This window comes from Nocardia sp. NPDC047038, from assembly GCF_040644075.1.
In the GTDB taxonomy this organism is placed as follows: Bacteria; Actinomycetota; Actinomycetes; order Mycobacteriales; family Mycobacteriaceae; genus Nocardia; species Nocardia sichangensis.
Map to the genome: position 1 here is coordinate 1 of NZ_JBEYVQ010000011.1, position 114,834 is coordinate 114,834.

Consider the following 114,834-nt stretch of genomic DNA (forward strand, 5'->3'; position numbering starts at 1 on the left):
GTATCGGTCGGGTGGTTCGCCGACGCAGGTGCGGGTGTCGCCGGATCTGGTGGCGCCGGGGTCGTTGCCGCCGGTGGGGCCGGGCACGGACATGAGCGCGGTGCGCACCACCACCCCGACGACGGATCCGGCCGGACAGTATCGAGCGCCCCGGCCGCGACCGCAGCCGACGCAGGTGATGATCACGCTCCCCGGTCTGCCGCCGATCCCGTGCGGGATCTTCTGCCCGGCTCCAGCCCCGGTGAATCCCTGCGTCGGGCAATCGGTTCCCGCTCCGATGCCGTTCCCGGACCTACCCGGGACCGCCCGCGTACCGCTCGCACCGCAGCAGCCTTACGGCGCCACACCGGCCGAGCCGCGCAACCCGGGTTCCACCGATCCCGCCGGGGCGGACAAACCCGCGGAGGCCGCTACAGCGGGACTACCCGGCACCGCAGGACAGCCCGCTCCCGCAGGACAACCCGGCACACAGGACCAGCTCGCCGCCGGATGCGGACAGCCGGACACCACGCTCGCCACCGCCGAACCTGCCCCCATCCCGGGTGACCTACCCGCCCGCGACAACGAGTCTCGCGGCGAATCCGAACCCGCCGCCACCACCACACCACCCGCGCCGGAACCCGAATCGGCGACCGCCGCCGAACCCACACCCACGCCGCCGCCCGGAATCACCCTGCCGTTCGGCATCGTCATCCCCCTTCCCGCGCCACCCGCGCCCCAGCAGTGATTCAAACCGGGCATCAGATCACGAAGCAGTAACAAAAAGATCTCGGATGCGGTACCCTCCCTCTTGGTTCCGTAACAAAGGGCTCACAGCGAGCCATGGGAGGGTCACCACACCGTGGGGCGTCATCGAAAACAACCGCCTGCCACCGTTCGACGGAGTTCCGTCATCGCGTTGACCGGATTGGTTCCCGCAGGGCTCGTATCCGTCACGGCCGCCTCCGAGGTAGGCGAGGCAGCGCCTCTCGCGACCGCCGTCCATACGCCGGAGGGCCAGGACGTTCAGGGCGCCGCGCAATCGGTGGTCGAGCCCGTCGCAGGGACCGAATTCCTCGCTCACGCAATGGCCAAGGCCGCGCCCACGGCGACGCCAGTGGTGAAAACCGTTGCGCTGCCCAGTGGTCGGCAGGCCGCCGCCATGCAGGCCGGGCCGCTCGGCGTCCCCGGCATCGCCGTCGCCGCCTATCAGAACGCGGAACGGGTCCTGGCCGCCGAGAACCCGGTGTGCGGCATGCCGTGGTCGCTGCTGGCCGGTATCGGCCGGGTCGAGTCCACCCACGCGTACGGCGGCAAAGCCGACGCCGACGGCAACCCGCTCAGCCCCGTCTACGGCCCCGTGCTGGACGGTTCGCTCAACGGCAACCACGTCGTCCGGGATTCCGACGACGGCGCGCTGGACGGCTTGGACAGCTACGACCGCGCGATCGGCCCGATGCAGTTCCTGCCCGACACCTGGAAGCGCTACGGGGCCGACGGCAACGGCGACGGCATCGCTGATCCGCAGAACCTCTTCGACGCCGCGCTGACGGCGGGGAGGTACCTCTGCGACGGCGGCCTGAACATGCGCGACCTGGCGCAACAGTCCAAGGCGATCCTGCGCTACAACCACTCCATGGCCTATGTCGCGAACGTCATGGCATGGGAGACCTCCTACAGCACGGGGGTCGCACCCCGGGCCGGAGACCTGCCCAAAATTTGACACGCCTAAAATTCCGGCCATGCCAGTGGTTACGGAATCGGATGTGCGGGGTGCCCTCGCGAAGGTCGACGACCCGGAGATCCGCAAGCCGATCACCGAGCTGGGCATGGTGAAAAGCGTCGTCATCGGCGCTGATAGCGATGTCCACGTGGAGATCTATTTGACGACGGCGGGCTGCCCCCTGCGCACCGAGATCACGCAGCGGGTGAGCAAGGCCATCGCCGACGTGCCTGGAGTGGGCGCCGTCAGCGTCGACCTCGACGTGATGGACGACGAGCAGCGCACCGCACTGCGCAAGCAGCTGCGCGGCGACTCCGCCGATCCGGTCATCCCCTTCGCCCAGCCCGGCTCGCTGACCCGCGTCTACGCCGTCGCCTCCGGAAAGGGCGGCGTCGGCAAGTCCAGCGTGACGGTCAACCTCGCCGCGGCCATGGCCGCGCGTGGCCTGTCGGTCGGCGTGCTCGACGCGGACATCTACGGTCATTCCATCCCGCGCATGCTCGGCACCGACGCCAGGCCGACGCAGGTGGAGCGGATGATCATGCCGCCGATCGCGCACGACGTGAAGATGATCTCGATCGCGCAGTTCACCCAGGGAAACACCCCTGTGGTCTGGCGCGGCCCGATGCTGCACCGTGCGTTGCAGCAGTTCCTCGCCGATGTGTTCTGGGGCGACCTCGACATCCTTTTGCTGGATCTGCCGCCGGGCACCGGCGACGTCGCGATCTCCATCGCACAGCTGATCCCGAACGCCGAGATCCTGGTCGTCACTACCCCGCAGCCCGCCGCCGCGGAGGTGGCCGAGCGGGCGGGCGCGATCGCGTTGCAGACCCGGCAGCGCATCGCGGGCGTGGTGGAGAACATGTCCTGGCTGGACCTGCCGGACGGCACCCGGATGGACCTGTACGGCTCCGGCGGCGGGCAGGCCGTCGCCGACCGGCTCACCCGCGCCGTCGGTGCGAGCGTGCCGCTGCTCGGCCAGATCCCCATCGAACAGGCGCTGCGCGAAGCGGGCGACGAAGGTACTCCGATCGTGCTGCGCGATCCGGAGAACTCGGCCGCCAAGGCCCTGCTGGAGGTCGCCGACAAGCTCGCCGTCCGACGTCGCGGCCTCGCGGGCATGTCGCTCGGCATCGACACCACCCGGCATTTGTAGGGCCACGCGCGAGCCCGACTGTCGGTGCTCGCTAATAAGCTCGGTCCCATGCTCACCATGCTGTTGTACGTGCTGATCGTCGGCTTGGTCGCCGCGGTGCTGTTCCTACTGGCCAGTGCGGTGTTCGGGCGGGCGGAGGAACTCGGGCCGCTGCCGGAGGGTACGACGGCCACCGTGCTGCCGGTGGAGGGGATCACCGGGGCGGACGTGCGCGCGTTGCGATTCCAGCAGGTGGTGCGCGGCTACAAAGCCGGAGAGGTGGATTGGGCGCTGGCCCGGCTGGCCGCGCGGATCGATGAGCTCCAGCACCAGCTGGCCGAGGCGCAGGCCGCGCGATGGCAGACGCCGATCGCGCCGGAGTCGAAATGAGCGCCCTCGCCGACGACGGACTGATCCGCTGCGCGTGGCCGTTGGATTCCCAGCTCTACCGGGACTATCACGACTACGAGTGGGGCAAGCCCCTGCACGGCGACGACGCGTTGTTCGAACGGCTCTGCTTGGAGGCGTTCCAATCCGGGTTGTCCTGGCTGACCATCCTGCGCAAACGCCCGGCCTTCCGCGCGGCGTTCGCCGATTTCTCGATCACGCGAGTCGCGGAGTTCGGTGACGACGACGTCGCCCGGCTGATGGCCGACGCCGGCATCGTCCGCAACCGCCTCAAGATCGACGCGGCCATCGCCAACGCACGCGTCGCGCGTGACCTCGACGTCGGCTTGGACGAGTTGCTCTGGTCGTTCGCCCCGCTGCCGCGCCCGCGCCCGCGCTCCGGCGCCGAGGTGCCCGCCACCACACCCGAATCCACCGCCATGGCAAAAGAATTGAAACGGCGTGGATTCCGGTTCGTCGGACCGACCACGGCGTACGCCCTGATGCAGGCGACCGGAATGGTCGATGATCATGTGGCCGACTGCTGGGTGGGCCGCGCCCGGCCCGAGACGGGCCGACCGGTCACTTTTTGAACTCAGCTATCCGTCCCTATCGGCGATAGGGAAGAATGGGACGGGTGTAGCTCGCCAAACGCCGGCGAGCTCGCTGGTTGGTGACAACTGGAGTTCCAAAAAGTGCGCAAGGACCGCGCAGATCTGGAGGGAGCAGAGGATGGCGGCCATGAAGCCCCGTACCGGGGACGGTCCCCTCGAGGCAACCAAAGAAGGGCGTGGAATCGTCATGCGGGTTCCACTCGAGGGTGGCGGGCGTCTGGTCGTCGAGCTCACGCCGGACGAAGCAGCGGCGCTCGGTGACGAACTGAAGAGCGTCACGAGCTGAGTGGCCCCGGCTGAGCACTCGGCCCTCGCCGACGCGGCCGACGTACTGGCCTGCCCGGAATGCCTGCGGGCGCACCGGGATGCCGCGTCGCTCGCGCTCGAACCGCGGGATCGAGCACTGCGCTGCGGTCGCGGCCACAGTTTCGACGTCGCCAGGCAGGGTTACGTCAGCCTGCTGACCGGTGCGTCGACCAAGATGACCGGGGACACCGCGGCCATGCTCGACGCCCGCGCCGCCTTCCAGAGCGAGGGCCACTTCAGGCCGATCGCGGACGCTGTGGCGCGCGCCGCCACGGCGCGCCGGACGAACGGTCCGGTGCTGGAGGTCGGCGCGGGCACCGGCTACTACCTCGCTCGGGCACTCGACGCCGCTCCCCCGGCTGTCGGCATCGGGCTGGACGTGGCCAAACCCGCCGTCCGGCGGTGCGCCCGCGCGCACCCGCGCGCCGCGGCGGTGCTGGCCGACGCATGGCGCGGGTTACCGATCCGCGATGGCGCGCTGGCCTGCGTACTCTCCGTCTTCGCCCCGCGCAATCCCGGCGAGATCGCCAGGGTGCTCACCGAGGACGGTCGCTTCGTTGTCGCCACACCCACCGAGCGCCACTTGGGCGAACTGATCGAGCCGCTGGACATGGTGCGGGTCGACCCCGACAAGAACAGCAGGCTCGACGCCGCGATGACGGGACATCTCGAACCCGTGGACCGGACATTGATCGAGTATCCGATGACGCTCGCCAGAACCGATGTCGAACATGTGGTCGGTATGGGTCCGTCCGCGCATCACGCGGCCGCCGGAGCGGAGCGTCTCGCGCGGCTGCCGGAGACCGTCGAGGTCACCGCGTCGGTCGTCGTCGGCACCTACCGCCGGGCGGCCTGATCGCCCGGCTCAGCCTTTTCTGACCTCGTCGTAGACCGCGACCGTGCGCGCCGCGATGCGTGACCAGTCGAATTCGGAGATCGCGCGCTCGCGCCCCGCGGCGCCCAGCCGAGCGGACAGCTCCGGATCACCGGCCACTTCGTTCACGGCGGCGGCGAGTCCGTGCTCGTAGTCCTCGGCTGCGCCCGCGTCGTAGTGCACCAGTCGGCCGTTGCGGTCGTCGACCACCTCGGGGATGCCGCCCACGTCGGAGGCGACCACCGCGGTCGCGCAGGCCATCGCCTCCAGATTGACGATGCCCAGCGGCTCGTACACCGACGGGCACACGAACAGTGCCGACGCGGCGAGAATCTGCCGGATCCGCTCGGTCGGCAGCATCTCGCGCACCCAGAACACCCCACCGCGCCGCTGTCGCAGCTCCTGGACGGCCGTGGCGACCTCGTGCTCCAGCTCCGGCGTGTCCGGCGCGCCCGCGCACAGCACGAGCTGGATGTCGGGGTCGAAGTCGCGGGCGGCCGCCAGCAGGTGGCCGACGCCCTTCTGGCGCGTGATGCGGCCGACGAAGGCGACGAGGGGAAGGTCGGCCCGCACGCCGAGTTCGGCGAGCACCGACGGCTCGCCGCCCGCCGGGGGGCCGGGATGCCAGACCGCCCCGTCGATGCCGTTGTGCACCACATGCACACGGTCCGGGTCCACCGCGGGGTAGGCGTCGAGCACGTCGTGGCGCATGCCCTCGCTCACCGCGATGACGGCGTCGGCGTGCTCGACGGCGTTGCGCTCCGACCAGGACGACAGCCGGTAGCCGCCGCCGAGCTGCTCGGCCTTCCACGGCCTGCGCGGCTCCAGGGAATGGGCGGTCAGCACGTGCGGGACGCCGTAGAGGGCCGCGGCCAGATGACCGGCCAGGCCGCTGTACCAGGTATGCGAGTGCACCACGTCCACATCGCCCACCGCGTCGGCCATCCGCAACTGGGCGGACATCATCTGCAGCGCGGCGTTGGCGGCGTAGAGCGACGGATCCGGTTGGTGGACCACGGCATCGGCGCGGTCGACACCCATGCAATGCACGGTCACCTCGCACAGTTGACGCAAATGCGCCGTCAACTGCGTGACGTGCACCCCGGCCCCGCCGTACACCTCGGGCGGATACTCGCGGGTCAGCATCGCGACGCGAAGCCGGTCCCGTTCGCCGGAATCCACCGGCGAACGTCCGCCATCCGTGCCGAAACTCACCGATCCAAACTAAACGTTCGCGTCCGCGGCGGCCACTCACGGGCGCTTCACCCGGTAGTTTGGCAGGTGTGAGGAGCCAGCCGCACGTACTCGGAATCGTGCTCGCCGGTGGTGAGGGCAAGCGACTCTTTCCACTCACGGCCGACCGCGCCAAGCCCGCCGTCCCGTTCGGCGGCGCCTACCGTCTCATCGATTTCGTACTCAGCAATCTGGTCAACGCGGGTTTCCTGCGGCTGTGCGTGCTCACCCAGTACAAGTCGCATTCGCTCGACCGGCACATCTCGCAGACCTGGCGGTTGTCCGGTTTCGCGGGCGAGTACATCACCCCCGTGCCCGCCCAGCAGCGGCTTGGACCGCGCTGGTACACCGGCAGCGCGGACGCGATCCTGCAATCACTGAACCTGATCTACGACGAGGACCCGGAATACATCGCGGTTTTCGGCGCCGATCACGTCTACCGGATGGACCCGGAGCAGATGGTGCGCCATCACATCGATTCCGGCGCCGGTGTAACCGTGGCCGGCATCCGGGTGCCGCGCAGCCAGGCGAGCGCGTTCGGCTGCATCGACAGCGACGAGTCCGGCCGCATCACGCAGTTCCTGGAGAAGCCCGCGCATCCGCCCGGCACCCCGGACGACCCGAACGTCACCTTCGCGTCCATGGGCAACTACGTCTTCACCACCAAGGTGCTGGTGGACTCGATCCGGGCGGACGCGGACAACTCCGACTCCGACCACGACATGGGCGGCGACATCATCCCGGCCCTCGTCGCGGCGGGGCAGGCCGGTGTCTACGACTTCGCCGACAACGACGTGCCGGGCGCCACCGACCGCGACCGCGGCTACTGGCGCGATGTCGGGACCATCGACGCGTTCTACGACGCGCACATGGACCTGGTCTCGGTGCACCCGGTGTTCAATCTCTACAACCGTCACTGGCCGATCCGCGGGGCGACCGAGAACCTTCCGCCCGCCAAGTTCGCCCAGGGCGGCCTGGCGCAGGAATGCATCGTGGGCGCGGGCAGCATCCTGTCGGCCGCCACCGTCCGCAATTCGGTGCTCAGCGGCAACGTCATGGTCGACGACGGCGCCACTGTCGAGGGGTGCGTGCTCATGCCCGGCGTGCGGATCGGGCGCGGCGCGGTGGTACGGCACGCCATTCTGGACAAGAACGTCGTCGTCGGCGAGGGCGAGATCATCGGAGTGGACCTGGCGCGCGACCGCAGCCGCTTCGCCGTGAGCAACGGCGGTGTCGTCACGGTCGGCAAGGGCGTCTGGGTGTAGTACCGCCTGGATCGGGCTAGGGCGCGCCCGGCTCGGGCGCGGGCGAATTGATGCAGAACGGCGCGCAAGGGCCCGGGGTGCGTGGCACGGTGGATTTCGAGGCGCCACCGAAATCGGCGGTACTCACCAAATAGACCACCAGCACGGCGAACAACAGCACCGCGGCGAAAGCGATCATGGTCCGGCCCCAATGAATCGGCTTCGGACGACGCTCGTCTTCGTCCCAGAGAAACATCATCATCACCATGCCGCACCCGCCTCCGGATCCACTCGGAACATGACTTCCACCAGTATCGGGGATCTTCGGTCTTTCGCGGCATCATGCGCCGAACCGTGCTCGTTCGGTGGCTGTTTCGCGAACGCCGGCGGGTGGTGCGGCTGCGATGAAGAAACGGCACGGCGGCCAGGAATTCCGGAAAAACTTCGGCGGCAGGCCTATTCGGCCGGAGTACGCGCGCGGTCGACGGCGGGATTACGGGGCGGGCGGGGCGACGTTCTGGGTGCAGAACGGCTCACAGGGACCGGGGGTAGGCGTGGTTTTCGCCGGGCCGGTGTCGAAATCGGTGTTGCTCACCACCACCATCACCAGCACCGCTCCCAGAATCACGAGCAGCAGCGCCATCATCGTCGGCCGCAACCAACTCGTGCGCCGTTCGGTCACGACTTCCCCCATAGCCGCTACTTCGAGGGGTGTTAGTTCACGCATAACTGTTTTCCTCACTGAGTTCTTTCTCAGCGCATACCCCGGATTCCGGGGTGGAATCAGACTGCCCCGCGAATCGCTAACCGCGTGAGGCGCAAAGCAATCCGTCGCCGACCGGAATCAGCACACAGGTGAGTTCCGGATTCTCCGCGATGGCGCGGGTGGCGGCGCGCACCGCCTGCGTGGCCGGATCACGTTGCGCCGGATCGGGTACGCGCCCGCCCAGCAGCGCGTTGTGCAGCAGGATGGCGCCGCCGTCGCGCAGCAGCCGCACGGCCTGAGCGACGTACTCCGGGTGCTCCAGCGGCGCGGCGTCGATGAAGACCAGGTCGTAGGCGCCGTCGGCCAGCCGGGGCAGCACGTCCAGCGCCCGCCCGTTGATCAGGCGGGTGCGCGCGGGCGGGATGTCGGCGGCGCGGAACGCCTCCTTGGCCGCGCGCTGGTGTTCCGGCTCCGAATCGATGGTGGTGAGCGTGCCGTCCTCGCGCATGCCGTCGAGCAGCCACAGGCCGCTGATGCCCGCGCCGGTGCCGACCTCGACCACCGCGCGCGCGCCGAGCAACTGCGCGTACATGCTCAGCAGCGCACCCACCGAGGGCGGCACGGGTATCGCGCCGAGTTCGATGGCCCGTTCCCGCGCGCTGACGAGGATTTCGTCTTCCACGACGGATTCCTCCACATAGGCGAGATTCCGCTCCAGATTCGATGCCACGGGTATGAGGCTAACGCCGGGCGGGTGATCTCGGCGTTCCGGACAACACGCGCCGCCCGCCATTTCCGCCGCCGGTTTTCTCAGGTGACCCTCAGCATCTCCATAACCCGGCCATATCAGGACCAGAAAGAGTATGGGCATCGCAAGACCACCGACCGTGCCTTAACACGGGACGCGGGAACAACGACATACCGGTTGTCGGTTGTATCCGTACGTGACGGACCGTAGACCCGGCCCCGAGCGAGTTCCCGACGTTTGCGGTCCCTAGTAGGAGGTAGCCCCATCCACATGGTCGATGCGGCGCGCGAATACGCCACCCTGCCCGAGCAGATCCTGCCGGTCGAGGCCGAGTCCGCCGAGGACGCGGTCGAGCTGACCGGGACTGCTGCCTTCGATGCCACCGGCGACCGGTCGGCGATGCCCACGTGGGACGAACTCGTCCGCGAGCACGCGGACCGGGTCTATCGCCTGGCCTACCGACTCTCCGGCGACGCACAGGACGCGGAGGACCTCACCCAGGAGACGTTCATCCGGGTGTTCCGTTCGCTGTCGAATTACCAACCGGGCACCTTCGAGGGATGGCTGCACCGCATCACCACCAACCTGTTCCTGGACATGGTGCGCCGCCGCAACCGGATCAGGATGGAAGCGCTGCCCGAGGATTACGACCGGGTGCCCGCCGAGGGCCCGGGGCCGGAACAGGCCTACCACGACGCCCGGCTGGATCCCGACCTGCAATCGGCCCTGGATTCGCTCGCGCCGGAGTTCCGCGCGGCCGTGGTCCTGTGCGATATCGAGGGGCTGTCCTACGAGGAGATCGGCGCTACGCTCGGCGTGAAACTGGGCACTGTGCGCAGTCGGATCCACCGTGGACGCCAAGCCCTGCGCGACTACCTTGCGCATAATGGAAGTGAGCAGCGGTTCGCCGCTGACGCGAACATAGGGTGATTCGTCGGAAGCCGGCATCGCCCGAACATCGGTCGATGTCGGTTGGAAGGGTGAGCACCGAATGAGTGGCGACTTCAGCACGTCCGGTCGTCGTCCGCCCCGTTTTCGCCCCACCGAGCATTTGGCGAGCGAGGCGATCGCGGCGTACGTGGACGGTGAGTTGCGGATGAACGCCTACCTGCGTGCCGCTCAGCACCTCTCGCTGTGTCCCGAATGCGCGGCCGAGGTCGATGCCCAGCAACAGGCGCGCATCGCACTGCGGCACGCAGGCCAGGTCGCGATTCCGACCGGGCTGCACGACAGCCTGACCAGGATTCCCCTCGCGGAGTTGCCCGGCGGCGCGTCCAGTGGCCGGACGCCCTCCCCGGCCTCCGGCCAGTCCGGGCGTAACGACGCGGTTTTCGGGTTTCTGACCGATTCGTTCACCGCGACCCGGTGGACCACGTGGTGGCGCAAGTAGAGTTTCCCGAGTGACCACCGAATCGACGAATTCCGGATCGGCCGACACCTCGGATTCGGCGGCCAACCGCGGGAATCTCCGTCCTCCGGACGCACCCGTGCTCGGTCCGCGCCCGGTCTACCGGCCCCATGTCGACACGCACACGGCGCGGGCCTTCCGCAGACCGTCCGGCCTGTCCGGTTCGTTCGCCGAGCCGCTGCCGCTCCGTAAGGCGGGCGCGGCGCCGCAATCCGGTCCCGAACTGCAGAACCGTCCGCCCGACGCGGTGCTGGCCGAGGCTTTCGGCCGTCCAGAAGGTTCCAGCGAACTTCTGCAGCGCGATCCCGACGCGGCCGGTGGCCAGGCTCCCGCTGCCGGACCGGCCGATCCATGGCGCGACCCGGAGGCGGTCGCCCGCCTCGGAGCCCCCGCGGTGCCCACACCCAAACCGCAGGCGCTGCCGCAGGCCGAGAAACTCAGCGCCCGCGAAGTGCTGTTCGGCTCCCGAGTCGCGCCCAAGGCGCTGGCCCTGCTCGCGCTCGTCGCACTCGTCATCGGCCTGCTCGGCGGGCTGGTCGGCCGCCTGACCGCGGAAACCGCCTCGACGCTGACCTCCCGCAAGGTGGCCCTCGAACAGGGCGGCGACGGAAACCGCCCGCACGGCCTGATCGCAAAGGTCGCCAACGCCGTGTTGCCCTCGGTCGTCTCCATCCGCGTGACCGTCGGTGAGAACGGCGCCACCGGCTCCGGCGTGGTGATCGACGGCGGCGGCTACGTCGTCACCAACAACCACGTCGTCTCGATGGCCGCCCAGGACAAGACCAACCGATCCGCGATCCAGGTGCAGTTCTCCGACGGCACCAGGGTGCCCGCCCAGATCGTCGGCCGCGACCCGAAGACCGACCTGGCCGTCCTGAAGGTCGATGTGAAGAATCTCACCGTCGCCCAGCTCGGCAAATCCGGCAACGTACAGGTCGGCGACGACGTGCTGGCCATCGGATCGCCGCTCGGCCTGAGCAAGACCGTCACCTCCGGCATCGTCAGCGCCTTGCACCGCCCGGTGAAACTGGAGGGCGAGGGCAGCGACACGAAGGCCGTAATCGACGCCGTGCAGACCGACGCGTCGATCAACCCCGGTAACTCCGGTGGCGCTCTGGTGGACATGGACGGCCGGGTCATCGGCATCAACACCGCCATCCGCAGCGAGACCGGCGGCTCGGTCGGCCTCGGCTTCGCCATCCCGGTGGACAAGATGACCGAGGTCGCGCAGACCTTGATCCGTGACGGTGTGGTGCACCATCCGACCATGGGTCTGTCCCTCCGCACCAAGACGGTCGCCAATGACGTCATGAGCGGAGCCGCGGTGGCCGACGTGTCGCCGAACGGCCCGGCCGCGCGGGCGGGCATCGTCGAAGGCGATGTCATCGTGCGCGTCGGCGATCGGGAGGTCACCAGCTCCGATGAGTTCACGGTGGCCGAACAGTCCAGCAAGATCGGCCAGACCGTGGTCGTCCAGCTCATCCGCGACGGCCGCCGAGTCGACGTCCCGGTGACCCTGGAATCCGATTAGCAGTTCCCCGCGCCAACGAATAACGCAGTACTCCAGTTATTTTCGCTAGACGCCGCAAAACCGCGTCGGATAGAGTCACGCTGTCGAAATCCAGCAGCACGGGGAGGGCTGTGATGCGTCATCTCGCCATTTCCATTCTCGGATCCACTATGGCGGCGGTCGCCACCGTGGGGCTGTCCGCAGCACCGGCCGGCGCTACCACGAACGACACTTACGTCGACTGGTTCGACTGCCGCCCCGGTGGAGGGCACACCGCGGTCGCGACGGACGGCGTGGAGTACTGCTACGGCGGAATACACAACGGCAAGATTGTGATCTACCCCACATAGATTACTTTTCTTGTACGTGCGGTGGGTGCTGTACGGCCTGGAAAAGCCCCGACAACACCCACCGTTCATTTCCCGGTCGGCTATCAATGGACGACCCGCTGACCGGGCCAGGTAGCCTGGTTACGTGTTCAGCAACATCGGCTGGAGCGAGATGGTCATCCTGCTCGTCGCCGCCCTCGTGATTCTCGGCCCGGAGCGCTTGCCCGGTGCCGTGCGCTGGACCACGCGCAGCCTGCGGCAGGTGCGTGATTACGCGAGTGGCGCCACGTCTCAGCTGAAAGAGGAATTGGGGCCGGAGTTCGAGGATCTGCGTAAACCGCTGGCCGACCTGAACCAACTGCGCGGTATGACGCCGCGGGCGATGGTGACCAAACATCTTCTCAACGGCGATGATTCGCTGTTCCGGGATTTCGACAGCGCGCTGCCCGATCCCAAGGACCTGTACAGCACGAACAGCGGGATGCCGGACTATCCGATGCCCAAGTTGGATAAGCCGTTGGAGCGCAACGAACGTCCTCCGATCGACACCGACGCCACCTGAACGTCAAGAAGACTAGACACATTGAGCTGTTCAGCTGTCTAGACTTCGCACATGTCGGCCGATGACGTGGCGCGCGTGTTCGCGATCGAGGACAAGGTCGAGCGACTGAAGGCGGCCACCGACGGGGTGGCGGCGGCCCAGCAGACCATCAACGAACTGACCAGGATTCGGCGTGCCGTGATCCGGGAGCTCCATGCCGAAGGCTGGACGTTCGCCAGAATCGGTGCGGCGGCCGGGCTTTCCCGGGCCCGTATCCACCAGGTGAGTACGCAGGGACCCGCGCCGGAAGGACTGTTCTTCGGGCACGGCTCGCTCACCGTGCTCGTCCCGGAGGTGCGCGCAGGGCGGGTGATCGGCGCGCCGGATCCCGCGGCGCCGCAACGATTGGCCGAGCTGCTACGCGAACTCGGTTTCAGCGTGGCGGTCGAGCATTTCCTACCGGGCCGTCCGGTCGATTTGCGGCGGGACGGCTTGATCGTGCTGGGCGGGCCGGAACTGTCCCCGAGCTTGCGTCAGTTGGTCGCCGCGGACCCACGATTGCGCCGCGCCGTAGCCAGAATGGGTGACGCGCGCCGGGGCATCGAGGACCGGGCGGCCCGACGGGTCTACCGGCCGGGCGGACCCGAACCGCACGACATCGCCTACCTGGGCAGGCTTCCCAGGCCCGACGGGCGGGGCAGCGTATTGATGATCGACGGCATGCATCCGCCGGGCTCGCTCGGCGCGATCCGGCTGCTCGCCACCCGGCTGGCCACCCTGCACGAACGAGCGAGCAATCACCTGTTCTCCGTGCTGATCGCCTGTCGCTTCGACCGTGCCACCGGCGAACCGCTGGAGGCCGAGCTGCTCACGCCGGTCTACCGCCACGATCCCGAGAACAGATCGCCCGCAACGGGTCTGCGCCGCTGAGCCGCGACCCGGGTGAAGGCGCTGCTGATCCGCCCCGAGATGCCCGGCGCGTCGGACATACTGAGACAACGGATTTCAGCAAATATCTGGTCATCATGACCGAGCGCAGAACGCGCGCAATCAGCGCAGCAGAAAAATGACTCGAGCCGCCGAACGGGCACCACTAGCTCCGCTGATCACCTGTTCACAGCGACTCTCTCGACTTAAAAAGCAGCCGCACATTATGTGCCCCAGGTCACCACCCCTCCCCCGAGTGCGTTCATACGCGGATGATTGAATAGCTGGACGATAACCGCTCTCCGAGAAACGGCCGCGTGAGGCGTCCGGCAAGGAGGAAATCGTGAATCCGCTATTGCTGATCGGCGGGGCCGTCCTGGCGGTGGGCCTGGTCGGCCTGATCATCAGTGTGCTGCTGCGGCCGACCGGGTCGAAGGCTCATGTGACCGTCGCCGATCTCCAGGCCCGGCTCGCGCGGGAGCAGTCGGCTCCGTCGCCCGAGGCGGACGGCCCGGTGGACGGTGAACCGGAATCCGGCTCGCCGAATACCGACGCCGAGTCGGTCGATCCCGGGCGCGAGGAACGCGAGCAATCCGGCACCGAGGCCGACGAGCCCCGTGACTCAGCCTCGGATTCGGCGACCGAGGACGATGCGAACCAGGTACTGCTGCCGGATCATCGTCGCCGCAACCAATAGCCTTCGGTTAACCAGCGACCGGCACAGCGGAAATTCACCGATTTCTCGGGCTCAACGCGCTGCGGCCGGACCCGATGAGCGAAGCGCCGGCCCCAAGCGCGCGGCACTCGGGTAATTGCTCACCCTGATGTCACACGAGTCGGTCACGTCGGCACACGTGGTGGAACGATCAGCCCCGGACCCCGGGAGTTCGAAGCCGCGTTGACCGGTCCAGCGTCCACGGCCACAGGCCGTCGGATACGCCGAGGCAGTCGTCCTGACGTCGGGGCATACAGTGCGGAACAGCGACGGGGACTCGGCGCGCGGACGAGACGGCCATCTCCATCGTCGCCCAGGTTCCGGCCGAGCGCGGCGGCACTCCACTTCCCCGATGCAGCGCATCGAGGGGACCCATTCACCGGCTGATCAGCTCGAAGTTCGTACGTGTGGCGGATTGGACCGCCGGTCGGCGGGAATACCGGCCCCAGAGCCGCACATACCGGTCCGGCGGCGCGTCCAATCCCACTTGCACGACGCGCTCACTCGGCCCACACTTGATTTGCTGAAAATTAACTGCACGTTGGTGACGGTGCGTTGCGCTTCGGCCCCGCCACGTTCTGCCCGGCCCGCCCCACCGAGAGGAGAAATGCGCCGTGACCGCCACCCAGATCGCCGTCCTCTGCTCGCTCGTCGGCGCGGCGAGCCTGCTCGCCACCATCGGGTTGCTGCACGGACCGGCGAACCGGCGGCGCCGGGTCGGCGTCACCGAGCACGTGATCGCGGAACAACTGCCCGCCCCCGCGCTCCCGGTCTGTCCGATCGGCAGGCCGCAGCGACTACCCGTCGAGCCCTTGACGGTGGCGGAGGCGCACGAACTCATGCAGCGCCACCGGATCTGTGAACCCTCCGAGTGCGTCTACAAGTACGCGGCCTTCCGGACTCTGATCGAGGCGGGATACATGCGCGACCCGCATGCGGAAGGGGCCTGACCGCATCCGCATGCGGCGCGAGAACGGATCAGGCCGCGGCGCAGGCCGGCCGGAGGGTGTTCATCGGCGGGCGGTCCAGCAGGGAGACCTCGGTGCGGTGTGCGGTGAACTCGTCGCCGATCAGCGGGAACTGGGTCAGCGCGGCGCCGGAGTCCTGGATACCGCTGCGACCGAGCACGGTGCCGAGGATCTGGCGGCTCATCACCCCCAGGTCGGCCAGCGGACGGTTGCGATGCGTGCGCACACCCAGGTTGACCTGGCCGATCGCGGACATGCCGAGCCGGTCGTAGGTGTCGAGCAACAGCCCGATCTCCACCCCGTAGCCCGGGGCGAACGGCACCGAGATGAGCAGTTCGCGGGTGCCCGCGTACTCGCCGCCGAGCGGCTGCAACACCTGCGACAGCTCCGGTCGCAGCGCGGCCAGCAGGGGCCGGGCGACCAGTTCGGTGACGCGGCCGCCGCCATGCGCGTCCACCGCGCCGCCTTGCCGCAACGGCCTGCGGTAATACGCTTTGGCCAGGTGCATGTCGTCCACCGTGAGCAGCGGACCGAGCAGCTTCGGCACGAAGGCGGGATCCGGGTCGATGAGGTCGGAGTCGACGAAGGCGATCAGATCGCCGCTGGTCACCGCCAGCGAGCGCCACAGCACCTCGCCCTTGCCCGCAACCGGCTCCAGCTCCGGAACCGCCTGCTCGCGGCTGATCACCTCGGCGCCCGCGGCGCGGGCCCGCTCCGCGGTGGCGTCGGTCGAGCCGGAGTCCAGCACGATCAGCTCGTCTACCAGCGTGCCGAGCAGCGGCCGGATGCTGGCCACCACGTCGGCCACGGTCCGTTCTTCGTTCAGCGCGGGCAGCACCACCGACACGGTGCGGCCGGCTTTCGCGGAGACGAGTTCGTCCACGCGCCAGTTCGGGGTGTCCCAGGTATTGGTCGTCGCCCAGGCGGGCTCACGGTGTTGAAATGTCATGCCAGACCTCGCAAGGTTCGTGCGGGGGGCCGGATGCCCTGGATAGCGGCGATCATGTCCACGACCCGCCGGGTCGCTGCGACTTCGTGGACACGAAAGACTCTGGCGCCTGCCGCCGCCGACCACGCTGTCGCCGCCAAAGTGCCCTCCAGCCGTTCGGAAAGACCGACACCTAGAGTCTCCCCGATGAAATCCTTGTTGCTCAGCGCCATCAAGACTGGCCATCCGGTTTTTACAAGAACGTCGACTCGGCGCAACAGTTCGAGACCGTGATAAGTGTTTTTGCCGAAATCATGCGTCGGATCGATCAGGATCGAATCCCGGCGCACTCCCGCGGCGAGCGCTTCCTCGGCGGCCCGCACCACGGTTCCGGTGACCTCCTCCACCACGTCGGTGTAGCGGACGCGGTGCGGCCTGGTGCGCGGCACCGCGCCACCGGTATGGCTGCACACCACACCCGCACCGTGCGCGGCGGCCACCGGAACGAGATCGGGGTCGGCGCCGGCCCAGGTGTCGTTGATCAGATCCGCCCCCTCGCCCACCGCCGCCAACGCAACATCGGCGCGCCAGGTGTCGACGCTGATCAGTAGCTCCGGGTACTTCGCGCGAATGGCCGCGACGAACGGCACCACCCGGCGCGTCTCCTCGGCCGCGTCCACCGAATCACCCGGCCCGGCTTTCACCCCGCCGATGTCGACGAGATCGGCGCCCTCGTCCACCGCGCGCGCCACGGCATCCATGGCCGCCGCATCGGTGAACGTGGCGCCGCGGTCGTAGAACGAGTCCGGGGTGCGGTTCACGATCGCCATCACGAGCGCCCGATCCGTCGCCACCGGCCGCCCGCACAGCGTGGGAAGCGGGGCCGCGGTCGAGCTGAACATGTCGCTCTCCCGCCTCTCCGCGAATCAGGCCGTACAGATCAGGAGACAGGGATCGCGGACACGTCGTGCCGCCGGGGCTTGGGCGTACCCCACGAGTGACCCGTGTGCTCACGAAACCAGTGGTCTCCTAATTCTCAGACCGTACCAGTCGAGTGCCACAAGATCAGCCAGCAGTCCTCTGGCGGAGGTGGGGGAACCACCGCCACCAGCTCTTTTCCGCAGATGGCCGTCAGTTCTTCGGGGCGCGGCCCGCGGCTACGTCGGCGGCGTAATCGGCGTAGGCGGGGATGTATCCCTCGGCGCGGCCCGCGAGCACGTACAGCGTGCTGTCGGGATCGTCGGCGTAGCCCTGCTTGCGCAGGTCCACCTTGCGGCTCTTGAACGTCGAAGTCTGTTCCAGCTCGTGCACGATGCGAATGAACAGCGGCACGGCGTAACCCGGCAATTGGTCGTAGGCCAGCTTCGCCACCGCCGCACCGTCGAATTCCGCGCCCGGATGCAGCGTCACCGCGGCCATGCCCGCCTTGCCGTCGGTTCCGGGGATGTCCACGCCGTAGACCACCGCCTGCTCGATCGACTCCGCCTTGCTCAGCGCGCCCTCCACTTCGGTGGTCGCCACGTTCTCCCCCTTCCAGCGGAACGTGTCGCCGAGCCGGTCCACGAACGCGATGTGGTGCCAGCCCTGGTCGCGCACCAGGTCGCCGGTGTCGAACCAGACGTCCCCGGATTCGAAGCCGTCGCGCACCAGCTTGGCCTCGGAGGCGGCCTTGTCGGTGTAACCGTCGAACGGGGAGCGGTCGGTGACCTTGGCCAACAGCAGGCCGACGCCACCGGTGCCGACCCGGCGCAGGCGGCCGCTCTTGTCGCGCTTCGCCTTTCCGGTCTCCTCGTCGTACTCCACGACGGCATACGGCAGCGGACCGAAACCCGCCGTCCGGTCCACGCCGAATGCGTTGACGAAGGCGATGTTCGCCTCGCTCGCACCGTAGAACTCCACGATGCGCTCGATGCCGAACCGGGACTTGAACTCGTCCCACAATTCCGGACGCAATCCGTTGCCGACGGCGAGCCGGATCAGGTGCTGCCGGTCGGTCGGCTCGGCCGGCTGGTTGATCAGGTAGCGGCACAGTTCGCCGATGTAGATGAACGCCGTGGCCTGTTCGCGAATGACCTCGTTCCAGAACCGGGACGCGGAGAAACTCCGGCCGAGGGCGAACGTGCCGCCCGCGGCCAGGACCGCGGACAACGCGACCGTGAGCGCGTTGTTGTGGTACAGCGGCAGGCAGCAGTACAGGGTGTCGTTGCCGCGCAAGCGGATTCCAAGGCCACCGAGTCCGCCCATGCTCTTGGTCCAGCGCAGGTGGGTCATCACGCTGGCCTTCGGCAGTCCGGTGGTGCCGGAGGTGAAGATGAGGAACGCCCGCTCGCGCGCGGTGACCTCCGCACAGCTCGGCGGGTCGCCGTCGTCGGCGTCGCGGGCCGCGTCGCGGAGTTCGTCGGCCGCGAGCACGTTGGCGGGCGGTTCGGGCAGCGAGTCGATCGCCTCGGCGCACTCCGCGCCTACCACGTTCAGCACGCTGTCGAGCAGGCCGAGGCTGTGCGCCAGCACCTGGTCGCGCTGATGATGGTTGAGCAATCCGACGGTGGCCCCGAGCTTGACCGTCGCCAACACGACGAACAGGGTTTCCGGCCGGTTGGTCATCAGCACGCCCACCACGTCGCCGCGCCGCACCCCGCGCGCGGCGAGCACGCTCGCGTACCGGTTCACCTCCGCGTTGGCCTCGCCGTAGGTATAGCTCGCGCCCTCGAACCGCAGGAACAAGCGGTCCGGATGCCGGTGGGCGTTGCGCTGGAAATACAGCCCGACCGACGACTTGGAATCCGGCGTCACGAGCATGTTCAACGCGTTGCGGAGCATGCCGGGCGCGTCCAGGGCCATCGCGGGGAGATGCCGGGCGAGGTCGACCAAACTCACCGTCGAGCGGGCATCGGTGCTCAAGTCTTCAGCTCTCCTCACGGGGTAGGCGCGCCTCCAACGCCGCGAAAGCGGACGGGAGATCGGTCACCACGGTAATCCGGGACAACGCTGTCTGGGGCACGAACTTCCGCTCGTACAACTCGTCCAGCCAGGAGAACAACCCGCGGAAGAATCCATTGGGATCCAGCACAACAACGGGTTTCTCGTGCTGACCCAGATATCCGCCGGTCCAGGTTTCGAAGAACTCCTCGAGTGTGCCGATGCCGCCGGGCAGGGTGAGGAAGGCGTCGGCGCGGTCCTCCATCACCTGCTTGCGCTGGCGCATGGTGTCGGTGACGACCAGTTCGTCGGCGTCGACGTCGGCGACCTCCCGGTGCACCAGGTGCTTGGGGATCACACCGATGGTGTTCGCGCCGCCGGCGCGCGCCGCGGTGGCGATCGCGCCCATCATCGAGACGTGACCGCCGCCGGACACCAGTTGCCAACCGCGCCGGGCGATCTCGGTGCCCACCCGGGCGGCCAGCGAAAGATAGTCCTGGTCGGTCGTGCTCGCCGAACAGTAGACACAGACGGCGAAAGGCCGCTCGCTCACCACTGATCCTCCGTCCCGATCGCGTCCTCGGCGCCGCCCGCTATCGCGGCCGCCTGAATGATGTTCACGACCTCCTCGACGCTGTCGGTCACGTGCAGCAGTCCGAGGTCGCCCGGAGAGATCTTGCCGGACCCGCCCAGCGAATCGCGCAACCAATCGACCAGCCCGGACCAATACCTGGTGCCGAACAGGATGATCGGGAACCGGGTGATCTTGTGGGTCTGCACGAGCGTCAGCGCCTCGAACAACTCGTCGAGCGTGCCGAAGCCGCCGGGCAGGCAGATGAACGCCTGCGAGTACTTCACGAACATCGTCTTGCGGACGAAGAAGTACCGGAAATTGATGCCCAGGTCGACCCAGTCGTTGAGGCTCTGCTCGAACGGCAGCTCGATGCCGAGACCGATGGAGTAGCCGCCCGCCTCGCATGCTCCTCGGTTGGCCGCCTCCATCGCGCCGGGACCGCCGCCGGTGATCACCGCGAAACCCGCCCGCGCCAGCGCGGCGCCGATGGCGAGTCCGGCCTGGTACTCCGGGTGGTCGGCGGAGGTGCGCGCCGAACCGAAGACCGTCACCGCTCGGGGCACCTCGGCGAGAGCGCCGAAGCCCTCGACGAACTCGGCCTGGATGCGCAGCACGCGCCATGGATCGGTGTGCACCCAGTCCGTGTCGCCGCGCTTGTCCAGCAGATTCCGGTCGGCGGTGCTGACGCCGTCGGCACGGTCGCGGCGGAACATGATCGGCCCGCGGAACTTCGGTGTCGACTTCGGCTGGTTGGCGACCTCACGGTCCGCGGCGTCGGTGGACATGCGTTCCACGCTACCGCCCGGCAAGACGGTCTCACGGGCTGGACGGGAGAAGTCGTCCGATGTTCAGCCGGACGCAGGCGGGGCGAGACGCGGTAGCAATCCGGGCGGACGAGGCGCACGCCACCGCGCGAATCGCCCGGGCGGGGAGACGGAGTCGGGCACTCGCGATCGCAGCCATCGGCGGAGTTCGACCGCGTGGCCGAGTTGACAGAAACCGGACCTCCAGCGCGCCCGAAAGCATCCAGGCGGAGTCGCCGGGCGCGCAGCCGCAGCCGTTCAGTCGGAAGTGCCGCTCAGGTAGCTGCGCAGCATGGCGGTGACGGCGGTGATCTGGTCGACCGGCACGTGCTCGTCGCGTTTGTGCGCGAGATTGGGATCGCCGGGGCCGAAGTTGACGGCGGGGATGCCGCGAGCCGCGAAACGCGAGACGTCGGTCCAGCCGTACTTCGCGCGCACACCGCCGCCGCCGTGGCGCTGTACCGACGCGATCAGGTCCTTGGCCGCCGGAGCGGTCAGCCCCGGCAGCGCGCCCGGCGCCGAGTCGGTCACTTCGAAGGACAACTCCAGCCCGGCGAAGACCTCGCGCACGTGCTCGACGGCTTGGTCGACGGTGCGGTCGGGCGCGAAACGGAAGTTGACGTCCAGTTCGGCGGCGTCCGGCACCACGTTGCCCGCCACGCCGCCGGTGACCCGGACCGCGGACAGTCCCTCGCGATAGACGCAGCCGTCGATGTCCACTTCCCGGGCGCGGTAGTCGGCGAGCCGCTGCAAGACCGGGGCCAAGCGGTGAATCGCGTTGTCGCCCAGCCATGCTCGCGCCGAGTGCGCGCGCACGCCCGAGGCGCTCAGCCGCACGCGCAGCGTGCCCTGGCAACCGGCCTCGATCCAGCCGCCGGACGGTTCGCCGAGCACCGCGAGGTCGCCGCTGAGCCAGTCGGGCAGGTCGCGTTCGATGTGCCCGAGGCCGTTGAACTCGGCGGCGATCTCCTCGCCGTCGTAGAAGATCAGGGTCAGGTCGTGCACCGGATCGGCGACGGTGGCGGCCAGATGGAGGAAGACCGCGTCGCCGGATTTCATGTCCACCGAGCCGCAGCCGTAGAAGACCTGTTCGCCCGTCGGGCCCACCGCGAACCGGCCGGGCACGTTGTCGGCGATCGGCACGGTGTCCAAGTGCCCGGCCAGGATCACCCGGGTCGGCAACCCGCGGTGGGTGCGTGCCAGCACCACGTTCCCGTGCCGGAGGATCTCGAAGCCCGTCGTCTGCTCCAGCAGCGCCCGCTCCACCGCGTCGGTGATGGCGGCCTCGTCGCGCGAGACGCTCGGGATGTCGACGAGGGCGGCGGTCAGTGTGATCGGGTCCGCATGCAGGTCGATGGTCACGCGCTTCACCCTACGACCGGTCACCCGCGAGGCCCGCCGGTACCGGTCGGTGTGCCGCCGCATCGTCCGGGACCGCCATCGTGCGCCGGCATCTCGCCGGAGTCGTCCAGGCGATGGTGCGGTCATTCCCGGCCCAGACACTGTTCGGCGTGCGACAGTGCGGCCACCGTTGCGCGTATCTCCGGTCGGCGCAGTGGTCTCGTTGATCGGGCGATCGAGCGTCGGCGCGACTGCTGACCAGGGCACTCGGCCGACCGGTCCTGGAGCTGGAGCCGTATCGAGCCTGGTGATCGCGGTCTCCGGAGCAGCCGCACCATTGCCGGTCGCGGGTCGGTAACCTCTAGGCCGTGAGTATCCAGGGAGCAGCAGCAATCGGTATCGCCAACGTGACCGCGGACGGGACCGTGCTGGACACGTGGTACCCGAACCCGCAGCTGGGCGAGTTCGCCGAGACCGGCAGCAAGCGGCTGGACGAGGCGCCCGCGGAGTACGCGGCTCTGCTCGGCTTCGACGACGCCCGCGGGGTCGACGTGATCGCGGTGCACACCACGATCGCCGACCTGTCCGCCGCCCCGGTGGACGCGCACGACGTCTACCTGCGCCTGCACCTGCTCTCGCACCGCCTGGTCAAGCCGCACGAGGTGAGCCTGGACGGCCAGTTCGGCCTGCTCACCAACGTGGTGTGGACCAACCACGGCCCCGCCGCGGTGGATGGCTTCGAGGCCACCCGCGCCAAGCTGCGCGCCCGCGGCCCCGTCACGGTGTACAGCGTGGACAAGTTCCCGCGCATGGTCGACTACGTGCTGCCCTCCGGCGTCCGCATCGGCGACGCCGACCGGGTCCGCCTCGGCGCGCACCTGGCCTCCGGCACCACCGTCATGCACGAGGGCTTCGTGAACTTCAACGCGGGCACCCTCGGCGCGTCCATGATCGAGGGCCGCGTCTCCGCGGGCGTCGTGGTCGGCGACGGCTCCGACATCGGCGGCGGCGCGTCCACCATGGGCACCCTTTCCGGCGGCGGCACCACGGTCATCTCCATCGGCGAACGGTCCCTGCTCGGCGCGAACTCCGGCCTCGGCATCCCCCTCGGCAACGACTGCGTCCTGGAGGCCGGCCTCTACCTCACCGCGGGCACGAAGGTCACCACACCCGACGGCACCCTGGTCAAGGCCGCCGAACTCGCAGGCCGCGACAACCTCCTCTTCCGCCGCAACTCCACCACCGGCGCCGTCGAAGTAGTCCCCCGCAAGGGCACCGGCATCGAACTCAACGCCGACCTCCACGCCAACGACTGAGCGTTCCGCGAGTGGCACATGGTTGTGCCACTCGCGGAGTTCGGATCAGGCCGAAGGCGCTTCCGAGAGCCCGAAGGCGATGACTCGGTGGGGATGGATGCGGATCATTTCGCGGGAGACGCCGGGGATGTACGGGTCGACGTCGGTGAGTGCTTCGGCGGTGCCGCGGATCTCGAGGCAGCGGACGCGCCACGGTTGGACCGACGCGACGTCGTCGACGACGAAGGCGACGTGATCGTTGGTGGCGAGGTTGCGGAATTTCCACGAGTCGCCCATGTTCCAGCCCGCGATGTCGATGGTGCCCAGGTCGGCGTTGTAGCGGAAGCCGACGGGGTTGTTCTGCGGGGTGCCGTCGGGCCGGACGGTGGCCAGCCGGCCCAGCCGCTGGGTGTGCAGGTAGTCGATGTGTTCGGTGGTCAGAGTCGCAGTCATGCGCCGACCGTAGAACCTCTACCTAACTCGAGGTCAACCCCGCGGTCAGCCCAGCTTCTTCTTCTGCACCTTGCCCATGGCGTTGCGCGGCAGCGCGTCGACCACGCGGATCTCGCGCGGGCGTTTGTGCACCGAAAGTTCTTCGGCCACATGGTCGATCAACTCACGCTCGGTCGCGGCGACGCGCAGCACGACGAAGGCGGTGATGCGCTGGCCGAGATCGTCGTCGGGCAAGCCGACCACCGCGGCTTCCGCGACCGCGGGGTGACCGAGCAGCACCGTCTCGACCTCGCCCGCGCCGACCCGGTAACCACCGGACTTGATCAGATCCACCGATTCCCGGCCGACGATGCGATGAAAGCCTTCCGGGTCGATGGCGGCGACGTCGCCGGTCCGGAACCACCCGTCCTCGGTCCAGGTCCGCGCGGTCGCCTCCGGGCGATTCAGGTAACCGTCGAAGAGCATCGGTCCGGACACTTCCAAGCCCCCGATGCTCTCGCCGTCGTGCGGCACCGGAGCACCGGACTCGTCCCGGATCCGGGTGCGCACACCACGCACCGGCAATCCGACCCAGCCCGGCCTGCGCTCACCATCGGCCCGGGTGGACAGCGTGATCATGGTTTCGCTCATGCCGTAGCGCTCGACCGGCGCGTGCCCGGTCAACTCGCGCAATCGCTCGAAGACCGGCACCGGCAGCGGCGCGCTACCGGAAACCAGCAGCCGCGCGTCGGCCAATTGCTTCGCCGCGTCGGGGTCGTCGACCACACGCGACCACACGGTGGGCACGCCGAAGTACAGCGAACCCTTGGCCGCCGCGTACGCCTGTGGCGTCGGCTTACCGGTGTGGATCAGCGGACTGCCCACCCGCAGCGGACCGAGCAGGCCGAGGATCAGCCCGTGCACATGGAACAGCGGAAGCCCGTGCACCAGCGTGTCACTCGCGGTCCAAGCCCATGCCTCGGCCAGGGCGTCGAGACCCGCGGCGATCGCGCCGCGACTGAGTAGCACGCCTTTGGGCAGGCCGGTGGTTCCCGAGGTGTACAGCACGAAAGCTGTGGTGGCCGGGTCGGGTTCGGGGTAGGTGTGCCAGGACCTGGCGTGCCGCCGCACCGGCACCACGGGTAGGTCGGCGTCCTCCGGCGCTTTCCCCAGCCACGCCTGAGCGCTCGAATCGGCGAGGATGTGCGCCCGTTCCGCGGTTCCGGAGTCCGGGGGCACCGGAACCACCGTGACGCCCGCGATCAGGCAGCCAACCACCGCGAGCACGGTTTCCACGGTCGGCTCGGCGAACACCGCCACTCGTTCCGCGCGCGCGACGCGTTCGGCCACCGAAGTGGCGGCGCCCAGCAGATCGCTGCGGGAGAGGGTTGCGCCGTCGATGGTGACGGCGTCGGGGATGTCCGCTCCGCCTGCGACGGCGAGCGGGTTCAGGGAGCTGAGCAGCAGCGGCGGACCGAACGGCATTCGCTCACGCTACTTCGCCGGATCAGCGGCGGTGTCGCGGCATCCCGCGCCGACCGGCGTCGAATGTGACGGTTGACACTCCCGTTGACGTGGTGAGAACGTTGGTGCATAGCTTTCTCAGCACTGCGAGGTCGACGATGACGAGGCCACTTTCCGCGACGCATCGTCCCGAATCGCCGGACTCCTTCGACATCGGGCAATACCTCGACGGCGTGGCCGGCCTGTTCGGCGGCGTCGCGAACGTCATCATGCAGCTGAGCGCTCCGCCGGTCGGTTACGGCGTGCTGGAGAGCACCGTCGACAGCGGAAATGTCATGTTGCATCCGGTCAAACGGCTGCGCACCACGTTGACCTACCTTTCCGTAGCGATGCTCGGCACCGACGAGGAACGCGCCGCCTACCGAGAAGCGATCAACGTCTCGCATCGTCCGGTCCACTCCACCGACTCGAGCCCGGTGCACTACAACGCCTTCGATCCCACATTGCAACTCTGGGTCGCGGCCTGCCTGCATTGGGGAGCGCGGGATCTGTACGAGCGCATGCACGGCCCGATGGACGAAGCGACGGCCGACGCGTTCTACCGTCTCGGCGCCAGGCTCGGCACCACCCTCCAGATGCCCGCAGCGATGTGGCCTCCCGACCGCCGCGCCTTCGCCGAGTACTGGAGCGCGAATCTCGCGGCGACCAGTATCGATCCGACGGTCCGTGCCTACTTCGACGACCTCATCGACCTACGCATGCTGCCGCGACCCGCGCAGCTGGCTTTCGGGCGCCTGCACCGCTTCTTCGTGACCGGATTGCTGCCCCGGCACCTGCGCGACGAGATGGGAATGACCTGGACCGACCGCGACGAACGCGTACTCGGCCACCTTCTGCGCGCCGTCGGGGCCGCCGAGTCCCGGCTACCGCGAACGATCCGCGCATTCCCGCTGAACGCCTATCTCCTGGATATGCGCATCCGGCGTCGACTCGGCCTTCGTCTCGTCTGAGCCAATCCTCGTTTCATTCCAGTTACTGGTGGGCAATCGCAATCTCGTATTGCTGATCGTGCCTGCACAGCGCCGTCCGACGCGACGTGACGCCACCAGCCAGGAGGAGACGATGGGCTACCGAACGACGTTGACCGCGCTGATCGCCTGCGGGTTCCTGGCGCTGGCCGCGCCGGTCGCCCTTGCCGAGGAATCCGCAGAAACCGAAGTGGCCGCGGTGCCGCCGCGCACGGCGATCTCCGTACGCACCTCGGTCGGCATCGGCTGGGGAACACCGAACGAACACGAGTCACGCTCGAGTCTGTCGCTGTCCAAGCTCTTCCTTGCCGACTACGCCCTGCGCCACGGCGACGGCTCGGCCGAGGATCGCATGCTGGGCGAGCAAATGATCCGCTACTCAGATGATGGAGCCGCGACCGTGATGGAGGCCAAGTATCCACAGGCCATCGCGGCCATCGCCGCCGAATACGGCCTCGCCCAGACGGTGCCAGGACCCAGTTGGGGCGCGGGGGCGACCAGCACGGCGAACGTGTCCGACTTCCTCGCCACCAAATTGCGCACCGATCCCGGATCACCGATCTTCGGATGGATGGCCGCAGCGGGATCGACGGCCCGAGACGGCACCGAGCAGAACTGGGGCACGGCACGATGGCCCTTCGTCCAGGGCAGCAAATGGGGCTGGTCGGATTTCGGCGAGCCGGAGGTCGCCTCGACGTCCTACGGCCCCGGTTTCGCGGTGACCGCGCACACCCATGGCACCGCGGCCGAGCAGACCGCGGATGTCATGGCCGCGCTCGGGGCGATGCTCTTCGGCCTTCCGCAGCACCGCTGAAGTCAGCGCACCCGGAAGGACACCACGACGTGATCGCGGGCGAACTGCCGGATCGATGCGTCGTCGCCGAGCGGGATCACGGTCTGCGGGGTCAGCGCCAGTGACAGCGCGGTGCGAGCGATCATCTCGGCCAGCGGCTCCGGATCGTATTCCGGCAACTTGCCTTCCCGCTGCAACCGCGTGATGAACTCGGCCAGGTAATCCCGGCCGAGTTCGATGACCGGCGCGCCCTGGGTGGTGAGGTACGGCAGCACGAGTTCGGGCTCGGTGGCCAGCAGCCGGTGGATCAGCTGGTTTCCTCGCAGGCCGTTGATGAACGCGGCGAACAGTTCGACGATCTGGTCCTCGGCGCTCGCGTCGCGATCGACCTGACGCTGGAGCGCGGCGTCGACCTCCTCGATGAAGTCGCGCGTCTGCCGCAGTCCGACGGCCCGGATCAGATCGGATTTGCTCGCGAAGCGGCGGTAGAGCGTGGCCAGCGACAATCCGCCGCGACGCGCCACTTCCACCATGCTGGTGCGCTTGATACCGAAGTCGAGGAACGCCAGCAGCGCCGCGTCCAGTACCCGCGCCTGGTTGCGATCCTCCGGGGCGGCGCTGCGCACCAGCGGCAGCAGCCTGGTCAGCCTGGCCATACCTCAACCCTATCCGCGACAGCGACACGATGACACTTTCAGCATTGCACACCATCACCGCCTACCCGCGGCGATTGACAGCTCACCGAGTCGATGAGAAAGTTAGGACATTATCTTCTCATCGACCGATTCTCTGGGATCGGGCGGACACGAAAGACGAGGTCGACGATGACCGCGCCGCTGCGCACCGCCGAGCACGAACCGGATCCGAGCCAGACCCTCACCCCCGAGACGGTCGCGCAGTACGTCGACGGCATCGCCGCGTTCCTCGGCGGCGCGGCGAACGTCATCATGCAGTTGAGCCTGCGCCCGGTCGGCCGCGGCGTGCTGGAGAGCACCGTCGACAGCGGCAAGGTCACACTGCACCCGATCAAGCGGCTGCGCACCACCCTCACCTATATCGCCGTGGCGCTGCTCGGGTCGGATGACGAACGCGACGCCTACCGGGAGGCCGTCAACGTGTCGCACCGGTCGGTGCGCTCGACCGCCGCGAGCCCGGTCAAGTACAACGCCTTCGACCCGAATCTCCAGCTGTGGGTCGCCGCGTGCCTGTACTGGGGCATCGATGACCTCTACACGCGGATGCACGGCCCGATGGACGACGCGACCGCCGACGCCTTCTACACCTACGCCGCCCGCCTGGGCACCACCCTGCAGATGCGGCCGGAGATGTGGCCGGCGAATCGCACGGAGTTCCAGCGGTACTGGGACGAGAACCTGAAGCAGCGCGGCATCGAGCCGGAGCTTCGGGACTACTTCAACGGTCTGATCGACCTGAAGATGATGCCGCGACCGGTGCAGGTGGTCTTCGCCGGATTGCAGCGCTTTATCGTCACCGGCTTGCTTCCGCAGCACCTGCGCGACGAGATGGGCATGACCTGGACCGACCGCGACCAGCGACGGTTGGACCGGCTGCTGCGGATCCTCGGAGCCGTGCACGGCCGGCTGCCCGCGGCGGCACGCATGTTCCCGCTCAACGCCTATCTGTTCGACCTGCGCAGGCGCCTGCGGCAGGGAAAGCCGCTGGTCTGATCACCTCTCCATGTGCGGGTAGCGGAAGTCGACGGGCGGCACGAAGGTCTCCTTGATCGTCCGCGGCGCGACCCAGCGCAGCAGGTTCAACGGCGAGCCCGCCTTGTCGTCGGTGCCGGAGGCGCGTGCGCCGCCGAACGGCTGCTGCCCCACCACCGCACCCGTGGGCTTGTCGTTGACGTAGAAGTTGCCCGCCGCGAAACGCAGTGCGGCGTCGGCCTCTTCGATCGCGTACCGGTCCTGCGCGAACACCGCTCCGGTCAGCGCGTAAGGCGCAGCCGACTCGACTTCGGCGAGTATCGCACTGTAGGAGCCGGGTTCGGCATCGTCGTAGACGTACACCGAAAGGATCGGGCCGAAATACTCGGTGGCGAACGATTCGTCGTGCGGATTGTCGGTCAGGAATACGGTCGGCCGGACGAACCAGCCTTCGCTGTCGTCGTAGGTTCCGCCGACCGGGATGGTGACGCCCGCGTCCGCGGCGCGCCGGATGGCCGCCGCATTCTTGTCGTACGCGCGCCGATCGATCAGCGCTCCACCGAAATTCGACAGATCCGCGACGTCGCCGTAGCTCAGCCGGTCGGCGTCGTGCAGGAACTCGTCGCCCATCGCGCGCCAGACCGACCGCGCGATGTAGGCACGTGAGGCCGCCGAGCACTTCTGACCTTGATACTCGTAGGCGCCGCGAATCAGGGCGGTGCGCAGCGCGCCGGGGTCGGCCGAGGAGTGCGCGACGATGAAGTCCTTCCCGCCGGTCTCCCCCACCAGGCGCGGATAGCCATGATACCGACCGATATTCGCGCCCACTTGCTGCCAGAGGTACTGGAACGTCTTGGTGGAACCGGTGAAATGGATACCGGCCAGCCGCGGATCGGCCAAGGCCACTTCCGACAGTTGCACCCCGTCGCCGGTGACCATGTTGATCACGCCGGGCGGCAATCCCGCCGCCTCCAGCAGCCGCATCGTGTGGAACGCCGACAACGTCTGCGTCGGCGACGGCTTCCACACCACCGTGTTGCCCATCAGCGCGGGCGCGGTCGGCAGATTCCCGGCGATGGCGGTGAAGTTGAACGGTGTGATGGCGTAGACGAACCCTTCCAGCGGCCGATAGTCCATCCGGTTCCACACCCCGGCGCTGGAGCTGGGCTGTTGCTCCAAGATCTCCCGCGCGAACGCGACGTTGAACCGCCAGAAGTCGACCAGCTCGCACGGCGCATCGATCTCGGCTTGCTGGGCCGACTTCGACTGCCCGAGCATGGTGGCCGCGGCGATCGTCTCCCGCCACGGCCCGGCCAGCAGGTCCGCGGCGCGCAGCAGCACCGCGGCGCGCTCCTCGAACGGCAGCGCCCGCCACCCCGGGGCGGCGGCCATCGCGGCGTCGATGGCTCCGTGCGCTTCCGAATGGGTGGTGTCGGTGTAGGTCCCCAGCACGTGCCGATGCCGATGCGGTGTGACGATGTCGTGCCGTTCGCCGAGGCCGGGTCGATGCTTACCCCCGATGACCAGCGGCACGTCGACGGGTTCCGCGGACAGCTCGGCCAGCTTGCCGAGGAGTAACTCCCGTTCGGGGCTTCCGGGCGCGTAGGAGTGCACCGGCTCGTTGCCGGGCGTGGGGACAACCGTGACAGCGTCCATACCTCAGGCTAGCTCGCCGAGCAGGGCGGGCGGGGACGCCGACACGCCTCGCTGTGCCCGTTGTGCGACCGCGGCCTCGAACGATGGCCGCGCTCGCGCGCAGCGGCGACAAAGGTGTCAGCCCGCGGCGAGCCGTTCGGCCGCCGCCGCGATCCGCTCGTCGGTCGCGGTCAGCGCGATCCGCACGTGCTCGCTCGCGCCGGGGCCGTAGAAGTCGCCGGGCGCGGCGAGGATGCCGCGATCGGCCAGCCATTCCAACGTGGTCCGGCACGGCTCACCACGCGTCGACCACAGATACAGGCCCGCCTCGGAATGATCGATCCGGAAACCCGCGGCCTCCAGAGCCTTTCGCAACACGTCGCGTCGGGCGCGGTACCGCTCGCGCTGACGCGCCTCGTGCGCGTCGTCGCTGAGCGCGGCGGTCATCGCGGCCTGGATCGGGAACGGCACCATCATGCCCGCGTGCTTGCGCACTTCGAGCAGTTCCGCGACCAGCTCCGGGTCGCCCGTCACGAATCCGGCGCGATAGCTGGCCAGGTTGGAGGTCTTGGACAACGAATGCACGGCCAGCAGGTTGGTGTGGTCGCCGTCGCATACCTCGGGGTCGAGCAAGGAGACGCCGCGACCCTCCCAGGTCAGTCCCAGGTAGCACTCGTCGGAGGCGACGATCGCGCCGCGCTCCCGCGCGAAGGCGACCACCTTGCGCAGATGTTCGACGCCGAGTATCCGGCCGGTCGGGTTGGACGGCGAGTTCACGTAGATCAGCGCGGGCGTCTGCGGACCGAGCCGGGTCAGTCCGTCCGCGCGCAGCACCTGCGCGCCCGCCAGCAGCGCGCCGACCTCGTAGGTGGGGTAGGCGACCTCGGGGATGACGACCAGGTCGCCCGAGCCGAGCCCGAGCAGTCGGGGCAGCCCCGCGATCAGCTCTTTGGTGCCGATCGCGGGCAGCACGGCCGCGGGCTCGAGTCCGGTGATCCCGTAGCGCCGCTTGAGCGCGTCGACCGCGGCCGCGCGGAGCTCGGGGGTGCCATGCGTGGTCGGGTAACCGGGGACCGCAGCGACGGAGTTCAGCGCCGTCCGGATCAGCGGGTCGACCGGGTCGACCGGAGTGCCGACGGACAGGTCGACGATCCCGCCGGGGTGGGCGGCCGCCTTCACCTTCACCGAAGCGATGGTGTCCCAGGGGAAATCGGGCAGCAGACTGCTGACCCGGCCACGCGGTGACACGTCAGGTCTCACTCACTCGCCATCGGGGGCAGTTCCTTGATGAACGGCGGGTCGTAGTCGACCTTGCCGACCTTGGTCGCGCCGCCGGGCGAGCCCAGCTCGTCGAAGAAATCGACGTTGGCGTTGACGTATCCGCTCCACTGGTCCGGGGTGTCGTCTTCGTAGAAGATCGCCTCCACCGGGCACACCGGCTCACATGCACCACAGTCCACGCATTCGTCGGGATGGATGTACAGCATGCGACCACCCTCGTAGATGCAGTCCACGGGGCATTCCTCGATGCATGCCTTGTCCTTCACGTCAACGCACGGTTCAGCGATGATGTACGGCACTGCCGCTCTCCTAGTCTGTCCTCGCCTGCGGGATAGTCCGCCCGGCGAAACCCTATCCCGGCAACCACACGTTACTACTGGTCAGCCTGCCCTAACTTCGGGGATCGCGCACGCCGACGCGAGGCCCGATTCGACTCCGCCACCCGAGGTACGCGCTGGGGGCCGCGTTGTGGGAGGTAGCGCCGGAGCGTGCCACGCCGGATCCGGTATTGCGCCGGTCCCGGCTACCCGCGGCCGACCGGAAATCCGATCGCACCGCGGGCTGGAACCTATCGCCGTCGCCGCGCCGCCCGGCGCAGCTCCCTCGTCAGTCGACCAATACCGCCTGAAGCCCCGGAGCGGCCGACAACCGCTTGTGCTTCGGGACGCCGTAGGTCGTCGTCCGTTCCCGGGCCGGTCGTCCGATGCCGGAGGCGATCTCCACCAACTCGGCGACCGTCTTGGCCGAGCCGTGCTGCGAGCCCGCCATCCGGGAGATGGTCTCCTCCATCAACGTGCCGCCCAGATCGTTGGCGCCACTGTTGAGCATCACCCGCGTTCCGGTGGTGCCCAGCTTGACCCAGCTGGTCTGGATGTTGTGGATCCGGCCGTGCAGCATGATCCTGGCCAGCGCGTGCGCGGCGCGGTTGTCCCGGTTGGTCGGCCCGGGCCGCGCGGCGCCCGCCAGGTACAGCGGGGCGCTCTGGTGCACGAACGGCAGCAGCACGAATTCGGTGAAACCGCCGGTCTCGTCCTGGATTCCACGCAGCACCCGCAGATGCCCGACCCAGTGCTTCGGGTTGTCCACGTGGCCGTACATCATGGTCGAACTGGACCGGATGCCCACCTGGTGCGCCGTGGTGATCACCTCGATCCACGCCGAGGTGGGCAGCTTGCCCTTGGTGAGCACCCAGCGCACCTCGTCGTCCAGGATCTCCGCGGCGGTGCCTGGGATGGTGTCCAGGCCCGCCTCCTTCAGGGCGACCAGCCACTCCCGGACGCTCTGGCCGCCGCGCGAGGCCCCGTTCACGATCTCCATCGGACTGAAGGCGTGCACATGCATCGACGGCACCCGCTGCTTGACCGCCCGCACCAGATCCGCGTACCCGGTGACCGGCAGGTCGGGGTCGATGCCGCCCTGCATGCACACCTCGGTGGCACCGTCGACATGCGCCTCCCAGGCCCGGTCGGCCACCTCGTGCGTGCTCAGGGTGAACGCGTCCGCGTCGCCCTTGCGCTGGGCGAACGCGCAGAACCGGCACCCGGTGTAGCAGATGTTGGTGAAGTTGATGTTCCGGTTCACCACATAGGTGACATCGTCGCCGACGGTATCGCGGCGCAGTTGATCGGCCAGCGCGGCGACCGCGTCCAGCTCCGCGCCGTCCGCCGTGGCCAGCGCCAGATACTCGGCGTCGCCGAGCCCGGCCGGATCGCGTTCGGCGGCGCGCAGCGCGGCGAGCACGTCGGAGTCCAGCCGCTGCGGAACGGCGACGGCGAGATCGCGGGCCTGTTCACGAATGGTGTCCCAGTCGCCGAAGGCGCCGACGATGTCCTGCCCGAGGGCAGCGTCGCTGCGGGCCTCGGTGTTGCGGCCCTCGGTGTCGATGGCGGTGTTGAGGTCGACGCGTCCGGCCGACTCCCAGGACTCGTCCGGCTCCTGCCAGGGCAGGCCGACCGGGATCGCGTCCGGATTCGCCAGCCCCGTCACCGGGTCGGTGAGCGCGGCGACGTGCGCGCCGATCCGCGGATCGACCCACGGATTGCCCGCTCGCACGTACTTCGGGTGCGCGGAGGTCCGCTCGACCAGCCGATAGCCCGCCGCCTCGGTGATCTCCCGCAACGTGTCCAGGTTCGGCCACGGCCGCTCCGGGTTCACGTGGTCGGGCGTCACCGGCGAGACGCCGCCCCAGTCGTCGATGCCGGCGTCGATCAGCGCGCGGCACTCGGCGTGCGAGACCAGGTTCGGCGGCGCCTGCACCGGCACGTCCGGCCCGAGCAGCACGCGGGTGACCGCGATGGTGGCGAGGAATTCCTCCAGGCCCGCGTCCGGCACGTCCCGCATGGCGGTGTCGTCCTTGGCGCGGAAGTTCTGCACGATGACTTCCTGGATGTGTCCGAAAGCCTTGTGCTGCTTGCGAATCGCCATGATCGACTCGGCCCGCTCCGCCATCGTCTCACCGATGCCGACCAGGATCCCGGTGGTGTAGGGCACCGAGAGCCGTCCCGCGTCGGTGATCGCCCGCAGCCGCACGGCCGGGTCCTTGTCGGGGCTGCCGTAATGGCAGTTGCCCTTCTCGGTGAACAACCGGGCCGAGGTGGTCTCCAGCATCATGCCCATGGACTGCGCCACCGGCTTGAGCCGCGCGATCTCCTCCCACGACATCACGCCCGGGTTCAGGTGCGGCAGCAGGCCGGTCTCCTCCAGCACCATGATCGACACGGCGCGCAGGTAGTCCAGCGTGGAGTCGTAGCCGCGCTCGTCGAGCCACTGCGCGGCCTCCGGCCAGCGATCCTCGGGCCGGTCACCCAGCGTGAACAGTGCCTCTTTGCAGCCGAGGGCAGCGCCCCTGCGTGCGATGTCGAGCACCTCGTCGGGTTCGAGGAACATGCCCTTGCCCTCGGCGCGCAACTTGCCGGGCACCGTGACGAAGGTGCAGTAGTGGCACTTGTCCCGGCACAGCCTGGTCAACGGGATGAAGACGTTGCGGGAATAGCTGATCGTCTTCGGACGCCCCGCGGACGCCAGCCCGGCGTCGCGCACCCGCGCGGCGCTACGACAGAGGTCGGCCAGGTCGTCGCCGGTCGCGTGCAGCAGCACCGCGGCCTCGTCCACGTTCAACGTGACACCGTCGCGGGCCCTGCGCAGCGCCCGGCGCATGGCCGATGGACTGGGCGGCGCGGATGGGACGCTCGGGTTCGGTAGGTCGGTCACGCCCTCGATCATGCGCTACACATCCGGAACTGTCTCCCTCCAGTGCTGGTTGCGACGAAGCGGACGAGTCACGGCTCCGCTCGCCACGGAGCCCACACGGGGACGTGGAGCACCGTTGAGCGTTGACAACTGTGCGGTACCCGAGGCTATTCCGGGGCACCCGCGCCGCGCGGCCCGCGTTCGGTCGTCGAGCGTGGCCTCGGTGAGCGCCGCCGATTCGACCGTTCCGGCACACCAGACCCTCGCAGGTGAGGCAGGGGGCCAACTCCTCGGCGACCGCCCGATGCGCCCGAAACGGTTGTCACACAACGAGGCTCATTCCCGGCAGGAAGCCCTCTGCGACCCTCGCGCTCACCCGTCCGCCGGGTCCGCGCCGTCGCGGTAGGCCGCTCACCATCGACCGCGACGGCGACCGCGTGATCGTGCAACGATTGGCGGCATGTCGCAGCCGCGCACGATCATGGCCGATCCGGCCTGGCGCCCCAGTCCGAAGGCGAAGCTCCTGTGGACTGTGCAGGCCGTCCTGACGTGGGTGATCCCGTTCGCGGCCCTGCTGGTGTGGGCGGTGGTCGACTCCGCGCATCGCGGGTGGCAGCTGGGATTCTTCCTGGTCGCGCTCGTGCCCGCCGCGCTGAACATCGGTGTCGCGCCGTGGTGGCGGTACGCGGTGCACCGCTGGGAGGTCACCGACGATGCGGTCTACACCCGGGTCGGCTGGCTCACCCAGGAGAGCCGGGTCGCGCCGATCTCCCGCGTGCAGACCGTCGACACCGAACGCGGTCCGCTCGAACGCCTGCTCGGATTGGCGACCGTCACCGTGACCACCGCGTCCTCCGCGGGTGCGGTGCAGATCGGCGCGCTCGACCTTCCGGTCGCCGAGGAAACCGTGGCCCGGCTCACCCGGATCGCCGCCCAGCACCGCGGAGACGCGACATGAGCCCCGAGACGACCGGCGCCGAGCAGGACGGGCCGCCCTGGCAGCGGCTGGACAAGCGGATGCTGCTGGTCCATCCGATCACCGAAGTGGTGAAGTTCATCCCGGTGCTGATCGGTTCGGTGATCCTCGGGACCAGCAGCGGCAACCACGTGTGGAGCGTCATCCCGCTCGCGTTGATCGTCGGGTTCGCGCTGACCCGCTGGTTCACCACGACGTATCGGGTCGGGCCCACGCACGTGGAATTGCGCACCGGGCTGCTGGAACGCAAGAAACTGTCGGTGCCGCGGTCGCGGATCCGCTCGGTGGACATCGAAGCGGACCTGCTGCATCGGGCTCTCGGCCTGGCGGTGCTGGCGATCGGGACCGGCCAGCATGCGGAATCGGGCGAGAAGTTCAAGCTCGACGCCCTTGATGCCCGCGTCGTCCCGCCGTTGCGCGCCGCGCTGCTCGCCCATACGGCGGCCAGGGTGGGTCCGGACGAAGAACGAAAAGAGCCGCAGCAGAACAGCTCCGGTGGTTTCACGTCCCCGCGTACCCGGGCGGGAGAGATCGGGCACTGGAGTCCGGCGTGGGTGCGCTACGCCCCGTTGTCGCTGACCGGGTTCGCGATCATCGCGCCGATCGTCGGCTTCGCGCTGCAATACGGGCTCGGTGAGATCGTTTTCCGGTCCGACGCGGTGCACGACGTGGAAGACGGCGGCGTGCTCGTCCTCGCGCTCGCCGCGGCCGCGCTGCTGGGCGTCATCGTCGTCGTGGTCAGCGCTGCCGCGTGCGCGCACTATCTGACCACGTATTTCGGGTTGCGCGTCCGCGACGACGGCAAGACCTTGCAGCTGCGCCACGGCCTGTTCACCACCCGCCAGATCACCCTCGACCGAGCCCGGCTGCGCGGAGCGACGGTCTCCGAACCGCTGCTGCTGCGCCTTGCGGGCGGCGCCGAACTCGAGGCGATCATGACCGGGCAGAACCCGCGGCAGCGAATCCTTCCGCAGGCCCCGCGTAGCGCCGTGGAGCACACCCTCGGCCATCTGCTCGCCCCAGAGGAAGTGCGAGACAACGAGTTTCCTGTCCAGCCGGAGGCGAGGCCCACCGGTTCGGGCGCGGCGGACGCGCACACCGTCCCGGCGCCGGGCAGCGCCCCGCTGATCGCGCACGGCCCGGCCGCACGGCGACGCAGGCATACCCGCGCGCTCGCGCCGGTCGTGCTCATCGCCGCCGCGCTGGTCGTCATCTCCCTTGCTGGACAGCACTATTCGCCGTGGTGGTGGCTACTGCCGGGCCTCACGCTCGCCCTCGCGCTCGCCCTCGCCGAGGACCGCTATCGCGGCCTCGGACACGCGGTACTGCCCCGCACAACCACCAGCCCAACCTGGCTGATCACCCGGTCCGGATCACTCGACCGCGACCGCGACTGCCTCGAGGCCCCCGGCATCATCGGCTGGACAGTGCGTCGAACCTTCTTCCAACGGCGTGCCGGGGTCGCTACGGTCGTCGCGGCCACCGCGGCGGGCAAGAAGCGCTACTCCGTGGTCGACCTCCCCGCCGACCGAGCATGGGAACTCATCCAAGCCGTCACACCAGGGCTGCCCGGCACCCGCTGAACCCGCCCCCCAGTGTCGCTGATCGGTTGCCGAGCGGCGGCGGAGTTCAATGGACGCTGTGGTGACCAAGACCGAGCCGCACCATACGGAGCCGCGGATCGCCGACCGCCGGGTTCGGCAGATGCAGCGAGCGGACAAGTTCCGTTTGACCGCGGTGGGCGGGCTCGCCGCGCTCTCCCTGGACGCGTTGTCCAGCGTGGCCTACGGACCAGAGGCGATCGTGCTGGTGCTGGTCGCGGCGGGCGCGGCGGCCGTCTCCTGGACGCTGCCGGTTGCCTGCGCGATCGCCGCGCTGTTGCTGGTACTGGTGCTCTCCTACCGGCAAGTGATCGCCGTGCACCCGGACGGCGGCGGCGCGTACGCGGTCGCCAAGAAGCAGCTCGGCAGGCCCGCCGCACTGCTCGCGGCCGCCAGCCTGGTCGTGGACTACGTGCTGACCGTCGCGGTGAGCCTCGCCGCCGGCGCGGCCAGCTTGGCCAGCGCCTTTCCCGCCCTGGCCCACGAACTGCTACCGATGACGCTGATCGGCCTCGCGGCGCTGACCGTGATCAACCTGATCGGAGTGGCGGAATCCGCGCGGGTGCTGATGGGGCCGACGATCCTGTTCGTCGTCCTGATCGGCGGTGTGATCGTTGTCGGGCTGCTTCGGCCGGAGCCGGTCGCGATGATCGGCGGCGACCCGGGTCCGATCGAGCCGGTCGAGGCGCTCGGAATCATTCTGCTGCTCAAGGCCTTCGCGGCGGGATGCTCGTCGCTGACCGGTGTGGAAGCGATCGCCAACGCCGTGCCCGCTTTCCGCACCCCCGCGGTGCGCCGCGCGCAGCATACCGAGGTGGCGCTGGGCATCCTGCTCGGCGCGATGCTGCTCGGCCTGGCCGTGCTGATCCGCGAGCACCACGTCACGCCGCGCCCGGATGTGACCATCTTGGCCCAGCTGGCGGCGGCCGCGTTCGGCACCGGCTGGCTGTTCTACCTCACCAATCTCGCGGTCACCGCGGTGCTGCTGCTCGCGGCGAACACCAGTTTCGGCGGGCTCCCGGTGCTGCTGGCGCTGCTGGCCAAGGACCACAGGGCGCCGTCGCTGTTCGCGCTGCGGTCGGAGCGTCCGGTCTTCCGGTACGGGGTCACGGCACTCGCCTTGCTGGCCGGGCTGGTGCTGCTGGCGGTCGACGCCGAAACCCATCGGCTGCTGCCGGTTTTCGCGATCGGCGTCTTCATCGGGTTCACCATCAGCCAGACCGGTCTGGTGCTGCACTGGTGGCGAGTGCGCGACCGCGGGTGGTTGCCGCGCGCACTGCTGAACGGATTCGGCGCGACGCTCACCGCCGTCGCGGGCGTCGTCCTGCTCGCGGAGAAGTTCACCGAGGGCGCGTGGCTGCTGCTGCTCATCATTCCCGCGCTGGTGGCCCTGTTCTTCCGGATCGAGAACTACTACGCCGGCGTCGCGCGTCAGCTGCGACTGCGGGAAATCCCGCCGCCGCCGCGACCGGCGCCGGAGGCCAAGGAGTTGGTGGTCGTCCCGGTGGTCACCATGAGCGAGGTGACCTATCGCGCCTTGGAAGCCGCGCTGCGCATGCGGGGCGAGATCGTCGCGGTGGCCGCGGACATCGATCCGGCCACGACCAAACGGCTCAGCGCCCAGTGGAAGGAGTGGGATCCCGGCGTGCCGCTCGCGGTGCTCCCCTGCCCGCATCGCAGCCTGGTGTCGACGCTCGTCGGCTACGTCCGCAAGCAGACCGCCGCCGGGCTGGGTGTCACCGTGCTGCTGGCGCATGTCGAAGCCCGGCACTGGTGGCAACGCCCGCTGCACAATCCGCGCGGACCGGTGCTCACAGCCGCGCTGCGCGTTCGCACCGAGGCCGTGATCGCGACCCTGGCGGTCCGGCTCGCGTGAGTCAGCGGCGGCCGAAGACGTGCGCGTTCGCCTGGATGTAGAGGTAGGCCAGCGGCGGCAGCAGCCCGGCGAACAGCAACAGCGCCGTCCGCCAATCACTGCCGAGCAGAATGTCACCGCCGGGCCCGGCGCTCGCGCAGACCAGGAAGCCGAACGCCCATGCGACCAGCGGAAGGCCCAGCAGCGCGGGACGCCGGGTCACTGTTCGCGCACCCGCGACGAGCAGGACGTTCACCACTCCCGCCACCGCGGCGGAGGCCGGGAAAACGACCGAGCCCAGATAGGTCGGCAGGTAGAGCACCTCGAGCGCAAGGGTGAGCAGGGCGTCCACGATCAGGATCGCGAGGATCACCGAGCCGAGGAGGCCTACGGGGATACGGGTGGCGCCGGATGCCACGGGAGCGCGATCGCCTGCGTGGTCGTCGATCTTCGTCGTCACGGCACCGGCGGGTAGCCGAGGAGGGTCAACAAGTGGCTCTGCATGTCGGCGAACGCGTACAGCACCGTCATATACAGGTCGTGCTGCTCCTGCCAGTGCGGCCGCATGCTGTCGACGAACGCCGCGATCGCGTTCTGGACCTCCCAGTTGTACATACTGCCGAGTCTATTCCGGCGCGATCGGGCGCACGATCAGTTCTCCCGGTCGGCAGGCAGGGCGGCGACCACCGGAGGTTCGCCGGTCGGGTCGCCACGCTGCGCCGCTATGGCCAGCACTCGTTTACGCGCGGCGAACCAGCCGACGATCAGCGCGGGGACGATCAGGGCGATGGTCGCGACGGTCCAGGTCCCCACCGGATAGTCGAACCCCGTCAGCACGACGACGAAGAACAGGAACACCAGCGTGAGCAAACCGGTGTAGGGCGCGCCGAACATGCGGAAGGCGGGCCGCTGGATGCGTCCCCGGGTGGACCAGCGCCACAACTGCAGCTGGCACAACACGATGGTGGCCCAGGAGGCGACGATGCCGAGCGACGCCATGTTCAGCACGATCTCGAACGCCTGATCCGGGACGAGACCGTTGAGCGCGATGCCGACCAGCGCGATCAGGCTGGTGAGCAGGATGCCGCCGTAGGGAACGCCGTTGCTGCCCATCACGCCGGTGAATTTCGGCGCGCTGCCGTTCATCGACATCGACCGCAGGATGCGGCCGGTCGAGTAGAGACCGGCGTTCAGGCTGGAGAACGCCGCGGTCAGCACCACGAGATTCATCACGCTGCCGATGCCAGGGACGCCGAGCATGGTGAAGAAGGTGACGAACGGACTCTCGTCGGCCGTGTACCGCGTGTACGGCAGCAGCAATCCGAGCAGGACCAGCGAACCGACGTAGAAGACGGCGATCCGGACGATCACCGAATTGATCGCCCGTGGCATGACCTGCTCCGGATGCTCCGTCTCCCCCGCCGCGGTGCCGACCAATTCGACGGCGGCATAAGCGAATACGACACCGGACACCACCACGACCAACGGCATGACGCCGGTCGGGAACAGGCCGCCGTGATCGGCGATCACGCTGGTCCCGGTCGCGGCGCCCTGCACCGTGAAGCGGCCGAGCAAAAAGATCGTGCCGACGATCAGGAACGCGCTGAGCGCGAATACCTTCACCAGCGCGGCCCAGAACTCCATCTCACCGAACCACTTCACCGAGATCAGGTTGACGCCCAGCACGAGGACCAGCGCGATCAGCGCGAGCAACCATTGCGGAACGGCGGAGAACCCGGACCAATAGTGGAAGTACTGCGCGATCGCGGTGGTGTCGGCGATGCCGGTCATCGACCAGTTCAGGAAGTACATCCAGCCCGCGACGAACGCCGCCTTCTCACCGAAGAACTCGCGCGCGTAGGAGACGAACGACCCGGACGACGGCCGGTGCAGGACCAATTCGCCGAGCGCGCGCAGGATGAGGAACGCGAAGAACCCGCACACGCCGTAGACCAGGAACAACCCGGGTCCGGCACTGGCCAGCCGCCCACCGGCGCCGAGGAACAGGCCGGTGCCGATGGCGCCGCCGATCGCGATCATCTGTAGCTGGCGCGGCTTCAGACTCTTGTGGTATCCGTGGTCCTCGATGCTGAGGTGGGCGTTGTCGCCGCGCGCTGTCATGAACCGACGGATCCTCCGTTTCGATGTGCCGAGATCACGCCGAACCGTACCCGCCGCGCCGATACCGCCAACTGCCAGCCCTGGGGGTACAGGAGCTCGCCGCCCGGACAAGTTCCGAAAACGGCGGGCGAATTATGTGAAATGTCCGGAAATCGCGTGTAGCGGCCGCACCGCCGCCGGCGGGGTCCGTCACTCCGGGGCGGCGAACAAATCGTGCTCCCGCCCGTCCGGACCGAGCGGACCGCGCCGACCCCGCACCAGGATGAAGTGCTCCTCGGGCAGCACCGGCTGAGCGATACCGTTCGACAAGGCGAATTCCCGGCCGGACGGCGCGACCGTGACCTGTGTGGCGTGCGCCCGCAGCGCGGCGCGCTTGGCCGAAAGCACCTCGGAGACGTCGATCGTGGTGGTCACCGCGTCGCTGGGCACGCTCGCCAGTTCGCCCTCGGCGGGCAGTCGCCAACCGGGCGGCAGCGCGCCGGGCAGGCCCGCGGCCGTGCGCCGGGCCAGCGCCGCGGTGTGCAGACGCAGCATGTCGGCGTCGGTGACGGTCCAGTAGTACTTCGGGACATCCCAGCCTTCGCCGGCGGCGGCGTGCACGGCGGCCGTGGTGATCTCGTGCGCCCGGATGTGGTCCGGATGGCCGTAGCCGCCGTTCGGGTCGTAACCGACGACCACGCGCGGCCGCAGACGAAGGACGACGTCCGTGAGAGCCCGCACCGCCTCGTCTCCGGAGCGCACGAAGACTCGCGGCTTGTTCGCGGCGGGTGTGCCCGCCATCCCGGAGTCACGCCAGCGTCCCGCGCCCCCGAGCAAGTGCGGCGGACCCGCGCCCAGCGCGTCCAGCGCGCGGGTCAGCTCGAGAATGCGATAGCCGCCGAGCTGGTCGGCGTGATCCGCCGCGAGCAGCGCCCAGTCGTCGCCGATCACCTCGCCCTCCTCACCGAGGGTGCAGGTGATCACGGTGACCGGCACGCCGCGACGGCGGTAGTGCGCGATCGTGCCGCCGGTGGTGATGGACTCGTCGTCCGGGTGGGCGTGTACCAGAAGCAGCCCACCGGTCTCCGCGGTCACGGGATCCTGCGCCACATGGACGCGTCGCCGAAGATCCCGACCTGGATCGCGCCGCTGAGCGAGGCGCCGTCCAGCCGAGGACCGGACGCGGCGACGGCGTTGTCCTGCACGATCGGCAGCACGGTCGCCATGGCCCACAGCTTGGGTTCGGCCTCGGCGAGCACCCGTCCCACGTCGCCGCCCCGCAGGGCGTCGTCGATCGCGGGTTGCAGGGTCGGATCGCACACGCCGGACAGGTTGCTCGGCGCCCGCTGCGCCGCCTCGGCGATGGCCTGCGCCGGGCCGGTGACCCCTGGCAGTGCGGGCGGCGGGCAGCCATACCTGGAAGCCAGCACGGTCGCCGGATCGGAACCGGCCACCTCCCAGCCGACGATCGCGTCGACCGTGCCCTCGAGCAGTTCCTTGCCGTACAACTCGTCGGCGGCGACACTGCGCACCGTGGCGTCGATGCCCGCGCTGCGCAGCTGGTCGGCGGCGGTATTGGCCACGGCCAAGGCGGTGGCGTCCCGGTCGACCGCGCCGATGCGCACGGCCAGCGGCTTGCCGTCCTTGCCGACGGTGCGCGGCTGCGGGGCGGGCGAGGTCGGGGAGGTCGCCGGCGGCGGCTCCGGCGCCCGGCCGTACCCCGCGGCGGCGAGCAGCGCGAACGCCTCCTCCGCCGATGGACGCGGCGGAGCGGTCGGGGCGTATCCGGGATCGGATGGTGCGAGCACCTGCGCGCGCGCCGGTTCCACCCAGTTGCCGGTCTGCGCGCCGACCGTGGCCAGCAGGGCAGGGTCCAGCAGGGCCAGCACGCCCGAGCGGACCCGGGGATCGCTCAAGTCGCCTTTGCGTCCGTTGAGCGCCATCTGCAGCACTCGCGACTGCGGCATGATCGTGGTGCGCACGGAGGGAATCGCCCCCAGTTGTGCCTGGGTGGCCACGCCCCCGTGGACCAGCGCCATCTGCACGTCGCCGGTGCGCAGCGAGCCCGCCAGCTGCGCGGTGGTGCCGCCGCGGCGGAGCAGGATCTGGCCCGGCATCGCCGGTGTGCCCCAGAAGCGGTCGTTGCGTTCCAGCAGCATCTCGTCACGGCCCGGGTCCGCCGAGCGGATCCCGAACGGCCCCCCGGACACCCGGACACCGCTGACCTGACCGTTCATCCCCCTGGCGAATCCGCCGGGCGCGTCCTTGAGCAGATGAGACGGCAGCAGATCGGTGAACAGCTCCCGCCAGCCGGGGTAGGGCTGCGTCATCACGACGGTGACCGTCTTGCCGCCCGCCGACGAATTGACGTCCGAGATCATCCGGTAGCCGGCCGGGTCGACGACGCCCGGCTCGGAGATCATCTCCTGCCACAGGTAGCGGAAGTCCTCGGCCGCGATCGGCGCGCCATCCGACCAGGACGCTTCGTTGCGCAATTTGTAGGTGATCGTGAACGGTTCCTGCGCGGTGACTTCGGCGGAGACCAGCAGCGACGAATCCGGCACCCAGGCCGTCGTCCCTGGCCGCGCCGGATCGAGCACCGGCCGGAACGGACTCGGCAGGACCAGGGAGGCGATCGCCGAGGTCGCGGCGGACTGGTCCGAGCGCAGATGCGGGTTGAACGCGGTGCCGATGGTGTCCAAAGCGACGACGACGGTCGTCTCCGCGGGCTTGACCGGTGTGGTCTTCGGACTGTCGGTGCTCTCGATGGGCGGCGGCGGATTCGCCGCACAGCTGCTGATCAAGGTCAGCACTGCCACGGCCGGCAACAACGTGCGCCACGCTGCGCGTTTTCCTGCGCCCACTTTCACGCTCGGGAACTCTACCGTACGGTCGAGTCCGTTCCCAGATTCCTGCTGACCAGCGCGGAAACAACGCGGTCGAACGGATATGCGTAGCGCGGAAACACAGCAGCGTCGCAGGGTCGTGACATCACCCATACAAACCGTGTCGAACCTCGGCAAATATTCGGCGTACCGTCGCGGCACAATAGCCCGCCGCACCCGACGCACCGCAATCCGTATGCGCATCGGTGTCGTTACGCAACCACACGCGCTGCCGACTCGACATGAAGTGAACATTTGCGCCGACACGCCGAACGGGAGACGAATTCTTTTCGTCGAAGCACCATCCGGCCGACACGGCGACAACCCACACAGGTGCTGGCCCAACCACGCGTCGAGACCCCTCGATAGCATGAGAAAGCTCATTGCGCGCACAGCTCTGGATGACCACGGGTGGCGACAATATAAAACAGGCGCACGGCACAGCCAATTATCTTCACCCGCCACCACTACCCTCATGACGGGCAGTGGTCGACAATTACCAAATTTTCCCCACCAGCCGTCGCCTCAGAAACTTATTCCACGCGAACGAACCGATTTCGGACCTGCATACCAGGGCTGAGACGATCACAAATCGAAATTACCGACAACGAAACCGATCAGCCCTCGAATATGTGGCACCGGACTTTCACCACGGCACGCATCACGGGGCCGTCTCGAATTTCTTCCGATTGCCACCATGCCTGGTGATGCGAGGAATTGCGATCACACCCGCGGGGCCCGAGTCGAACGCGAGGCTCGCGGTACACCCGCACGATGCGAGCGTCCGCGACTGCCGACCAGCGGTTCTGCCCGGTATTCGGTGCCACCCGCGGTGACACCGAATACCGTGGCACACAAGTTATTACAGCGCCGCGCGGTCGCGCGCCTTGCGCCGGGACAGTTCCCGTGCGCGCTCGTTCTGCGCGAGGACCACCTTGCGCACCCGGACCACCTCCGGGGTGACCTCAACGCACTCGTCGGCGGCGCAGAACTCCATGGCGCCTTCGAGATCCAGCTGCAACGGCTTGGCCAAGGTCTCGATCACGTCGGCGGTGGAGCTGCGCATGTTGGTCAGCTTCTTCTCGCGCGTGACGTTGATGTCCAGATCCTCCGCGCGCGGATTGACGCCGACGACATGCCCCTCGTAGGTGTCCGCGCCCGGCTCCACGAAGAACTGCCCGCGGTCGGCCAGCTGGATCATCGCGAACGGCGTCACCGAGCCCGACCGGTCGGAGACCAGCGAGCCGGTGTGCCTGGCCCGGATCTCGCCCGCCCACGGCGCGTAGCCGTGCGACACGGCGTTGGCGATGCCGGTGCCGCGGGTCTCGGTGAGGAAGTCGGTGCGGAAACCGATCAGGCCACGGGAGGGAACGATGAACTCCATCCGCACCCAGCCCGCGGCGTGGTTGCTCATCTGCACCATCTTGCCCTTGCGGGCGGCCAGCAACTGGGTGATCGCGCCGAGGTACTCCTCGGGGCAGTCGATGGTCAGCTCCTCGTACGGCTCGTGCACCTTGCCGTCGACCTGCTTGGTGACCACCTGCGGCTTGCCGACGGTCAGCTCGAAGCCCTCCCGGCGCATGGTCTCGACCAGGATGGCCAGCGCCAGCTCACCGCGGCCCTGCACCTCCCAGGCGTCCGGGCGCCCGATGTCGAGCACGCGCAGCGACACGTTGCCGACCAGCTCCTGGTCCAGGCGCGCCTTCACCATGCGGGCGGTCAACTTGTGCCCTTGCACCCGGCCGACCAGCGGCGAGGTGTTGGTGCCGATGGTGACCGAGATGGCGGGCTCGTCGACGGTGATGCGCGGCAGCGCGACCGGATCATCGATGTCGGCGAGGGTGTCGCCGATCATGATGTCCGGAATGCCCGCGATGGCGACGATGTCGCCCGCCACCGCCAGCTCGCCCGGCTTGCGCTCCACGCCGACGGTCTGCAGCAGTTCGGTGATCTTCACCTGCTTGACGCCGTCGGCGTGCATCCACGCGACGTTCTGCCCCTTGCGCAGTTCGCCGTTGTGGACGCGGACCAGCGCGAGACGACCCAGGAACGCCGAGGCGTCCAGGTTGGTGACGTGCGCCTGCAGCGGCGCGGACGCATCACCCTTCGGCGCGGGGATGTATTCCAGCAGCACGTCGAACAGCGCGTCCAGATTCTCCGCGGCCGGGGCGTTGCCGTTCTCCGGACGCTCCTTGGACGCCTTCCCCTCACGACCGGAGGCGTACAGCACCGGAAGGTCGAGCGCGAGCTCGGCGGCCTCGGCGGCGGCGTCGTCGAGATCGGAGGCCAGGTCCAGCAGTAGGTCGTGGCTCTCCTCGACGACCTCTTCGATGCGGGCGTCGGGGCGGTCGGTCTTGTTCACGACCAGGATCACCGGCAGCGACGCGGCCAGCGCCTTGCGCAGCACGAACCGGGTCTGCGGCAGCGGCCCCTCGGACGCGTCCACCAGCAGCACCACGCCGTCCACCATGGACAGGCCGCGCTCGACCTCGCCACCGAAGTCGGCGTGGCCGGGGGTGTCGATGACGTTGATCACGGTGACCGAGCCGTCCGGGTGATGCCGGTGCACCGCCGTGTTCTTGGCGAGAATGGTGATGCCCTTCTCGCGTTCCAGGTCGCCGGAGTCCATCACCCGATCGACGGGCTCGGCCCGCTCGGCGAAGGCGCCCGACTGGCGCAGCATGGCGTCGACCAGGGTCGTCTTGCCGTGGTCGACGTGAGCCACGATGGCGACGTTGCGAAAATCGCGTGCAGACGACACGCCTGAATCCTCCTGCTGTTCGGTGTTGGAGCCGACGGTGCTCGGTGTCCGGCGTGCACGGACTCTCCGTGATTACGCAGGCTGCCGCCTCCGGGGCCTGACGCACACGCCGGTCTCCCTGCGAACAGGTGGAGAATCGAAACTCACCAGGCATCGCGGCGAGCTATACCCTACCGGCAGTCGGTTCGAGGCACCGTTTCAGCCTTTGTACTAAGGGTATGCTAACCGCCGTGGGCAAGGTCAAAGCCAAGAAGGTTTCGAGCCTGAAACCGAAGAAGAAGTGCTGTCGGAAGAAGACGCGCTGCGTGAAGTGCCCCGTGGTCATCATGCGGATGAAGAAGTGCGAAGCGGCCGGTGTCACCGGCAAGGATCTGAAGAAGGCACTCAAGCAGGCGCGCGCTGCCTGACCCCCGCCGCCACCCTTTCCGGGGCGGCCCGAGGCGAGTAGTAAGGAGTGTTATGGCGCAGCAGGCACTGCTCTCCGAACCCGAAATCGTCGACGCTCTCACCGAATTGCCGGAGTGGTCCAGGTCAGGGGACAACCTGACGCGCACCGTCGAGGCGGCCACCTTCCCCGCGGGCATCGAACTGGTGCGCCGCGTCGCCGAAGTAGCGGAGGAGGCGAACCATCACCCCGACATCGATATCCGCTGGCGCAAGGTCACATTCAGCTTGTCGACACACTCGGCGGGCGGGCTCACCGCGCTGGATGTAGCACTGGCACATGAAATAGACCGGCTCTGTTGATTTTTGCAGCGCCTTCGGCGCTGCGTGTTCGCGGCCCTCTTATGGCTCGCGTCCGAGGGACCGCCGCTGGCGACTGCGTCGCGGACGCGGCGGCCGCTCGGACGCGAGCCGGGCCGCGAACGGGGCATGCTCGGTCTCGCTTCGCTCGAAACCGGGAGCCGGGCCGCCGTGTCGCGTTCCAGCCAGAAGTTCGAGTCTCCGCTGATCGCCGCTCGAGGCTGATCAAAGGAGTCGGACGAGTGCGGACGAGTACTTATGTGGTGCGCGCGGGGCCCTCGGTGGTTGCGCGCGCTTCTTCGTCCTCGGCCGATCGCGTGTACCTGGCTCCGAAGCGGATCACCCAGAGGTAGAACGCCAGGACGCCGAGCACGTCGACGGCGCCCAGCCAGGCCAGTACGCCCGGGCGCGAGATGGTCCAGATCGAATCCTGGAAGAACGACAGCACCCACGGCACGCCGACGAGCATGGTCACCAGCCAGTACCCGGCGATCACCCGCGCGCCGGGCGCCCGGCGCAGCGGCCCGTACACCACCCAGAGCACCGTCGGCAGCAGCCACACCCAGTGATGCGACCACGAGATGGGCGAGACCATCAGCCCGAACAGTTGCACCACGATCAGCGTGCCGAGCCGGTCGTCCGCCCCGAGCGCGCGCCAAGCCAGGAACGCCAGCACCGCCACGACGAGCACGGCCGCGATCCACCACGGGCCGGACTCGACGTCGTAGCCGAGGATGCGGCTCAGTGTGCCCCGCAGCGACTGGTTCCACACCGACCCCACCGGACCGATCCGGTCGGCGTCACCGAGCAGTGTGCCGAAATACCGACGCGCCTCGACCGGCGCGATCAGGAAACTCAGCCCTACCGTCGCGCCGAAGACCACGGCCGACCACGCCACCGTCGCCCAGCGCTTGCGCGCGACGAAGTACAACCCGGTGATCGCCGGCGTCAGTTTGATGCCCGCGACTATTCCGACCAGTCCACCGGACAGCCACCACCGCGAACTGCGAACCGCGAGCATCCCACCGAGCACCAGGAAGACATTGACCTGGCCGTAGTCCATCGTGGTTCGGACCGGCTCCAGCCACAGCCCGAGCGCGGTCCACCCGACGGTGGCGGCCCGCCACTGCGGCGTGCGCAGCCGCTGCGCCCCGAACAGTAGCTCGAGACTGATGTGCACCACCGCGTACAGCGCCGCGGCGATGGCCAGCAACCAAGCCACCGCGACCAGGGTGAACGGCAGATAGTGCAGCGGAAAGAACACCAATGCCGCGAAAGGCGGATAAGTGAACGGCAACGGGAAGTCCGGAGTCTTCTCCGCATAGGTGAAGTCGTAGAGCTGATCGGTCAACAACGCGGCCGACCCGCCGACGTAGACATGCAGGTCGACGAGGTTCATCCCATTCGGGGACAGCAGCATCCAGAGCAGCCGGGCCAGCACGGACAGGCCCAGCACCGACACGGCCCATCGGAGGTGACGATTCAAATCGCTGGCTTTCGGCTCGGGTGCGGTGCGTCGGTTGGCGCGCCCGGAGTTCGATGTCGAGGCGACAGCGCGGACGGCACCGATTAGATTAGCCGCAGCGCGAATCCGGTCGGTTCCACCCTCGAACCACCGATAACATTTGCATCAACTTTCACATCAGTAACATCTGGGCGCGGTATCTTCTGCTAACACTGATCGTCCACGGCGCTTTCCGGACGCCGCAGCTGTACACATAGCCGCAATGTCCCTAGAGTGACCCCCGAAACGATGGCTTTTAGCAATCGAACCCAGATGTACCCCGAGGTAAGGACGGCCAGACCAGTGCTTCGCACCCGAGGATCGCGGATCGCATTGTCCGCACTCGCCGTCGCGGCGAGTGCCACGCTCGCCGCGCCGACGACAGCAATCGCGGCCCCCGCGACCGCCCCCGTGGCGACTACGAACAGCGTTCCCATGGTGCCCGAGGGCGTTCCCGTGGACGCGCTGGCCGCGCTCGCCCCAGCCATCGTCGGCGCCGTCGCGGGCCCCGCGGATATCGCGAGCCCGGCCGGCGTCGCGGGTCCGCAGTCGGCCATCCTCGATCAGGCCCGCAGGCTGCTGGCCACTTTGAACCTTCCGCCGCAGATCAAGTCGACGCTGGAACGGATCATCACCTTCCTGGACGGCAGCGGCGGCGGCGGCCCCGAGGTGCCGCAGGACGGACCGGTGATCGCCCAGTTCCTCTACCCGAGCATCGGCAAGGGCTGCATCGGCCCGTCCGCCGACTCGGTGGGCACCGCCCTCGCCGTGCCCGGGCCCGCCACGCTGCCGCCACCCGGCCCGCAGGCGGGCCAGACCGGGTTCGTCTTCACCGCGCTCGGCACCAAGGGGCCGACGCCGGTGCAGAACCCGCCGATGACGGTGCAGTGGCTGAACCTCGACACCCGCCAGTCGGGCGTCCTGCCGCTGACCGACGAGGCCAAGATCAACCCGGACGGCCCCGCCACGCTGTCCGCGATCGCCGACACGGGCAACGGCCGCGTCGTCGCGGTCGTCTCCGGCTCGCTGACCACCCAGTCCGGTGACGCGGAGGCGCGGACCTGCTCCTTCCTGCCGACGCTCGGATTCTTCACCGTAGGCTGAGCTTCCGGTCGAGGGCGGCGACTCCATCGGGGTCGTCGCCCTTTCGGCGTTGCGGTGACTCGGCGAATACCTCGTATCGATCTGCCGCGCAGCCACACGAGGTGGCCGGACTGTGGTAGACCGCTATCTATGGCGACCACCGTTTTCTCGAAATCCGCGGACTGTTCGAGACAGCCGGGTCATTCGATCCGGAGCAGGCGCTCGCACCGTTCCATCCTGTCGATCCGCTCGGAGGGTTCCATCCTCTCGATCGGCTCGGCCTACTCGGTCCTGTCCATCGGCAGCGTGGGCTCGGTGCTGTCGATCGGATCCGTGGGATCGTTCGGGTCGGCGATCTCGTCGTTCTCGTTCGCCAGCCTCGGCTCCGCGTTCTCCGGCCTGTCCCGGTGGTCGCTGCTGTCCTGGCTCGGCGATCACGAGGCTCCGGACAGCCGCCCCTCCCTGCGGGTCGTTCCGGACGACGAGCCCGATCTGCGCGTCACCCCGATAAGCCACTGCCAGACGTAATATTCGGCAGCTGCTCGGTCTCACTTCACTCGAAAAGCGGGGTGGAGGCGAGCAGGCACGTACCGCGGCAGCTGCTCACCACTGCCCGTATTCGGGCGTGAGCACGTTGTTCACATCGATCCCCACACCGTCGATGGATTGCTTGTCGATCTCGACCTGGTGCAGGTTGGCGGCGGGGTGCACGAAGCCCTTGGGTGTGCCCCAGTTGTGCTGCCAGTACCAGGAACCCAGGCTCGCTGTGCGGGCCAGCTCGATGGTCGGGGTGTTCGCGTAGACGCCGGTGTTCTCCGTGCCGAGCACGGCCTGCCAGCCCAGTAGGTACGGCGCGATCATGGTGGCGAAGTCGACCGGGGAGGGGTTGTCGTCGATGGACGCGTAGATGGGCACGTTGTCCGGGCCACCGGCGGCGCGGTGCAACGCGAGCCCGCGCTCGGCGTGCCGCTTGCCCGCCTCCAGCCCGCCACGCCAGTCCGCGGTCGGTCCCTTGCCGAATTGGTAGCACGAGACGATCTGCAGACCAGCCGCTTTGAGATCGTCGACTTCCGGGGATCGCAGCGGTTTGCCCGCCATCCACTCGGCGCCGGGCCTGCGATCGGACACGTAGCGGATCACGCCGACATGTCCGGCGTCGCGGATCGCCGCAGCGGAGGGAACGCCTCCGGCGTAATCGATGAGGGTGCCCAGCGCTGGTCGCGCGGACGCGGGAGCTGCCGCGGCGGTCATGCCGACCACGGCCGCGGCGGCCGTGTAGGCGAACAGATCACGCCGGGATACCGAATTGGAACGCATCGTCGACTCCTTCGCGCAACCCGACATGGATAGCAGCGTGCCCGGCGCACCTTCCCCAAACCACCGCGCGCCGGGAGCCTCGAACGTGAACTCATTTCACCATATTCACACTGGAACCGCTAGACCCAGGAGAATCACGTTTCACATTCGCCACATACGCTCGACGACGCGACCGGTCACACAATGCCGTCGATGCGCGCGGCGACATCGATGGTGCGCATCGCTGGGTCGGCCAGTTCTTTGCGGATCACCGCCGCCACCTGCGCCACGACCTGCTTCTTTATCCCGGCGAGCGCACCGAGCGCGGCCGCGCGGGCACCCTGCGCGGTGAATTCCATCCGAATGTCGGCCGGGTCGGGCGGCGGCACGTCGATCACCACCCGCAAGGGGTCGGCAGCGCGGGCGGTGAGTACCAAAGGCACCTCGACGTCAGCGCGATAGCGATTGGCTTTCAGCACGTCGACCGTGATGTCCAGGCTCACCGGCAGGGTCAGATCGAACGCGACCGGCTCCGTCGACCGGTCCGTCAGCCGCGGCATCCGTACCGTTCCCCGAACGGTCACGACGGCGCTCGCGCGCGGTCCGGTCCGCAGCGGACCGACCTCGATCAGCCTGCCCGCCAGCCGTTCCACCACGTCACACACTCGCTCGCGCGTCACGATGCGGGAGAAGAACCGATGCCCGAACTCGTCGTACCCGATCCAATCGAACGCGAGCTCGTCCCGATACGGCGAACGCTCGCCCGCGACCATGGCCTCGAGGTCGAACACCAGCCCCCTGCGGGTCTGCGGGTCGGCAAGCATGGCGTTCACCCGGGAGGCGACCTCTCGCTGCACCACGCCCGCGATCGGGTCGAGCAACCATTCCCACGCCGAATCCACCGCCTGGGCGCGCAAGACGAAACTGATGTCCCGCTGGGTGATCGGTGGGATATCGATGACGACGAGCACGGGTTCGGCGGTGCGGGCGTGCAGGGTCAGATCAATCTCCACCCTGGCCTCCAGCCGCAGTTTCCGGCCGCCGAGCAGCACCTTCAAGGTGAGCGACACCGGAACGGTGACGTCGAAGGTGACCTTCGGGCCGCTGCGCAGTACGCGCGGGGCGCCGACCTTCCCCTCGGCGACGAATCCGGCGAGCCCGGCCGGGCCGATCGAGACCGGGCCGATGGTCATGCCGCGGCCCGCCATGCCGGAGACCGCGGACTCGATACGAGCGGCGTTCACGGCGTGCGTGACGAAACGCTCGCCGAACTCGGCGTAGTCGATCCAGCCGGGCGCACTACTCGGTTCGTCGGTCGGATGCATCGCTAGTTCCGCAACCCTCACCTCTCGATGGACACCCGACACGGTACGCGACCGATCTCGTCCCACCCCGGAACGCACTGCGGCCCGAGATCCCCGTCCTGCCGATGAGGGGGAAGCAGGGCGGGGACCGGCGGCGGCGCTGCCGGGCACCGCCACCTCCCATCGTAGGACTATCCGGCACCCCGTTTCACCCGCATATCGGTCGAATCCCGTTCGATGGAAGTGATCTTCACAATCGGCCGAACCCGACCACCCCGGTTATGTCGCCCAGCACGAACCGGTGGATGCGCACCGCGCCGTACTCGTTACCGCCGATCGTGGTCACCCGGCCGCCCTCGACTCGCAGGACGATGTTCGTGTGCTGTCCGAACGGACTGGGCTCTCCGTACAGCAGCACGTCACCGGTCCGCGGTCGATAGTTCGAGCCGCTCGGGACGAACCGGCCGACGCTCTCGTAATACTCCTGCAAGGTATAGACGCCGGGAATCCGCCACGAACCCGAATTCGGGTTGGCCAGCGGCACACCGGCCTCGCGCAGCACCCAGCTGACGAAATCGGCGCACCACGCCTCCTCGGCTCCTTCCGCGTATTTCGTCCCCGCACCGGGATCGGCGAACTCGCGCTCGGCGACCGCGACGATTCCGGCCTGGGCCGCGTCGAGTGCCGAACGGTCCAGCGCGGGGAACTCGGTGAGGCGCTCGCCCGCGATCGCCCGGTGGTCCGTACGGTCCTGCCACCAGAGACCACCGGCGATCCCGGCGGCGACCACGCCGAGCACCACCAGTGCGAGCGCGACCCACCGCCCCGATCGCGATCCCCGTTGTTGTGTCATTCGCTCCCCCGATTCGTTCGCGTGACGTTGTTGTCGAGCTTATGGAATTCGACGCGCGAGCACGCCGAACGGTTCCACGCGCCGTCCGCCTGGTTTCGGCGACCGAGCGGAGGGGCAACCCGGTGGAGCCGAAATCATGGACGGCACCGGGAAAACCGCGCTAGTCTCCGGAGAGACCAGCCGATGGGGAGGTACGGCCCTGGACACGCTGTGGACATTCATCGTGCACCGGCGGCACCAGTTGCTGGTCGACTCCTACCTGCACGTCTCGGCCGTGGTGCAATCGGTGCTGCTGGCGACGGTGGTCTCGGTTCTGATCGGAATCCTGGTCTACCGCAGCCCGTTCGGCTCGTCGATCGCCTCCGCGCTGGCGGGCGCGGTGCTCACCGTTCCGTCGTTCGCGCTGCTCGGCCTGCTGATCCCGGTGCTCGGTCTCGGTGTCGCACCGACGATCACCGCGCTCGTGGTGTACGCGCTGCTGCCGATCATGCGCAACACCATCATCGGACTCGCCTCGGTGGATCCGGCCGTGACCGACGCCGCCCGCGGCGTCGGGATGAACCGGCTGCGGGTGCTCGCCCGGATCGAACTGCCGCTGGCGTGGCCCGCGATTCTGGCCGGTATGCGGGTGAGCACCCAGCTGATCATGGGGATTCTCGCCCTCGCGGCATACGCCAAGGGCCCCGGACTCGGCAACCTGATCTTCTCCGGACTCGCGCGCCTGGGCAGCCCGAACGCGGTGCCGCAGGCGCTGGTCGGCACGATCCTCGTCGTCGTCCTCGCACTCGTCCTCGACGGGATCTACGTCCTGGTCGGGCGGCTCACCACCTCGAGGGGAATTCGTGACTGAAACCGAAACCAGCGACGGCCGCGCGGCATCCGTCGTCTCCGGCGTCGAGATCGTGCTGCACGCGGTGACCAAACACTATCCGGGACAGCGTGATCCGGCCGTGGACAGCGTCTCGCTGACCATCCCGGCCGGCGAGATCGTGGTCCTGGTCGGGCCGTCCGGCTGTGGCAAGACCACCACCATGCGAATGATCAACCGGCTGATCGAGCCCACCTCCGGAACCATCACGATCGACGGCCGCGACGCGGCCACGATCCAGCCCGACCGGTTGCGCCGCGGCATCGGCTATTCGATCCAGCAGGCGGGACTGTTCCCGCACCTGACCGTCGCGAAGAACGTCGCGACCGTACCGGGCTTGATCGGCTGGGACCGGCGGCGCGTCGCGGCACGGGTCGACGAGATGCTCGAGCTGGTCGGTCTCGATCCAGGCACCTTCCGCGACCGCTATCCCCGCCAGCTGTCCGGCGGCCAGCAGCAGCGCGTCGGCGTGGCCAGGGCATTGGCGGCAGATCCGCCCGTGCTGCTGATGGACGAGCCGTTCGGCGCGGTCGATCCGATCACCCGGGGATTGCTGCAGGACGAGTTGCTGCGGCTGCAAGGCGAACTCGGCAAGACGATCGTCTTCGTCACCCACGATTTCACCGAGGCGGTCAAGCTCGGCGACCGCATCGCCGTGCTCGGCGACCGGTCCAGGATCCTGCAATACGACACACCCGCGGCGATCCTGGCCGACCCGGCCGACGAGACGGTCGCCGGTTTCGTCGGCGCGGACGCCTCGCTCAAACAGCTCACCCTGACCCGGGTCGGGGATGTCGAACTCGGCGACTGCCCCACCGCCACCGAACAGGACACCGTCGACGAGTTGCGCGCCGCGCTCGCGGACCGCGACTGGCCGTGGGCGCTGGTACTGGACGGTCAGGGCAGGCCACGCCGCTGGGTCTCGGCCGAACAACTGGCCCACGCCGATTCGCTGCGCGATCTGGGAACGCCGGTGCCGGAGACGCTGGCACTGAAATCGACGCTGCAGGACGCGCTCGAAGCCCTGCTCACCCATCAGAGCGCGACCGCGGTGGTGACCGGCGCGCGCGGCGAGTACGCCGGGCTGATCACCATCGACACCCTGGTCGGCCACCTGTCGGCCCTGCGCGCCGAGCACGGAGCCGGGCGTTCCGCGACGGACGGCGCACCATGACCACCGCCGCCGCGTCACCCGCCACCCAGCGCAGGGCCGAGCGCATCCGGTTGGTCGTGCAGCCGGTGGTCGTGCTCGTGCTCACCGCGGGCGTGCTGGTGTGGGCGTTCGCCCGCGACCTGACCGTCACCCAGCAAGCGAGCCTGAACGCGGGCAACGTCGCGACCGTCACCTGGCAGCACGTGCGGATCACCGCGACCGTGGTGCTGATCGTCGTCGCGGTGGCCGTCCCGCTCGGAACCCTGCTCACGCGACCGGGATTCCGGCGGCTCACACCCGTTTTCGTCGGTATCGCGAATATCGGCGCGGCCGCACCGGCCATCGGCCTGATCGTGCTGTTCTACCTGGCCACCCGTACCACCGGCTTCTGGATCGGCGTGGCGCCGATCGCGTTCTATTCGCTGCTTCCGGTGCTGCGCAACACCATTCTGGGCTATGAGCAGGTGGACCGGACGCTCATCGATGCGGGGCGCGGCCAGGGCATGTCGGCCGTGACGGTGTTGCGGCGCATCGAATTCCCGCTCGCGGTGCCCTACATCCTGGCCGGGCTGCGCACTTCGCTGGTGCTCGCGGTCGGCACCGCGACGCTGTCGTTCCTGGTGAGCGCGGGCGGGCTCGGCATTCTGATCGACACCGGCTACAAGCTGCGCGACAACGTCACCCTGGTGGTCGGCGCGGTGCTCGCGGTGGCGCTGGCCCTGCTGGTGGACTGGCTCGGCGCGCTCGCCGAAGCGTTTCTCGGGCCGAAGGGGCTGAAATGATCCGGGCGTGGCGCGCGCTGGCCCTCGGCCTGGGCTTGACGTTGCTGGCCGCCTGCGGGCTGCAATCCGGTGGCGCGGTGCCGCTTCGAGTCGGCCCCGGCAGCATCCGACCCATGCCCGAACTGGAGGGTGTGCAGGTCACGGTGGGTTCCAAAGACTTCACGGAGCAGAACATCCTCGGCTATCTGATCGAGTTCGCTCTCTCGGCGGCGGGCGCCGAGGTGCGCGACCTGACCAACATCCAGGGCTCCAACAGCGTGCGAGATGCCCAATTGCACGGGCAGATCGACCTCGCCTACGACTACACCGGAACGGGCTGGATCAACTACCTCGGCAACGAGACACCGGTGCCGGACGAGATCGGCCAGTTCCAGGCGGTCCGCGACGCCGACCTCGCCGCGCACGGCATGCTCTGGACGGCGCTCGCGCCGATGAACAACACCTACGCGCTGGTCATGAGCGCCCGCACCGCCCAGGAGACCGGTGTGCGCACGCTGTCGGACTACGCCAGACTGGCCGCCGCCGATCCGGCCGCCGCGGCGATCTGCGTCGGCACCGAGTTCAACGTCCGCCAGGACGGATTTCCCGGCCTGGCCCGCAAGTACGAGATCGACGCGAGCAAGGTCCGCAAGCAGATCGTGCAGGACGCCGTGGTCTACCAGGCGACCGCCGACGGCAGGCAGTGCCGCTTCGGCTCGGTCGCGGCCACCGACGGACGCATCCCGGCGCTGAATCTCGTTCTGCTGCAAGATGATCGCGGATTCTTCCCGAAGTACAACGCGGCGCTGGTGATGCGCCGGAGTTTCGCCGATGCGCATCCGCAGGTGGACACGATCCTGACGCCGATCTCGCAGCGCCTCACCAACGAGGCCATCACCGAACTCAACCGTCAGGTCGACGTGGACGGACGCGAGCCCGCGGAGGTGGCCAGGGACTGGATGGTCACCCAGGGATTCGTCACCGCGCGCTGATTTCCGTCGCGTGGAGAGCGACGCCTCCGAACAGCTGATCGGAGGAAACCGCTGTCCCTGAGGCGTTTGGACGCCGCATCGCTGGATCAGGCTCCGGTACGCCGTCCGCTGGGCTCACCAGGTGAGCCCAGCGTCCTGCCAGGCAGGTTCAGCGCGGATCGCGGCCCAAGTAGCGCAAGAGCTCTCCGAGAGCGCCGTCGGCCGGACCGTCGACGATCGCGGCGAAAGCACCCCACTGACGCAGCGGCTCGATGATCTCGGCCGTCTCGCCGCTGCCGGGCGCGGGGTGAGCGGCCCGCGCGGCGATGAGCAGGGCGGCGGCGAGTTCGTCGGTCAACGGCGACGGCTGGCCGGTCGCGATCGCGATGTCCCAGGCGTGCACCCCGGCATCCAGCGCGCACATGACCGCGGCCACCGGAGTGGCGAGCGCGCCGTGCGGCAGCGGCGTCGGCACGGTCTCGGTGGCGTCGTCGACCGTGGTCCAGGCGAAGGCGGTCTGCTCGACCGCCGCACGCACCGCGTCCCCGGGGGCGCCGTCGATCGTGCCGGAAGGCGCGAACGGGTTGTAGGCCGGACCCTCTCCGATGCCGAGGGCCTGGGCGTAGGCCAGCTGGTCACCGACGGCGTGCTGCAGCACCTGCGTCACATCCCAATCCGAGCACGGGGTGGGCAGGTGCCACTGATCCGCTCGCACACCGGCGACGACGCTCTCCAGCGCGCGGTAGGAATCGGCGAGCACGTCCCGCCAAACGGGGAGCAGAGTCGCGGCGGCGGTGGCGGTGGCGTTCATGTCGGAGCCTTTCGGTCGTTCTCGCTGATGACACAAGCCTATTCGGCCATTAGGCTACTTTTGTTCCTAATCAGCTAGGAGGGCGAAAGTGGCATCGACCACACCGCGTCTGCTGCGATTGCTGGCCCTGCTACAGGACCGTGCGTACACCGGCCGGGAGCTGGCCGAGCGCCTCGGCGTCACCGATCGCACACTGCGGCAGGACATTCAGCGGCTGCGCGAACTGGGCTACCCGGTGCATGCCGGACGCGGCGCGATCGGCGGCTACCGGCTCGGCCGCGGCGCGACCATGCCTCCCCTACTGCTGGACGACGACGAAGCGGTGGCCGTGGCGGTCGCGGTCGGCCTCGCCGAGGACGGCTCCACCGGCATCGCGGACATCGCCGAGCACGTCACGAAGGCACTGGGCAAACTGGATCAGATCCTGCCCAAACGATTGCAGCGCAAGGTATCCGCACTGCGGGATGCGACGGCCATCGGCCCGGCCACGACGGGGTCGCGCGAGCCGGACGCACCGGTTCCCGCCGCCGTGCTCACCACCCTCGCCGGCGCCATTCGCGACGGAGCGACGGTCCGGATCGCCGAGGCCGGGGCCGCGTCGTCCGTCGAGATCGAGCCGTACCGGCTGATCAACTGGCAACGCCGCTGGTACCTGGTCGCCTACAGCCTGGAAGACCACTCCTGGCGAGCGATACCGGTCGCCCGCGTGCTGCGCGCGGAGACGAGTTCCCGTCGTTTCGCCGCGCGTTCGCTTCCCGACGACGACCTTGTCGCCTTCGTCATGCGCCACATCGCCACCAACGGGTGGCGGGTGCGGGCCCGGGTGACCGTGCTCGCGCCCGCCGAGACCGTCATCGCCAGGATCAATCCCGCCGTCGGCGTGGTCGAGCCGGTGGACGCGGACACCTGCGTGCTCTACACGGGCGCGGACGCGCTGGAGACGATCGCCATCTACCTGTCCATGCTGATGATGGACTTCCGCGTCGACGGCCCGCCGGAACTCGTCGCCCATATCCGCACCCTGGGCCGCCGGTACACCGAGGCCGTCGCCGACGCTTGAACCCAGGCGTCAGGAATGCCCGGTGGTGGTCGCCGCGTCGGCGGTCTTCCGCATCGGGATCACGGCGGTCAGACCGATCGCGACCAGCGCCGCGGCCATCGCGATGAGGAAGGTGGTGTGGAAACCGTCGCGCGAGGGCAGCAGGTGCGGGCCGAGCCGCATGGTCATGTGCGCCAGCACCACGCTCATCACCGCGGCCGAGGTCGAGGTGCCGATCGAGCGCATCAGCGAGTTGAGGCCGTTGGCCGCGCCGGTCTCGGTGATCGGCACCGCGCCCATGATCAGCGCGGGCATCGCCGCGTACGCCAGGCCGACGCCGCCCGCGACGATCACCGCGGCGAGCATGATCTCCCAGACGCTGTTCATCAACACCACCGCGCACAGATAGCCGACCGCGATCACCGCGGAGCCGAGCGCGAGGGTGACCTTGGGCCCGCGGCTGGCCGACAGCCGCGCCGACACCGGTGACAGCAGCATCATCACGAAGCCGGTGGGGGCCAGCGCCAACCCGGCGGTGATCATGGACAGCCCGAAGCCGTATCCGGTCTGCTCCGGCGCCATCAGCAGCTGCGGGAAGGTCAGCGACATGCCGTAGAGCGAGAATCCGACGGCGATCGAGGCCGCGTTGGTGAACAGCACCCTCGGCCGCGCCGAGACCCGCAGGTCTACCAGCGGTGAACGCTGCCGCAGTTCGAAAGCACCCCAGCCGAGGAACACCACCACCGACACCGCGAACAGGGTCAGGATCCGCGCGCTGGCCCAACCCCAGTCCGCGCCTTTCGTGATCGCGACGAGCAGCGCGAGCAGCGCTACCGACAAACCGATGGCGCCGCCGAAGTCGAAGCGGGCGGGCGTGCGGACCGGCGACTCTGCGACGAACACGAAAACCAGGACGGCGCACACGACGCCGAGCGCGGCGGAGGTCCAGAACAGCACGTGCCAGTCGGCGTTCTGCGCGATGGCCGCCGCGACCGGCAGGCCGATCGCGCCGCCGACGCCGAGCGTGGCGCTCATGATCGCCATCGCCGAACCCACCCGCTCGGCGGGCAATTCGTCGCGCATGATGCTGATGCCGAGCGGGATGGCGCCGACCGCAGCGCCTTGCAGCGAGCGACCGACGATCTCGGGCACCAGGGTGGAGAAGGACGCGCAGACCACCGAACCGGCGATCAGCAGAAGAAGATTCGCGAACAAGACGCGCCGCTTGCCGAACATATCGCCCAGACGGCCGCTGATCGGGGTCGCCACCGCGCCGGCCAGCAGCGTGGCCGTCACGACCCAGGAGGCGTTGGACGCGGAGGTGTGCAACAGCGTGGGCAGCGACGGAATGATCGGGATGACCAGCGTCTGCATGAGGGAGACGACGACACCGACCATGCCGAGCGTCGCGATGAGCAGTGCCGACGAGGGACGGGGCCGGTCGCCGGATTCAGAGACGCTCGAGGACGCGTCGGCAGCTACAGTCACATGTGCACGGTACATATGGTGTGTATGCTGCACAATTTGGTAAGTACGTGATCCTCGCGACATAGTGTGGTATGTCCGAATCCGGCCCCGGCGACAACGCGGCGCTGTACCGCCTCGTCTTCGAGCTGTCACTGCTGTCGAGGCACTTCCCCGCCGCGGTGCTCCGGCGTCCCGGCTTCCAGCTCGACCGCTCGGCGTACCTGATCCTGACCAGACTGGAACTGGACCATCCGCTGAGCCTGCGTGAGCTGTCCGAAGCGTTTCAACTGGACGTTTCGACGATCAACCGGCAGGTCGGAGCCATGCGCAAGCAAGGGTTGGTCGACCGGGTGCCCGACCCCGACGGCGGCATCGCCCGCAAGATTCGCGCCAGCGCCAAGGGACTCGATCTTTTGGCCTCCGACCGAAAGCAGAGCCGTCAAGGCATCGGCGCGGTGGTTGCCGAGTGGACCGAGGCCGACATCGACCAGTTCAGCAGGTTCATCGCGCGTTTCAACCAGTCGGTCGAGGACAAGGAGGACAACCCCTGGCCGCGCCCAGCCGGGCTGGAGTGACGCACGATCGGCCGGGACCCGGGCTGCCCGCCGCACGGGCTACGCACCTCCGATCGAACCGGAGGTCCGCCATTTGCCCTTGCCCCAGGGACCACGGCGTCAGGCTCCGCGGTCCCGACCTTGGGCGAGTGGAAGAAGCGTCATGCGGTGTAGGGATGGTCGGCGCGGGCCGACCGCAGCGCGCGGCCCCACCAGACCAGCTGGCCGAGCAGTTGATCGGCCGCGGCCACCGGCATTTCCGGATCCGTCGGCTGCCCCGCGGCATCGAACCGCCTGCCCGCGTCGTGGAAGCTCACCGTGTCGCGCACGGTGACCGCGTGCAGCTCGGCGAACACCTGCCTGAGGTGCTCCACCGCGCGCAAGCCACCGGATATGCCGCCGTAGGACACGAATCCCACCGGCTTGGCCCGCCATTCGGTGTAATGCCAGTCGATGGCGTTCTTGACCGACGCCGGATAACTGTGGTTGTACTCGGGTGTCACGACGACGAACCCGTCCGCCGCGGCCAGGCGGGGGCCGACCGCTGCCAGCGCCCGCGCCGCCTCGGGTTCGGGGTGATGGGAAAGCTGTTCCGGCAGAGGCGTTTCGGCCAGGTCGACAACGTCGACGTTGACGTCGTCGCGCCGCTCGGCGTGAGCGGCGAACCACTTGGCGACGGTCGGTCCGAAGCGGCCCGCTCGAGTGCTGCCGACGATCAGGGCGAGCTGGATCGGATGGTCGGACATGGTGGATTCCCTTCGACGTGTTCGGTGTCCAGAACAGCGTCGAACCTGAACAACAGTTCAGGTCAAATCGGCTCGATCGCCGATCAGACCTCCAGATCCTCTTCGATCCCCCGCAGGCGGTGCCGGGCCATCGCCAGATTCGCCCGTCCCCGGTCCAGGGCCAGGTAGAGGAACAGGCCCTTGGACTTGCGGCCGGTCATCGGCCGGATGATGTGATATTGCCCGGACAGCGTGATGAGGATGTCCTCGATGTCCTCTTTGAGCCCCAGCTGGTCCATGGTGCGCATCTTGGCGCGCACCACCTCGGTGTTGCCCGCACCCGCGACCTGGAGGTCCAGGGACTTGGAGCTGCCGAGCATGCCCAGCGCCATGCCGCTGTTGTAGTCGACGACGGCGGCGCCGATCGCGCCGTCGATCACCATCATGTCTTTGAGGGCCAGATCCATATTGGACATATGCTTTCCTTTCAGTGGGTTTTCGTTGCTTGTTCGCTTCCCGCGTCGGTGGTCACCGACGTCAGCAAGTCGGCGATCGCGCGGGCCGCCGGACGGGATTCCAGATGCAGCCTGCCGATGTTCACCTCGGGGGCGGCCAAAACGGTCAGCGACGTCCAGCCCGCCGCGTAGATGACCACGTGCCCTCCGGTGCCGTGGACCACGACCTCGCTGAACCCGCCGCCGTGCGCGGTGGTGGCAAGCCGGTGGGACAGCGACAGCTGCGAGGCGGCCATGGCGGCCATCCCGTTCGGCTCGATCTGCGCGGGCAGATCATGGGCGACCAACAGTCCGTCGTTGGACGCGACCAGCGCGCCGGTCAGTCGCGGAACTCGATTGCGCAGCGCTTTCAACTCCGTGAGCACCGCCGCGTTCGGTTCGGGTCCGGACATCGCCACCTTGGTCAACCTTCCCATCCAATCGCCGAGCAGTTTCTTCCGCGTGGTCACGCGAGCTCCTCCAAAGCCGCTTGCAGGCGGACGAGCAGGTCCCGGTCGGGCGGCTCCAACCGATCGGCGACCGGGACCGGTGGCGCCGAGTGCCTGCCACGGCGGCGGGGAAGCCGGCCCGGCTCGGCGAGCACAGGCGCGACCGCTACGGACTCGGGGCGCACCGGCTCGAGCCCGACCGGCCCGGCCACCGGGACCGGCGTCGCGAGGGGCGGCTCGATCAAGCCCGCCGCGGTCAGATCCCGCACCGCCACCAGACATCCGTAGGTGGTACGGCCGAGTTCGCGACCGATCTCCGCGACGCTGCGCCTGCCATCCGCGGCGGCCAGCACCTCCGCCTGCCCTCCGGTGAGCACCAAACGCCGTCGCCGCACTCGGCGGACCGGCACGACCGGGACGCGATCGACCAGGTCGGCGGGCCACGGCCCGGACTCGGGATCGCCGCGCCGCGCGCACTCCTGCACGAGAGCACGGGGCGTGATGTGACAGACGGGGGCCAGCCAGTGCGGTGGGGCCGGGCGGAACTCCGGGACGGCGGGCGAGGCCAGCAAGAAATAGGCGGCGTCGAAGACCGAGAGCATCGCGAGGGTTTCCAGCCGTGGCCGTCCCAGCACACGGCCGGGATCGCCCGCATCGGCGCGCCGCCAGTCCTCGGCGGTCGCCACGCCCGCTTCGACGACCAGCCGGTCCAGCCCGGTGGTGCGACGACAGTCGGCGGAAACGATCGCGCCTTCGGCGAGATGGAAAGCACCGTCGCCCGCGTGCAGCACCCCCGTACGTCCTTCCTGCTCCAACCGCCGCAATTCGACCGCGAGTTCAGGACTCATGCGCGTCCTCGGCCAATTCGTCGAGAATTCCGTGCAGTTGGTATCGCGCCATCGCGAGATTTCCGGCGTCCTCGTCGAACAGCACGTGCACGAAAAGCCGTCCGTCGAAGTCGCCGTTCACCAGGTTCAACAGGTGATATCCGCGGGTGCCGTAGACGATGATCTCGGTGACGTCGTCGCCGTCGGTCGACAATGCCGGACAGGCGAGCACCGCGCGCACCACATCCGTTGTGGCAGCGGCATCTTCGTGCTCGTCCACCAGGTCGTGCCTGCCGTCGGCGGCGATCGCCAGACCGCTCGCACCATCCACCAGCGTCACGCTGCGCGCACCGGGAATATCCATGATGCGTTTCAGACAACCGTCGATTCCGATCACGCGCCACCACTTGTCATGTGAGGGGGTTTACGGGTTCCAGACGCTACACACGGGCACCGCGCGATGTACAGCAAATCGGTGAGAAATTTCCGGTAAAAAACGTCGTCCCTGGAAACGCACGATAAATACCTTTCGGTATCAAATACCTATTGGTATTCATACCCTTCGGTTTTCGTTTTCCGACACGCCGACCCGGCCACAATAAATCCTCGATACGGCCGCTCGACGGCCCCCGTGCCACTTTCCCGGCACGCCTGCGTCCGCGCACGCACGAACGTGTACCGCCGGAACGACACAGCCGCGCGAGTCTTCTCGCTGTGCGCGGCGCACGGCGGCAGGGACCTGCCCGGAGACGGCAAGGGCAAGTAGTGATCTCGCAGCAATCACCAGATCGGCCGCACTGCCCGCCCGCGAAGCCGCGACTTCAGCGCCTGCCACGCAGGTAGTCGCTGACCACGGCGGCGCCCAAGCCGTCCAGGCCGGGCGCCACCACCCGGCCGCCGCTGCGGCGGGCCACCAGGTCGACTAACGCGGCCAGGCGCGGGTCCTCGCCGAGCATGAACACCGTCACCGACGCACCCAGCTTGGCCAAGGCGTCGACCTGCGCCATCGTCACTGCCAGCGTGCGTTGCGCGGGTGGCCAGTTGAAGTAGGTCTCCCCGTCCGGCTCCAGGTGCGCGGTCGGCTCACCGTCGGTGACCACGAGCACGACCGGCACCGCGTCCGGGTGCCTGCGCAGGTGCGCCGCGGCCAGCAGCAGTGCGTGGTGCAGATTGGTGCCCTGTTCCCAAACGCCTTCCAGCGCGGTGAGTTCGCCGATGTCCACGGTCGTCGCGTGCCTACCGAAGGTGATCACGCTCAACGCGTCGGAGCGGAACCGGGTGCCGATCAGGTGGTGCAGCGCGAGAGCGGTGCGCTTCATCGGCACCCATCTGCCGTCCTGCACCATCGACCAGGACGTGTCGACGCACAGCGCGACGGCGGCCCTGGAGCGCTGCTCGGTCTCCATGATCTCGACGTCGGAAACGTCCAGCCGCACCTGGCGATTACCCGTCGACGCCGACCGCAGCACGGCATTGCGCACGGTCCGCGACACGTCCCACGGCTCGGTATCACCGAAGCGCCAGGCCCGGGAGCCGCCGGTCGGCTCGCCCGCGGCGCCGGCCGCGGCGGTGTCCCGTTCGCCGCGCCGAGACCGCAAGCGCCCGACGACATCACGCAGCGCCACCTCGCCGAGACGCCGCAAAGCCTTGGGCGTCAACCGGAGCGAGCCGTCCTGCGCCCGTTCGAAGATGCCTTGCCTGCGCAATTCGCGTTCCAGTTCGGCCAGCCGCGCGGCGTCCACGCTCGCGTCCGCGCCGAGGTGGCGCTCCAGCGCGTCCAGATCGATGTCCTCCAGCCGGGCGCCCGCGTAGGTCTGGCCGAGTTGCTCGGCGAGCGCGTCGAGTTCGGCGAGATCTTGCAGGGCCTGCGCGCCCGCGCCGAGGCCGAGCGGATCCTCGCCGCGAAACCGCCGCGCGGAGTTCCAGTCCTCACCGGGACGCAGCGCCCGCAGATGCGCGTCCAGCGCGGCGACCTGCTGGGCGATCGCCGGATCGCCGAACGCCTGGCCGATCAACTCGGACAGCTCCGCGCGCTGCTGCTCGGTCATCGAATTCATCATGCGCTGCGCGGCGGCGGCTCGGGCCGCGAGCGCGTCGATCAATTCCTCGGTGTCGCGCGGGTTCTCGGGGAAGAACTCGCCGTGCTCGGCCATGAACTCGGCGAACCGCTGCTCGGTGTTCTCGCCCCTGGCATGGGCGGCGAGCAGGTCGTTGAGGTCGGACATCATCTGTCCGACCCGCTCGACGTCCTCCGGGGTGGTGTTCCGCAAAGCCTGTTTCATGCCCTGGAAGCGCGATTCCAGCAGCTCGCGGCCGAGCAGGTCACGGATCTTCTGATAATTCTCGCGGCCGGTCTCCGATCGCCAGGCGTAGTCGGCGAGTTCGGTGACGGCCGCGGCCGTGCTCGACGGCAGGGCGTCCAGCTGCGCTTCGGCGAACCTGGCGTCGTCGGAGGGGTCGGGGAACAGTGCGCCGCGCTCGGCTTCCAGCGCCTCCTCCAGCAGTTCCCGGACCTGCTGCAACGTGCCGTCCAGCCGGTGGCTGCGAGCGATCTCCGCGCGGCGCTGCCACAACCGGCGAGTCAGCTCCTCCAATCCCGGCGTGCCGCGGGTGCCGCGCCGCAGCAGCTCTTGCAGGGCGTTGCGTGGCGAGCTGCCCTCCATCACGTCGCGACCGATCTGGTCCAGTGCCTCGCGCAGGTCCAGCGGGGGCGCCAAGGGATCGGGCCCCTCGTGGTAGGGGCCGTAGGAGTAGCGATCGGGGTTGGTCACGATGCCTCGCCGGGAACAGCGGCGGTCATCGGCCGTACACCGCCAGACCGTCGTCGGAGTCCTTCGCGATCTGCCGGGCCAGGTAGAGCGCCTCCAGCGCGAACTCGACGGCCGAGGCGATCCGCGGCGGCGGATCGGCAGCGTCGACGCCGAGCCGTCCGGCCACCTCGTGCAGGACCGGCAGTTCGGGCAACGCCGAGAGGACCTCCGCGCCGGGCACGCGTTCGCCGGTGGTGACCAGATGCCCGTCCCCGACCGCCTCGGCCAGCGGCCGCAGATTCAATCCGCCGAGCAGGGCCCGCGCGGTCTCGGAGAACGAGCGGCGCAGCAGATGGGTGAGATGTTCCTGCTCACGCCCCTCCTCGCCGGACTCGAATTCCAGCTTGCCGCGCAAGACGGCGGGAACGGATTCCAGGTCGACCGGACGCGCCACGGCAGGGCTCTCCCCCGTCACCGCAGACCTGCGCAAAGCCGCCGCGGCCACCGTCTCGGCCGCGGCCACGGCGAAACGAGCGGATACGCCGGACCGCTGGTCGATCGCGGACGACTCGCGCAATTGCCGCACGAACCGGGCGAGCACCTCGATCAGCGGGTCGCCCACTTCGGCAACGAGCTCGGCCTCCTGGCGCACCAGCGCCACCTCGGCCTCCACGCTGAGCGGGTAGTGAGTGCGAATCTCCGCGCCGAAGCGGTCTTTCAGCGGCGTGATGATCCGGCCGCGGTTGGTGTAGTCCTCCGGGTTGGCGGTGGCGACCAGCAGCACGTCCAGCGGAAGGCGCAGGGTGTAGCCGCGGACCTGGATGTCGCGTTCCTCCATCACGTTCAGCAACGCGACCTGGATACGTTCGGCGAGATCTGGCAACTCGTTGATCGCCACGATGCCGCGATGCGCGCGCGGGACAAGTCCGAAATGGATGGTCTCGGGGTCACCGAGACTGCGGCCCTCGGCCACCTTCACCGGGTCGACATCGCCGATCAGGTCGCCGACGGAAGTGTCCGGCGTGGCGAGCTTCTCGGCGTACCGCTGCGAGCGATGCCGCCACGTGACGGGCAGCTCGTCGCCGAGTTCGGCGGCCAGCCTACGACCGGCGGGGCTGATCGGGTCGAGCGGATGTTCGCCCAGTTCGGCGCCCGCGATCACGGGCGTCCATTCGTCCAGCAGGCCGACCAGGGTACGCAGCAGCCGGGTCTTGCCCTGGCCGCGCTCACCGAGCAGCACGACGTCGTGTCCCGCCAGCAGGGCGCGTTCCAGCTGCGGCACGACCGTCCGGTCGAACCCGACGATGCCGGGCCACGGGTCGCCACCGGAACTCAGCAGGGTCAGGAGGTTCTCGCGGATCTCGGTCTTCACGCCACGCGGCAGGTAGCCGGCCGAACGTAGCTCGCCCGCGGTCGTGGGCAGGTGTTCGGGAACTTTCACGAATTCGACGCTACGTCCATTCCGCCATCGGGTCGACCGAAAGAAATCGATGGACGCTAGATTGCTAGCATGCTAGCTTGGATGGCGCGCCGATCAGGACGACATCACGGACAACCGAAGCAACCCGAGGAGAGAGCGATATGACGACGAAGGGCATCGAGGGCGTCCACGTGGAGACGCACAACTGGGGCGCGACCGCGAGATTCTTCCTAGCCCTCGGCTATGAGCCGGAATTCACCACCGACCACAACTCCGGGCTGTTCCGCAACGGCGAGGGACCCTATGTCTTCATCGCGGAGATCCCGAACAATCAGACGCCCCGCACCCAACTGGTGCTGACCGTCACCGACGCCGACGCGTTCCAGCCGAACAGCGATATCGACGTGGTCGCACCGTTCGAGGCAACCCATTACGGCACAAAGGAAATGACGGTGCGCGATCCCGACGGGCGCACCTGGAGTCTGCAGGCCCAGGGCTGAGAACGCCCCACGCCGAGACACTGTGGGCGGTGCGCCGCGCCGCAATTCGGTCCGCGCTCCGGCACGCCGTCCGTTTGCAGGTAAGGCGGCAAGGCGGTCCGTAAACGAACTCGCCAAGTCGGCCGGACTCGCTGAATAGTGCGTCGCCGAACCGATTACGTCCCGTTCAGGTCATCGCGTGGTGAGTTGCGGTTCGTTGGACGCGTGCGGCGCGGTCGCGGCGGGGTCCTCCGGTTCGTGCACGACCGGAGACGGGTGCACGGCACCGACCGGCGTGACCTGTTCCATCCGCGGCGCGTGGTCGTTGCCATCGGGTGCGTAGTGCTGGGCCATGCCCGGCTCCAGCGCACGACCATTCGACTCCGAACGCGTCGCGGCAGCCTCCAAGAGCGCGACGTGCCCGGTGGGCTCCACCGTGCCAACGGCGTTCGACTCGGGGTGCACCTCGGGGGCCGCCGACAGCGCGATATGTTCGGTGACCGCCTCGGCCGCGCTGTGAGCCGTCGACTCGGGATGCGCCTCGGCGGTCTCGCCGCGCGCACCATGCTCGTGGGCCGCCTCCGCGAATCCGGGGGCACTCGGCTCGGGCACGGAAGGCTCCACCGACTGCTCGCCCGGCTCCGCCTGCCTGCCGGTGCGAATCCGGTCGAGCGTCTGTCGCACCGCCGCCGCCAGACGTGCGTCCAGGACAGCTTCGTCCGGACCAGCTGCGGCAGGCGCTTCCGGACCGCCCGCACCGGCCGCGGACGGCCGTTCGATCGCGGGCAGCCGCGTCGTTGCCAGCCACAGCTCCGTGAGTTCGGGCGCCGCAGCGGAGGGCGTGGCGATCGGTGCTTCCGCGGCGGGCTGCTGCCCTGCCTCGGTGCCCTGTCCGTGCTGTGGAGGCTCGGCGGCCGCGCCCTCCAGGACGGGTGCGGGCGGCTCGCTCGCGGCGGATTCGCTCGCACGGCGAGCTGTCGGCTCCATGAGGATGCTCGGCAGGATCTGGTTCCCGGCGCCGCCGACCTGGGTGAGCGCCGCCAGTCGTTCCTGGAGATCTTCGTGGTCGGGGACGGCGGCGGTCGCCTGCTCGATCGCGCGCCCATATCGCTCGGCGACGAGCCGGTGGGTGACGAGCGCGACGCCGATCATGATGGGCGCGATCGCGTGGATGCCGATCCCGGCCACCTCGCCCGTCCTGATGTAGGGAAACGTGTTCAACGCGATACTCGCCGTCAGCAGGACGCCCTCGACGGTGTAGACCTGCCACAGCCGATCGATCACGCCCCACTCGGCGGTGTCCCCGGTGGACAGCATCAGCGCGACGAGTACCGCGCTGATCAGCGCTTCCAGACCGTAGGACAGCCAGAACATCGGATTGGTCACACCGCCGGACGGCGCGATGTTCTGCTGCACCGTCACCGCGGAGAACAGCATCGAGAACGCGACGACTCCGGCCAGCAATCCCAGCACCCGCGGCTTGCGCTGATGCAGGCGGGCGACTTTCGCGTGCGGGCTGCTGCTGTGCCGCTGCTCACCGATCGCCTGGGCGGCCCGCAGCAAGTCGGCGGCTTCCCGTTCGGCCAGCTCGGCTGCCGTGCGCCGCACCCGCTCCGCGGCGTCGGCGGCCGCCTGGATGCGCGCCCGTTTCTCGTGGCGTTCATAGTCACGCACGAGCTCGGCCAACTCGCGAGAGGCGGCGAGCTCACGCTCCGATAATGCTTCGAGCAGCGCCGGATCGTCCTGGTGGGCCAATCGCTCATGCGCGATCTGCACCCGATCCGGCAGCGCGCCTGCCACCAGATCATCCATCGGCGACGCCCCGGCGGGCGCGTTGGTCGTGAAACGACGGAACATCAGCAAAGAACCTTTCCGACGGTCGAGTGTTCCAGACGCAGCGCGCCATCGCTGCCTCGGCCGTCGAACCGGACGACCGACCCGGCCGAGAACGAAAAGATAACTCGTCATCGAAATCCGTTCGACCCGACGAGCAATCGAGACTACTCGAGGGCAGCGGGACGAATCCCCCAGGACAGAGTCGGGTTCCGACTCGGTCGGCCCATCCGGCCCGCGCTCAGTAGCCCTTCGGCGAACGGTTCGGATCCGCTTGCTGGACCTTGGCCTGCAGGTCGTGGCCGTCCCGGGAGACGTCGTACCGTTCCATGACGTAGTTCATGCTGGCGGCGACATTGGCTACCGGGTCGTGAATGTTGTTCGACGTTCCCCCCACGTGATAGGCCTGGAAGGTGCCTGGGATGGTCTGGGTAAGTCCCCTGGACGCGTGTCCGGCGGCAGCGTTGCTGTCCCAGTTGTTGACGGCGTTCGGATTTCCGCCGGATTCCCGTTCGATCAGAACCCGGTAGCCGCGCTTCCAGTACTCGCGGGCCACCGGGTCGGTGATGCCGAGCGCGTCGAGCGCGCCTTCGATAGCGGCGTCGACCGAGACGCTGCCCTGGTAGCGGGCGTAATCGGCAGTTGTCGCGGCAGGCACGAAGCCAGGTCCGGGTGAATAACTGCGCTGCATGTAGTTGCTCGGCACGTAGTTGCCGCCCGCCGATGCCGGGCTGTAGGTGGGCGCTGAGCCGTCGATGTTGTTCGCGTGCGCTTGGACGCGATCGGTGGCCTTCGCGATTTCGTCGTGTACGTCGTCGATCGTCTTCAGCACGGCGTTCGCCAGCCTGATCTCGATGTCCGTAGCGATGTACTGCTTGCCCGGGCTCGCCCCGGGAGCCGCGTCCAGCGTCGCCTGCAAATCTTTGACGTGCTGCTTGATAGCGGCGAAGGTGCCGCTGGAGATGTCGTAGGTGCCGTAGGCGGAAAAGTCGACGTTGTCGTCTTGCTTGCGGATGTCGTTCTTGATGTCGTCGAACTCCTGCGCCCGGTTGGCGTAACCCTCGGCCAAGACCGACTTCTTCTCGTCACCGGTGACGAGCTTCTCGTCGCGCAGCAACTTGACCACATCCGGCGCCTGCGAAGGCGAACCCGTCGCCAGCAGATCCGCCGACGTCTGGATCGTCTGGCGGCCCACTTCGATGACCGCCTTCAGGCCGGGGCTCGCGTCCGCGGGCGGGTCCAGCTTCACCACCCAGCGCTCGGTGCTCATCGAGACACCCCAGCCCCGGTCGGCCGCGGCCTTGCGAATACCAGCATCATCACCTCACGCCTGACAACGCTCACCAGGCCGTGCGTGGCCTACCAGTCCGACGCCGTCGAGTATCCCGCAACGGCCCATGCCCCTTTCCCGGCTGTGGGAGTAGCGGCTTCGAGCAGCCGATCGCCGCGGGCGCGCGCCGGCGCGGCGCGCGAAGACGTCAAATCGTTGCGGGGCGGCGGGCGCCGCGGCGCCGTGGACGCAGTTGGTAGAGGCGATACCAGGCCAGCGCGAGGAAGATGGCTCCCAGACCGGCGACCACTCCCATATCGAGCAGCCAGGTGCCGATGGTGTGTTTCCACAGCGGGTCGGGGCCCCCCTCATGCGGGGAGAGGGTATCGAGGTCGAGAGTGGCGGCTCCCGCGGCGAACCCCCACCGAGCCGGCGCGATGTATGCCAGCTGCTCCAGGACGGGAGTGCCGGGCAGCCGCACCAGACCGCCGGTGAGAACCAGTTGCGCCATGGACAGCACGATCAGCAACGGCAGCGTCTTCTCCGAGGTGTTCACCGATACCGACACCAGCAAGCCGAGTGCCAGCGACGAGATGCCGAGCAACGCCATCATCAGCATCAATTCCAGCTCGACCGAGGTGAACAGCCCCGTGGGCGGCATACTTACCCCGATGGTGCCGATCAGGACGAGCACTACCGCCTGCAGCGTGGTGATCACGCCGAGTACCAGCAGTTTCGACATCAAATAGACGCCGGCCGACAATCCTGCCGCGCGTTCTCTGCGATAGATCGTCTGTTCCTTGACGATCTCCCGGATCGAGTTGCCGGTGCCGACGAAGCACGCCGCGAACGCCAGGATCATGAGCTTGGTCGCGGCATCGACGTTCGTTCCCGGCGCACCGGTGAATCCCTGACCGGCCGGCACGGCGGCGATCAACCCACCGAGCAGCAGGGGCATGACACCGAGCAGCGCCAGATAACTGCGGTCCGAGGCGATCACCGCGAGGTAACGCCTGCACAACGTGCTGAGCTGGCTGAACTTGGACTGCGACGGTGGCGGCGGCGTCGGTGTGTGCACTTCCGCGGGGACGACATCATCGGTCGGGCCGACCGACACGTAGCGGTCGTAGCGCGGCGACTCCCGGAACTCCCCGGCCCAGTCCCGCTCTTCCTCGCGGTCGAAAGCCTGGAACACCTCGGCCCAGCTCCCCGCGGCGAACTGCAGCAACCCCTCCGCGGGCGGACCGTAGTAGGCCAGCCGGCCGCCGGGCACCAGGACCAGCAGGCGGTCGCAGGCATCGAGGTTCGCGACGCTGTGGGTGACGACGATGACCGTACGCCCGTCGTGCGCCAGTCCCGACAGCATTTCCATGACCGTCTTGTCCAGGCCGGGATCCAAGCCGGATGTCGGTTCGTCGAGGAACAGCAAGGAGGGTTTGGTCAGCAGTTCCAGTGCGACGCTCACGCGTTTGCGCTGCCCACCCGAGAGCCGATCGATGCGGGTGTCGGCGTGCCGCGCCAAGCCGAGCTCGTCGAGGACCTCGTCGACCCGCTGCTCGCGCTCCTCGCGGCCCGTGTCACCGGGGAAACGCAGCTCGGCCGCGTAGAGCAGCGCCCGGCGCGTCGGAAGCTGGTTGTGCAGGATGTCTTCCTGCGGTACCAATCCGATGCGGTGGCGGAGTTCGTCGTAGTTGGTGTACAGATCGCGGCCGTCGTAGAGCACCGTCCCCTCGGTCGCGGGCCGCAACCCGGTGATCGCGCCGAGCAGTGTCGATTTGCCCGCCCCGCTCGGCCCGATCACCCCCACGAGCGATCGCCCCGGGATGGGGAACCTCACGCTGTCCATCAACACCTTGCCCTCGGGTGTCCGGACGGTGATGTTCTGCACGCAGACCGATACGTCACCGGTGTCGACGAACTCGCGCAGTTCGTCGCCCACCAACCGGAAGGTGGTATGGCCCATTCCGATCAAGTCGGATTCGGACAGATCGGCGGCGGCGACGCGGGCTCCGTTGACGTAGGTGCCGTTGTGGCTGTCGAGGTCGACGATCCGGTATCTGCCCGCACCGATCGTCCGCAACTCGGCGTGATGGCGGGAGACCATGAGATCGTGCGCGACGATGTCGTTGTCCGCGGCGCGCCCGATTCGGAGAGTGGGCGACGTTATCCGGACCACCGCGCTGGGGTGGTCCGCCGGAGGCGCCGACCGCGACACCCGCCGGGGCAGGCCCGGATGGAACTTCGTGACCGTTGCTTCGTCGTCGAGAGCGTAGCCGGGGTTCGGCACGATCATCGTGTCGCCGCCGGCATCGCCATCGGGTTCCTGCTCGGGTGGGGTTTCCACCGAGCAAGCCAATTTCTCGCCGTCCACCGCGTGTCCGAGCTGGAACGTCTCGTCGTGATCGATCACCATCCGATCGACGCGGTGACCGTCGAAGAATGTGCCGTTGAGACTGTGCGCGTCCTCGATTTTCCAACCGTCCGCACCACGCTCCAGAACGGCGTGCAACGACGAAACGCGGGGATCGGAGACGACGATATCGGCCGCCGGATCGCGACCGACGTTATAGGCACCACCAGCGCGGAGCCGATAGACGCGTTCCCGTGTCTGGACCACGAGAACCGGCGCCTCGGGCAATTCGGTGGAGGATGATCCGTCCGCCATAAAGGGAGTATACGACCGCGCCACACGGTAGCCGCAATAGTCGCGACCGCCCGATCTCGCCACGAGTCTCACCGCCGCGATCTCACTCCACCGCACGAACCCCGGCTGAGCAGTACAAATAGGCGTGGAAGACAGTGGGGCAGCCTCGTCCGAAGAAACGGAAGTCGGATCCAAGGAATCACAACTTGTTACAGCTCGGATCGATAGGTGAGTCCCGCCTCGTCGCGATATTTCCGCATTCAGCACCGGGGTCAGCTAACACGGTCTCGGCAATACAAATCGTTCAATGTTGAAATCATCCTCGATCGCCCCAGTAGTTGTTCCGAAAACGTCCGATCGCCGCAGCCCGATTGCGTTTTCTTGCAACGAAACCGGCTTGCCACCCGACCTTCCTTACCTATACAGCGTCGGCCGACCCCGTACCGGTTCCACTCCAGATGTGCACACGACTTCGCCTGTGCCGCAATGCCGAAAGGCTAGGCCGGCCGCCGCGACCGATGATTTTCGGTCGGGGGGCCCGTCCTGACACACATGACCGATCTGACAGGAGACAGCCGCATGCAGATCCGCGCACGCCTGTGCATGAGTGCCGACGGTTATGTGACCACTCCGAACGGCTGGCCGCCCCAGGTGCTGGATCCGCTCCACGGGCCTGGCAGCCATGGCATCGCGGAATTCCTCGAGCCTGTCGAGGCGGCGCTGATGGGCCGGACCACGTTCGAACCGGCGCTCACAAACGACCGGTGGCCGTGGCCGGGCTTGCGGGTGTTCGTGCTCGGCTCGCGTCGTCCGGAGGGCACGCCCGACGATGTCATCGTCGAAAGCGATCCGGTTCGACTGCTCGAGCGCTTGCGCGCCGCCAATCGCGGTGGCGATGTCCATCTCATCGGCGGTCCCCGCACGATCGACACCTTTCGTGCGCTCGGCGCGCTCGACAAGCTGGAGCTGGTGGTCCTGCCGTTCCTGGTCGGCGGAGGAATGCGCCTCACTGATGCCCTGGGCGTCGATACGGGCTTGGAATTCGAAGCCTCGCGCGCGCTGCCGGGCGGGTCGGTCGAGATCGTCTACCGGGTACGGACCGACGGAGCCGTCCCCGCGGCGCAGGAGCCGGACTGGGCGCCCGACTCGCAACGTCGACGCGGGAACTGACCCGAGCACGAGTCTGCCGGTCACCGCCGCGCATCACCCGAGCACATCCGGCGGTACACACTCCATGCCGCGCGCTTGGACAAACAGGCAAGCCTGGGTCTGAAGTGCCTGCACCACAGCATATTCGCGACTTCACAAGGTGCACGAAGCGGCTCTCTCGAGCAGCGCGCAGTCGTGCTCGCGTGCTGAGCAGTTCAGCTGATCAACGGCGGGGAACAAACGGGCGCTATTGCGTGTTGTCGCTGATGCCGCTACCGTGAGGCGGTCTCCATCTTGTGGATGTAGGTGTCGACCCCCTCCCACAAGAATCCACAGTCGCCACGGCGGTCTCGTATGCCGTGCGCTCGGCAGCACGTCCGGAGCAGACAGCGCCCAGCCACCTAACGGCGCACGCAACGAGCGTCATTCCCGTAGGCGGCATTCATCGGCAACCCGCCACATTCATTGCCCCCCGTAGGAGAAAACCATGCAAGACAACACTATCCACAGTGAAGACAGCCCCACCGGGGAGAACCGGACTACATCGGTCACCGGCATCCTCGACATCACGCACAACCACGCCTCGCTGCACGTCGACGGTTATCTGCCCGGACCGCGGGACGCTCATGTGCCCGCGCGTTTGATCCGCGAGCACGGCCTGCGCCGCGGCGATACCGTCACCGGCACGGTCGGACCGAAACGTGAAGGCGCCAAACTCGCACCGCTTGTCGGAGTGGACAGCATCAACGGCTTGCCACCCGGCAATACCAGAGCGCGACCGCACTTCGCCGACTTGATCCCCATCTATCCCCAGGACCGTCTACGGCTGGAGACCGAGCCGCATGAACTGACCACCCGCGTCACCGATCTGGTCATGCCGATAGGCAAGGGCCAGCGCGCGCTGGTCGTCGCACCGCCCAAGGCGGGCAAAACCTCTGTGCTGCAAGCCATCGCGCACGGCATCGCCAAGAATCATCCCGAATGCCAGCTGATGCTGGTATTGGTCGGGGAACGCCCGGAAGAGGTGACCGACCTGTCCCGAGCGGTACCGGCCGAGGTCGCCGCCGCGACCTTCGACCAACCGGCCCAGGACCACATCGCACTCGCCGAACTGGCCATCGAACACGCGAAACGCCTTGTCGAAATGGGTCACGACGTCGTCGTGCTGCTGGACTCGCTGACCCGGCTTGCCCGCGCCTACAACCTGGCGGCCGCCGGGTCCGGCCGCGTCCTCTCCGGCGGCGTCGATGCCGGGGCACTCGCGCCACCGAAGAAATTCCTCGGCGCCGCACGAAATATCGAGCACGGCGGCTCGCTCACCATCATCGCCACTGCCCTGGTCGAGACCGGCTCGCTCGCCGACACCGTGATCTTCGAGGAATACAAGGGGACCGGAAACGCCGAACTGAAGCTCGATCGGCACCTCGCCGACCGCCGTCTGTTCCCCGCGATCGACATCGACCGCTCCAGCACCCGCAAAGAGGAACTGCTGCTGTCCGCCGACGAGCTCACGGCCACGGGGTCCCTGCGCAAGACCCTCTCGGGCCGCGACCCGCAGCAAGCGCTCGAACTGCTACTGACCGGCCTCCGTCAAACCGGAACCAACCCGGAATTCCTGACCCAGATTCGCAACGCGGGCTGACAAGGGTCTACTGCGCCTGGAGACCGGCATCTACCCCACTCGCCGCACCGAGCGAGTCGACACAGTCCTCGCGGCTCCGCGGATTGTGGATCATTCCCGGGGTGTGCGATCGAGCATCGTGAGGTAGGCATCGAGCTGGGCCGCGCCGGCGAGCAGGTTGCGGCTGCGCGCGGTCAGCCGGTCCTGCCAGGAGTCGAGGAAAGCCCGCAGCGCGTCCGCCCCGCCTGCCTCGCGCAGTGACTCGATGAACTGCGCGACCTGGGACAGCAGGTAGCCGCCTCGGCGCAATTGTCGTGCGATCTCGGCGTCGCGTATGCAGTCCGGTCCGTATTGGCGATAGCCCGTTGCCCGATCGCGTTCGGGGCGCAGGATGCCCTGGGTCTCCCAGGTGCGCAGGGTCGCCGGGTGCACGCGGATTCGGCGAGCGAGTTCACCCACGGTCAACGGTCGACCGTGGACCGGAGTCGGCATCGCGGTGGACAGACTGCCCAAGGCCTTGGCGACCTCGGTGCGTGTGTCGCGTTCGGTGAGCAGCGCGACGTGGGAGGCGTCGATGAGCCGGTAGGAGGACTCGGTATCGCCGCGGTTGGCCGCGCGCATGATCTCCATTGCCTGCTGGTGCCCGTGGCCACCGCGCAACGCCAGGAAAGCGCGTAGCGCCTGCGCGTGCAGGAGCGTGTAGCGCCGGTAACCGGTCTCGCTGCGCTCGGTCGGCGGGAGGATGCCCGCGTCGTCGTAGTTGCGGATCGCCTGTGCGGACAACCCGTGTTCCCGGGCGAGGTCGATGGGCCGCAGGTTGCACCTCCGATCGAGTCTTTGCTCTCTGGCTTCCAGGTAAAAGCGGTAGAAGTCCCTGCGCGCCGCGCTTCCCCCATGGGCTCAGCGGCCCGCGGCGGTGAGCTGGTGATCCGCTTCGAGCAGCATCCACCCGCTCAGCTGTACCGAGAGATCGCTGCTCAGGTTCGCCGACGAAGCGGCGGACGAGTGGGTGAACTGGGGAAAGGTTTCCGGATGCGCCGGCACCGTGACCGGGCGGGTCCAGTCCACACCGAACAGTGGTAGCCCGTCCACCTCGGCGCGGTGTTTCCAGGCCGCCTGCGCGGAGGCGTGCACGATATTCGCCGCGGTGGTGTCGTCCAAGGACAGTGCGGCTTCCGCGAGATATCTGGCGAGGATGCCCATGAACAGCCCGGAGTCGTCGCCGGAGGCCGCGACGATCACCCCGGCGTCGGTGAGCCTGTCCCCCGCCGCGGCGACGAGATCTGCCACGCGCCTGCGATGGTGCGATTCACCTGTGCGAAGCGCCAGCTCGGTTTCCAACCCGATGGCCACCCCCTGGCAGTAGGTGTGGACGGTCCGCTCTACTCGTCCGCCGGGCTCATGGACACCGTCGAGAATCAGGCCGCTGGCGGTGTCGCGCAATCGGGTGTGCAGGAAATCGGCGAGTTGTCCGGCGCGCGACAGTTCGCCCAAACGCGCCATAGCGATGCCGGTCGGACCGATCGCGGGGGTGTTGTAGTACTCGTCGCCGGACCTCCAGGGCACCGCACCGACGTCCGGATTCCATCCCTCGATCAAACCGGCTCGCAGCTCGCCGACGGCGTCGCCGAAGCGGACGCCGAGCAGCCGGTCGGCGCGTTCGAGTGCCAATACCAACCAGGACATATCGTCGTAGTACCGGTTGGTCCAGCCGGTGAGGTTGCGGGTACGGATACCGCGTGCGATGGCGACGACCCGGTCTATGCGTTCGGGCGTGCCGGCGCGATACGCGGCGTCCACCGCACAGTCGAGAAGGTGGGCTTGCCACCAGTAGCACCATCGCGCGAACGACTGGTCCAGCAAGGACCCCGGCCATAAGAGCGTGCCAAGCCGCATCTGCGGCTGGCCCCAGAGCGTGCGCACGTGCCGCTGCACGATGGCCTGTTCCGCCAGGTCCGCCCGTCTCCCCGGCTCCTCGGGGCCCGCGGACACTTTCCGCGTGATCGTCACCGCCTGCGCGGGCTGGGCCAATGCGGTGAGTGCGATGGATGCTCCGGCCGCCAGCAACACACCGCGCCGACTGATTTCCTTCTTCCGGCGATCCATCCGCTCGGACTCCCTTTACTGAACAACGATCACCGGAGCCGGAAACCGGGCAGCTGGATCCTATCGCGCAACGACCATTGCGGCGCGGCGGTGACGGGCTCCCCAGGTACAGGCGGCAACCGCGCGTTCAGTCGGGCAGGGCGCCCGGCAATCAATAGGCCTAACCGTTCGAACGCGCTGCAATGCCGCATACCGCGCTGACCGAACCGGTCAGCGCGGTATTCCCGAAAATCGGCGGGCCGAGGCGATCTCAGGGATTCATTCGGCGACCCGCAGCGGTTGGCCTCCGCTCTTTCACGCGGCCAGAGCCGCAGCCACCTTGCGGGTCATCTCGTCGACGACGGGGCCGGGCCGGCCGTTGCGGCTCGTTGCGGCAGCGGCTTCGAGGGCGACCAGCACGGTGCTGCGGAAGTTGCCGGCCTCGGCGGGATCCTGCTGGTCGAGCAGAGCCACCGCGGCAGCCAGGGCCGGCAGCACTTGGTCGGCCAGCTCGGCGACGGTCCTGCCGGTCAGGTGGATGTCCTTGGACTTCGCGTTCAGCACGTGCCCGACCCGACCGGTCGCCGACGTCAACGCGATAGAGCCGGCGGTGGCGGCCTTGTGGGGCTTGTCGGAGGCGGCGGCGAGCAAGGAAACCGCGCCGTAGGCGGCAGAGCGGACGGTGGCCTTGTCCTGGTCGGTCAGGGTGAGGGTGGCGGACATTTTGTGCTCCTTCGAAATCCGTTGTGGCAGTGGCCCGAACCGGTGTCGGTCCGGGCCCGTTTTGTTCGATGGGCATACTTTGTCCGGAGCGGCTGACAGCGCACTGATGCCGACCTGACACGGTGACTGACACAGCGTCCGACCCGTTACCCCACGATGATGGTCACCGCTGACGGGTGCTGATGGTTGGGTCAACGCGGTATGCGGGCACTACGGCTCGCTCGGCCTACCGAAACCACCTCCGACGTGCCGACTTGCGGGGCTCCATCTGGACGACGATCCCACCGAAACGTGCCTCCTGCATGGTCGCGGGGTGTCCGTCGATAAAGCAAGCACCGGTTCGGGTGATCTCGACGCATTCCTCCTGCTGGGGGCCGGAGCCGTCCGGGTGCTCGAGCGTATCCGCGTAGTAGCAGATCATTCCGCCACTGAAACTGGTGTTGAAACCCCTGACCCGGCGCCCGGCGTGGTCGGTGGTGCGGCTCAGGCAGTGATCGCAGACCGAGCGGGGGTAGCGTTCCTCATAGATCGTCGGCCGGTCGCAGTGCGGGCAGGGTTGCGTGTATCGACGCCCAGCGGCCGGACTTTGCATCAGGAAATCATTGCGGGCGAAGATGCTGCGTGCCGAGTCTCCCCGGACGCCCCTGCGCCGCAGTCCGATTAGAAGGTACTCGGCGTAGTCGGCTACCTCGGGAGCGATCGCTCCGTGCCGGGGTATCTCGCCTATGCGTGTGAGGCCGCCGTCGTAGGCCTCGAGCGCCAGGCGGTGCGCCACCGACAGTTCGCTGTCGGGGATGTGTCTGTTGGCATGTTCGGCTCGGGACAAGTGTTCGGCGATCACCGATTCGATGGTGTCTCCGCTCGCGGACAGTAGCCCGCTGCCGTAACTGGTCGTGGTCACCAGGACGTAGCCGTCCATCTCGCCGCGGTCGGTTCCGATTGTCTGTAAGAACGCGAAACCTTGCCCGTAGCGAGCATTCTCCAGCCCCTGGTGGGGGTATGGGACAAGAGTGTCGGGATCCCGCACCAGATCGCGCGCGATTCGCAGCGCTTCATCGTAGGTCGGCGGAGAGCTCAGGTCTGGCCGCTTCATGACCGAAAGCCTATCGCGCTGAACTTCTTTGACCTGAAAGCGAATTCGGCAGTACAGGATGTTCAGAACCGCAGTCGAGGCGAGGGCCCGATCACTCCGCGGCAGTCCCATAAGACGCACGACAGAATCTGGAGTTCCGAAGCTTATCCTTCGGTCGCCTTGGACGTTTGGGTCCCAGTGGAATCAGTGGCTGCGATCGCGAGAGCGGCCAGGTCGAGGTGGATGTCGTCCAGCGGGACGGTGGAGCATTCGGCACGAGCGATGATCATGGCCCCCTCGACCGCTGACAGCATGAGTGCCGCGAGCCGTTCGGCGCGCGCCGCCGGAATGCCGTACTGCACCAGCGCCTGGGTCAAGGCGGTGCGCCATTGCCGATAGGAGTCCCGGCAAGCGAGGGTGAGTGCGGTGGAGCGCGGAGCGGAATCGAGGGTGACCGTGCTGACCGGGCACCCGCCCAGATAGCCCGATTCGACCAGTCCGCGGCTCAAGTGCAGGGCGAATTGCTCGCAGAAGGAGCGCACGTCCGGCGCGTGGGCGGCAGTTTCCCGAATCAACCGGGTGAACTCCTCCGCGGATTCCTCGATCGCCGCGACCGCCAGCTCTTGCTTCCCGCCCGGGAACAGGTAGTACAGCGAGCCACGAGGGGCGCCGCTGGCAGCGACGATCTCACTGAGCCCGGTGGCCTGATAGCCCTGGCGTTGCAGTAACTCGCGGGCGGCCGCTACCAGGCGCGGCCGGGAATCGGACGGGGGACGAGGCATATCTCCAGAATACTATGCCGACCGGTCAAGCTATGATCATACTATGATGACCGGTCAAGTTACTTTCGAGAAAGGTAGATAGGGATGAAGGTGCTGCTTACGGGTGCGACCGGTTTTCTGGGGCAACGTGTGGTGCATCGGCTGGTGGCCGACGGACACGACGTATCGACGTTGGTCCGGGGCACGGGCAGGCGCATTCCGCAGGTAACCGTCGTGCCGGGCAGCCTCGAGGACGTGGCAGCCTGGGAAGATCGGCTGGCCGGTATCGACGTCGTCGTTCATGCGGCGGGATTGGTGTCGACGTGGGCTCCTCAGCGTGCCCTCGATGAGGCGATCGTGGAGGGCACGCGCGATGTGCTGGCTGCGGCCGTGCGGCACGGTGTACGCCGATTCGTCTATATCAGCAGTGAATCAGTGCTGCAGGACGGTCGGCCGCTGCTCGACATCACCGAATCCCAGCCCACCCCGGCCGTGCCCAGCTCGCGCTACGGCCAAGCGAAACTCGCCGCCGAACACCTGATCCGCGCGCACGCGGATGTGATCGAGACGATCGTGCTGCGGCCCACCTTCATCTGGGGTCCGGGTTCGGGGCAGCTGGCCGACCTGGCCACCCGCGCCCGCGCCGGCAAGCTGCCGCTGATCGATCACGGCATGGCAAGTTTCGAACATGTCCACGTCGACAACGTCGCCGCCGCTGTCGCCGCCGCGCTGAGCGAGGGCACGCCCGGCGGCACGTACCTCATCACCAACGCCGAGCCGATGCCGGTCCGCGAGTTTCTGACCGGCGTGCTCGCTGCCCAGGGCGCGTCGATGCCGACTCGGTCGGTCCCGTCCGGGCCGCTATTCGCCCTCGCCCGTGCCGCCGAATGGCTCTGGTCCACCCTGCCGCTGCCCGGGCGTCCGCCACTGACCCGATTCGAGATCGAATTCCTCGCCCTGCCAAGGCGATACGACATCACCCTGGCCCGCCACGAGCTGAAGTACGAGCCCGCCATCGGCTTCGCAGAGGGCATCGCGGGTCTCGACGAAACCCGCCGGCCCATCTAGCCGCAGCGCGGATCGGGCGGAGCCGCCCCATCACTGATCGAGGTTCCGCTTTCACGTGTCTGGCTCTAGTCGACTAGAGTGCGCGCTCATGCCGATGAGTGGATGTCAAGAAGCGAACTTGGCGACGGCTTGCGCGGTGACCGGCGTGAAGAGGTTGATCAGGTTGCCGTCGGGATCGCGGAACAGCAACGACCGGTTCCCCCACGGCATCGTCGTGGGCTCGTTGACGAAATCCTCGACCGCATCCCGCAACCGTCGGTAATCGGCATCGACATCGGGGACCAGGAATTCGATGATCGCGGTGTGGTTGTCGGCTGGGCGCGCGCTGCCTGCCGCGAACAGCGCCACGGTGCGGGTGCTTCCGATCGCGAGTGCGCCGGCCGGTGTGACGATTTCGGCGAAATCCGTTGTAGCCCACGTTGCTTCGACACCGGTCACGTGCTGATAGAAGCTGACCAACCGCTGGATGTCATCGGTGATCAGGCGGATCGAGACGAGCTTCATTGTGTGCTCCTGCTGTCGGATGAGGCGGAAGTTCCGCCGCCGCATGCCACCGTAGAGTCGATACCGGACAGTTTCCGCCCGGTATAGATGCGAGAATTTCCCGATGACACGCCCCACCGCCCGCGTGCTGGCCCTGCTCGAGCTGTTGCAGGCCGGCGGTACCCATACCGTCGGTGAACTGGCCGGACGGCTCGGCGTCGATGAACGCACCGTCAGGCGATACGTCACCCATCTCACCGACCTGGATATCCCCGTCCGATCGGTTCGGGGCCGCTACGGGGGCTACCAGCTCGCCCCCGGGTACCGAATGCCGCCGCTGATGCTGACCGACGACGAGGCGGTGGCGGTGTTACTCGGACTCCTCACCAACCGCGGCGCCGACCGATCGACAGCTTCCGGCCGCGCAGCCGACAGCGCGACGGCCAAACTCCGCCGCGTCCTGCCCGCCCGCCTGACGGCCCGGCTGGACGCATTGATCAACACCGTCGAGTTCACCGCCGACGCTCGCCCGGAAGCCGCTGTCGAGACCGCCGTCCTGCTCCGCCTCGCAGAGGCCACCCGCGAGCACCGACCGGTCGCGATCGACTACACCGACCGAAACGGGCGGCCCAGCGAGCGGACCGTGCACCCCTACGGGCTCGTCGACCACTCCGGCCGGTGGTACCTCACAGGGCAGGACAGCAACAGCGACGAACTACGCCAGTTCCGGCTGGACCGGATCACCGCGGTGACCACACTGCCCGAAACGTTCACTCCGCCCACCGGATTCGAGCCGGCAGCTCACCTACTGTCCGCACTTGCCACGGCGCCCTACCGGCACGAGGTATCAATCCAAGTGCAGGGCACGCTCAGCCAGGTCCGCCCGCTGCTCCCCGCGACGATCGCGACCATGCACGAGATCGACTCACCGCCGCCCGACACCCGCCCGTGGGTCCGGGTCCGAATCCGGGCCGAACAACTCGACTGGATTCCCCCAGTCCTCGCCGGTCTGAATCGCCCGTTCGTCATCGAACACCCCGACACCCTCAAAGACGCCGTACGCGCCCTGGCCTACCTACTCACCGCGGCCGCCGACGGCCCATACCAAACCCATTGGCAGCCCCCACCGGCCACCTAGACCCGATCCTGGCCGGGATCAAGCCCCTACCACCAGTCTTAAGTAGCCGCATAGCGCGCTGATCGGAACCGGCTCGCGGGCAGTGCTGGCGGAACGACGGAGCCCCCACCAGATACCAGACGGGGGCTCAAGCCCCTCTGGCCGCATCACCCAGCTCGCTCTAGTGAGCTCGAGTGCGCGCTCATGCCGATAACCGTTCTCGCCGCTGGAGGTTGCGTGCATTCGGTTCCACGTCAACTACAGCACGCTCACGTAGTTTCCGTAACGACCGTTCAGGGCGTCCGTGGCGGCTTCGGCGATCATCTGGCGGCCATCTTGTGAGCATCGGGTCAGAAACGCCCGCACACGAGGCCCGGACCAACTGGCTGCTGCGACCGCTGGCCAGTACGCCAGGAGCTTATGGTCGAGATCGTGGAAACTGGCCTCGGCGTAGTCGATGACGGCGTCGACCGCGGTGTCGGGGAAGTTCAGTCGCAGCATCGCGACCGCGCGCAGCGCGCCGTCAGCGAGAAGTTCGACCTCTTGTTGCAGCCACCACATGGCGGGGGCCGGGCATTGTCGACGTCACGACCCAGGCGGACGATGGCGTCGCCAAGAGCAGCGTTGACCATCGTTGCCGAGCGAGGTTGCAGCGTCAGTGTTTCAACAGTTCGACATCCTCGCGGCTGCCGGTCGTTCCCAGCGCCATGATCAATTGGTACTGCGTCTCCCAGGTGCGTTTGTCCAGCACTTCGCGTTCGAGCGCGGCGCGGACTTGGGCCGCTGTTGTCGTGTCTGCGAGCGCGCGCAGCCGTTTTGCGCCGCGTCGCCGCCGCGCCTGTACCAGCTCCCATAACGGTGCCGGACGAGCGATGAGAGGACTCGCCGCACACGGCACAGGCTCGCCCGTCGGGCTTGGGCACCACACCCCCGCTGCGAAACAACAACTGTCATCACATGATTCGGAGGGTCGCGGGGTGGGCGGTCCGATCCGGTGACGTCCGCCCCGCGACTCCGATGGGACAGCCCGACCAACCCGACCGGACCGTCCCCGTAACGCACAACGCGGCTACCGGCGGCTGGGCGCCACCGGTAGCCGGGCGTTACGCACGGGTCATCGCTTCATCAGCGCGCGCAGGGCGGCGATCGAGGCCCGGCGTTCGTAGGCGATCCAGGCGAAGATCGCAGTGAGCGCCAGCGGGAAGGGGGCCAATTCCGGGGTGTCGGCCAGGAACGCGTTGAAGCCGGCGGCGAGGAAGGTGACGATCGCCAGGCCGATCGCGGCGGCCGCGGTCAGGCGGGGCACCATGAGTCCGATCCCGCCCGCGACCTCGGCGAGACCGATGAAGACCAGCAGCGCCAACGGGATCGAGAAGGCGGTGGCGTTGTTTTCCATCAGGGTCTGCGGGATGACGAGCTTCGGGCCGCCGGAGGCGATGATGAAGAACAGACCGAGCACGATCTGCAGGGTCCACAGGACGCGGTTGCGGATCTTGCCGGGGTGGACGGCGGCGGTGGTCTGGGTGGCGGTGATGGCGGTCATTTCTTGTTCCTTCTGGGTCGGTCGCGCCGGGTTGGTGGCGCGTTCACCAGTACGGACGGGGGCGGTCCGGAAAACTCATCGCCGCAGTCGAAAGAATCTTCACCGCGCCGTCGGGACCGGATGTGCGCTGTGTTTCCGGCCAGAGCTGCCCTCGGATCGAACTGATCCCGATCAGGACGCACGGAAATGCCGCATACCGTGCGGTCGAGGTCGGCCATCGCACCGCGCCGGCGAAACGCCTGAGCCCCCACCCGAATACCGGATGGGGGCCTCAGTAGAGTCGCTACCAGCAGCGATGCAAGCGCTGCCCTACTTCTTCGCAGACGCTAATCCGCTACGGAACTCGACCCCCTTGACATCCGATATCTGCACGTCAAACGCACTGTTCAGCGCTCGACTCACCTTACGTAGCCAAATAAGCTCTGCGCGTAGCTCACCGATCGAACCAGGTAGGCACCGACCGGAGACCGATCCTCTCGTCGCATCGCCCGGCCGCCCAACTGGCGGCGGATCTCCTCGTCCGGATACGGGGTGCTCCGGCTCGCCTGCTGGAACGCACGCATGAACGCGGACATCGCCGCGGCGATCGGCGCGTACCGGGTGATGACCGTGGCGGCCTGCTCAGGGATGCCCTCCGGCGGCTTGCCCTCGGCGAACTCGCACACCATCGCGGCACGTGCCTCCCGGTCCTCACGCCGGGGCCCGTAGAGGGCGGTGACCAACCAGTTCACCAGGTGCGTAGCGGTGAAGCCGCGGTCGTAGCTCTGGTTCTGATCGAAGAACGTGGCATCCTCCGGCGAGAGGTCGAATCCGCAGGAGAGCGCGAGGCCGCGATACACCCTGCGACGGGCGGCCCTCATCCACATCGACGGATGAGGGCCGTCCAGTCAGTGCGGTGGCTGGTTCACGCCGCGGCTCACTGGGAAGGCGCCAGTACCGGGCTGTTGTGATAGGCGGCAATCAGCCACTGATGGTTGCGCTTCTCGAGGACCCACGTCGCGTTCACCTTGCGCTCGTCGGTGGGAACTTCGGTCTCGCCGGCGAACAGGATGGCGGATTCGCTGATGACGATCGCGGCATCCTCGCCGATGAAGCGGACGCTGAGCTGTTTGTTGTAGGTTGAGCTGCCCGCGAGCGGCCCTGCGAAGGCCAGCGCCATGCTCTGGCGGATCACCTCACGACTGTCGCGGAGCGAGCCCGCCATGATGGCAGTCGCGTCCGCGGTGTAGTTGGCGACCATGGCGTCGGCGTCGCCCGCCTCCCACGCCTTGTAGGAATCAGCCAGCACGGCCTGGATCGCGGCCTCGTCTGCGGCGCGATGGTTCGACATCGGAGTCTCCCTTGGTGGTCGGATCGCCTGCAGTGTTCCGGCGACCTCGGGAATACATACCGGCGGCGGCATCCGAACTCATCGCGCCGCTGGAAGGAAACTCTCGGGTCTAGGCGTCGAGTCGGGCCGCCAGGCCGAAAGCCGCGAAAATCTCGGGATCCTGGAACACCGAATTCCGGCTGATGCCCTCGGGGGTGACTGTGAAGATCTGGAGCGTGTGCAGTTCGTACCGGCCACCGACGCGCTGATAGGCGGCGAATCCGGGTTGGCCGCCGTTGGCGGCGACTTGCTGGAGAACCCAGTCCTTCCCGGCTGCCTCGAAGACCCATTCCATGAACAGGCCGTAGTTGCCGCGGCCGGAGAACCAGTTGAGCATCGGCGGCATCTCCATGATCACGTCCTCGGTGAGCAGACGCTTGAGGCCCTCGATGTCGGCGTGCGCGAACGCCGTCATGTAGCGCTCGACCCAGGCGCGCTGCTCGGTCGTGGACGGTTCGCGGACCCGTTCCAACCCGACCCCGATCTCTTTCAGGCGGGTGCGCGCCCGCTGCAGGGAGCTGTTCACCGATACGACGGTGGTGCCGAGAATTTCCGCCGTCTCGGCCGCGGAGAAGCTGAGCACCTCACGCAGGATCAGCGCACCGCGCTGACGCGCCGACAGGTGCTGCAGGGCGGAAGCGAATGCCAAGCGCAGGCTGCTGTGATCGATCACGGTCGCGGACGGATCGGCGTTGTCCAGCAACGAATCCGGTAAGGGCTGCAGCCAGGCGGCGTGCTCTCCCCGCACGAACGGCCCGAGCGGATCCGCCGCGGCCACCAGTCCCGATGGCAGCGGTCGGCCGCCGCGAGTCTGCAGCGCGGTCAGGCAGACATTGGTCGCGATCCGGTAGAGCCAGGTGCGCGGTGAGCTGCGCGTTTCGTCGTACTGCTCCCGCGCCCGCCACGCCCGCAAATACGTGTCTTGGACCAGGTCCTCAGCGTCGTGCGCCGAGCCCAGCATCCGGTAGCAGTACGCCAGCAGCTCCGTTCGGAACGGTTCGATCCGACGATCGAAGCCTTCTTCCCTCGTCATCACGCCTCATCTCCACGACCGTCGCGAGCACCAGATCGGCGACTGCGGTGGTCATCCGCTGCGGAAGGGTCGACCACCACGCGGGTCGTCAACAGCCCGTACATGGCCGACCTCTCGGCCATGCGCTTCAGCCGCATACCGCGCTGATCGAACCGACCGGCGCGCAGCCCGGCCGTACGGCTGGGCCCCCACCCGAGATACCGGACGGGGGCCCAGCAGAGTCTCTACTAGCAACGATGTGCGCGCTACCCTACTTCTTCGCAGCGCCTCAGACGTTGAAGCGGAACTCGACCACGTCGCCGTCGGTCATGACGTAGTCCTTGCCTTCCATGCGGACCTTGCCCGCTGCTTTGGCGGCGGCCATGGAGCCTGCATCGACGAGGTCGGCGTAGGCGACGACTTCGGCCTTGATGAAGCCGCGTTCGAAGTCGGTGTGGATGACGCCTGCGGCCTTCGGGGCGGTGTCGCCCTGGTGGATGGTCCAGGCGCGGGCTTCTTTCGGCCCTGCGGTGAGGTAGGTCTGCAGGCCGAGGGTGTGGAAGCCGGCGCGGGCAAGGGCGTGCAGGCCGGGTTCGGTCTGGCCGATGGATTCGAGGAGTTCGATGGCGGATTCCTCGTCGAGTTCGAGCAGTTCGGCTTCCACCTTGGCGTCGAGGAAGACGGCGTCGGCGGGGGCGACGGAGGCTTTCAGCTCGGCGACCTTCGCCTCGTCGGTGAGCACCGACTCGTCGGCGTTGAAGACGTAGAGGAAGGGCTTGGTGGTGAGCAGCGAGAGCTCTTTCAGCAGCTCGGTGTCCACCTTGCCGGCCGCGGCGAACAGGGTGGTGCCGCCGTTGAGGATCTCCTGCGCGGCCTTGGCGGCGTCGGCGACCGGCTTGCGGTCCTTCTTGACCTTGGCTTCCTTCTCCAGGCGCACGACCGCCTTCTCCAGGGTCTGCAGGTCAGCCAGGATGAGCTCGGTCTCGATCACCTCGATGTCGGCGCCCGGGTCGACGCGGCCGTCGACGTGCACCACGTCGTCGTCGGCGAACACCCGCACCACTTGGCAGATGGCGTCGGCCTCACGGATGTTGGCGAGGAATTTGTTACCCAGGCCCGCGCCCTCGGAAGCGCCCTTCACGATGCCTGCGATGTCGACGAACGACACGGTGGCGGGCACGATCCGCTCGGAGGAGAAGATCTCGGCCAGCTTGTTCAGCCTCGGATCGGGCAGCGGAACCACGCCGACGTTCGGCTCGATGGTCGCGAATGGGTAGTTCGCGGCGAGCACGTCATTCTTCGTCAACGCATTGAACAGCGTCGACTTCCCGACGTTCGGCAGACCGACAATTCCCAAGGTGAGACTCACGAGGAACAGAGTCTACGCGGCACCCCAACCCGACTCCCCCGCGAGTGGCACATGGTGGAGACGGCTTCTCGCGGTTTGCCGCAGCCATGTGCCACTCGCGGCCGTCTCAGGGGATGAGGACGACTTTGCCGAGGTTGGCGTGGGCTTCGATGACGGCGTGGGCGGTGGCGGCTTCTTCGAGGGGATACTCGGCGTGTACGGCGGGGCGTAGTTGGCCGGAGGCGAAGTACTGCCAGAGTTCCTGGCGCCAGTGGTCGTAGGTGTCCGGTTGGGTTCGCGCTATGCGGGCCATCTGGAAGCCGATCACGGATTTCGCGCCGACGAGCAGGTCGTAGGCCTGGATGACGCCGCCGCCGGAACTGTAGGCGACCAAACGGCCGCCGGGGGCCAGCGCGGCGAGGGCGGGCGAGAGCAAGTCGCCGCCGACGGCGTCGAGCATGTAGTCGACGGGGGCGCCCCAGGATTCCTGGCCGTATTCGACCACCTCGTCGGCTCCGAGTTCCCGCACGAACTCCGACTTCGCGAGATCCGACACCGCGCCGACCACCCGCGCCGCGCCACGGACCCGCGCCAACTGGACCGCGAGGTGGCCGACGCCGCTCGCGGCGGCGGTGATCAGGGCGGACTCCCCTTCCCTTGGCGATGCGGCGCTGAGCGCACCGAGCGCCACCAGGCCGCTGCGCACCAGCGCGACCGCGTCCACCGCCGACGCACCGTCCGGAATCGGCGACGCCATGGCCGCCGAGAGCAGGGCGTAGTCGGCGTAGCCGTGTCCGAACACGAGACCGGTCACGCGGTAGCCGGGCGCGTATCGGTCGACGCCCTCGCCCACCGCGACCACCTCGCCCGCGATCTCGCCGCCCAACGCGATCGGTTCGCGCTGCTCACGCACCTTCCGCACCACCGGCAGGGTCACCCCGACCGCCTCGACACGGACCAGAAGCTCACCCGGCCCTGGTGTCGGGACTTCGACCGAGACGAGCTCGAGCACCTCGGGACCACCGCTGCGCTCGTACTGCACCCGCCGCATCACACCTCCAGAAATCGTCAGGAGGCGCAACGGTAACCGGATCGCGGGTGGTGATCACAGTCCACTACACGCTGTAGTGGTACATCTCACCGCTGGTCGAGACCGGCGGAGAGCAGCCGGAGCGTTGGGTCCGCGGCGATGCCGTGCGGTCCATCGTCGAGGCGATGGCTATGGCGGACCTCGCGCGGATGGTCATCGTCAGCAACAGCGCCGGAGTCGCCGCACCCGGCGACGATCGGTTCCCCCGCTTCGTGGTGAAGCCGCTGATCCTGTGCCCGCTGTTGCGGCACAGCCTGGCCGGCATGTCCGCGGCGGAGCACGTCGTCCGTGATTCGGCGCTGGACTGGACGATCGTCCGCGCACCTCAGCTCTCGAGGCACTCCTGTCGGTCCCCCGGCGTAGCGTGACCGCATGGAGCCGACCTCCGAGGTGGTGACGGCGCGTCCGGCACCCACGCTCGCCTCGTTCATCGACCGGTACGTCGGTTATCGCATGTCCGGGTTCGCGGCGGGGATGCATCGTGGGTTGCCGTCGCGGCACATGACTTTCATCGTCGCGATCGGGCCCACGATCGACGTCGTCGAGCAGACGGATCCACGGCAGTCGCCCCAGAACTATCGGTGTGTGCTGAGCGGCCTGCAAGCGAGCACGGCGCTGATCGCGCACGACGGTCGTCAGGAAGGTGTGGCCGTGTCACTCACGCCGCTGGGTTGCCGCACCTTGTTCGGCATGCCCGCGGCGGCGCTGTGGGACACGTCGGTCGAATTCGCCGACGTCGTCGGACCTGTCGGATCGGAGCTGTGGGAGCGATTGCAGTATGCGCCGAGCTGGCCGGAGCGTTTCGGTGTCTGCGATCGGGTGCTCTCGGCGCTGGCCGATCCGGTCCGTGCGGTCGGTCCCGAACTCACCTGGGCGTGGCGTGCGGTGGTCGGTTCCGGCGGCGGAATCGCGGTCGGCTCGCTCGCCGCGGAGGTCGGGTGGACCAGACAGCATCTGACGCGCCGGTTCAATCGCGAGTTCGGCCTGAGCCCGAAACTCGCGGCCCGGATCACGCGTTTCGAACGGGCGCGCCGGATGCTGGCGCACACGCCCTCCTACGTCACCATCGCCCAGGTGGCCGCCACGTGCGGGTATTACGACCAGGCTCATCTGGATCGGGACTTCGCCGACCTCGCCGGAACCAGCCCGACCGCGTGGCTGGCCGAGGAGATTCCATCTGTCCAAGCCCCGGACGAGTCCGCCGGATGACGATGAAGGCATGACGAATCCGACAGAAGTCAGCACCCGCACCGCCGTCTGGCCCACGCTCGTTTTCCGCGACGCCCGCGCGATGGCCGCCTTCCTGATCGAGGCGTTCGGCTTCCGGGAGGCCGCGCTCTACGCCCGCGAGGACGACCCATCGATCGTCGAGCACGCTGAACTGCGCTGGCCGCTGGGCGGCGGTGTCATGTTCGGCTCGGCAGGTAAGGACGACAGCCCGTTCAGCACCCGCCCGACCGGCACCAACTCGGTCTATCTCGTCTGCGAGGAGCCCGACGCGCTGTTCGCCCGCGCCACCGCCGCGGGCGCCGAAGTGGTCCGTGGCCTGCGCGACGAGGACTACGGCTCACGCGGCTTCACGGTCCGCGACCCGGAAGGCAATCTCTGGAGCTTCGGCACCTACTGGGGCGCTTGATCGGCCTGAGGACGAAGCCTCCTCGCAGAGCGCAGCCGCGGCCCGGCGACGACTTTCGCCCGGCCGCGGCACCGCACCGCACCGCACCGCACCGCACCGCACCGCACCGCACCGCACCGCACCGCACCGCACCGCACCGCACCGCACCGCACCGCACCGCACCGATGAGGATCGTTCGTTCGCCCGCCACGTCCAGACCGTATGAACACCAGACAGCGACGAGAATCGCGAGGGCGCGGACGAGCGCGCTGGGCGCTCACCGAGAACCTGAGCAGGTAAGCGAATCCGTCTCCCACCCGAGACCGGGGAATCCGAAAAAGTCAGTCGGCACGAGCCCGGCAACGCGATATCCCCACCAACGCGCGGGGCCGTCACCAAATAGCACCGGCGACCAGAAAGGCGCGAATCACGCGGACCGAGCACACCCGCTCAGCGCCCGCCGAAGCCCGACATCGCGATGCCGCGGATGAACGCGCGCTGGGCTATCGCGTAGATGAGCAGCAGTGGGAGCAAGATGACGACCGCGGCGGCCATGAGGATGGGCCACTGGGTGTAGTACTGGCCTTGCAGCCGGACCAGTCCCAGTGTCGCGGTGGCGACGTCGTCGCGCTGGATCATGACCAGCGGCCAGAGGAAGTCGTTCCACACGGTGATCCAGGTGAGCACGGCGAGCACCATAAGGGCCGGACGGGTGTGCGGCAGCAGCACCCGCCAGTACACCTGCCAGGTGGAACAGCCGTCGAGGATGGCGGCCTCCTCGAGTTCCTCGGGCAGCGTGCGGAAGAACTGCCGCATCAGATACGTGCCGAACGCACTGCCGAACAGGCCCGGCACGATCATCGCCCACGGGGTGTCCACCCAGCCGAACGCCCGCATCAGCAGGAACTGCGGGATCACCGTCACGGTCAACGGCACCATCAGCGTCGCGAGGTAGGCCAGGAACAGCATGTCGCGCCCACGAAAACGCAGACGCGCGAAGGCATAACCGGCCAACGAGCAGAAGAAGACCTGCCCCGCCGTGACGCACAACGCGTAGATGGTGGTGTTGAGCAGCATCCGCCCCATCGGCAGCAGATCGAAGACCTTCCCGTAGTTCGACCACTGCGGCCGCTGCGGAAGGAACGCCGCATCGGCGATCTCGCCGTCCCGTTTCAGCGAGCCCGACACCGCCCACAGGATCGGCAGCAGCGCGCACCACGCGATGCCGACCAGCACCGCGTATATCGCGGTTCCGCGCACCACTCGCCGCACGATAGCCCGGTCGACCCGGCCGAGCGCGACGAACGCGCGGTCGCGTCGAACCGGCAGCGCGCGCCGCACCGCCTCGTAGGTGTTCACCGTTCCACCTCCGACCGCCGGGCCATCCGCAGTTGCACCAGTGTCAACAGGAACAGGATCGCGAAGATCACCCAGGCGAGCGCGGAGGCGTACCCGACCTCGTAGAAGCCGAACGCGTTCTGGAACAGCATGATCCCCAGCAGGTACGTACCCGTCTCCGGCCCCCCGTTGCCGCCGGTCAGCGCGTATGCCTGGTCGAACGCCTGCACCGAATTGATGATCGTGATGATGAAGACGAACGACAGCGGCCCCCGGATCAGTGGCACGGTGATCGCGAAGAATCGCCGCAGCGCCCCGGCTCCGTCGATCTCGGCGGCCTCGTAGAGCGTCTCCGGTACGCCTTGCATGGCGGCGAGCAGGATGACCGTCGCGAACGGCACGCTCTTCCACACGGTGACGATGCTGAGCGAGACCAGCGCCCAGTCGGGGTCGGTCAGCCAGGGCACCGCGTCGATGCCGATCCAGCCGAGCGCGACGTTGAGCAGCCCGTCGTCGGTGAACAGGAACCGCCACACCACGGCCATGGCGACCGCCGAGGCGACCAACGGCAGAAAAGCGATGGTGCGAAATAGGCCTATGCCGGCCAATTTTCGATTCAGCGCGGCGGCGACGGCGAGTCCGATCAGCACCGTGGGCACCAAGGTCAGCAGCGTGAAAACGGCCGTGTTGCGTAATGCGATGAGAAACAACGGGTCCGAGGTGAACAGCCGCCGATAGTTGTCCACACCGACAAATCGCATGGGGCTGAACAGGTCCCACGAATGAAAACTCAGATAGAGCGAAAAACCCAACGGGAACAACAAGAAAACCGCGACGGCCGCCACGTTGGGCGCGACGAATGCCCAACCGGCCCGCTCGCGCCGCCGCGCCAATCGGGAGGCGACCCCCGTTTTGCCCGATGTTTGCGATCGCCGCGCTGCCATCATGGCGTCTCCAGCAGCGCGTCGACGTCGGAGGCGAAACGGCCGTCCAACGAGGCGGCGGTGGCGGCGCCGCGCAGCACTCGGTTGGAGCCGCGTTCGAGCAGGGCGGACACCTTCCCCCAAGCGGAGGTGATCGGCAGCGGGCGGGAATTGGCCGGACCGGCGGTGAACACCTCGAGATTGCGGATCTCCCGGTGCGCGGCGGCGAACCCCGGTGAGTTCATCGCCGACTGGAGCACGGGGACGAACAGCCCGGACGCGGCGATGATCTCCTGACCCACCGGTCCGGTAGCGAATTTGACGAATTCCCAGGCCTGTTCGACACGCGGGCTGCCCGCGGCGATGGCCAGGCCCGTGCTGCCGACGTCGGTGATCGCGCCGGGACCGCCGTGCGGGCCCACCGGCAGCACCGTGATGTCGATCGGGAGATCGTCGTGTCCGGCGAATTCGGAATACAGCCAATGCCCGCCCAGCGCCATCGCGGCCCGGCCGCGCCGGAACAGGTCCGGGGCCGAGACGGAAAGCGTGTCGGCGGCTTTCGGCGCCACGCGGTGGCGTACGGCGAGGTCGGCGTAGAACTGGAATCCTTCGGCGAACCGCGGATCGCCGAGGTTGGTCCTGGTCGGACGCACCGAGGGCGAGAACCATTCGGCGCCGTTGTTCATGCCGAAGCAGGCCGCCGAGAAGTACGGCACCCAGGCGTCGGCGAACCCCCACCGGGTGCGAGACGAGTCATGCCTGGTCAACGCCTCGGCAGCAGCCAGGAACTCGTCGAAAGACCAGGCGTCGCGCCAGCGCGCGGGCGGAGTGATCCCGGTTCCGTCGAACAGCTCCCGGTTGTAGTACAGGAAGACGCCGGACCACTGTTCGGGCAGGGCGTACTGCCCGCCCGCGTAGGTGAAGGTGTCGTACAGCGCCGGATAGCTGTCGGCGCGCAGCTGGGCGGCGTACCGCGGATCGCGGTCGAGCAGGGTGTTCAGATCCAGCAGTACCCCGCGCTCGGCCAGCCCCGCGTAGGTCAGCTCCCACGCCATCAGCACGTCCGGGCATTTCCCGCCCGCGCAGTAGGTGAGCATCTGCTGGAGCGGGTCCGGACCCGACATGATGGTGCGAATCCTGATGTCGGGATGCAGCTTCCGGAACTCGTCGATGATCGTCAGCCGGACCCTGGCCTCTTCCGGCCTGGCCTGGAAGAAGAAGGTCAACGCGTCGTCGTCGGAGCCGCAGCCGCCGCTCGCCAGTAGTGGCGCGGCCAGCGCCGACCCGAGCAGCGTCCGGCGACGGACCCTGGCGACGGGATTCGCACGCAACACAGCCCTCCTCCAGGGCGGATGTGGAGCTTCTCGAACGGCATGGCAGCATACGTTCGGCAATCACATGGTGACGGCCGACACATGAACAATATTTCACGGTGCGCGTCCGACGTCCGGAATCGGCACGACGGCGATCATCGATCGGTTACGTTGTCACGTGTTTGAGCAAGATCCTGCGCGTTTTACAGGAGAGTAGGCAGATGGCGACAATCGAATATCTGCGGACCGATCCCGATCTGCCGCCCGTCGGCGTGGTCGACAAGTCCCCGATCACACCGGCCAAGAAATTGATCTTCGCGGGGATCGCCGCACTCGGCGCCATAGCGTGGGCGGTGCTCGCCATCTCACGCGGCGAATCGGTGAACGCGGTGTGGATCGTGATCGCGGCGGTGTGCACCTACATCATCGCGTACCGGTTCTACGCCAGGTTCATCGAACGCAAGATCGTCAAACCACGCGACGACCTGGCCACACCCGCCGAAATCCTGGAGAACGGCAAGGACTACATGCCGATGGACCGGCGGGTGCTCTACGGGCACCACTTCGCCGCCATCGCGGGCGCGGGGCCGCTGGTCGGTCCGGTGCTGGCCGCGCAGATGGGCTACCTGCCGGGGACCATCTGGATCGTGGTCGGCGTGGTGCTGGCCGGCGCGGTGCAGGACTACCTGGTGCTGTGGGTCTCGATGAAGCGGCGCGGGCGCAGCCTGGGGCAGATGGCGCGCGACGAGCTGGGCGCGATCGGCGGCTGGTCGGCCATCGTGGGCGTGCTGGTGATCATGATGATCCTGCTGGCGGTGCTCGCGCTGGTGGTGGTCAACGCGCTCGCGCACAGCCCGTGGGGCGTGTTCTCGATCGGCATGACCATTCCGATCGCACTGTTCATGGGTGTGTACCTGCGGTTCCTCCGGCCGGGCAAGGTCGGCGAGGTCTCCGTGATCGGGTTCGCCATGTTGCTGCTGGCCATCGTCGGCGGCGGTTGGGTGTCGGAAACCGACTGGGGCGCGGACTGGTTCACGCTCTCGCCGGTGACCATCTCCTGGCTGCTGATCGCCTACGGTTTCGTCGCCTCGGTGCTCCCGGTGTGGCTGCTGCTCGCCCCGCGCGACTACCTGTCGACGTTCATGAAGGTGGGCACCATCGTGTTGCTCGCGGTCGGCATCCTGGTCACGCTGCCGGTGCTGCACGCCCCCGCCGTCTCGTCGTTCGCGTCCAGCGGTACCGGACCGGCTTTCGCGGGTTCGCTGTTCCCGTTCCTGTTCATCACCATCGCCTGCGGCGCGCTGAGCGGCTTCCATGCGCTCGTTTCCTCCGGCACCACGCCGAAACTGCTGGAGAAGGAATCGCACGCGCGGATGATCGGCTACGGCGGCATGCTGATGGAGTCGTTCGTCGCGGTCATGGCGATCATCACCGCCTCGATCATCGATCAGCACCTGTACTTCGCGATGAACGCGCCGCTCGGTCTCACCGGTGGCACCGCGGAGAAGGCCGCGGCCTACACCAACAGCCTCGGGCTCAGCGGTCCGGCGATCACTCCGGCCGAGCTGAGCCAGGCCGCGAGCGATGTCGGCGAATCATCGATCATCTCCCGCACGGGCGGCGCGCCGACGCTGGCGGTCGGCATCTCCGAGGTGTTCCACCAATTCCTGGGCGGCGCGAGCATGAAGTCGTTCTGGTACCACTTCGCGATCATGTTCGAGGCGCTGTTCATCCTGACCACGATCGACGCGGGCACCCGGGTGGCCCGGTTCATGCTCTCCGACGCGCTGGGCAACTTCGGCGGTGTGGCGAAGAAGTTCCGTGATCCGTCCTGGCGGGTGGGCGCGTGGCTGTGCTCGGCCGTCGTGGTCGGCGCGTGGGGCTCGATCCTGCTGATGGGTGTGACCGATCCGCTCGGCGGCATCAACACGCTGTTCCCGCTGTTCGGCATCGCCAATCAGTTGCTGGCCGCCATCGCGTTGACCGTCGTGCTGGTGATCGTGGTGAAGAAGGGCCTCACGAAATGGGCCTGGATTCCGGCGATTCCACTGGTCTGGGACCTCTTGGTGACGATGACGGCGTCGTGGCAGAAGATCTTCTCCGCCGATCCGAAGCTCGGTTACTGGAAGCAGCACAGCATCTGCCGAGCGGCGCAGGACGCCGGGAAGCTGTGCCTGACGGCGAAGACCCAGGACGACATGAACGCGATCGTGCGCAACACCTTCATCCAGGGCACTTTGTCGATCATCTTCGCTGTGCTGGTACTGATCGTGGCGGTGGTGGGCGCGCTGGTGGCCTTCCGCGCCTGGCGCTCCGGGGAGACGACGACCACCGAGACGCCCGAACAGCCGTCGAAGATCTTCGCGCCCAGCGGATTCCTCGCCACCGCGGCGGAGAAGGAAGTCCAGAAGGAGTGGGACGAGTTGATCGCGACCGGGAAGGCGCGCGCCTCCGGCGCGGCACACGTACACGCGCAATGAGCGACTCCGCGAAGCAGGGCGCCGATCGGTCCGCGCGACCGGTCGGCGCCCGGCTGCGCGCCGCGGCCCGCGCCTGCGGCGACGGCATCCGAGCGGGCGTCTGGTGGTTCGACTCGATCCTGGGTGGGCAGGACTACCAGCGTTACGTGGAGCACCTGCGGCGCAGCCATCCCGGCTGCGCCATCCCGACCGAGCGGGAGTACTGGCGGCAGCGGCATGCCGAGGCCGATCGCAATCCGGCCAACCGGTGCTGCTGACCGAAAAGATTTTCGGCGCGCGTCACCACATGCCGATTCGGTAGTTGCCACAACTGTTGACCCGGCAACGGCTGTGCGATCTCATGGTCGTCGTGCGAGGTCGCGGCTACCCCCAGCGATGGTGGCCGATTCCCGCTAGCACGGGTTCGCCGCAGCTGCCATTGTGGTGTGCGTGACGATCACGGCATTGGATTTCGAACGTTGCTACCGGGCGGTGTCGACCCGAGACTCGCGATTCGACGGGCAATTCTTCACCGCGGTGCGAACCACCGGAATCTATTGCCGTCCTTCTTGTCCGGCGATCACGCCGAAGCGGGCCAACGTGTCGTTCCTGCCGACCGCCGCCGCGGCGCAGCAGGCGGGTTACCGCGCCTGCCGCCGCTGCCTGCCGGACGCGGCGCCCGGCTCGCCGCTGTGGAACACAAGGGCGGATCTGGCCGCGCGGGCGATGCGGCTGATCGGAGACGGCGTGGTCGAGCGGGCCGGGGTACCGGGGCTGGCCGCCACGCTCGGCTATTCCCAGCGGCAGCTCACCCGGGTACTGACCACCGAACTGGGCGCGGGGCCGCTGGCGCTGGCCAGGGCGCACCGCGCGCACACGGCGCGGCTGCTGATCCAGACCACCGCGATGCCCATGTCCGACATCGCGTTCGCGGCGGGTTTCGCCTCGATCCGCCAGTTCAACGACACGGTGCGCGAGGTGTTCGCGGTCAGCCCCACCACCATGCGGCTCGAAGCGCAGCGCGCGAGAACCGGAACCCCCGCGCGTCCCGCGCCGTCCGGCAGCGGCTCGCTCACGCTGCGGCTGCCCTACCGGGAACCGCTCGACCGGGCCTGGCTGGAATGGTTCCTGTCCGCGCACGTGGTGCCGGGCATGGAATTGTGGGAGGACCGCGCCTACACCAGGAACCTGCGCACGCCACACGGGCACGCCACCGCGCGGCTGAGCTTCCAGCGCGACCATGTGCGCGCGGATTTGTCCCTGCACGACATGCGCGATCTCGCGCCGACGGTGACCAGGCTGCGGCACCTGCTCGACCTGGACGCCGACCCGGTCGGCATCGATGAAGCGCTCGGTGTCGGGCCCACGGCGCACGGCGGCTCCCCGAAACGGCCGCCTGAGCAGGCCGCCGAATATCTGCCGGACGCGGGGGCGGGGTCACCGCCGGAGAGCGAAGCGCTGACCGAGATCGACCCGGTCGACGTCGGTCGCCCGTCGTTCACCCCCGGCATCCGTGTGCCCGGGTGCGTCGACGGCGCAGAACTATTGCTGCGCACCATGATCGGGCAGCAGATCTCGGTGGCCGCCGCCGCCACGCACACCGCCCGACTGGTCGAGGCACTCGGAGAACGGGTGGACGGGCCGATCCCGCTGCTGTTCCCGACGCCGGAGGTGATCGCCGAACGCGGCGCCGATATTTTGACCGGACCGGCGCGGCGCATCCGATCCATCACCGCGGCCGCCGAGGCGCTCGCCTCCGGGGAGCTGGCGCTGCACCAAGGGCGCACCGCCGCCGACCTGCGCCGCGACCTGCTCGCGCTGGACGGTGTCGGGCCGTGGACGGCCGATTACGTGACCATGCGCCTGCTCGCCGATCCGGACGTCCTGCTCGGCACCGACTTGGTCGTCCGCCGCGGCGCGAGCCTGCTCGGCATCGATCTGACGGACACCGCACGCTGGGTGCCGTGGCGGTCGTACTTGTCCATGCACCTGTGGAAAACGGCACTGACCAGCCGCGCCACACCTTCCGTCGTCCCCGCGCTCGCCACTACGAAAGGCAGTGTCGAATCATGAACGCCAGCTTCGCCGTCCGCACCGACGTCGGTAGCACCCGCACCGTCACAGCGGATTTCGCCCTCACGGAGACACCGCTCGGCCCGTTCACCACGCTCGTCGACCCCGACGGCGCGGTGCTGGCCTCCGGTTGGACCTCCGACGCGGAAAACCTGCGCGGCCTGATCCACCCCGCCTTGCGGCCCGGCCGACTGCGGCAGCGGGATTCGCTGGGCGAGGTGACCGGTGCCGTAACCGCCTATCACGAAGGCGATCTCACCGCGATCGACCCGATTCCCGTTCGCCAGCAGTCCGGGGAATTCCTCGTGCACGCCTGGGAAGTGCTCCGCGCCGTCCCGGCGGGGAGCCCACTCACCTACACCGAATTCGCCGCCCGCGCCGGCCGCCCCGACGCCACGCGCGCCGCGGCCAACGCCTGCGCCCGCAACGCCGCCGCCCTCTTCGTGCCCTGTCATCGGATCCTCCGCATCGGCGGCGCACTCGGCGGCTTCCGCTGGGGATTGCCGGTGAAACGGTGGCTGCTCGACCACGAGGGCTGACGTCTCGCGACTCGCCGCGCAGGGCATCGGCCACGAGCAGGAGGACCTACAGCAACGGCGTGCGTCACGTCGGCGTGCTAGCCCAAGACGGCAAAAGCCTGTCGTTCGGCGAGGCAGTAACGTGCTGATCGCCGACCGTCAGTCCTCGACGCTCAGTCAAGGGTGCGCCCGGGCAGCTCAGCGTGCCCCCGCGCGGCCTGCACGGTGCCGCTCATCCGGGTAGGTCGCGCGGACGCCTACGGTCGCCGTGGCCCACTCTCGCGGCTGATTTCCAGCCGGAAGCGTGCACGTCGTTTGGGCGGTTGCGAGGCGAACACGCCCACGCTCCGCTGCCTACGGGCCGGCTCTCGCGGGTGAGGACGTGATGCGCTGCGTCCGGACAGGCCGCTCGGCAGTGCAGCCGATATGTTCACGTCCGGTACGCAGCGGCCGGTAAGCCGTCGGCAGCGTGTCGCCACGGCCGGGTACACCCACCGCCTGCAGGGCTCAACCGCCGAGCAGCCGGAACCGCCGAGCAGCCGGAGTCCGCGCTCAGGCGATCGTCGCCTGGAGACGGGAGCCGTCGCGGCCGCGTACGACGTGCAGGCGGCTGGGGATGCGCTGGCGCATCTCGTCCACGTGGCTGACCACGCCGACCACGCGTCCGCCCGCGCGGAGTTCGTCCAGCACGCCCATCACGGCGTCCAGGGTGTCGGCGTCCAGGCCGCCGAATCCCTCATCGATGAACAGCGTGTCCAGCACGAGGCCACCGGATTCGGCGGCGACGGTGTCGGCCAGGCCGAGCGCCAGCGAGAGCGAGGCCATGAAGGTTTCGCCACCGGACAGCGTCTTGGCCGGGCGGATGGCTCCGGTGTAGTCGTCACGGATGTCCAGGCCGAGGCCGCCTCGGCGACCACGCGGGCCTGCCTTGTCCGAGTGGACGAATTCGTAACGGCCGCCGGACATTCTGCGTAGCCGCAGCGAGCCCGCCTGCGCGACTTCCTCCAAGCGTGCGGCCAGGACGTAGGAGTGCAGGGACATGCGGCGGTTGTTCGCACCGCGCCCGGCGACCAGGTCGGCGAGACCGTCGAGTTCCTCGAACGCTCGTTGTGCCGGGGCGATCCGATCCACAGCGGCCCAGAGTTGGCCGCCGAGCTCCTCGAGCTGACTCGCTCGCCTGCTCGCCTCGGCATGGGCGGCCACAGCGGCGTTGAGCGCGGTCTGCGCGGCCGTCACCAGCGCGTCGAGTTCGGCGGGGTCGCCGGGCTCCTGCTCCGACGCCGCTCGGATCTCCGGTTCCGCCAGCACCGCTTCCGCCGCGGCACGGGCACGGTCGGCGGCCACGAGTTCCGCTTCGATCTCGGCCTGCCGCCGAGAGTCACGCGACGCGGCGTTGACGACTTTCGCGTAGGCGGTCAAGCGCGCGACATCGTCTCCCATCGTGTCGCGAGTTCGAGTGCCGACAAGCGCCGGTTCCTCGGCGCCGACGGAGTCCGAAGCGGCCATCTCGGCGGATTCCGGGAGCTGAGCCGGACCGCCGGACAGAGCCGAGCCTTCAGTAGTGACCGACGCGGAGCCCGGAGCCGACGACGAACCGCCATACTCGCCTTCCTGCACGAAACCCGCGACGCCGGCGAGATTTTCGACCCGATCGGCGATCAGGGACACCTGCTCACGCGCCGCCACCGCTTCGGCGCGGGCGTCGCGCAGGGCGGTCGCCTCGGCGACGAGAGCGGCGAGCCGGGCACGGCGGCGGTCGATGGTCAGGTCGGCGCCCGCCGCGCTCCGCAGCCGGTCGGTGAGCTCGCCGAGGCGCCTTTCGGCGGAGGCGACGGTGGCGGCGACCGCGCTGCGGCGCGCCTCGGATGCGCGCAGCTCGTCGTGCAGGCGCGCCTCGTCACCGCGCAGGCGCGTGAGTTCGGCTTCCAGCCCGTCGGCGTTGGCGGCCAGTTCCGAAGTGTCCTCGTAGCGGTCGGTCGCGGCGCGCAGGGCCGCGGCGAGTTCGACGCGGTCGGTATCGCCGCCGCGAGCGACCAGCGCTTCGATCTCGCGTTCCAGGCCGGTGATGCGAGCCAGCGCGCGATCGCGGACGTCCTCCGCGGCACGCTCGGCCGCCACCGCGGCTTCCTCCTCGTCCTTGGACACCGCGGTGTCGGTCGGCTGGGCGGGTGCGGGATGCTGCGCGGAACCGCAAACCGCGCAGGGGCTTCCGTCGACCAGCTCGCCGGCCAGTTCGGCGGCCATTCCGCTCAGCCTGCGCTCACGCAGATCCAGCACGAGTTCTTTGGCGTCGAGGTGCGCGGCGCGGGCGGCATCGAACTCGATGCGGGCGTGATCGAGCGCGGTGCGCCGGGCGGCCAGCTCGACCGCGGCCGTGGCGGCCGCCTGCAACCGTTCGGTCTCCGCGGTGATGCCAGGCAGGGCGGCGACCGCTTCGGCGGCCTCGCGCAGCCTGGCCTCGGCCGCGGTGAGCACGGCGGGCAGCTCCTCGCGCCGTGCGGCGAGTTCGGTGACACGCCGGGCCAGCGTCGCGTCCTCGGTGCGAAGGGCGTCGAGTTCACCACCGAGCCGGGTGGCGGTGGCGGCGTCGGTGCGCACTTCGTCCAGCGCACCGATCTGCGCGCTCCAGCGCTGGACCGCCGCGTCGATGTCGGCGTCATCGCGTACCCGGTCGCCGTCGACCAGTTCGGCGCCGCCGAGTTCGGCGCTCTCCGGTTCCAGCAGGCGGGCTGCGAGCCGCTCTGCCGCCGTGCGCTTTTCGCCCTCGCGCCTGCGCTGGGTTTGCACCGCCGTACGCGCTTCGTCGATGGCGGCGACGACCGGCGCGGCCCGGCGAGCGAGGTCGAGTTCGGCTTGCAGTGCGGCGCGCCGATCCGCGCCCGCCACGTAGTCGTCCAGTTGCGCGCGTGCCGAGCTCATGCGGCGACGCAATTCGCGCAGCCGACGCTGCTGTTCGGCCTGCTCCCGGACGCGCGCCGATTCCGCCTGGCAGCGTTCGACTTCTGCCGCGGCCGTGGCCAGGTCGACGCGCGCGGTGGACAAAAGATCCTGCGACCACCCGACGCATTCGCCCGTACCGACCGAATCCGCTACCCCCGCGGCCATGCCCACCTGCGTGATCAGCCGCTTGATGCCGTCGGTACGAGCATCCAGATCCGCTTCGGCGGCGCGACGCTTGTCGGCGAGCCACTGCTCGGCGGTGCCGAAACGCTTCGTGTCGAAGAGTTTTTCGAGCAGCTTCTCGCGATCTTCGTTGTCCGCGCGCAGGAAGCGGGCGAAGTCGCCCTGGGGCAGCAGCACCACCTGGAAGAACTGGTCGGCGCTCATGCCGAGCAGGCGCAGCACCTCCTCGCCGATATCCGGTATCCGGGAGAGGTTCTCGCCTCGGCCGTCCAGCCAGGCCAGCGTCGCCTTCGGATTGATCGTGCGCATGCCCGTGCCGTCCCGCTTGGGACGCTGGAACTCGGGGCTTCTGGTCAGACGCAGTCGCCGCCCGCCCAACGTCGCCTCCAGCACCACCTCCGGTGGTGTCTGCTCCGGTGCGTGATCGGAATGCAGGCGCTTGCTCTCCCCGCGCGCACCGGGCACCCGGCCGTAGAGCGCGAACGCGATGGCGTCCAGCACCGTGGTCTTGCCCGCTCCGGTCTGGCCGTGCAGCAGGAACAGCCCGTCGGCGCCGAGCGCGTCGAAGTCGACGACCGTGGTGGCGGCGAACGGGCCGAAGGCGGTCATCTCCAGCTTGTGCAGCCTCATGCCGCCGCGCCTACGCCCGGCCTGGGCAGGGCGCTCATGCGGTCAGTTCCTCGGCGGCGGCCACGGTGGCCACCTGCTCCGGTTCGGCGACGGCGGCGGACAGCGCCCGCTCCAGCCAGGTCATCTCGCTCGAGCTGGGTGCGCCGCGGACGTCGGTGAGGAAGCTGTGGGCTACTTCGATGTCGCGGCGGCCGTGCACTCGCTCACGGTAGCGCAGGTCCGGGCTGCCCTCGGGCCGCACCCATTCGACGTGCACCGCGTAGGGGAACCGTTCGCGCAGCTTGCGCATGGCGTCGACCGGGCGGGCGACGTCGGTGAGCACCGCGGACACGTAGTGCTGTTCGGCCGTGCCATACTCGGCGCCGCTCAGCAGTTCGTCCAGGGTGCCGGTCAGCTTGCTCAGGCCCCGCACCGTCGGTAGGTCCCGGCGGCGCACCGCTCGCAGGCCGGACGCATCCAAGTCGACGATCCAAACCGCTTTGCGATGCGCGTTCTCGCCGAACGAATACGGCAGCGGCGAGCCGGAGTAGCGCACCGCCTCCGCGAGCGTCTGCGGTGAATGCAAATGGCCGAGGGCCACGTAGTCGATGCCGTCGAAAGCGGCCAGCGGAACCGTCTCCACGCCGCCGACCGAGATGGAGCGCTCCGATCCGGTGGCTTCCCCGCCGACCACGAAGGCGTGCGCCAGCACGACCGTCCGCACCCCGGGCCGCCGCGCGATGTCGGCACGTACGCGAGCCATGGCCGCGTCCAGGATCTCCGCGTGCGAGCGCGCTTGCGGCACTTCGAGTTCCGCGCGGGTGATCTCCGGTTCCAAGTACGGGATGCCGTAGAACGCCACCGGCCCGTGCTCGTCTTCCAGCAGCACGGGCCGATCGGCGTCGGCCACGGTGGTGCGCAGATGCAGCCCGCCCGCGGCGGCGAAGCTCGCGCCGGCGCCCAGCCGAGCGGGCGAATCGTGGTTCCCCGAAGTGGCTACGATCCGCGCCCCCGCACTGCGGATCGCCTCGAATCCCCGGTTGCACACCTCGATCGCGTCGGCGCTGGGAATCGACCGGTCGTACACGTCACCCGGCAGCAGCACCACATCGACCGATTCCTCGGCTACCAGCTCCGCGATGGCGGTCAGTGAACGAGCCTGGTCGGCAAGCAGATCGACCCCGTGGAACGTGCGCCCGATGTGCCAGTCCGAGGTGTGCAGCATCCGCATGCCGCGAAACCGTAGGGCAAGGCACCGACAGACTTCAATCGCCCCGCCCGCCGTGTCGGGTTCGCCCAGCCGGAACCCGGCGTGTCCAGCGGACGTGTCCGAGTCGGCGGATCCCGTTCTGCGACGAGCCGAAACCTAACGCACCTCTTGGCCTCCCGAATCCCACGACGTGGGCGATTCCGGATGCCAGAATCCGAACAGCTATGTGAAATATGCGGCAATGCACTGGCCGAGCCGGTTTCCGACGCGATGCCGGGCAGTTGCCAGATGCTCGTTCTTGTCGGTGACGTACGGCACTATCTCCGCTATGACCGCACCGATGCTCGTCGCCCTCGTGCTGGTGTTCGCCGCCGGTCTCGGCCTCGGCTGGCTGGGTCGCGCCGCGCGGGACGGGCATCGCGCGGCGGCGGCCCAGGCGCGGCTCACCGCGGCGGCGGACAACGAACGGCTGCTGCGGCAGTCGCTCACCGCGGCCAACGAGGATGCCGCGCGAAGGCATTCGCACGCCGTGGGCGCGCTGGTGGAACCGCTGCGGGCGGCGGTCGGAGCGCTGAACGAGCACATCCAGCAGGTCGAGCGACAGCGGCTCACCGCGTATTCGAGCCTGCGCGAACAGGTCGCGAGCATGCAGCGCACGTCGCATCAGCTCACCGGGGAGACCGGCCGGCTGGTCGCGGCGCTGCGCGCGCCGCAAGTACGGGGACGATGGGGCGAGATCCAACTGGAGCGGGTGGTCGAGCTGGCCGGGATGACCAGGCATTGCGATTTCCGGACCCAGGTGAGCCGCACCGGCCACGGCGAGGACGACCGCACGGTGCGACCCGATCTGGTGGTGCGCCTGGCGGGCGGCAGGCACATCGTGGTGGACGCCAAGGTGCCGTTCGCCGCCTACCTGGACGCCTGCGGCTCCGACGACCCCGACGTGCGCGCCGAGCTGCTCACCAGGCACGCCAAACATCTGCGCGCGCATGTCGACCAGCTGTCGGACAAGGCGTACTGGGCCGCCTTCGACTCCGCACCCGAATTCGTGGTGCTGTTCGTGCCCGGCGATCCGTTCCTGGACGCCGCCCTGACCACCGACTCCGAGCTGTTGGAGTACGCGTTCGGCCGTAATGTGATCCTCGCTACACCGACCACCCTGATCGCGTTGCTGCGCACCATCGCCTTCGGCTGGCGGCAGGAGGCGCTCTCCAAGGACATGGCCACCGTGCAGCGGCTCGGCCGTGAGCTGTACCAGCGGCTCGGCATGACGGGGAAACATCTGGACCGGCTGGGGGCGCAACTCGGCAGAGCTGTCGAGGCTTTCAATTACACGGTGGCCTCGGTGGAGTCACGAGTGATGGTCACCGCGCGCAAACTGCACGAGCTCGAGATGGCCGAGCAGGAAGTGCCCGAGATCGGGCGTGTGGATTCCCGGCCTCGCGCGGTGAGCTTCGCCGACGCGGGCGAGTAACCGGGACTATGGCCGTGCCGCCACGCCGCCGAGAGCGGCGGCAACTAATGTGCATATCGTGGCTGCTTCCGAACGTGTGCGATCCCGGGTGCCCGCGCCGCAACGCTCGATCCTGCCGTCGGTGCCGGGGATCCCGGTCGGCGCGGCGATCCTGATCGCGGTTGCCTGCACGTTTCTGGGATTCCTGATCGATGCCAGCGGCGGCAGTGCCGAGCTGACCGGCACGTTCGCCGCGCTGTACATCGTGGGCTGTGTGGCGGCCGTCGCCGCCGTTCGCTACCGGGGCTTGTTCAGCACGATGGTGCTGCCGCCACTGCTGCTCTTCGTCGCCGTCCCGCTGGCCTATCAGCAGCTCACCGGCCGTGGCTCGACCTCGATGAAGGACATCCTGCTGAACCTGGCGATCCCGCTGGTGAACCGGTTCCCGACCATGATGCTGGCCACGGTGGTGGTCCTGCTGATCGGTGGCGCCCGGATCTACCTGCACCGCCGGGAAGAGGGGGGCGACAAAGCGCCACGCCGTGGCGGCAGCTGGGGCAAGTCACCAGCGAAAAAGACCAAGCCAGGCCGGTCCTCCCGTGGCCTGCCGGACGCCGCGCGCCGAAGAACCCGCCGCCCGAAGGACGAGCCCGCCGAGCCGGAGTCGGCCGATGCCGAACAGCCTGCTCCCCGACCGGCCCGCCGACCCGCGGCGCAGGTCGCCGATACCCCGCCGCGCGTCGCCCCCTCCCGTCCGCGCGAAGGGCGGGCTCCCGCCCGGGGCCCTGCCCGCCCGACCGGGGCCATGCCGCGGGCCGAAGCCGAACCACCGCGCGGCGCGGGCCGCCGCCGAGAGATGCCGCCGCACCCCCAGCCCAATGTGCGCTATCGCGAACGCGATTCGAACCGCCCGGAACGGCGCAGGCCAGAGAATCTGTAGGCGAGGTCGCTCGGTGCGGTCGGAGCTGGATACCGCACGCTCGGTGCGGGCCCGGCGTCAGCGCCGGGCGTCGCGCAGTTCGCGGGGAAGGGCGAAGACGAGGGTTTCGTTGGCCGTGGTGACCGGCTGGACGTCGCCGTAGCCGTGCTCGGCCAGGCTGTCCAGCACACCGCGGACCAGGATCTCGGGCACCGACGCGCCCGAGGTGATGCCGATCGTGCGGACGCCGTCGAGCCAGGCCGGGTCGATCTCGCGGGCGAAGTCCACCAGATACGCGGCCTTGGCGCCCGCACCGAGCGCCACCTCCACCAAGCGCACCGAGTTCGACGAGTTGCGCGAGCCGACCACGATCACCAGATCGCATTCCGGAGCCATCGCCTTCACCGCGACCTGGCGGTTCTGCGTGGCGTAGCAGATGTCGTCGCTCGGCGGGTCCTGCAGAGCGGGGAAGCGCTCGCGCAGCCGCTGCACCGTCTCCATCGTCTCGTCCACGCTCAACGTGGTCTGCGAGAGCCAGATCACCTTCGACTCGTCGCGCACGCTGACCTGGTCCACCGCGCCGGGCCCGTCGACCAGCTGGACGTGCTCGGGCGCCTCGCCCGCGGTGCCCTCGACCTCCTCGTGGCCCTCGTGACCGATCAGCAGGATGTCGTAGTCGTCGCGGGCGAACCGCTTCGCCTCCTGGTGCACCTTGGTCACCAGCGGGCAGGTGGCATCGATGGTGTGCAGATTGCGCTCGGCGGCCGACGTGTGCACCGCGGGGGACACGCCGTGCGCGGAGAACACGACGACCGCGCCCTCGGGGACCTGGTCGGTCTCGTCGACGAAGATCACACCGCGGTCGCGCAGCGTCTCCACGACGTGCCGGTTGTGCACGATCTCCTTGCGCACGTAGATGGGCGCGCCGTGCTTCTCCAGCGCCTTCTCGACGGTTTCGACCGCCCGGTCCACGCCGGCGCAGTACCCGCGCGGCTCCGCGAGCAGCACGCGTTTTCCGCCATCGGCGACGGCGCTTCCGGCACCTGCCGAGCGGGCGATTCCGACGTTCAAGGGAATGGCCGAAGACATGCCCACAGGATACGTGCGGCCCGGGATCCCGCCACGTCCGGGAGTTGCCCGTCACATTCCGCCGCAACCCGCGGATCGGGATCGTGGGCCGGGTCTACGACCGGGTGCGCCGATTGTTTCGGACGGCCCGCCGGGTTCCCGCGCGCATTTCCGCGATATGAGTGCGGTCCCGCCGACCGGCCCCGACCCGCGAATACCCGAACCGCGCGCCCCTCCTTTGCATAACACACCATTTCCGGCAGGCTAGGACCATGTTTCGACCACCCTTTCTGGCCCGGGTCGCCGCAGGCGCGGCCGTATACGCCCTCGAGGAATCCCGTCGGCTACCCACGGCGGCAATGAATTTCCCGATCACGGCCATCAGTCAGGTGCTGCAGACGACGATGCACGTCCAGCAGTTCGTCACCAGTCTGGCCCTGAAAGGCGACGCGGTTTTCGACCGTTTGTCCAACCGCCCGGTCGAGCAGCCGGAGTGGGCCACCTTCGACGAGGACCTCGCCGACGACCCGAGCCCCAGCACGCTGCGCGCCAGCCGATTCGACCTCTACACCGCCGATGATCCCGACGCGTTCCCCGCGCCCGAACCCTTCGCCACGGACGACAGCCGCGCGGGCGCGACCAACGGCCATGTCGCCTCCGTGACGCCGATCGGCGAGCCACCGGCCGAAGAGCCGGACCCGGATACCGATCCCGAACCCGTCGCGGAAGCGCCCGTCATCGCCGAACCGGAAGTCGCCACCCGCTACGACTACGCCAACATGACCCTGGCCCAGTTGCGCGCCCGCCTGCGCCTGCTGACGATCGATGACCTAACCGCGCTGCTGGAGTACGAGCAGCACACCCGCGCCAGGGCGCCGTTCGTGACCATGCTCACGAACCGGATCGCCACTGTGCAGGCCCAGTGACCGAACCCCGGACACCCTCGTCGCCGACGGCCGGCCGGGAGACCTCCGGCCAACCCGCCGCCGCTCCGGCCAACTCCGCCGAGCATCCGTGGCCGGTGCGTTCGGTCTCCATCAAGGTCGCCCAGTGGATCGACCGGCTCGGCAGCATCTGGGTGGAGGGCCAGATCACCCAGATCAATCTCCGGCCCGGCACCCGCACCGCGTTCCTGGTGCTGCGCGACCCGTCCGCCGACATGTCGCTGTCGGTGACCTGCGATCCCGACCTGATCCGCAAATCCCCCATTCCCCTGCAAGAGGGCAGCCGGGTGGTCGTCTACGGCAAGCTCTCCTTCTTCACCGGGCGCGGCACGATCTCGCTGCGCGTGCTGGAGATCCGCCCCGTCGGCATCGGCGAACTACTGGCCCGCATCGAACGGCTGAAGGCGCTGCTGGACGCCGAGGGCCTGTTCGATCCCCGGCTCAAGCGTCCGATCCCGTTCCTTCCCGGAACCGTCGGCCTCATCACCGGACGCGCCAGCGCCGCGGAGCGCGATGTGCTGAGCGTCGCTCGCAATCGCTGGCCCGCGGTGCGTTTCGAGATTCGCAACACCGCCGTGCAAGGGCCGACCGCGGTATCGCAGATGCTGACGGCGCTGGCGGAGCTCGATCGGCATCCGGACGTCGAGGTGATCGTGCTCGCGCGCGGCGGCGGCAGCGTCGAAGACCTGCTGCCGTTCTCCGACGAGGCGCTTTGCCGCGCCATCGTTGCCGCGACCACGCCGATCGTCAGCGCGATCGGCCACGAACCGGACAACCCGCTCAGTGACTTCGTCGCCGATCTGCGCGCGGCCACGCCGACCGACGCCGCCAAACGGATCGTCCCGGACGCCGCCGCCGAACTGGCCTGCATTCGGGAATTGCGCGAACGCACTGCCGCGGCGTTGCGGGGTTGGGTCGACCGGGAGACCGAGGCGCTCGCCCAGCTGCGTTCGCGACCCGTGCTGGCCGATCCGCTGCGCGAGATCGATCGCCGCCAGGAAGAGATCGAACGCCTGCGCACGGCCACGCACCGCTGCGCCGAGCACTTCGTCCGCACCGAAGCCACGGCCACCAGGCATCTGCGCGAGAAACTCACCGCCGTCGGCCCCGCCGCCACACTCGCCCGTGGCTACGCTGTCGTGCAGCGGGTCACCGGCCGGGAACGCGAGGTGGTGCGTTCGATCGAGGACGCGCCCGCAGGCAGCCAGCTGCGCATCCGGGTCGCCGACGGGGCCGTCACGGCCGCCGCGCTCGGCACCCAGGCCCTCGGCGCCAAGAACACCGACACAGGGAGGAACTGACTTGGCCCAGTCCGGCAAGTCCACCGAAGCCGACGGGACGGGCGCCGACCCGGCCGACGACGCCGCCGAGATCGCCGGTTTCGGCTACGAACGCGCGCGCGACGAACTCGTCAACGTCGTCAAGATCCTCGAACAGGGCGGCCTCGACCTCGATGAATCCCTCGCCCTGTGGGAGCGCGGCGAGGCGCTGGCCAACCGCTGTGAGGAACATCTGGCGGGCGCGCGCAAGCGCGTCGAGGACGCGCTGCACCGCACCGACCTGGAGCGGCAAGAGTGACCATCCGCCGCGCCACGCCCGACATCCGCACCACCGACCTGGCCGCGAGCCGCGACTTCTACCGGCTGCTCGGCTTCCACGAGGCGATGGACCTGGGCTGGGTCGTGACGATGGCCTCGCCGTCCAACCCGACCGCGCAGGTCCTGCTCGTCGGCCCGGACGCCGAACAGCTCCAGCCGGACATGAGCGTGGAGGTGGACGACGTCGACGCCGTGCACGCGGCGGTGACCGCCGCGGGCGCCGAGGTCGTCTACTCCTTGCGCGACGAGCCGTGGGGCGTGCGCCGCTTCTTCGTCCGCGATCCCAGCGGGACCATCGTCAACGTGGTGAGCCACCGCTGACGACGGCCCCCGGCCTCGTCAGCGCGATGCGGCCGCGGCGCGGAACCGGGCGACGCCGTCCGCGCTGCTCACCCGCTCGAATCCGGCCTTCTCCAGCACCCGCGCCGACGGCGGATTCGACAGCTCCACCTCGGCGTGCACCGCACGAACGCCGGGTGCGGTGAGCGCGTGCGCCGTGAGGGCGACGGTGGCCTCGGTGGCGTACCCGCGACCGCGCCGCGAGGCGACGATGCCGTACCCGAGCTCCAGGGCACCGTCGGCGGGCGGCCAGAACAGCCCGATCGATCCGACGACGAGCCCGGTCGAGCGCTCGACGACGAGCCGGTGCCCGAACGGCCCGAGCCAGTCCGGGTGCGCCGCGAGCGAGCCCGCGATGACGCGATCGCCGTCGGCAGGGAAATCCGCCACCCACTCGGCGTGACGGCGGCCATCGAGCACGGCGGCCGCCGCACCGGCGGTCCACGACCGCAGGATCAGCCGTTCGGTGCGCAGGTCGGGGGAAAGGGAAACAGACACGTGACACTCCTGGTCGTCGAAGAGAGACCGGTCCGCGTCCGCGGAAAAATCAGTGGCGCGCGAACCGGCGAAAGGCATGCGAAAGACGGCTGAGGACAGCCATATTCATCGACCTCCGAAAACCGGTTCGGCACGTGTCTCGTGCCGCGGCAAAATTAACGAACGCGCGCCGCCGAAGACAAGCGGATTTCAGGGCTTCAGCGGTTGCGCCGCCGTGATCGCCTGGGCGAGCGTGCTGAACGCCGCCTGGTTGCCCGCGCCGGTGATCAGCACGCGGGACTGGCCGAGGTCGGCGATCCACGCGGTCTCCGAGCCCTGCTCGGCGTAGACGATCCATTTCTGCGCGCCGACCTGCTCGGTGCCACTGGCGTAGCGCGACCCGAGCACGAACCTGGCGAGCGCCTCCTCGGTCGCGTTGCTCTGACTGAACCGCATGTAGGTGCCCTGCGGCGTGATGTAGCCGACCGTGCTGACCGGCCCGCCCCCGTTGCCGCCGATGGACTCGCGACTGCCGGAGTTCGGCGTCCAGTCCGCGGGCAGGTCCGGGTTGCGGATGGGGAACGGCAGGGAACGAGCGTCGGCGGTGAGCGCGGCGCGCGCGTCGAAATGCGGGATCTGACCCTGCGTCGGACCGTTCGCGGCGAAACTGCATTGGCTGGCCAGCCCGGCGAACACCAGCGCAATCAGGACCAACGGGATCAACGACCAGAACAGATCCCGGTAGTCGTTCAAGATGCGCGGCTTTTGGTACGACACGCTCCCAGTATCCACTCGCGCGGCGACGCCGCCCCCTGCACCCCGACACCACGAGCAGGGGTGTACGGCCGTGCCACATCGAATGAGACAATTGACCGGTACGTACCGACGCACAGGAGGCCCCGCAATGACGGCAACTTCCCCCACACCTAGCCGCCGCGAGGCGCCCGACCGCAACCTCGCACTCGAGCTGGTCCGCGTGACCGAGGCAGGGGCGATGGCCGCGGGCCGGTGGGTCGGACGCGGCGACAAGGAGGGGGGCGACGGCGCGGCCGTCGACGCCATGCGGCAGCTGGTCAGCTCGGTGTCCATGCGCGGCATCGTCGTCATCGGCGAGGGCGAGAAGGACGAGGCGCCCATGCTGTACAACGGCGAGGCCGTCGGCGACGGCACCGGCCCGGAAGTGGACTTCGCGGTCGACCCGATCGACGGCACCACGCTGATGTCCAAGGGCGTGCCCGGCGCGATCTCGGTGCTCGCGGTCGCCGAACGCGGCGCCATGTTCGACCCGTCCGCGGTGTTCTACATGCACAAGATCGCCGTAGGCCCCGACGCTGCCCACGTGATCGATATCTCGGCCCCGATCGCGGAGAACATCAGCCGGGTCGCCAAGGCCAAGAATTCCGCGAAGTCCGACCTGACCGTCTGCATCCTGGATCGCCCCCGGCACGCCGAGCTCATCCAGCAGGTGCGTGACGCGGGCGCCCGCATCCGCCTGATCTCCGACGGCGACGTCGCGGGCGCGATCGCCGCCGCCCGCCCCGACTCCGGCACCGACATCCTGGTCGGCATCGGCGGCACCCCGGAGGGCATCATCGCTGCGGCCGCGATGCGCTGTATGGGCGGCGAGCTGCAAGGCATGCTCGCGCCCAAGGACGACGAGGAACGGCAGAAGGCCATCGACGCGGGCCACGACCTCGACCGCGTACTGACCACCGAGGACCTCGTCTCCGGTGAGAACGTGTTCTTCTGCGCCACCGGCGTGACCGACGGCGACCTGCTGCGCGGCGTGCGCTACTACGGCGGCGGCGCGTCCACCCAGTCGATCGTGATGCGCTCGAAGTCCGGCACGGTCCGCATGATCGACGCCTACCACCGCCTGACCAAGCTGCGCGAATACTCCTCGGTCGATTTCATCGGCGACGAACACGCGGTCCCGCCGCTGCCGTAATTTTGCAGCGCCTCCGGCGCTGGTGTTCGCGGCCCCCTTGTGGCTCGCGTTTGCGCGACCACCGCTGGCGACTTCGTCGCGGACGCGGTGGCCGCGCAAACGCGAGCCGGGCCGCGAACGGCGCATGCTCGGTCTCGCTTCGCTCGAAATCGGGGGCTGGGGTCGGTGGTCCTGCAGGTTGGAAACCGGCAGCACCCGATGCGCGCCGCTGATGGCCCCCCGGCAGCCTCCACCCGTCGCTTCGTGCGCCTCTTGCGGACCGCATGTACCCGCATGTTCGGGACGGGGACACA

The 114,834-nt window shown here is 68.5% G+C and carries 111 protein-coding genes and 1 pseudogene; 52 read left to right on the plus strand and 60 right to left on the minus strand.

All coding sequences use genetic code 11. The annotated features are described in order from the left end of the window. The 7 genes and pseudogenes from ABZ824_RS28395 to ABZ824_RS28425 all read left to right on the plus strand — a co-directional run. A pseudogene (locus ABZ824_RS28395) lies at positions 1-727 on the plus strand (lytic transglycosylase); the annotation flags it as partial. Positions 728-841: 114 nt separating this feature from the next. Further along, entirely contained in the window at positions 842-1,702 is an 861-nt protein-coding gene (locus tag ABZ824_RS28400) for a lytic murein transglycosylase (protein ID WP_356966607.1), read from the plus strand. Between the two features lie 19 nt (positions 1,703-1,721). Next, positions 1,722-2,858, plus strand: coding sequence for an Mrp/NBP35 family ATP-binding protein (locus ABZ824_RS28405; protein ID WP_356966609.1), 1,137 nt, complete (start codon positions 1,722-1,724; stop codon positions 2,856-2,858). Positions 2,859-2,906: 48 nt separating this feature from the next. Further along, positions 2,907-3,227 (plus strand): DivIVA domain-containing protein, encoded by a 321-nt coding sequence (locus ABZ824_RS28410; RefSeq protein ID WP_039800550.1) that lies wholly within the window; start codon positions 2,907-2,909, stop codon positions 3,225-3,227. Next, a complete protein-coding gene (locus ABZ824_RS28415) occupies positions 3,224-3,817 on the plus strand; it encodes a DNA-3-methyladenine glycosylase I (RefSeq protein ID WP_356966612.1) in 594 nt (197 codons plus the stop codon). Before ABZ824_RS28410 ends, ABZ824_RS28415 begins: the two co-directional genes overlap by 4 nt. A gap of 139 nt (positions 3,818-3,956) precedes the next feature. Continuing rightward, positions 3,957-4,124 carry a DUF3117 domain-containing protein gene (locus ABZ824_RS28420; RefSeq protein ID WP_011211259.1) on the plus strand — a complete coding sequence of 56 codons (168 nt, stop codon included), beginning with the start codon at positions 3,957-3,959 and terminating at the stop codon, positions 4,122-4,124. 63 nt (positions 4,125-4,187) lie between these two features. Next, positions 4,188-5,000 (plus strand): putative RNA methyltransferase, encoded by an 813-nt coding sequence (locus ABZ824_RS28425; protein ID WP_356966842.1) that lies wholly within the window; start codon positions 4,188-4,190, stop codon positions 4,998-5,000. Positions 5,001-5,009: 9 nt separating this feature from the next. Here ABZ824_RS28425 and glgA read toward each other — a convergent pair whose 3' ends face one another. Then, the gene (gene glgA, locus ABZ824_RS28430) at positions 5,010-6,164 is read right to left on the minus strand and encodes a glycogen synthase (RefSeq protein WP_356966844.1); all 1,155 of its coding nucleotides are present in this window, start codon (positions 6,162-6,164) and stop codon (positions 5,010-5,012) included. Positions 6,165-6,301: 137 nt separating this feature from the next. Between glgA and glgC the strand changes: the two genes are divergently transcribed. Beyond that, entirely contained in the window at positions 6,302-7,516 is a 1,215-nt protein-coding gene (gene glgC, locus ABZ824_RS28435) for a glucose-1-phosphate adenylyltransferase (protein WP_355080419.1), read from the plus strand. Positions 7,517-7,532: 16 nt separating this feature from the next. Here glgC and ABZ824_RS28440 read toward each other — a convergent pair whose 3' ends face one another. The 3 genes from ABZ824_RS28440 to ABZ824_RS28450 form a co-directional block, all read right to left on the minus strand. Further along, positions 7,533-7,763 carry a hypothetical protein gene (locus tag ABZ824_RS28440; protein WP_356966614.1) on the minus strand — a complete coding sequence of 77 codons (231 nt, stop codon included), beginning with the start codon at positions 7,761-7,763 and terminating at the stop codon, positions 7,533-7,535. Positions 7,764-7,988: 225 nt separating this feature from the next. Further along, a complete protein-coding gene (locus ABZ824_RS28445) occupies positions 7,989-8,222 on the minus strand; it encodes a hypothetical protein (RefSeq protein ID WP_356966616.1) in 234 nt (77 codons plus the stop codon). A 76-nt stretch (positions 8,223-8,298) separates the two neighbouring features. Continuing rightward, positions 8,299-8,937, minus strand: a complete 639-nt coding sequence (locus tag ABZ824_RS28450) for an O-methyltransferase (RefSeq protein ID WP_356966846.1) — start codon at positions 8,935-8,937, stop codon at positions 8,299-8,301. A gap of 282 nt (positions 8,938-9,219) precedes the next feature. Here ABZ824_RS28450 and sigE point away from each other — a divergent pair, with 282 nt between their 5' ends. The 8 genes from sigE (at position 9,220) to ABZ824_RS28490 (ending at position 15,329) form a co-directional block, all read left to right on the plus strand. Then, complete coding sequence (gene sigE, locus ABZ824_RS28455; RefSeq protein WP_355080414.1) at positions 9,220-9,879, plus strand: RNA polymerase sigma factor SigE; 660 nt, start codon at positions 9,220-9,222, stop codon at positions 9,877-9,879. Positions 9,880-9,940: 61 nt separating this feature from the next. Further along, complete coding sequence (locus ABZ824_RS28460; protein ID WP_356966618.1) at positions 9,941-10,339, plus strand: hypothetical protein; 399 nt, start codon at positions 9,941-9,943, stop codon at positions 10,337-10,339. Positions 10,340-10,349: 10 nt separating this feature from the next. Next, entirely contained in the window at positions 10,350-11,888 is a 1,539-nt protein-coding gene (locus ABZ824_RS28465; protein ID WP_356966620.1) for a trypsin-like peptidase domain-containing protein, read from the plus strand. A 113-nt stretch (positions 11,889-12,001) separates the two neighbouring features. Continuing rightward, positions 12,002-12,217, plus strand: a complete 216-nt coding sequence (locus tag ABZ824_RS28470) for a hypothetical protein (RefSeq protein ID WP_356966622.1) — start codon at positions 12,002-12,004, stop codon at positions 12,215-12,217. A gap of 124 nt (positions 12,218-12,341) precedes the next feature. Then, the gene (gene tatB / locus ABZ824_RS28475; RefSeq protein ID WP_067804157.1) at positions 12,342-12,758 is read left to right on the plus strand and encodes a Sec-independent protein translocase protein TatB; all 417 of its coding nucleotides are present in this window, start codon (positions 12,342-12,344) and stop codon (positions 12,756-12,758) included. A gap of 51 nt (positions 12,759-12,809) precedes the next feature. Continuing rightward, positions 12,810-13,667, plus strand: a complete 858-nt coding sequence (locus ABZ824_RS28480; RefSeq protein ID WP_355080407.1) for a hypothetical protein — start codon at positions 12,810-12,812, stop codon at positions 13,665-13,667. A gap of 340 nt (positions 13,668-14,007) precedes the next feature. Further along, positions 14,008-14,361, plus strand: coding sequence for a hypothetical protein (locus tag ABZ824_RS28485; protein ID WP_356966625.1), 354 nt, complete (start codon positions 14,008-14,010; stop codon positions 14,359-14,361). A 632-nt stretch (positions 14,362-14,993) separates the two neighbouring features. Further along, a complete protein-coding gene (locus ABZ824_RS28490; RefSeq protein ID WP_355080404.1) occupies positions 14,994-15,329 on the plus strand; it encodes a hypothetical protein in 336 nt (111 codons plus the stop codon). Between the two features lie 28 nt (positions 15,330-15,357). On the opposite strand, the gene ABZ824_RS28495 is transcribed toward ABZ824_RS28490, so the two are convergent. The 6 genes from ABZ824_RS28495 to dapE form a co-directional block, all read right to left on the minus strand. After that, the gene (locus ABZ824_RS28495; RefSeq protein WP_356966627.1) at positions 15,358-16,296 is read right to left on the minus strand and encodes a glucosyl-3-phosphoglycerate synthase; all 939 of its coding nucleotides are present in this window, start codon (positions 16,294-16,296) and stop codon (positions 15,358-15,360) included. Beyond that, complete coding sequence (gene folP / locus ABZ824_RS28500; protein WP_356966629.1) at positions 16,293-17,177, minus strand: dihydropteroate synthase; 885 nt, start codon at positions 17,175-17,177, stop codon at positions 16,293-16,295. Before folP ends, ABZ824_RS28495 begins: the two co-directional genes overlap by 4 nt. A 229-nt stretch (positions 17,178-17,406) precedes the next feature. Then, complete coding sequence (locus ABZ824_RS28505; protein WP_356966631.1) at positions 17,407-19,176, minus strand: long-chain-acyl-CoA synthetase; 1,770 nt, start codon at positions 19,174-19,176, stop codon at positions 17,407-17,409. Positions 19,177-19,180: 4 nt separating this feature from the next. Next, on the minus strand, positions 19,181-19,747 hold the full coding sequence (locus ABZ824_RS28510; protein ID WP_355080396.1) for a TIGR00730 family Rossman fold protein: 567 nt from the start codon (positions 19,745-19,747) through the stop codon (positions 19,181-19,183). After that, positions 19,744-20,553, minus strand: a complete 810-nt coding sequence (locus ABZ824_RS28515) for a TIGR00730 family Rossman fold protein (protein WP_356966633.1) — start codon at positions 20,551-20,553, stop codon at positions 19,744-19,746. Before ABZ824_RS28515 ends, ABZ824_RS28510 begins: the two co-directional genes overlap by 4 nt. Before the next feature lie 276 nt (positions 20,554-20,829). Continuing rightward, the gene (gene dapE, locus ABZ824_RS28520) at positions 20,830-21,933 is read right to left on the minus strand and encodes a succinyl-diaminopimelate desuccinylase (protein ID WP_356966635.1); all 1,104 of its coding nucleotides are present in this window, start codon (positions 21,931-21,933) and stop codon (positions 20,830-20,832) included. Positions 21,934-22,280: 347 nt separating this feature from the next. On the opposite strand from dapE, the gene dapD reads away from it, so the two are divergent. Beyond that, on the plus strand, positions 22,281-23,228 hold the full coding sequence (gene dapD, locus ABZ824_RS28525) for a 2,3,4,5-tetrahydropyridine-2,6-dicarboxylate N-succinyltransferase (protein WP_355080390.1): 948 nt from the start codon (positions 22,281-22,283) through the stop codon (positions 23,226-23,228). Between the two features lie 45 nt (positions 23,229-23,273). Here the strand turns inward: dapD and ABZ824_RS28530 are convergent, their stop codons facing one another. After that, a complete protein-coding gene (locus tag ABZ824_RS28530; RefSeq protein WP_355080388.1) occupies positions 23,274-23,660 on the minus strand; it encodes a PPOX class F420-dependent oxidoreductase in 387 nt (128 codons plus the stop codon). 45 nt (positions 23,661-23,705) lie between these two features. Next, a complete protein-coding gene (locus ABZ824_RS28535) occupies positions 23,706-25,124 on the minus strand; it encodes an acyl-CoA synthetase (protein WP_356966637.1) in 1,419 nt (472 codons plus the stop codon). Between the two features lie 137 nt (positions 25,125-25,261). Here ABZ824_RS28535 and ABZ824_RS28540 point away from each other — a divergent pair, with 137 nt between their 5' ends. Then, on the plus strand, positions 25,262-26,113 hold the full coding sequence (locus ABZ824_RS28540) for an oxygenase MpaB family protein (protein ID WP_356966639.1): 852 nt from the start codon (positions 25,262-25,264) through the stop codon (positions 26,111-26,113). A gap of 112 nt (positions 26,114-26,225) precedes the next feature. Next, positions 26,226-26,945 carry a hypothetical protein gene (locus ABZ824_RS28545; protein WP_355080383.1) on the plus strand — a complete coding sequence of 240 codons (720 nt, stop codon included), beginning with the start codon at positions 26,226-26,228 and terminating at the stop codon, positions 26,943-26,945. 2 nt (positions 26,946-26,947) lie between these two features. Here ABZ824_RS28545 and ABZ824_RS28550 read toward each other — a convergent pair whose 3' ends face one another. Then, positions 26,948-27,580 (minus strand): TetR/AcrR family transcriptional regulator, encoded by a 633-nt coding sequence (locus ABZ824_RS28550; protein WP_355080381.1) that lies wholly within the window; start codon positions 27,578-27,580, stop codon positions 26,948-26,950. A gap of 168 nt (positions 27,581-27,748) precedes the next feature. Here ABZ824_RS28550 and ABZ824_RS28555 point away from each other — a divergent pair, with 168 nt between their 5' ends. Further along, positions 27,749-28,612 carry an oxygenase MpaB family protein gene (locus ABZ824_RS28555; RefSeq protein ID WP_356966642.1) on the plus strand — a complete coding sequence of 288 codons (864 nt, stop codon included), beginning with the start codon at positions 27,749-27,751 and terminating at the stop codon, positions 28,610-28,612. Here the strand turns inward: ABZ824_RS28555 and pruA are convergent, their stop codons facing one another. The 4 genes from pruA to ABZ824_RS28575 all read right to left on the minus strand — a co-directional run bounded on the left by pruA (position 28,613) and on the right by ABZ824_RS28575 (position 34,729). Beyond that, positions 28,613-30,247, minus strand: coding sequence for an L-glutamate gamma-semialdehyde dehydrogenase (gene pruA, locus ABZ824_RS28560; RefSeq protein ID WP_356966643.1), 1,635 nt, complete (start codon positions 30,245-30,247; stop codon positions 28,613-28,615). A gap of 117 nt (positions 30,248-30,364) precedes the next feature. Then, positions 30,365-31,486 (minus strand): succinyldiaminopimelate transaminase, encoded by a 1,122-nt coding sequence (gene dapC, locus ABZ824_RS28565; RefSeq protein ID WP_356966644.1) that lies wholly within the window; start codon positions 31,484-31,486, stop codon positions 30,365-30,367. Next, entirely contained in the window at positions 31,483-31,806 is a 324-nt protein-coding gene (gene fdxA, locus ABZ824_RS28570; RefSeq protein ID WP_014987978.1) for a ferredoxin, read from the minus strand. The genes dapC and fdxA overlap by 4 nt, the downstream gene beginning before the upstream one ends. A 307-nt stretch (positions 31,807-32,113) precedes the next feature. Next, on the minus strand, positions 32,114-34,729 hold the full coding sequence (locus tag ABZ824_RS28575; RefSeq protein ID WP_356966647.1) for a bifunctional FO biosynthesis protein CofGH: 2,616 nt from the start codon (positions 34,727-34,729) through the stop codon (positions 32,114-32,116). Between the two features lie 427 nt (positions 34,730-35,156). Between ABZ824_RS28575 and ABZ824_RS28580 the strand changes: the two genes are divergently transcribed. From ABZ824_RS28580 to ABZ824_RS28590, 3 genes are all read left to right on the plus strand, one after another. Beyond that, positions 35,157-35,654, plus strand: a complete 498-nt coding sequence (locus ABZ824_RS28580) for a PH domain-containing protein (protein ID WP_355080371.1) — start codon at positions 35,157-35,159, stop codon at positions 35,652-35,654. After that, positions 35,651-37,255 carry a PH domain-containing protein gene (locus ABZ824_RS28585; protein WP_356966649.1) on the plus strand — a complete coding sequence of 535 codons (1,605 nt, stop codon included), beginning with the start codon at positions 35,651-35,653 and terminating at the stop codon, positions 37,253-37,255. Before ABZ824_RS28580 ends, ABZ824_RS28585 begins: the two co-directional genes overlap by 4 nt. Before the next feature lie 121 nt (positions 37,256-37,376). Further along, positions 37,377-39,149: an amino acid permease gene (locus ABZ824_RS28590; protein WP_356966848.1), complete on the plus strand. Its 1,773-nt coding sequence runs from the start codon at positions 37,377-37,379 to the stop codon at positions 39,147-39,149. Between the two features lies 1 nt (position 39,150). Here ABZ824_RS28590 and ABZ824_RS28595 read toward each other — a convergent pair whose 3' ends face one another. The 6 genes from ABZ824_RS28595 to typA form a co-directional block, all read right to left on the minus strand. Further along, positions 39,151-39,588, minus strand: coding sequence for a hypothetical protein (locus tag ABZ824_RS28595; RefSeq protein ID WP_356966651.1), 438 nt, complete (start codon positions 39,586-39,588; stop codon positions 39,151-39,153). After that, the gene (locus tag ABZ824_RS28600; RefSeq protein ID WP_169332723.1) at positions 39,585-39,743 is read right to left on the minus strand and encodes a hypothetical protein; all 159 of its coding nucleotides are present in this window, start codon (positions 39,741-39,743) and stop codon (positions 39,585-39,587) included. The genes ABZ824_RS28595 and ABZ824_RS28600 overlap by 4 nt, the downstream gene beginning before the upstream one ends. 36 nt (positions 39,744-39,779) lie before the next feature. Further along, positions 39,780-41,249, minus strand: a complete 1,470-nt coding sequence (locus tag ABZ824_RS28605) for an amino acid permease (RefSeq protein ID WP_356966653.1) — start codon at positions 41,247-41,249, stop codon at positions 39,780-39,782. Positions 41,250-41,438: 189 nt separating this feature from the next. After that, the gene (gene mshB, locus ABZ824_RS28610; RefSeq protein WP_355080361.1) at positions 41,439-42,323 is read right to left on the minus strand and encodes an N-acetyl-1-D-myo-inositol-2-amino-2-deoxy-alpha-D-glucopyranoside deacetylase; all 885 of its coding nucleotides are present in this window, start codon (positions 42,321-42,323) and stop codon (positions 41,439-41,441) included. Further along, positions 42,320-44,047, minus strand: a complete 1,728-nt coding sequence (locus tag ABZ824_RS28615; RefSeq protein WP_355080359.1) for an ABC transporter family substrate-binding protein — start codon at positions 44,045-44,047, stop codon at positions 42,320-42,322. Before ABZ824_RS28615 ends, mshB begins: the two co-directional genes overlap by 4 nt. A gap of 928 nt (positions 44,048-44,975) precedes the next feature. Further along, positions 44,976-46,874 (minus strand): translational GTPase TypA, encoded by a 1,899-nt coding sequence (gene typA / locus ABZ824_RS28620; protein WP_356966656.1) that lies wholly within the window; start codon positions 46,872-46,874, stop codon positions 44,976-44,978. A gap of 230 nt (positions 46,875-47,104) precedes the next feature. Here typA and ABZ824_RS28625 point away from each other — a divergent pair, with 230 nt between their 5' ends. Next, positions 47,105-47,281 carry a hypothetical protein gene (locus tag ABZ824_RS28625; RefSeq protein ID WP_356966658.1) on the plus strand — a complete coding sequence of 59 codons (177 nt, stop codon included), beginning with the start codon at positions 47,105-47,107 and terminating at the stop codon, positions 47,279-47,281. Between the two features lie 52 nt (positions 47,282-47,333). Continuing rightward, positions 47,334-47,621, plus strand: coding sequence for a 4a-hydroxytetrahydrobiopterin dehydratase (locus ABZ824_RS28630; protein WP_355080355.1), 288 nt, complete (start codon positions 47,334-47,336; stop codon positions 47,619-47,621). A 253-nt stretch (positions 47,622-47,874) separates the two neighbouring features. On the opposite strand, the gene ABZ824_RS28635 is transcribed toward ABZ824_RS28630, so the two are convergent. After that, a complete protein-coding gene (locus ABZ824_RS28635; RefSeq protein ID WP_356966850.1) occupies positions 47,875-49,209 on the minus strand; it encodes a mannosyltransferase in 1,335 nt (444 codons plus the stop codon). A gap of 216 nt (positions 49,210-49,425) precedes the next feature. On the opposite strand from ABZ824_RS28635, the gene ABZ824_RS28640 reads away from it, so the two are divergent. Together ABZ824_RS28640 and ABZ824_RS28645 are read left to right on the plus strand one after the other, a co-directional pair. Then, positions 49,426-50,226 (plus strand): hypothetical protein, encoded by an 801-nt coding sequence (locus ABZ824_RS28640; RefSeq protein WP_355078659.1) that lies wholly within the window; start codon positions 49,426-49,428, stop codon positions 50,224-50,226. A gap of 129 nt (positions 50,227-50,355) precedes the next feature. Next, positions 50,356-50,733 carry a hypothetical protein gene (locus ABZ824_RS28645; RefSeq protein ID WP_355078658.1) on the plus strand — a complete coding sequence of 126 codons (378 nt, stop codon included), beginning with the start codon at positions 50,356-50,358 and terminating at the stop codon, positions 50,731-50,733. 75 nt (positions 50,734-50,808) lie between these two features. Here ABZ824_RS28645 and ABZ824_RS28650 read toward each other — a convergent pair whose 3' ends face one another. From ABZ824_RS28650 to ABZ824_RS28660, 3 genes are all read right to left on the minus strand, one after another. After that, positions 50,809-51,522 (minus strand): DUF1906 domain-containing protein, encoded by a 714-nt coding sequence (locus tag ABZ824_RS28650; protein WP_356966661.1) that lies wholly within the window; start codon positions 51,520-51,522, stop codon positions 50,809-50,811. Between the two features lie 176 nt (positions 51,523-51,698). Beyond that, a complete protein-coding gene (locus ABZ824_RS28655; protein ID WP_356966663.1) occupies positions 51,699-52,826 on the minus strand; it encodes a hypothetical protein in 1,128 nt (375 codons plus the stop codon). A 229-nt stretch (positions 52,827-53,055) separates the two neighbouring features. Then, positions 53,056-53,658 (minus strand): CHAP domain-containing protein, encoded by a 603-nt coding sequence (locus ABZ824_RS28660; RefSeq protein ID WP_356966664.1) that lies wholly within the window; start codon positions 53,656-53,658, stop codon positions 53,056-53,058. 199 nt (positions 53,659-53,857) lie between these two features. Between ABZ824_RS28660 and ABZ824_RS28665 the strand changes: the two genes are divergently transcribed. Genes ABZ824_RS28665 through ABZ824_RS28680 form a run of 4 tightly spaced genes read left to right on the plus strand, consistent with a single transcriptional unit; the run spans position 53,858 to position 57,432 of the window. After that, on the plus strand, positions 53,858-54,508 hold the full coding sequence (locus ABZ824_RS28665; RefSeq protein ID WP_355078669.1) for an ABC transporter permease: 651 nt from the start codon (positions 53,858-53,860) through the stop codon (positions 54,506-54,508). Beyond that, positions 54,501-55,700 (plus strand): ATP-binding cassette domain-containing protein, encoded by a 1,200-nt coding sequence (locus ABZ824_RS28670; RefSeq protein WP_356966665.1) that lies wholly within the window; start codon positions 54,501-54,503, stop codon positions 55,698-55,700. Before ABZ824_RS28665 ends, ABZ824_RS28670 begins: the two co-directional genes overlap by 8 nt. Then, entirely contained in the window at positions 55,697-56,461 is a 765-nt protein-coding gene (locus ABZ824_RS28675) for an ABC transporter permease subunit (RefSeq protein WP_356966667.1), read from the plus strand. Before ABZ824_RS28670 ends, ABZ824_RS28675 begins: the two co-directional genes overlap by 4 nt. After that, positions 56,458-57,432: a glycine betaine ABC transporter substrate-binding protein gene (locus ABZ824_RS28680; RefSeq protein ID WP_356966669.1), complete on the plus strand. Its 975-nt coding sequence runs from the start codon at positions 56,458-56,460 to the stop codon at positions 57,430-57,432. Before ABZ824_RS28675 ends, ABZ824_RS28680 begins: the two co-directional genes overlap by 4 nt. A 148-nt stretch (positions 57,433-57,580) precedes the next feature. On the opposite strand, the gene ABZ824_RS28685 is transcribed toward ABZ824_RS28680, so the two are convergent. Further along, positions 57,581-58,222 (minus strand): TIGR03086 family metal-binding protein, encoded by a 642-nt coding sequence (locus tag ABZ824_RS28685; RefSeq protein ID WP_356966671.1) that lies wholly within the window; start codon positions 58,220-58,222, stop codon positions 57,581-57,583. Between the two features lie 88 nt (positions 58,223-58,310). Here ABZ824_RS28685 and ABZ824_RS28690 point away from each other — a divergent pair, with 88 nt between their 5' ends. Beyond that, entirely contained in the window at positions 58,311-59,282 is a 972-nt protein-coding gene (locus ABZ824_RS28690) for a WYL domain-containing protein (RefSeq protein ID WP_356966673.1), read from the plus strand. Between the two features lie 9 nt (positions 59,283-59,291). Here ABZ824_RS28690 and ABZ824_RS28695 read toward each other — a convergent pair whose 3' ends face one another. Then, positions 59,292-60,749 carry an MFS transporter gene (locus ABZ824_RS28695; RefSeq protein ID WP_356966675.1) on the minus strand — a complete coding sequence of 486 codons (1,458 nt, stop codon included), beginning with the start codon at positions 60,747-60,749 and terminating at the stop codon, positions 59,292-59,294. A gap of 71 nt (positions 60,750-60,820) precedes the next feature. Here ABZ824_RS28695 and ABZ824_RS28700 point away from each other — a divergent pair, with 71 nt between their 5' ends. Beyond that, a complete protein-coding gene (locus ABZ824_RS28700; RefSeq protein WP_355078648.1) occupies positions 60,821-61,303 on the plus strand; it encodes a MarR family winged helix-turn-helix transcriptional regulator in 483 nt (160 codons plus the stop codon). Between the two features lie 140 nt (positions 61,304-61,443). Here ABZ824_RS28700 and ABZ824_RS28705 read toward each other — a convergent pair whose 3' ends face one another. From ABZ824_RS28705 to ABZ824_RS28735, 7 genes are all read right to left on the minus strand, one after another. After that, positions 61,444-62,028, minus strand: a complete 585-nt coding sequence (locus ABZ824_RS28705; protein ID WP_356966677.1) for an NAD(P)H-dependent oxidoreductase — start codon at positions 62,026-62,028, stop codon at positions 61,444-61,446. 83 nt (positions 62,029-62,111) lie between these two features. After that, entirely contained in the window at positions 62,112-62,483 is a 372-nt protein-coding gene (locus ABZ824_RS28710; protein ID WP_281877699.1) for a hypothetical protein, read from the minus strand. A gap of 11 nt (positions 62,484-62,494) precedes the next feature. Then, complete coding sequence (locus ABZ824_RS28715) at positions 62,495-62,971, minus strand: roadblock/LC7 domain-containing protein (protein WP_355078646.1); 477 nt, start codon at positions 62,969-62,971, stop codon at positions 62,495-62,497. Further along, positions 62,968-63,798: a hypothetical protein gene (locus ABZ824_RS28720; RefSeq protein WP_356966680.1), complete on the minus strand. Its 831-nt coding sequence runs from the start codon at positions 63,796-63,798 to the stop codon at positions 62,968-62,970. Before ABZ824_RS28720 ends, ABZ824_RS28715 begins: the two co-directional genes overlap by 4 nt. After that, positions 63,788-64,174, minus strand: a complete 387-nt coding sequence (locus tag ABZ824_RS28725) for a hypothetical protein (protein WP_356966682.1) — start codon at positions 64,172-64,174, stop codon at positions 63,788-63,790. The genes ABZ824_RS28720 and ABZ824_RS28725 overlap by 11 nt, the downstream gene beginning before the upstream one ends. Before the next feature lie 424 nt (positions 64,175-64,598). After that, on the minus strand, positions 64,599-66,548 hold the full coding sequence (locus tag ABZ824_RS28730; RefSeq protein ID WP_356966683.1) for a VWA domain-containing protein: 1,950 nt from the start codon (positions 66,546-66,548) through the stop codon (positions 64,599-64,601). A 25-nt stretch (positions 66,549-66,573) separates the two neighbouring features. Next, on the minus strand, positions 66,574-67,968 hold the full coding sequence (locus ABZ824_RS28735; protein ID WP_355078642.1) for an ATP-binding protein: 1,395 nt from the start codon (positions 67,966-67,968) through the stop codon (positions 66,574-66,576). A gap of 140 nt (positions 67,969-68,108) precedes the next feature. On the opposite strand from ABZ824_RS28735, the gene ABZ824_RS28740 reads away from it, so the two are divergent. Beyond that, on the plus strand, positions 68,109-68,447 hold the full coding sequence (locus tag ABZ824_RS28740; RefSeq protein WP_356966685.1) for a VOC family protein: 339 nt from the start codon (positions 68,109-68,111) through the stop codon (positions 68,445-68,447). A gap of 171 nt (positions 68,448-68,618) precedes the next feature. On the opposite strand, the gene ABZ824_RS28745 is transcribed toward ABZ824_RS28740, so the two are convergent. The 3 genes from ABZ824_RS28745 to ABZ824_RS28755 all read right to left on the minus strand — a co-directional run bounded on the left by ABZ824_RS28745 (position 68,619) and on the right by ABZ824_RS28755 (position 74,194). Then, positions 68,619-70,283: a hypothetical protein gene (locus tag ABZ824_RS28745; protein ID WP_356966687.1), complete on the minus strand. Its 1,665-nt coding sequence runs from the start codon at positions 70,281-70,283 to the stop codon at positions 68,619-68,621. A gap of 217 nt (positions 70,284-70,500) precedes the next feature. Next, entirely contained in the window at positions 70,501-71,529 is a 1,029-nt protein-coding gene (locus tag ABZ824_RS28750; protein ID WP_356966689.1) for a transglycosylase SLT domain-containing protein, read from the minus strand. A gap of 208 nt (positions 71,530-71,737) precedes the next feature. Then, positions 71,738-74,194, minus strand: a complete 2,457-nt coding sequence (locus ABZ824_RS28755; protein ID WP_355078638.1) for an FHA domain-containing protein — start codon at positions 74,192-74,194, stop codon at positions 71,738-71,740. Positions 74,195-74,725: 531 nt separating this feature from the next. Here ABZ824_RS28755 and ABZ824_RS28760 point away from each other — a divergent pair. Further along, positions 74,726-75,343, plus strand: coding sequence for a dihydrofolate reductase family protein (locus tag ABZ824_RS28760; protein WP_356966691.1), 618 nt, complete (start codon positions 74,726-74,728; stop codon positions 75,341-75,343). Between the two features lie 466 nt (positions 75,344-75,809). Next, complete coding sequence (locus tag ABZ824_RS28765; RefSeq protein WP_356966693.1) at positions 75,810-76,964, plus strand: transcription termination factor Rho, short form; 1,155 nt, start codon at positions 75,810-75,812, stop codon at positions 76,962-76,964. A 90-nt stretch (positions 76,965-77,054) separates the two neighbouring features. Here ABZ824_RS28765 and ABZ824_RS28770 read toward each other — a convergent pair whose 3' ends face one another. The 5 genes from ABZ824_RS28770 to ABZ824_RS28790 form a co-directional block, all read right to left on the minus strand. Beyond that, on the minus strand, positions 77,055-77,759 hold the full coding sequence (locus ABZ824_RS28770; protein WP_356966852.1) for a MerR family transcriptional regulator: 705 nt from the start codon (positions 77,757-77,759) through the stop codon (positions 77,055-77,057). 84 nt (positions 77,760-77,843) lie between these two features. After that, entirely contained in the window at positions 77,844-79,049 is a 1,206-nt protein-coding gene (locus ABZ824_RS28775) for a glycoside hydrolase family 76 protein (RefSeq protein WP_356966695.1), read from the minus strand. A 294-nt stretch (positions 79,050-79,343) separates the two neighbouring features. Beyond that, complete coding sequence (locus tag ABZ824_RS28780) at positions 79,344-79,751, minus strand: hypothetical protein (protein ID WP_356966697.1); 408 nt, start codon at positions 79,749-79,751, stop codon at positions 79,344-79,346. Positions 79,752-79,977: 226 nt separating this feature from the next. Then, a complete protein-coding gene (locus ABZ824_RS28785; protein WP_356966699.1) occupies positions 79,978-80,844 on the minus strand; it encodes a hypothetical protein in 867 nt (288 codons plus the stop codon). 143 nt (positions 80,845-80,987) lie between these two features. Further along, positions 80,988-81,605 (minus strand): TetR/AcrR family transcriptional regulator, encoded by a 618-nt coding sequence (locus ABZ824_RS28790; protein ID WP_356966701.1) that lies wholly within the window; start codon positions 81,603-81,605, stop codon positions 80,988-80,990. 84 nt (positions 81,606-81,689) lie between these two features. On the opposite strand from ABZ824_RS28790, the gene ABZ824_RS28795 reads away from it, so the two are divergent. Beyond that, on the plus strand, positions 81,690-82,652 hold the full coding sequence (locus tag ABZ824_RS28795; RefSeq protein WP_356966703.1) for an NAD-dependent epimerase/dehydratase family protein: 963 nt from the start codon (positions 81,690-81,692) through the stop codon (positions 82,650-82,652). Positions 82,653-82,757: 105 nt separating this feature from the next. Here the strand turns inward: ABZ824_RS28795 and ABZ824_RS28800 are convergent, their stop codons facing one another. Beyond that, complete coding sequence (locus tag ABZ824_RS28800) at positions 82,758-83,156, minus strand: VOC family protein (RefSeq protein WP_356966705.1); 399 nt, start codon at positions 83,154-83,156, stop codon at positions 82,758-82,760. A gap of 103 nt (positions 83,157-83,259) precedes the next feature. Here ABZ824_RS28800 and ABZ824_RS28805 point away from each other — a divergent pair, with 103 nt between their 5' ends. Beyond that, positions 83,260-84,273 carry a YafY family protein gene (locus tag ABZ824_RS28805; protein ID WP_356966707.1) on the plus strand — a complete coding sequence of 338 codons (1,014 nt, stop codon included), beginning with the start codon at positions 83,260-83,262 and terminating at the stop codon, positions 84,271-84,273. Between the two features lie 237 nt (positions 84,274-84,510). Here the strand turns inward: ABZ824_RS28805 and ABZ824_RS28810 are convergent, their stop codons facing one another. From ABZ824_RS28810 to ABZ824_RS28840, 7 genes are all read right to left on the minus strand, one after another. Next, entirely contained in the window at positions 84,511-84,813 is a 303-nt protein-coding gene (locus ABZ824_RS28810) for a hypothetical protein (protein ID WP_356966709.1), read from the minus strand. 553 nt (positions 84,814-85,366) lie between these two features. After that, positions 85,367-85,795, minus strand: coding sequence for a DoxX family protein (locus ABZ824_RS28815; RefSeq protein WP_356966711.1), 429 nt, complete (start codon positions 85,793-85,795; stop codon positions 85,367-85,369). Between the two features lie 398 nt (positions 85,796-86,193). Then, on the minus strand, positions 86,194-86,661 hold the full coding sequence (locus ABZ824_RS28820) for a hypothetical protein (RefSeq protein WP_356966713.1): 468 nt from the start codon (positions 86,659-86,661) through the stop codon (positions 86,194-86,196). Between the two features lie 50 nt (positions 86,662-86,711). After that, positions 86,712-87,125: an SgcJ/EcaC family oxidoreductase gene (locus tag ABZ824_RS28825; RefSeq protein WP_356966714.1), complete on the minus strand. Its 414-nt coding sequence runs from the start codon at positions 87,123-87,125 to the stop codon at positions 86,712-86,714. A gap of 109 nt (positions 87,126-87,234) precedes the next feature. Then, positions 87,235-88,197 (minus strand): RNA polymerase subunit sigma-70, encoded by a 963-nt coding sequence (locus ABZ824_RS28830; RefSeq protein WP_356966716.1) that lies wholly within the window; start codon positions 88,195-88,197, stop codon positions 87,235-87,237. 268 nt (positions 88,198-88,465) lie between these two features. Next, the gene (gene ychF / locus ABZ824_RS28835; protein WP_356966718.1) at positions 88,466-89,545 is read right to left on the minus strand and encodes a redox-regulated ATPase YchF; all 1,080 of its coding nucleotides are present in this window, start codon (positions 89,543-89,545) and stop codon (positions 88,466-88,468) included. A gap of 106 nt (positions 89,546-89,651) precedes the next feature. Then, on the minus strand, positions 89,652-90,575 hold the full coding sequence (locus ABZ824_RS28840; protein ID WP_356966720.1) for a zinc-binding dehydrogenase: 924 nt from the start codon (positions 90,573-90,575) through the stop codon (positions 89,652-89,654). A gap of 143 nt (positions 90,576-90,718) precedes the next feature. On the opposite strand from ABZ824_RS28840, the gene ABZ824_RS28845 reads away from it, so the two are divergent. Genes ABZ824_RS28845 through ABZ824_RS28855 form a run of 3 tightly spaced genes read left to right on the plus strand, consistent with a single transcriptional unit; the run spans position 90,719 to position 92,250 of the window. Beyond that, positions 90,719-90,982, plus strand: coding sequence for an NAD(P)H-binding protein (locus ABZ824_RS28845; protein WP_356966722.1), 264 nt, complete (start codon positions 90,719-90,721; stop codon positions 90,980-90,982). Between the two features lie 4 nt (positions 90,983-90,986). Next, the gene (locus tag ABZ824_RS28850; RefSeq protein WP_356966723.1) at positions 90,987-91,823 is read left to right on the plus strand and encodes a helix-turn-helix domain-containing protein; all 837 of its coding nucleotides are present in this window, start codon (positions 90,987-90,989) and stop codon (positions 91,821-91,823) included. 10 nt (positions 91,824-91,833) lie between these two features. Further along, positions 91,834-92,250 carry a VOC family protein gene (locus tag ABZ824_RS28855; protein ID WP_355078623.1) on the plus strand — a complete coding sequence of 139 codons (417 nt, stop codon included), beginning with the start codon at positions 91,834-91,836 and terminating at the stop codon, positions 92,248-92,250. Between the two features lie 429 nt (positions 92,251-92,679). On the opposite strand, the gene ABZ824_RS28860 is transcribed toward ABZ824_RS28855, so the two are convergent. The 3 genes from ABZ824_RS28860 to ABZ824_RS28870 form a co-directional block, all read right to left on the minus strand. Beyond that, positions 92,680-93,504, minus strand: coding sequence for a carbohydrate ABC transporter permease (locus ABZ824_RS28860; RefSeq protein ID WP_356966854.1), 825 nt, complete (start codon positions 93,502-93,504; stop codon positions 92,680-92,682). A gap of 80 nt (positions 93,505-93,584) precedes the next feature. Continuing rightward, complete coding sequence (locus tag ABZ824_RS28865) at positions 93,585-94,460, minus strand: sugar ABC transporter permease (protein ID WP_356966856.1); 876 nt, start codon at positions 94,458-94,460, stop codon at positions 93,585-93,587. Between the two features lie 50 nt (positions 94,461-94,510). Beyond that, a complete protein-coding gene (locus ABZ824_RS28870) occupies positions 94,511-95,821 on the minus strand; it encodes a sugar ABC transporter substrate-binding protein (RefSeq protein ID WP_356966725.1) in 1,311 nt (436 codons plus the stop codon). Between the two features lie 203 nt (positions 95,822-96,024). Here ABZ824_RS28870 and ABZ824_RS28875 point away from each other — a divergent pair, with 203 nt between their 5' ends. The 4 genes from ABZ824_RS28875 (at position 96,025) to ABZ824_RS28890 (ending at position 100,874) form a co-directional block, all read left to right on the plus strand. Next, positions 96,025-98,283 carry a carbon starvation CstA family protein gene (locus ABZ824_RS28875; RefSeq protein ID WP_356966727.1) on the plus strand — a complete coding sequence of 753 codons (2,259 nt, stop codon included), beginning with the start codon at positions 96,025-96,027 and terminating at the stop codon, positions 98,281-98,283. An 86-nt stretch (positions 98,284-98,369) separates the two neighbouring features. Beyond that, entirely contained in the window at positions 98,370-98,540 is a 171-nt protein-coding gene (locus ABZ824_RS28880; protein ID WP_355078664.1) for a YbdD/YjiX family protein, read from the plus strand. 163 nt (positions 98,541-98,703) lie between these two features. Continuing rightward, positions 98,704-100,335 carry an Ada metal-binding domain-containing protein gene (locus ABZ824_RS28885; RefSeq protein WP_356966729.1) on the plus strand — a complete coding sequence of 544 codons (1,632 nt, stop codon included), beginning with the start codon at positions 98,704-98,706 and terminating at the stop codon, positions 100,333-100,335. Beyond that, entirely contained in the window at positions 100,332-100,874 is a 543-nt protein-coding gene (locus tag ABZ824_RS28890) for a methylated-DNA--[protein]-cysteine S-methyltransferase (RefSeq protein WP_356966731.1), read from the plus strand. The genes ABZ824_RS28885 and ABZ824_RS28890 overlap by 4 nt, the downstream gene beginning before the upstream one ends. Positions 100,875-101,405: 531 nt before the next feature. On the opposite strand, the gene ABZ824_RS28895 is transcribed toward ABZ824_RS28890, so the two are convergent. Beyond that, on the minus strand, positions 101,406-104,606 hold the full coding sequence (locus ABZ824_RS28895; RefSeq protein ID WP_356966732.1) for an SMC family ATPase: 3,201 nt from the start codon (positions 104,604-104,606) through the stop codon (positions 101,406-101,408). Between the two features lie 34 nt (positions 104,607-104,640). Continuing rightward, complete coding sequence (locus tag ABZ824_RS28900; protein ID WP_356966734.1) at positions 104,641-105,816, minus strand: exonuclease SbcCD subunit D; 1,176 nt, start codon at positions 105,814-105,816, stop codon at positions 104,641-104,643. Positions 105,817-106,123: 307 nt separating this feature from the next. Between ABZ824_RS28900 and ABZ824_RS28905 the strand changes: the two genes are divergently transcribed. Further along, the gene (locus ABZ824_RS28905; protein WP_356966735.1) at positions 106,124-107,269 is read left to right on the plus strand and encodes a DNA recombination protein RmuC; all 1,146 of its coding nucleotides are present in this window, start codon (positions 106,124-106,126) and stop codon (positions 107,267-107,269) included. Between the two features lie 58 nt (positions 107,270-107,327). Then, positions 107,328-108,188: a DUF6542 domain-containing protein gene (locus tag ABZ824_RS28910; RefSeq protein WP_356966737.1), complete on the plus strand. Its 861-nt coding sequence runs from the start codon at positions 107,328-107,330 to the stop codon at positions 108,186-108,188. A gap of 57 nt (positions 108,189-108,245) precedes the next feature. Here the strand turns inward: ABZ824_RS28910 and ABZ824_RS28915 are convergent, their stop codons facing one another. Further along, positions 108,246-109,256 carry a 4-hydroxy-3-methylbut-2-enyl diphosphate reductase gene (locus ABZ824_RS28915; RefSeq protein ID WP_355078615.1) on the minus strand — a complete coding sequence of 337 codons (1,011 nt, stop codon included), beginning with the start codon at positions 109,254-109,256 and terminating at the stop codon, positions 108,246-108,248. A 251-nt stretch (positions 109,257-109,507) separates the two neighbouring features. On the opposite strand from ABZ824_RS28915, the gene ABZ824_RS28920 reads away from it, so the two are divergent. From ABZ824_RS28920 to ABZ824_RS28935, 4 genes are all read left to right on the plus strand, one after another. After that, positions 109,508-110,161, plus strand: a complete 654-nt coding sequence (locus ABZ824_RS28920) for a lipid droplet-associated protein (protein WP_356966739.1) — start codon at positions 109,508-109,510, stop codon at positions 110,159-110,161. 95 nt (positions 110,162-110,256) lie between these two features. Then, positions 110,257-111,480: an exodeoxyribonuclease VII large subunit gene (xseA, locus tag ABZ824_RS28925; RefSeq protein ID WP_356966858.1), complete on the plus strand. Its 1,224-nt coding sequence runs from the start codon at positions 110,257-110,259 to the stop codon at positions 111,478-111,480. A 70-nt stretch (positions 111,481-111,550) separates the two neighbouring features. Continuing rightward, a complete protein-coding gene (locus ABZ824_RS28930) occupies positions 111,551-111,757 on the plus strand; it encodes an exodeoxyribonuclease VII small subunit (RefSeq protein WP_355078662.1) in 207 nt (68 codons plus the stop codon). Continuing rightward, complete coding sequence (locus ABZ824_RS28935) at positions 111,754-112,098, plus strand: VOC family protein (RefSeq protein ID WP_355078613.1); 345 nt, start codon at positions 111,754-111,756, stop codon at positions 112,096-112,098. Before ABZ824_RS28930 ends, ABZ824_RS28935 begins: the two co-directional genes overlap by 4 nt. Positions 112,099-112,116: 18 nt before the next feature. Here ABZ824_RS28935 and ABZ824_RS28940 read toward each other — a convergent pair whose 3' ends face one another. Together ABZ824_RS28940 and ABZ824_RS28945 are read right to left on the minus strand one after the other, a co-directional pair. After that, positions 112,117-112,614 (minus strand): GNAT family N-acetyltransferase, encoded by a 498-nt coding sequence (locus ABZ824_RS28940; RefSeq protein ID WP_356966741.1) that lies wholly within the window; start codon positions 112,612-112,614, stop codon positions 112,117-112,119. A 189-nt stretch (positions 112,615-112,803) separates the two neighbouring features. Then, entirely contained in the window at positions 112,804-113,370 is a 567-nt protein-coding gene (locus tag ABZ824_RS28945; RefSeq protein WP_356966743.1) for a DUF4245 domain-containing protein, read from the minus strand. A gap of 127 nt (positions 113,371-113,497) precedes the next feature. On the opposite strand from ABZ824_RS28945, the gene glpX reads away from it, so the two are divergent. Further along, positions 113,498-114,541 carry a class II fructose-bisphosphatase gene (gene glpX, locus ABZ824_RS28950; RefSeq protein ID WP_356966745.1) on the plus strand — a complete coding sequence of 348 codons (1,044 nt, stop codon included), beginning with the start codon at positions 113,498-113,500 and terminating at the stop codon, positions 114,539-114,541. Positions 114,542-114,834: the final 293 nt, after the last annotated feature.

Coding starts and splice junctions, on each gene's coding strand:
- ABZ824_RS28480 (WP_355080407.1), top strand. CDS start 12,810: ATGTCGGCCGATGACGTGGCGCGCGTGTTCGCGATCGAGGACAAGGTC.
- ABZ824_RS28890 (WP_356966731.1), top strand. CDS start 100,332: ATGAACGCCAGCTTCGCCGTCCGCACCGACGTCGGTAGCACCCGCACC.
- ABZ824_RS28580 (WP_355080371.1), top strand. CDS start 35,157: ATGTCGCAGCCGCGCACGATCATGGCCGATCCGGCCTGGCGCCCCAGT.
- pruA (WP_356966643.1), bottom strand. CDS start 30,247: ATGGACGCTGTCACGGTTGTCCCCACGCCCGGCAACGAGCCGGTGCAC.
- ABZ824_RS28875 (WP_356966727.1), top strand. CDS start 96,025: ATGGCGACAATCGAATATCTGCGGACCGATCCCGATCTGCCGCCCGTC.
- ABZ824_RS28630 (WP_355080355.1), top strand. CDS start 47,334: ATGGCGCAGCAGGCACTGCTCTCCGAACCCGAAATCGTCGACGCTCTC.
- ABZ824_RS28575 (WP_356966647.1), bottom strand. CDS start 34,729: ATGATCGAGGGCGTGACCGACCTACCGAACCCGAGCGTCCCATCCGCG.
- ABZ824_RS28795 (WP_356966703.1), top strand. CDS start 81,690: ATGAAGGTGCTGCTTACGGGTGCGACCGGTTTTCTGGGGCAACGTGTG.
- ABZ824_RS28530 (WP_355080388.1), bottom strand. CDS start 23,660: ATGACTGCGACTCTGACCACCGAACACATCGACTACCTGCACACCCAG.
- ABZ824_RS28660 (WP_356966664.1), bottom strand. CDS start 53,658: ATGACACAACAACGGGGATCGCGATCGGGGCGGTGGGTCGCGCTCGCA.
- ABZ824_RS28420 (WP_011211259.1), top strand. CDS start 3,957: ATGGCGGCCATGAAGCCCCGTACCGGGGACGGTCCCCTCGAGGCAACC.
- ABZ824_RS28590 (WP_356966848.1), top strand. CDS start 37,377: ATGCAGCGAGCGGACAAGTTCCGTTTGACCGCGGTGGGCGGGCTCGCC.
- ABZ824_RS28710 (WP_281877699.1), bottom strand. CDS start 62,483: ATGTCCAATATGGATCTGGCCCTCAAAGACATGATGGTGATCGACGGC.
- ABZ824_RS28800 (WP_356966705.1), bottom strand. CDS start 83,156: ATGAAGCTCGTCTCGATCCGCCTGATCACCGATGACATCCAGCGGTTG.
- ABZ824_RS28650 (WP_356966661.1), bottom strand. CDS start 51,522: ATGCGTTCCAATTCGGTATCCCGGCGTGATCTGTTCGCCTACACGGCC.
- ABZ824_RS28775 (WP_356966695.1), bottom strand. CDS start 79,049: ATGGATCGCCGGAAGAAGGAAATCAGTCGGCGCGGTGTGTTGCTGGCG.
- ABZ824_RS28915 (WP_355078615.1), bottom strand. CDS start 109,256: ATGTCTTCGGCCATTCCCTTGAACGTCGGAATCGCCCGCTCGGCAGGT.
- ABZ824_RS28645 (WP_355078658.1), top strand. CDS start 50,356: ATGGCGACCACCGTTTTCTCGAAATCCGCGGACTGTTCGAGACAGCCG.
- ABZ824_RS28905 (WP_356966735.1), top strand. CDS start 106,124: ATGACCGCACCGATGCTCGTCGCCCTCGTGCTGGTGTTCGCCGCCGGT.
- ABZ824_RS28760 (WP_356966691.1), top strand. CDS start 74,726: ATGACCGATCTGACAGGAGACAGCCGCATGCAGATCCGCGCACGCCTG.
- glpX (WP_356966745.1), top strand. CDS start 113,498: ATGACGGCAACTTCCCCCACACCTAGCCGCCGCGAGGCGCCCGACCGC.
- ABZ824_RS28855 (WP_355078623.1), top strand. CDS start 91,834: ATGACGAATCCGACAGAAGTCAGCACCCGCACCGCCGTCTGGCCCACG.
- ABZ824_RS28780 (WP_356966697.1), bottom strand. CDS start 79,751: ATGTCCGCCACCCTCACCCTGACCGACCAGGACAAGGCCACCGTCCGC.
- ABZ824_RS28605 (WP_356966653.1), bottom strand. CDS start 41,249: ATGACAGCGCGCGGCGACAACGCCCACCTCAGCATCGAGGACCACGGA.
- ABZ824_RS28675 (WP_356966667.1), top strand. CDS start 55,697: ATGACCACCGCCGCCGCGTCACCCGCCACCCAGCGCAGGGCCGAGCGC.
- ABZ824_RS28415 (WP_356966612.1), top strand. CDS start 3,224: ATGAGCGCCCTCGCCGACGACGGACTGATCCGCTGCGCGTGGCCGTTG.
- ABZ824_RS28810 (WP_356966709.1), bottom strand. CDS start 84,813: ATGTGGTGGCTGCAACAAGAGGTCGAACTTCTCGCTGACGGCGCGCTG.
- ABZ824_RS28705 (WP_356966677.1), bottom strand. CDS start 62,028: ATGTCCGACCATCCGATCCAGCTCGCCCTGATCGTCGGCAGCACTCGA.
- ABZ824_RS28820 (WP_356966713.1), bottom strand. CDS start 86,661: ATGTGGATGAGGGCCGCCCGTCGCAGGGTGTATCGCGGCCTCGCGCTC.
- ABZ824_RS28545 (WP_355080383.1), top strand. CDS start 26,226: ATGGGCTACCGAACGACGTTGACCGCGCTGATCGCCTGCGGGTTCCTG.
- ABZ824_RS28405 (WP_356966609.1), top strand. CDS start 1,722: ATGCCAGTGGTTACGGAATCGGATGTGCGGGGTGCCCTCGCGAAGGTC.
- ABZ824_RS28515 (WP_356966633.1), bottom strand. CDS start 20,553: ATGTCCACCGACGCCGCGGACCGTGAGGTCGCCAACCAGCCGAAGTCG.
- ABZ824_RS28600 (WP_169332723.1), bottom strand. CDS start 39,743: ATGTACAACTGGGAGGTCCAGAACGCGATCGCGGCGTTCGTCGACAGC.
- ABZ824_RS28410 (WP_039800550.1), top strand. CDS start 2,907: ATGCTCACCATGCTGTTGTACGTGCTGATCGTCGGCTTGGTCGCCGCG.
- ABZ824_RS28755 (WP_355078638.1), bottom strand. CDS start 74,194: ATGGCGGACGGATCATCCTCCACCGAATTGCCCGAGGCGCCGGTTCTC.
- ABZ824_RS28585 (WP_356966649.1), top strand. CDS start 35,651: ATGAGCCCCGAGACGACCGGCGCCGAGCAGGACGGGCCGCCCTGGCAG.
- ABZ824_RS28470 (WP_356966622.1), top strand. CDS start 12,002: ATGCGTCATCTCGCCATTTCCATTCTCGGATCCACTATGGCGGCGGTC.
- ABZ824_RS28805 (WP_356966707.1), top strand. CDS start 83,260: ATGACACGCCCCACCGCCCGCGTGCTGGCCCTGCTCGAGCTGTTGCAG.
- ABZ824_RS28680 (WP_356966669.1), top strand. CDS start 56,458: ATGATCCGGGCGTGGCGCGCGCTGGCCCTCGGCCTGGGCTTGACGTTG.
- folP (WP_356966629.1), bottom strand. CDS start 17,177: ATGTTCAGCTCGACCGCGGCCCCGCTTCCCACGCTGTGCGGGCGGCCG.
- ABZ824_RS28750 (WP_356966689.1), bottom strand. CDS start 71,529: ATGAGCACCGAGCGCTGGGTGGTGAAGCTGGACCCGCCCGCGGACGCG.
- ABZ824_RS28840 (WP_356966720.1), bottom strand. CDS start 90,575: ATGCGGCGGGTGCAGTACGAGCGCAGCGGTGGTCCCGAGGTGCTCGAG.
- ABZ824_RS28495 (WP_356966627.1), bottom strand. CDS start 16,296: ATGACATTTCAACACCGTGAGCCCGCCTGGGCGACGACCAATACCTGG.
- ABZ824_RS28555 (WP_356966642.1), top strand. CDS start 27,749: ATGACCGCGCCGCTGCGCACCGCCGAGCACGAACCGGATCCGAGCCAG.
- ABZ824_RS28460 (WP_356966618.1), top strand. CDS start 9,941: ATGAGTGGCGACTTCAGCACGTCCGGTCGTCGTCCGCCCCGTTTTCGC.
- ABZ824_RS28765 (WP_356966693.1), top strand. CDS start 75,810: ATGCAAGACAACACTATCCACAGTGAAGACAGCCCCACCGGGGAGAAC.
- ABZ824_RS28790 (WP_356966701.1), bottom strand. CDS start 81,605: ATGCCTCGTCCCCCGTCCGATTCCCGGCCGCGCCTGGTAGCGGCCGCC.
- ABZ824_RS28540 (WP_356966639.1), top strand. CDS start 25,262: ATGACGAGGCCACTTTCCGCGACGCATCGTCCCGAATCGCCGGACTCC.
- ABZ824_RS28440 (WP_356966614.1), bottom strand. CDS start 7,763: ATGGTGATGATGATGTTTCTCTGGGACGAAGACGAGCGTCGTCCGAAG.
- ABZ824_RS28445 (WP_356966616.1), bottom strand. CDS start 8,222: ATGCGTGAACTAACACCCCTCGAAGTAGCGGCTATGGGGGAAGTCGTG.
- sigE (WP_355080414.1), top strand. CDS start 9,220: ATGGTCGATGCGGCGCGCGAATACGCCACCCTGCCCGAGCAGATCCTG.
- ABZ824_RS28720 (WP_356966680.1), bottom strand. CDS start 63,798: ATGAGTCCTGAACTCGCGGTCGAATTGCGGCGGTTGGAGCAGGAAGGA.
- ABZ824_RS28830 (WP_356966716.1), bottom strand. CDS start 88,197: ATGACGAGGGAAGAAGGCTTCGATCGTCGGATCGAACCGTTCCGAACG.
- ABZ824_RS28700 (WP_355078648.1), top strand. CDS start 60,821: ATGTCCGAATCCGGCCCCGGCGACAACGCGGCGCTGTACCGCCTCGTC.
- ABZ824_RS28900 (WP_356966734.1), bottom strand. CDS start 105,816: ATGCGGATGCTGCACACCTCGGACTGGCACATCGGGCGCACGTTCCAC.
- ABZ824_RS28745 (WP_356966687.1), bottom strand. CDS start 70,283: ATGTTCCGTCGTTTCACGACCAACGCGCCCGCCGGGGCGTCGCCGATG.
- ABZ824_RS28920 (WP_356966739.1), top strand. CDS start 109,508: ATGTTTCGACCACCCTTTCTGGCCCGGGTCGCCGCAGGCGCGGCCGTA.
- ABZ824_RS28785 (WP_356966699.1), bottom strand. CDS start 80,844: ATGAAGCGGCCAGACCTGAGCTCTCCGCCGACCTACGATGAAGCGCTG.
- ABZ824_RS28895 (WP_356966732.1), bottom strand. CDS start 104,606: ATGAGGCTGCACAAGCTGGAGATGACCGCCTTCGGCCCGTTCGCCGCC.
- ABZ824_RS28655 (WP_356966663.1), bottom strand. CDS start 52,826: ATGCATCCGACCGACGAACCGAGTAGTGCGCCCGGCTGGATCGACTAC.
- glgA (WP_356966844.1), bottom strand. CDS start 6,164: ATGCTGACCCGCGAGTATCCGCCCGAGGTGTACGGCGGGGCCGGGGTG.
- ABZ824_RS28850 (WP_356966723.1), top strand. CDS start 90,987: ATGGAGCCGACCTCCGAGGTGGTGACGGCGCGTCCGGCACCCACGCTC.
- ABZ824_RS28825 (WP_356966714.1), bottom strand. CDS start 87,125: ATGTCGAACCATCGCGCCGCAGACGAGGCCGCGATCCAGGCCGTGCTG.
- ABZ824_RS28550 (WP_355080381.1), bottom strand. CDS start 27,580: ATGGCCAGGCTGACCAGGCTGCTGCCGCTGGTGCGCAGCGCCGCCCCG.
- ABZ824_RS28685 (WP_356966671.1), bottom strand. CDS start 58,222: ATGAACGCCACCGCCACCGCCGCCGCGACTCTGCTCCCCGTTTGGCGG.
- ABZ824_RS28815 (WP_356966711.1), bottom strand. CDS start 85,795: ATGACCGCCATCACCGCCACCCAGACCACCGCCGCCGTCCACCCCGGC.
- ABZ824_RS28740 (WP_356966685.1), top strand. CDS start 68,109: ATGACGACGAAGGGCATCGAGGGCGTCCACGTGGAGACGCACAACTGG.
- ABZ824_RS28535 (WP_356966637.1), bottom strand. CDS start 25,124: ATGCCGTTCGGTCCGCCGCTGCTGCTCAGCTCCCTGAACCCGCTCGCC.